The 115,343-nt window shown below is 53.8% G+C and carries 103 protein-coding genes (1 of these 103 running past the window's edge); 37 read left to right on the forward strand and 66 right to left on the reverse strand.

Annotated features, from left to right (window positions below; genetic code table 11):
• Positions 1-110 precede the first annotated feature (110 nt).
• The 10 genes from B4O97_RS06220 to B4O97_RS06265 form a co-directional block, all read right to left on the reverse strand.
• Positions 111-602, reverse strand: coding sequence for a chemotaxis protein CheW (locus tag B4O97_RS06220; protein ID WP_083049269.1), 492 nt, complete (start codon positions 600-602; stop codon positions 111-113).
• Between the two features lie 96 nt (positions 603-698).
• Entirely contained in the window at positions 699-2,828 is a 2,130-nt protein-coding gene (locus tag B4O97_RS06225; protein WP_198947024.1) for a methyl-accepting chemotaxis protein, read from the reverse strand.
• A 505-nt stretch (positions 2,829-3,333) separates the two neighbouring features.
• Positions 3,334-4,863 carry a glycoside hydrolase family protein gene (locus B4O97_RS06230; protein WP_158084185.1) on the reverse strand — a complete coding sequence of 510 codons (1,530 nt, stop codon included), beginning with the start codon at positions 4,861-4,863 and terminating at the stop codon, positions 3,334-3,336.
• A gap of 34 nt (positions 4,864-4,897) precedes the next feature.
• Positions 4,898-5,740: a carbohydrate ABC transporter permease gene (locus B4O97_RS06235; protein WP_083049273.1), complete on the reverse strand. Its 843-nt coding sequence runs from the start codon at positions 5,738-5,740 to the stop codon at positions 4,898-4,900.
• Between the two features lie 14 nt (positions 5,741-5,754).
• The gene (locus B4O97_RS06240; protein ID WP_083049275.1) at positions 5,755-6,651 is read right to left on the reverse strand and encodes a carbohydrate ABC transporter permease; all 897 of its coding nucleotides are present in this window, start codon (positions 6,649-6,651) and stop codon (positions 5,755-5,757) included.
• 87 nt (positions 6,652-6,738) lie between these two features.
• Positions 6,739-8,037, reverse strand: coding sequence for an ABC transporter substrate-binding protein (locus B4O97_RS06245; protein ID WP_083049277.1), 1,299 nt, complete (start codon positions 8,035-8,037; stop codon positions 6,739-6,741).
• A 170-nt stretch (positions 8,038-8,207) separates the two neighbouring features.
• Positions 8,208-8,867: a response regulator gene (locus B4O97_RS06250; RefSeq protein ID WP_158084186.1), complete on the reverse strand. Its 660-nt coding sequence runs from the start codon at positions 8,865-8,867 to the stop codon at positions 8,208-8,210.
• A complete protein-coding gene (locus B4O97_RS06255) occupies positions 8,860-10,119 on the reverse strand; it encodes a sensor histidine kinase (RefSeq protein WP_083049280.1) in 1,260 nt (419 codons plus the stop codon). Before B4O97_RS06255 ends, B4O97_RS06250 begins: the two co-directional genes overlap by 8 nt.
• Positions 10,120-10,248: 129 nt before the next feature.
• A complete protein-coding gene (locus tag B4O97_RS06260) occupies positions 10,249-10,803 on the reverse strand; it encodes a DUF3795 domain-containing protein (RefSeq protein ID WP_083049281.1) in 555 nt (184 codons plus the stop codon).
• Positions 10,804-10,846: 43 nt separating this feature from the next.
• Positions 10,847-11,629, reverse strand: coding sequence for a 2-oxo acid dehydrogenase subunit E2 (locus tag B4O97_RS06265; protein ID WP_083049283.1), 783 nt, complete (start codon positions 11,627-11,629; stop codon positions 10,847-10,849).
• Positions 11,630-11,820: 191 nt separating this feature from the next.
• Here B4O97_RS06265 and B4O97_RS06270 point away from each other — a divergent pair, with 191 nt between their 5' ends.
• Positions 11,821-12,783: an N-acetylmuramoyl-L-alanine amidase gene (locus tag B4O97_RS06270; protein WP_158084187.1), complete on the forward strand. Its 963-nt coding sequence runs from the start codon at positions 11,821-11,823 to the stop codon at positions 12,781-12,783.
• Positions 12,784-12,815: 32 nt separating this feature from the next.
• Here B4O97_RS06270 and B4O97_RS06275 read toward each other — a convergent pair whose 3' ends face one another.
• Positions 12,816-13,907: an ABC transporter substrate-binding protein gene (locus tag B4O97_RS06275; protein ID WP_083049286.1), complete on the reverse strand. Its 1,092-nt coding sequence runs from the start codon at positions 13,905-13,907 to the stop codon at positions 12,816-12,818.
• 67 nt (positions 13,908-13,974) lie between these two features.
• The gene (locus B4O97_RS19680; RefSeq protein WP_233142964.1) at positions 13,975-14,202 is read right to left on the reverse strand and encodes a hypothetical protein; all 228 of its coding nucleotides are present in this window, start codon (positions 14,200-14,202) and stop codon (positions 13,975-13,977) included.
• Between B4O97_RS19680 and B4O97_RS06280 the strand changes: the two genes are divergently transcribed.
• Positions 14,176-15,657: a sensor histidine kinase gene (locus B4O97_RS06280; RefSeq protein ID WP_233142966.1), complete on the forward strand. Its 1,482-nt coding sequence runs from the start codon at positions 14,176-14,178 to the stop codon at positions 15,655-15,657. The two genes, B4O97_RS19680 and B4O97_RS06280, sit on opposite strands and share 27 nt — an antisense overlap.
• Here the strand turns inward: B4O97_RS06280 and B4O97_RS06285 are convergent.
• Positions 15,654-16,022, reverse strand: a complete 369-nt coding sequence (locus B4O97_RS06285; RefSeq protein WP_083049289.1) for a response regulator — start codon at positions 16,020-16,022, stop codon at positions 15,654-15,656. The two genes, B4O97_RS06280 and B4O97_RS06285, sit on opposite strands and share 4 nt — an antisense overlap.
• A gap of 206 nt (positions 16,023-16,228) precedes the next feature.
• Between B4O97_RS06285 and B4O97_RS19455 the strand changes: the two genes are divergently transcribed.
• Complete coding sequence (locus B4O97_RS19455; protein ID WP_083049290.1) at positions 16,229-17,197, forward strand: response regulator; 969 nt, start codon at positions 16,229-16,231, stop codon at positions 17,195-17,197.
• Between the two features lie 7 nt (positions 17,198-17,204).
• Here B4O97_RS19455 and B4O97_RS06295 read toward each other — a convergent pair whose 3' ends face one another.
• Positions 17,205-17,783 (reverse strand): GGDEF domain-containing protein, encoded by a 579-nt coding sequence (locus B4O97_RS06295; RefSeq protein ID WP_083049292.1) that lies wholly within the window; start codon positions 17,781-17,783, stop codon positions 17,205-17,207.
• A gap of 35 nt (positions 17,784-17,818) precedes the next feature.
• On the reverse strand, positions 17,819-18,244 hold the full coding sequence (locus B4O97_RS06300; RefSeq protein WP_083049293.1) for a hypothetical protein: 426 nt from the start codon (positions 18,242-18,244) through the stop codon (positions 17,819-17,821).
• A 120-nt stretch (positions 18,245-18,364) separates the two neighbouring features.
• Between B4O97_RS06300 and B4O97_RS06305 the strand changes: the two genes are divergently transcribed.
• The 3 genes from B4O97_RS06305 to B4O97_RS06315 are packed head-to-tail and all read left to right on the forward strand — an operon-like array spanning position 18,365 to position 21,578.
• On the forward strand, positions 18,365-19,441 hold the full coding sequence (locus tag B4O97_RS06305) for a pyridoxal-phosphate dependent enzyme (protein ID WP_083049295.1): 1,077 nt from the start codon (positions 18,365-18,367) through the stop codon (positions 19,439-19,441).
• Positions 19,438-20,517 carry a DUF1611 domain-containing protein gene (locus B4O97_RS06310; RefSeq protein ID WP_233142968.1) on the forward strand — a complete coding sequence of 360 codons (1,080 nt, stop codon included), beginning with the start codon at positions 19,438-19,440 and terminating at the stop codon, positions 20,515-20,517. Before B4O97_RS06305 ends, B4O97_RS06310 begins: the two co-directional genes overlap by 4 nt.
• Positions 20,508-21,578, forward strand: a complete 1,071-nt coding sequence (locus B4O97_RS06315; protein WP_083049298.1) for a mandelate racemase/muconate lactonizing enzyme family protein — start codon at positions 20,508-20,510, stop codon at positions 21,576-21,578. The genes B4O97_RS06310 and B4O97_RS06315 overlap by 10 nt, the downstream gene beginning before the upstream one ends.
• Here B4O97_RS06315 and B4O97_RS06320 read toward each other — a convergent pair.
• The gene (locus B4O97_RS06320; protein WP_083049299.1) at positions 21,575-21,871 is read right to left on the reverse strand and encodes a hypothetical protein; all 297 of its coding nucleotides are present in this window, start codon (positions 21,869-21,871) and stop codon (positions 21,575-21,577) included. The genes B4O97_RS06315 and B4O97_RS06320 overlap by 4 nt on opposite strands.
• A 35-nt stretch (positions 21,872-21,906) precedes the next feature.
• Complete coding sequence (mutM, locus tag B4O97_RS06325) at positions 21,907-22,761, reverse strand: bifunctional DNA-formamidopyrimidine glycosylase/DNA-(apurinic or apyrimidinic site) lyase (protein WP_083049301.1); 855 nt, start codon at positions 22,759-22,761, stop codon at positions 21,907-21,909.
• Between the two features lie 117 nt (positions 22,762-22,878).
• Here mutM and B4O97_RS06330 point away from each other — a divergent pair, with 117 nt between their 5' ends.
• Complete coding sequence (locus B4O97_RS06330) at positions 22,879-23,742, forward strand: NlpC/P60 family protein (RefSeq protein ID WP_083049302.1); 864 nt, start codon at positions 22,879-22,881, stop codon at positions 23,740-23,742.
• 170 nt (positions 23,743-23,912) lie between these two features.
• Here B4O97_RS06330 and B4O97_RS06335 read toward each other — a convergent pair whose 3' ends face one another.
• From B4O97_RS06335 to B4O97_RS06360, 6 genes are all read right to left on the reverse strand, one after another.
• Positions 23,913-26,201: a methyl-accepting chemotaxis protein gene (locus B4O97_RS06335; RefSeq protein ID WP_083049304.1), complete on the reverse strand. Its 2,289-nt coding sequence runs from the start codon at positions 26,199-26,201 to the stop codon at positions 23,913-23,915.
• Between the two features lie 83 nt (positions 26,202-26,284).
• Positions 26,285-27,928, reverse strand: a complete 1,644-nt coding sequence (locus B4O97_RS06340; protein WP_083049305.1) for a putative manganese-dependent inorganic diphosphatase — start codon at positions 27,926-27,928, stop codon at positions 26,285-26,287.
• A gap of 90 nt (positions 27,929-28,018) precedes the next feature.
• Positions 28,019-28,684, reverse strand: a complete 666-nt coding sequence (locus B4O97_RS06345) for a GntR family transcriptional regulator (protein WP_158084188.1) — start codon at positions 28,682-28,684, stop codon at positions 28,019-28,021.
• Between the two features lie 61 nt (positions 28,685-28,745).
• Positions 28,746-30,017 carry a TRAP transporter large permease gene (locus B4O97_RS06350; protein WP_083049308.1) on the reverse strand — a complete coding sequence of 424 codons (1,272 nt, stop codon included), beginning with the start codon at positions 30,015-30,017 and terminating at the stop codon, positions 28,746-28,748.
• Between the two features lie 3 nt (positions 30,018-30,020).
• Entirely contained in the window at positions 30,021-30,503 is a 483-nt protein-coding gene (locus B4O97_RS06355) for a TRAP transporter small permease (protein ID WP_083049310.1), read from the reverse strand.
• A 141-nt stretch (positions 30,504-30,644) separates the two neighbouring features.
• Positions 30,645-31,649, reverse strand: a complete 1,005-nt coding sequence (locus tag B4O97_RS06360) for a DctP family TRAP transporter solute-binding subunit (protein WP_143305570.1) — start codon at positions 31,647-31,649, stop codon at positions 30,645-30,647.
• 261 nt (positions 31,650-31,910) lie between these two features.
• Here B4O97_RS06360 and B4O97_RS19460 point away from each other — a divergent pair, with 261 nt between their 5' ends.
• Genes B4O97_RS19460 through B4O97_RS06375 form a run of 3 tightly spaced genes read left to right on the forward strand, consistent with a single transcriptional unit; the run spans position 31,911 to position 36,310 of the window.
• On the forward strand, positions 31,911-32,618 hold the full coding sequence (locus B4O97_RS19460; RefSeq protein ID WP_158084189.1) for a FadR/GntR family transcriptional regulator: 708 nt from the start codon (positions 31,911-31,913) through the stop codon (positions 32,616-32,618).
• 2 nt (positions 32,619-32,620) lie between these two features.
• Entirely contained in the window at positions 32,621-35,095 is a 2,475-nt protein-coding gene (locus tag B4O97_RS06370) for an alpha-ketoacid dehydrogenase subunit alpha/beta (RefSeq protein WP_083049316.1), read from the forward strand.
• 12 nt (positions 35,096-35,107) lie between these two features.
• The gene (locus tag B4O97_RS06375) at positions 35,108-36,310 is read left to right on the forward strand and encodes a dihydrolipoamide acetyltransferase family protein (RefSeq protein WP_083049317.1); all 1,203 of its coding nucleotides are present in this window, start codon (positions 35,108-35,110) and stop codon (positions 36,308-36,310) included.
• Between the two features lie 24 nt (positions 36,311-36,334).
• Here B4O97_RS06375 and B4O97_RS06380 read toward each other — a convergent pair whose 3' ends face one another.
• Positions 36,335-37,084 (reverse strand): SDR family NAD(P)-dependent oxidoreductase, encoded by a 750-nt coding sequence (locus B4O97_RS06380; RefSeq protein WP_158084190.1) that lies wholly within the window; start codon positions 37,082-37,084, stop codon positions 36,335-36,337.
• A gap of 198 nt (positions 37,085-37,282) precedes the next feature.
• On the opposite strand from B4O97_RS06380, the gene B4O97_RS06385 reads away from it, so the two are divergent.
• On the forward strand, positions 37,283-38,353 hold the full coding sequence (locus B4O97_RS06385) for an Ldh family oxidoreductase (RefSeq protein WP_083049323.1): 1,071 nt from the start codon (positions 37,283-37,285) through the stop codon (positions 38,351-38,353).
• A gap of 84 nt (positions 38,354-38,437) precedes the next feature.
• Here B4O97_RS06385 and B4O97_RS06390 read toward each other — a convergent pair whose 3' ends face one another.
• The 4 genes from B4O97_RS06390 to B4O97_RS06405 form a co-directional block, all read right to left on the reverse strand.
• On the reverse strand, positions 38,438-39,952 hold the full coding sequence (locus tag B4O97_RS06390; RefSeq protein WP_158084191.1) for an aryl-sulfate sulfotransferase: 1,515 nt from the start codon (positions 39,950-39,952) through the stop codon (positions 38,438-38,440).
• Between the two features lie 80 nt (positions 39,953-40,032).
• Positions 40,033-40,824, reverse strand: coding sequence for a hypothetical protein (locus B4O97_RS06395; protein WP_083049326.1), 792 nt, complete (start codon positions 40,822-40,824; stop codon positions 40,033-40,035).
• 58 nt (positions 40,825-40,882) lie between these two features.
• Positions 40,883-42,958 (reverse strand): sodium-translocating pyrophosphatase, encoded by a 2,076-nt coding sequence (locus B4O97_RS06400; protein ID WP_083049327.1) that lies wholly within the window; start codon positions 42,956-42,958, stop codon positions 40,883-40,885.
• Between the two features lie 41 nt (positions 42,959-42,999).
• Complete coding sequence (locus B4O97_RS06405) at positions 43,000-43,242, reverse strand: hypothetical protein (RefSeq protein ID WP_083049329.1); 243 nt, start codon at positions 43,240-43,242, stop codon at positions 43,000-43,002.
• A gap of 239 nt (positions 43,243-43,481) precedes the next feature.
• Here B4O97_RS06405 and B4O97_RS06410 point away from each other — a divergent pair, with 239 nt between their 5' ends.
• From B4O97_RS06410 to B4O97_RS06420, 3 genes are read left to right on the forward strand one after another with little or no spacing between them, the layout of a single operon-like run.
• Positions 43,482-44,234: an ABC transporter permease gene (locus tag B4O97_RS06410; protein ID WP_083049330.1), complete on the forward strand. Its 753-nt coding sequence runs from the start codon at positions 43,482-43,484 to the stop codon at positions 44,232-44,234.
• The gene (locus B4O97_RS06415; protein ID WP_083049332.1) at positions 44,231-44,992 is read left to right on the forward strand and encodes an ABC transporter ATP-binding protein; all 762 of its coding nucleotides are present in this window, start codon (positions 44,231-44,233) and stop codon (positions 44,990-44,992) included. Before B4O97_RS06410 ends, B4O97_RS06415 begins: the two co-directional genes overlap by 4 nt.
• A gap of 3 nt (positions 44,993-44,995) precedes the next feature.
• Entirely contained in the window at positions 44,996-45,949 is a 954-nt protein-coding gene (locus tag B4O97_RS06420; protein WP_083049333.1) for an ABC transporter substrate-binding protein, read from the forward strand.
• Here the strand turns inward: B4O97_RS06420 and B4O97_RS06425 are convergent.
• A complete protein-coding gene (locus B4O97_RS06425; protein WP_083049335.1) occupies positions 45,946-47,583 on the reverse strand; it encodes a methyl-accepting chemotaxis protein in 1,638 nt (545 codons plus the stop codon). The two genes, B4O97_RS06420 and B4O97_RS06425, sit on opposite strands and share 4 nt — an antisense overlap.
• 110 nt (positions 47,584-47,693) lie before the next feature.
• Positions 47,694-49,061, reverse strand: coding sequence for an MATE family efflux transporter (locus B4O97_RS06430; RefSeq protein ID WP_083049337.1), 1,368 nt, complete (start codon positions 49,059-49,061; stop codon positions 47,694-47,696).
• A 296-nt stretch (positions 49,062-49,357) separates the two neighbouring features.
• Here B4O97_RS06430 and B4O97_RS06435 point away from each other — a divergent pair, with 296 nt between their 5' ends.
• From B4O97_RS06435 to B4O97_RS06445, 3 genes are all read left to right on the forward strand, one after another.
• A complete protein-coding gene (locus B4O97_RS06435) occupies positions 49,358-50,170 on the forward strand; it encodes a ZIP family metal transporter (protein ID WP_083049338.1) in 813 nt (270 codons plus the stop codon).
• A 109-nt stretch (positions 50,171-50,279) separates the two neighbouring features.
• Entirely contained in the window at positions 50,280-51,389 is a 1,110-nt protein-coding gene (locus B4O97_RS06440; protein ID WP_083049340.1) for a glycoside hydrolase family 88/105 protein, read from the forward strand.
• Complete coding sequence (locus B4O97_RS06445; protein ID WP_083049347.1) at positions 51,389-52,222, forward strand: sugar phosphate isomerase/epimerase family protein; 834 nt, start codon at positions 51,389-51,391, stop codon at positions 52,220-52,222. The genes B4O97_RS06440 and B4O97_RS06445 overlap by 1 nt, the downstream gene beginning before the upstream one ends.
• A 1-nt stretch (position 52,223) precedes the next feature.
• On the opposite strand, the gene B4O97_RS06450 is transcribed toward B4O97_RS06445, so the two are convergent.
• From B4O97_RS06450 to B4O97_RS06510, 13 genes are all read right to left on the reverse strand, one after another.
• Positions 52,224-52,808, reverse strand: a complete 585-nt coding sequence (locus B4O97_RS06450) for a hypothetical protein (RefSeq protein WP_083049349.1) — start codon at positions 52,806-52,808, stop codon at positions 52,224-52,226.
• Positions 52,805-54,205, reverse strand: coding sequence for an MATE family efflux transporter (locus B4O97_RS06455; protein WP_083049350.1), 1,401 nt, complete (start codon positions 54,203-54,205; stop codon positions 52,805-52,807). The genes B4O97_RS06450 and B4O97_RS06455 overlap by 4 nt, the downstream gene beginning before the upstream one ends.
• A gap of 141 nt (positions 54,206-54,346) precedes the next feature.
• Positions 54,347-56,392 carry a type 2 periplasmic-binding domain-containing protein gene (locus B4O97_RS06460; protein ID WP_083049352.1) on the reverse strand — a complete coding sequence of 682 codons (2,046 nt, stop codon included), beginning with the start codon at positions 56,390-56,392 and terminating at the stop codon, positions 54,347-54,349.
• Between the two features lie 75 nt (positions 56,393-56,467).
• Positions 56,468-56,965, reverse strand: a complete 498-nt coding sequence (locus B4O97_RS06465) for a hypothetical protein (protein ID WP_143305574.1) — start codon at positions 56,963-56,965, stop codon at positions 56,468-56,470.
• 10 nt (positions 56,966-56,975) lie between these two features.
• The gene (locus B4O97_RS06470; protein WP_083049355.1) at positions 56,976-57,437 is read right to left on the reverse strand and encodes a hypothetical protein; all 462 of its coding nucleotides are present in this window, start codon (positions 57,435-57,437) and stop codon (positions 56,976-56,978) included.
• A 12-nt stretch (positions 57,438-57,449) separates the two neighbouring features.
• On the reverse strand, positions 57,450-58,538 hold the full coding sequence (locus B4O97_RS06475; protein ID WP_198947031.1) for an ABC transporter ATP-binding protein: 1,089 nt from the start codon (positions 58,536-58,538) through the stop codon (positions 57,450-57,452).
• Positions 58,539-58,559: 21 nt separating this feature from the next.
• Positions 58,560-59,015, reverse strand: a complete 456-nt coding sequence (locus B4O97_RS06480) for a hypothetical protein (RefSeq protein ID WP_083049356.1) — start codon at positions 59,013-59,015, stop codon at positions 58,560-58,562.
• A complete protein-coding gene (locus B4O97_RS06485; protein WP_083049358.1) occupies positions 59,012-59,536 on the reverse strand; it encodes a hypothetical protein in 525 nt (174 codons plus the stop codon). The genes B4O97_RS06480 and B4O97_RS06485 overlap by 4 nt, the downstream gene beginning before the upstream one ends.
• Complete coding sequence (locus B4O97_RS06490; protein WP_083049359.1) at positions 59,533-60,399, reverse strand: carbohydrate ABC transporter permease; 867 nt, start codon at positions 60,397-60,399, stop codon at positions 59,533-59,535. Before B4O97_RS06490 ends, B4O97_RS06485 begins: the two co-directional genes overlap by 4 nt.
• 49 nt (positions 60,400-60,448) lie before the next feature.
• Positions 60,449-61,456 carry an ABC transporter permease gene (locus B4O97_RS06495; protein WP_083049361.1) on the reverse strand — a complete coding sequence of 336 codons (1,008 nt, stop codon included), beginning with the start codon at positions 61,454-61,456 and terminating at the stop codon, positions 60,449-60,451.
• A gap of 30 nt (positions 61,457-61,486) precedes the next feature.
• Positions 61,487-62,320, reverse strand: coding sequence for a 5-dehydro-4-deoxy-D-glucuronate isomerase (kduI, locus tag B4O97_RS06500; RefSeq protein ID WP_083049362.1), 834 nt, complete (start codon positions 62,318-62,320; stop codon positions 61,487-61,489).
• Positions 62,321-62,457: 137 nt separating this feature from the next.
• A complete protein-coding gene (locus tag B4O97_RS06505) occupies positions 62,458-63,267 on the reverse strand; it encodes an IclR family transcriptional regulator (protein WP_083049364.1) in 810 nt (269 codons plus the stop codon).
• A 71-nt stretch (positions 63,268-63,338) separates the two neighbouring features.
• Positions 63,339-64,127, reverse strand: a complete 789-nt coding sequence (locus tag B4O97_RS06510; RefSeq protein ID WP_083049366.1) for a DUF2202 domain-containing protein — start codon at positions 64,125-64,127, stop codon at positions 63,339-63,341.
• Positions 64,128-64,348: 221 nt separating this feature from the next.
• Here B4O97_RS06510 and B4O97_RS06515 point away from each other — a divergent pair, with 221 nt between their 5' ends.
• Genes B4O97_RS06515 through B4O97_RS06530 form a run of 4 tightly spaced genes read left to right on the forward strand, consistent with a single transcriptional unit; the run spans position 64,349 to position 67,889 of the window.
• Positions 64,349-65,188, forward strand: a complete 840-nt coding sequence (locus B4O97_RS06515) for a 4Fe-4S binding protein (RefSeq protein WP_083049367.1) — start codon at positions 64,349-64,351, stop codon at positions 65,186-65,188.
• Position 65,189: 1 nt separating this feature from the next.
• On the forward strand, positions 65,190-65,921 hold the full coding sequence (locus B4O97_RS06520; protein WP_083049369.1) for a hypothetical protein: 732 nt from the start codon (positions 65,190-65,192) through the stop codon (positions 65,919-65,921).
• Positions 65,922-65,931: 10 nt separating this feature from the next.
• Entirely contained in the window at positions 65,932-66,615 is a 684-nt protein-coding gene (locus B4O97_RS06525) for a response regulator transcription factor (protein ID WP_083049370.1), read from the forward strand.
• Entirely contained in the window at positions 66,612-67,889 is a 1,278-nt protein-coding gene (locus B4O97_RS06530) for a sensor histidine kinase (protein WP_083049372.1), read from the forward strand. Before B4O97_RS06525 ends, B4O97_RS06530 begins: the two co-directional genes overlap by 4 nt.
• Here B4O97_RS06530 and B4O97_RS06535 read toward each other — a convergent pair.
• The 3 genes from B4O97_RS06535 to B4O97_RS06545 all read right to left on the reverse strand — a co-directional run bounded on the left by B4O97_RS06535 (position 67,861) and on the right by B4O97_RS06545 (position 71,180).
• Entirely contained in the window at positions 67,861-68,367 is a 507-nt protein-coding gene (locus B4O97_RS06535; RefSeq protein ID WP_083049373.1) for a methylglyoxal synthase, read from the reverse strand. The genes B4O97_RS06530 and B4O97_RS06535 overlap by 29 nt on opposite strands.
• Positions 68,368-68,466: 99 nt before the next feature.
• Entirely contained in the window at positions 68,467-69,285 is an 819-nt protein-coding gene (zupT, locus tag B4O97_RS06540) for a zinc transporter ZupT (protein ID WP_083049375.1), read from the reverse strand.
• Between the two features lie 23 nt (positions 69,286-69,308).
• Positions 69,309-71,180: a methyl-accepting chemotaxis protein gene (locus B4O97_RS06545; protein WP_083049376.1), complete on the reverse strand. Its 1,872-nt coding sequence runs from the start codon at positions 71,178-71,180 to the stop codon at positions 69,309-69,311.
• 146 nt (positions 71,181-71,326) lie between these two features.
• Here B4O97_RS06545 and B4O97_RS06550 point away from each other — a divergent pair, with 146 nt between their 5' ends.
• On the forward strand, positions 71,327-72,346 hold the full coding sequence (locus tag B4O97_RS06550) for a histidine kinase dimerization/phosphoacceptor domain -containing protein (RefSeq protein ID WP_083049378.1): 1,020 nt from the start codon (positions 71,327-71,329) through the stop codon (positions 72,344-72,346).
• Here the strand turns inward: B4O97_RS06550 and B4O97_RS06555 are convergent.
• From B4O97_RS06555 to B4O97_RS06605, 11 genes are all read right to left on the reverse strand, one after another.
• A complete protein-coding gene (locus tag B4O97_RS06555) occupies positions 72,330-73,097 on the reverse strand; it encodes an SDR family NAD(P)-dependent oxidoreductase (protein ID WP_083049380.1) in 768 nt (255 codons plus the stop codon). The genes B4O97_RS06550 and B4O97_RS06555 overlap by 17 nt on opposite strands.
• An 87-nt stretch (positions 73,098-73,184) precedes the next feature.
• A complete protein-coding gene (locus tag B4O97_RS06560) occupies positions 73,185-74,324 on the reverse strand; it encodes a M24 family metallopeptidase (protein WP_083049381.1) in 1,140 nt (379 codons plus the stop codon).
• Positions 74,321-75,013 carry a cyclase family protein gene (locus B4O97_RS06565; RefSeq protein ID WP_083049383.1) on the reverse strand — a complete coding sequence of 231 codons (693 nt, stop codon included), beginning with the start codon at positions 75,011-75,013 and terminating at the stop codon, positions 74,321-74,323. Before B4O97_RS06565 ends, B4O97_RS06560 begins: the two co-directional genes overlap by 4 nt.
• Complete coding sequence (locus B4O97_RS06570) at positions 75,014-75,988, reverse strand: ABC transporter permease (protein ID WP_083049384.1); 975 nt, start codon at positions 75,986-75,988, stop codon at positions 75,014-75,016.
• Positions 75,981-76,952 carry an ABC transporter permease gene (locus B4O97_RS06575; RefSeq protein ID WP_198947025.1) on the reverse strand — a complete coding sequence of 324 codons (972 nt, stop codon included), beginning with the start codon at positions 76,950-76,952 and terminating at the stop codon, positions 75,981-75,983. Before B4O97_RS06575 ends, B4O97_RS06570 begins: the two co-directional genes overlap by 8 nt.
• 20 nt (positions 76,953-76,972) lie before the next feature.
• Positions 76,973-78,430, reverse strand: coding sequence for a sugar ABC transporter ATP-binding protein (locus B4O97_RS06580; protein ID WP_083049386.1), 1,458 nt, complete (start codon positions 78,428-78,430; stop codon positions 76,973-76,975).
• Between the two features lie 89 nt (positions 78,431-78,519).
• Complete coding sequence (locus tag B4O97_RS06585; protein WP_083049388.1) at positions 78,520-79,581, reverse strand: ABC transporter substrate-binding protein; 1,062 nt, start codon at positions 79,579-79,581, stop codon at positions 78,520-78,522.
• A gap of 109 nt (positions 79,582-79,690) precedes the next feature.
• On the reverse strand, positions 79,691-81,304 hold the full coding sequence (locus B4O97_RS06590; RefSeq protein WP_083049390.1) for a response regulator: 1,614 nt from the start codon (positions 81,302-81,304) through the stop codon (positions 79,691-79,693).
• Positions 81,301-83,118 carry a sensor histidine kinase gene (locus B4O97_RS06595; RefSeq protein WP_158084192.1) on the reverse strand — a complete coding sequence of 606 codons (1,818 nt, stop codon included), beginning with the start codon at positions 83,116-83,118 and terminating at the stop codon, positions 81,301-81,303. The genes B4O97_RS06590 and B4O97_RS06595 overlap by 4 nt, the downstream gene beginning before the upstream one ends.
• A 46-nt stretch (positions 83,119-83,164) precedes the next feature.
• The gene (locus tag B4O97_RS06600; protein WP_083049393.1) at positions 83,165-83,983 is read right to left on the reverse strand and encodes a type 2 periplasmic-binding domain-containing protein; all 819 of its coding nucleotides are present in this window, start codon (positions 83,981-83,983) and stop codon (positions 83,165-83,167) included.
• Positions 83,980-86,184, reverse strand: a complete 2,205-nt coding sequence (locus tag B4O97_RS06605; RefSeq protein ID WP_083049394.1) for a helix-turn-helix domain-containing protein — start codon at positions 86,182-86,184, stop codon at positions 83,980-83,982. The genes B4O97_RS06600 and B4O97_RS06605 overlap by 4 nt, the downstream gene beginning before the upstream one ends.
• A gap of 343 nt (positions 86,185-86,527) precedes the next feature.
• Between B4O97_RS06605 and B4O97_RS06610 the strand changes: the two genes are divergently transcribed.
• From B4O97_RS06610 to B4O97_RS06670, 13 genes are all read left to right on the forward strand, one after another.
• Positions 86,528-87,517: a sialic acid TRAP transporter substrate-binding protein SiaP gene (locus B4O97_RS06610; protein ID WP_083049396.1), complete on the forward strand. Its 990-nt coding sequence runs from the start codon at positions 86,528-86,530 to the stop codon at positions 87,515-87,517.
• A gap of 92 nt (positions 87,518-87,609) precedes the next feature.
• On the forward strand, positions 87,610-88,155 hold the full coding sequence (locus B4O97_RS06615; RefSeq protein ID WP_083049397.1) for a TRAP transporter small permease: 546 nt from the start codon (positions 87,610-87,612) through the stop codon (positions 88,153-88,155).
• Positions 88,149-89,423 carry a TRAP transporter large permease gene (locus tag B4O97_RS06620; protein ID WP_083049399.1) on the forward strand — a complete coding sequence of 425 codons (1,275 nt, stop codon included), beginning with the start codon at positions 88,149-88,151 and terminating at the stop codon, positions 89,421-89,423. Before B4O97_RS06615 ends, B4O97_RS06620 begins: the two co-directional genes overlap by 7 nt.
• Positions 89,424-89,444: 21 nt before the next feature.
• Positions 89,445-90,467, forward strand: coding sequence for a zinc-dependent alcohol dehydrogenase (locus B4O97_RS06625; protein ID WP_083049400.1), 1,023 nt, complete (start codon positions 89,445-89,447; stop codon positions 90,465-90,467).
• An 89-nt stretch (positions 90,468-90,556) separates the two neighbouring features.
• Positions 90,557-91,435 carry an ABC transporter ATP-binding protein gene (locus tag B4O97_RS06630; protein WP_096348850.1) on the forward strand — a complete coding sequence of 293 codons (879 nt, stop codon included), beginning with the start codon at positions 90,557-90,559 and terminating at the stop codon, positions 91,433-91,435.
• A gap of 17 nt (positions 91,436-91,452) precedes the next feature.
• The gene (locus B4O97_RS06635) at positions 91,453-92,445 is read left to right on the forward strand and encodes an ABC transporter permease (protein WP_198947026.1); all 993 of its coding nucleotides are present in this window, start codon (positions 91,453-91,455) and stop codon (positions 92,443-92,445) included.
• Between the two features lie 179 nt (positions 92,446-92,624).
• The gene (locus B4O97_RS06640; RefSeq protein ID WP_083049404.1) at positions 92,625-93,860 is read left to right on the forward strand and encodes an FprA family A-type flavoprotein; all 1,236 of its coding nucleotides are present in this window, start codon (positions 92,625-92,627) and stop codon (positions 93,858-93,860) included.
• 103 nt (positions 93,861-93,963) lie between these two features.
• A complete protein-coding gene (locus B4O97_RS06645; RefSeq protein ID WP_083049405.1) occupies positions 93,964-94,233 on the forward strand; it encodes a FeoA family protein in 270 nt (89 codons plus the stop codon).
• Positions 94,226-94,474 (forward strand): FeoA family protein, encoded by a 249-nt coding sequence (locus tag B4O97_RS06650; protein ID WP_198947027.1) that lies wholly within the window; start codon positions 94,226-94,228, stop codon positions 94,472-94,474. Before B4O97_RS06645 ends, B4O97_RS06650 begins: the two co-directional genes overlap by 8 nt.
• Positions 94,471-96,783, forward strand: a complete 2,313-nt coding sequence (gene feoB, locus B4O97_RS06655; RefSeq protein WP_083049407.1) for a Fe(2+) transporter permease subunit FeoB — start codon at positions 94,471-94,473, stop codon at positions 96,781-96,783. Before B4O97_RS06650 ends, feoB begins: the two co-directional genes overlap by 4 nt.
• A gap of 112 nt (positions 96,784-96,895) precedes the next feature.
• Positions 96,896-97,630 (forward strand): metal-dependent transcriptional regulator, encoded by a 735-nt coding sequence (locus tag B4O97_RS06660; RefSeq protein ID WP_083049408.1) that lies wholly within the window; start codon positions 96,896-96,898, stop codon positions 97,628-97,630.
• A gap of 43 nt (positions 97,631-97,673) precedes the next feature.
• Positions 97,674-98,285 (forward strand): DUF1007 family protein, encoded by a 612-nt coding sequence (locus B4O97_RS06665; protein ID WP_143305576.1) that lies wholly within the window; start codon positions 97,674-97,676, stop codon positions 98,283-98,285.
• A gap of 3 nt (positions 98,286-98,288) precedes the next feature.
• Entirely contained in the window at positions 98,289-99,188 is a 900-nt protein-coding gene (locus B4O97_RS06670) for a nickel/cobalt transporter (RefSeq protein ID WP_083049411.1), read from the forward strand.
• Here B4O97_RS06670 and B4O97_RS06675 read toward each other — a convergent pair.
• A complete protein-coding gene (locus B4O97_RS06675) occupies positions 99,117-99,437 on the reverse strand; it encodes a cysteine-rich small domain-containing protein (RefSeq protein WP_083049413.1) in 321 nt (106 codons plus the stop codon). The genes B4O97_RS06670 and B4O97_RS06675 overlap by 72 nt on opposite strands.
• 17 nt (positions 99,438-99,454) lie before the next feature.
• Positions 99,455-102,325, reverse strand: a complete 2,871-nt coding sequence (locus B4O97_RS06680) for a transporter substrate-binding domain-containing protein (protein ID WP_158084193.1) — start codon at positions 102,323-102,325, stop codon at positions 99,455-99,457.
• A gap of 140 nt (positions 102,326-102,465) precedes the next feature.
• On the opposite strand from B4O97_RS06680, the gene B4O97_RS06685 reads away from it, so the two are divergent.
• Positions 102,466-104,301 (forward strand): glycoside hydrolase family 36 protein, encoded by a 1,836-nt coding sequence (locus B4O97_RS06685; protein ID WP_083049416.1) that lies wholly within the window; start codon positions 102,466-102,468, stop codon positions 104,299-104,301.
• A gap of 136 nt (positions 104,302-104,437) precedes the next feature.
• The gene (locus B4O97_RS19465; protein ID WP_198947028.1) at positions 104,438-106,429 is read left to right on the forward strand and encodes a methyl-accepting chemotaxis protein; all 1,992 of its coding nucleotides are present in this window, start codon (positions 104,438-104,440) and stop codon (positions 106,427-106,429) included.
• 44 nt (positions 106,430-106,473) lie between these two features.
• On the opposite strand, the gene B4O97_RS06695 is transcribed toward B4O97_RS19465, so the two are convergent.
• The 7 genes from B4O97_RS06695 to B4O97_RS06725 all read right to left on the reverse strand — a co-directional run.
• A complete protein-coding gene (locus B4O97_RS06695) occupies positions 106,474-107,238 on the reverse strand; it encodes an ABC transporter ATP-binding protein (RefSeq protein WP_083049417.1) in 765 nt (254 codons plus the stop codon).
• Positions 107,239-107,257: 19 nt separating this feature from the next.
• A complete protein-coding gene (locus B4O97_RS06700; RefSeq protein WP_083049419.1) occupies positions 107,258-109,621 on the reverse strand; it encodes an ABC transporter permease in 2,364 nt (787 codons plus the stop codon).
• Positions 109,618-110,922 (reverse strand): MFS transporter, encoded by a 1,305-nt coding sequence (locus tag B4O97_RS06705; RefSeq protein WP_083049420.1) that lies wholly within the window; start codon positions 110,920-110,922, stop codon positions 109,618-109,620. Before B4O97_RS06705 ends, B4O97_RS06700 begins: the two co-directional genes overlap by 4 nt.
• A 12-nt stretch (positions 110,923-110,934) precedes the next feature.
• Complete coding sequence (locus tag B4O97_RS06710; protein WP_083049422.1) at positions 110,935-111,849, reverse strand: hypothetical protein; 915 nt, start codon at positions 111,847-111,849, stop codon at positions 110,935-110,937.
• 169 nt (positions 111,850-112,018) lie between these two features.
• Positions 112,019-112,945, reverse strand: coding sequence for a helix-turn-helix domain-containing protein (locus tag B4O97_RS06715; RefSeq protein WP_198947029.1), 927 nt, complete (start codon positions 112,943-112,945; stop codon positions 112,019-112,021).
• Positions 112,946-112,990: 45 nt separating this feature from the next.
• Positions 112,991-114,706: an AMP-dependent synthetase/ligase gene (locus B4O97_RS06720; RefSeq protein WP_083049425.1), complete on the reverse strand. Its 1,716-nt coding sequence runs from the start codon at positions 114,704-114,706 to the stop codon at positions 112,991-112,993.
• A 62-nt stretch (positions 114,707-114,768) separates the two neighbouring features.
• Positions 114,769-115,343, reverse strand: the 3' portion of a protein-coding gene (locus B4O97_RS06725) for a PhzF family phenazine biosynthesis protein (protein ID WP_083049565.1). The gene runs 220 nt beyond the window's last position; only the last 575 of its 795 coding nucleotides appear in the window; the start codon falls outside the window, past its right edge; its stop codon occupies positions 114,769-114,771.

The raw sequence follows: 115,343 nt of genomic DNA on the forward strand, positions 1-115,343 counted from the left end.
GGGGAAGACCATTCCTGCAAGCTGGGCGCACTTCGTGCTATCCAGTATCGCCCAGTCTGTCTTCCGGGGGAAGACCATACCATACCTGCAATTCAGCACCGGTGACGGCACTATACCTCAACAACACTTTCCGTAACCATGTTCACGTCTTCAGTTGTTAATAATTTTTCACTATTGAGGATAACTAAAAATCTTTCATCTAATTTTCCGATTCCACTGATGAAATCAGTATCCATATTGTTGTTAAATTTAGGTGGAGGATCGATTCGCTCCGGCAAGATTTCAAGTACCTCTTCTACAGAATTGGCTATTATACCTATAGTGACAATTTGATTGTCTGACATAACCTCAATCAAAAGAATACATGTATCTACAGTATTTTCAGTAATCTTCAATCCAAAGCGTTCACGAAGGTCTAAAACAGGAATAATCTCACCACGAACATTCATCACTCCTCGCATTACTGTCGGAGTTCCTGGGATTCTAGTAATAGTCCGAAATTCCAGCACCTCTTTTACTCGAGAAACTTCAATGGCATATTTCTCCTCGCCCAATGTAAAAGCAAGGTATTGATTGGTTGTAATTATATCGAAATCACCCATAACTCCTCCTTAAAATAATCAAGCGATTATCAATTGAGTTTTCTTTTAAAAAATGATGTCAAACATCCCAAGTATCTATGAGATTAAAAGATTTATTTAGAATTCTTCAAAGTCTTTCGAATCGATTTCGTCTGCGTAGTTATTGCTACCTACAGTGCCGTCATTTTTCCATCTTTCTATTCTGTTAGTGTTTCTTTCTTTTGAATGTAATCCCTGTTTTTCTGCTTCAGCGAGCAGTCTTATTCCTACCTCTTCTTTGCCTACATGTACTGTTTGTTTTTTTGCTGTTGGTGAGATATTTCTAGGAGCGGATAGTAAAGCTTGCTTTTTTTCTCTTTCAACATCATCTCTTATCTTAAAATAGGAAATGCTGCTCTCCAATCCTTCGGCCTGTCCGGAGAGTTCTTCGGCGACAGAAGCCATCTCTTCAGCTGCTGAGGCGTTTTCCTGAATTACCTGGTCTAATTGTGTTATAGCTGTATTGATTTGATCTACACCTGCGCTTTGCTCGCGACTTGCAGAACTAATCTCTTGTACAAGATCGGCTGTCTTCTTTATATTGGGCACCAATTGTTCGAGCATTTCTCTGGCTTTTTCGGCAACTGTTACAGTAGACGTTGAAAGTGAACTAATTTCTCCAGCTGCATCCTTACTCCTTGCAGCAAGCTTCCCGACTTCAGATGCCACAACAGCAAATCCCTTGCCGTGTTCACCAGCTCGTGCAGCTTCTATTGAGGCGTTTAATGAAAGCATATTCGTCTGACGCGCGATTTCTTCAATAATTACTATTTTCTCAGCTATACTCTTCATAGCTACAACAGCTTCCATAACCGCTTCTCCACTTTCTGTTGCATTTCCACTGGCCAGTGTAGCGATCTTTTCTGTTTCTGTAGCATGTTCAGCATTCTGCTTAATAATAGCACTCATTTGTTCCATCGAAGATGATACTTCTTCAACTGAAGAGGCCTGCTCCGTTGCACCTTGACTTATTTGTTCAGCGGAAGTACTCATCTGGTGACTCCCGGAGGATACTTGTGCAGAAGCATTTATTGCATCCGTTATAATACTCTCTAAGTTGGTTACCATCATCTCCAGAGACTTTGACAATGTTCCTATTTCATCTTTACGATTCATACGTAGAGTTTCTCTTGTAAGATCACCTGTTGAAATTACCTGAAGTTGTTCAGAAATCTGCATAATTGGTTTCGTAATGGACCGCACTAAAAGGAAAATAACTAAAATAGCAGCGAGGGAGAAAATAAATCCGATAATAAAACCATTCTGTAATAGGGCTATTTGTTGCACCCGAACCGTTTTTAAAGGTGAAGAAATTCCAAAACCCCACACTTCTTCAAAACCGGCGATTTTAAGCGGAACGGTAATAACAACAGATTGAACCTTCTCTCCTCCCTCTGCTTTTTTTCTCTCGGAATAGATACTGCCTTGCTTGATCGACGTTCTGAATTCCTCAGGGTTTTGGAAATAGGCCCCTCCATCCGTCTGAACCAAGTTCTTCGTCGGATGTGCTACAACCATAGCGCTATTGGAGACCACAAAAGCATAACCGGTTTCAAATGGATGAATTTTATCAATAATAGCCTGAATTGAGTTTAATGGTACATCAACGCCAACAGCGCCGATTATTTCAGCATTTCGTTTAATTGGGATCGATAGTGTTGTCATTAGAACATCTTCACCATCGACCTCGTAACTGAATGGCTCTAAGATTACGTGACCACTCTTCTTAAATACCTCCGTATACCATTCTTCTTTTGTATAACCGTCAAGGGATATAGCAGATAGCGAACCATTTGCCCTATTCCAATAGGAGGCAAAATGTCCTTCCTTAGTGTAGGGTGAAACATTCTTATATTCATCATCATTATTATCAAATTCATTCGGTTCAAATGCGATCCATGTCCCTATGAACTCAGGATTCGAAACAAGTGCTCCTTTTACTGCTTTTAAAGCAAACTCCCTCTTGCTTTGGCTATCTACAGGTACATATTCTTCTATTGTTCTAGCCAGCGAATGACCAACATTGTAAGCACTATCCAATAAGGCTGCCACATTCTTAGATTCTGTATGTGCAATCTGTTCACTTAGACTAATCACATCCTGTTCGAGCACTTTCGACTGCTGGTAAATTATAATCCCAACAACAAGACCGATAGCAATAATAAACAAGGATACCAACGGTAATAGCATTTTAGTTCTTAATTTCATCATCACTCTCCTGGTGAATAACTCGATGGATGCATACAGCCATCACTGATAGCGTGATCAGATCAATAAATGATTCAAAATGGTATACAAAACCACGCCAAACCTTATCAATATATTCTTGTCATGTAACTTATTGTACTACATTAAGACATTTGAGATGCTGAGTCTACTACATAAAATCATTTATCAATCCATATTTGGCGGGTTTCTTAGATTCAAGCCATTTACAGTTTCTGCCGAGTTTACTATTTAGAAAGTCTGAATATATGAGAGAAATAGAAATAAATCACCAAGGTATAAAGATCAGCATATTCTGCTTACTAATTCTTCAAACGATTGCCGCACACTCTTTCCGGCGGTATCTAAGCTAGTATATTCCGGGGATGCTAATCCCGCTTCCGGATTTCTTCCCGGGATGACAACTTCAAACCTTCTATTTCCGGTATCCTGTCTGTTTTTATAAAGCAATTTTCCTTGGCGATTGGTTGAGTACAACGGACATCGGTCAGGGAGCAGAACTCCGGCTGCCGTTTATCCGTACCTTTCTAAAGGAGACACTTCCGCTTTCTGCAAAAAAGCCCCACTTGCCGTGATTGACGGACATATGAAGGCTGTCAGTAAGAGTACCGTTACAGTAAACATCCAGAAAGAATCCCATCAGTACCAGCGTTATCAGGCAGTCTTCTGTTGCCGGCGTTTTTCTCATTCCGGGGGGAAGAGGAACCTCGGTTACCGGGACAAAGATCCATCCGATCTCCCCTATAGAACAGCCGCAGATCCGCAGCAGCGACTTCTCATAATCCATCATAACGGCCGTGCCTTCATTGTCTTCAGTACTGTAATGAACAAGAAAGCCGCAGCTTCTGCATGCACCTTCCGGCTGTGAAGAGATATACAGCCGGTCATAATCACAGAGATCAAGATACACCGAGAATCCCCGGTCTGCCGACCCCTCCACGGTCTCGGTGTCCGGATGCTTCCAGTTCCGGGAGTTCCTGTCTGACTGAGGATGGCATGTAAAATTTCGGCTGTTCAAATCCATGCTGTATAAGTCTTTCAGAAACAGGGATGACAGAGCTTTCGGCAGTACCAGTTCCGGTTTCTCATTCCGGAAGATCATCTTTTTCGGCATTGCCCAGGAACCGCGGAAGGATCCTCTGTTTTTAAGAGTATTGGGAAACACGTTGTTGTAATAAAATATACGCCCTTCGGAAGCATTGGAAGGACAGGCGATACTCCGCCCCGCGTAATTGTGCAGAGAACCGGAAGGAGAGCCCAGCAGCAGGCTGTTTTCCGGTTCAATATACGGACCATCAATCCCCTCGCTCACCAGATACCTGATACCGCTGGCGCCTCTCGGCCATTCCCGGCTCCTGCATGAGTGCCACTCCCCGCAGGAGAAAAGCAAGTACCACCGGTCGTGGAAGAAAAAAACATCCGGGACTTCCAGAAATCCGTAATTCCCGGAGACATGAACGGGGGGCCCGATCTCCCAGTCGAGCAGATTATCGGAGACAGCATGAGCAATGGCCCCTCCGCCGTTGAGCCCCCCCTCACTGACACGTGCACAAAGGAAGAGATGGAAGGTCCCCTGACTATCACGTTGTATACAGGGGTCCCGCCATGCCGCATGATGTAAGGGGGTGCCGCCGACATCAGTCTCATACCACCGCGGGTCGGGAGCCAACAGCGGTTCCTCACTATACTTTTCCCACCGGTTCAGGTCGGGAGAAACCGCCAGACCAAGAAGCTGAAGGTGTCCCCTTCTTGCACCGTAGAACATATAATATGAATCCCGGAACCTGATCACCGTACCGGTCAGCAGAAAACCGGCATCCCATTGCCGGCCTGTACCCATACGGATAACAGGCCCAAGGTCCTTCCAGTTCAACAAATCAGAAGAGACCGCATGATTAATGGCATCGGAGCGCCGGCCGGAATATTTGGTCAAATGAAAAAGGTGGTAAGTGCCGTTGTCATTATAAAGCCAGCTGTCCCAGAGGATTCTCCGTGTATCTGAAGGTGTAAAGAGCATGAAGGATCTCCCGTACATCTGGAATTTCAGCAGTTCAGCCTACGACGCTTCCTTCGGTCAGGCCGCTGGTAATGTATTTCTGCATAAAAAGGTACATAATAACTACGGGAATTGTGGTGAGGATGCCTCCGGCCATGAGTACATTCCACTCCACCAGGTATTCGCTGATGGAGGCCACCAGCGAGACCGTTAACAGCCGCTTACTCTCGGTAAGGATGAGAGTATTGGCAAACATGAATTCGTTCCAGGCAAGGATAAAGCAGAAAACCCCTGTGGTGGCGACACCAGGAGAAGAAAGGGGAACGATAATCCTGAAAAAGGCCCCCATTCTTGAACAGCCGTCTATCATTGCCGCCTCTTCAAGCTGCTTCGGAACATTTCGGAAGAATCCCCGCAGCATCCAGATAGCCAGAGGAAGGGAAAATACCGTAAAGGCAAGAATCAGGCCACTGTAGGTATCGATCAGGTTTATGTGCCGCAGAAAGATGAAGAAGGGAACAAGAAAAACCACGGGAGGGAACATTCGTGTTACCAGAATTCCCAGGATCAACAAACGTTCCCCGGGTATGCGGAATCTCGCCAGAGCATATCCTCCCAGAGATCCGATAAGCACCGAAACACAGGCCGTCATAAGGGAGACATACAGGGTGTTCCCGAAATAGGTGCCGAAGCGCATGGTCTGCCATCCGCGGATAAAGTTCTGAATGTCAAAGGAATCGGGCAGAAAGCTTGGAGGATAGCGCAGGGTTTCCGGGTTTGACTTAAAAGATGTCAAAAACATCCACAGAAAGGGAGCAAGGACAAACAACGTAAGCAGCAGCAGCGCGGCATGAACATAGACGGTTTTTATCAGGATTCGTCGCTGTATCGCAGTCATCGTATCGTTACCACCTATTCACTCAGATTTTTACCTTCAACCTTGTAAAGATAGAACCCTATAATAATCAGCAGAATCGAAACCATGATCAGGGACTGGGCGGATGCCAGCCCGAAGTTGTATCTGGAAAAAGCAACATTATATATCTGGGTCGAGAGGATCTCGGTTGAGTTAACAGGACCTCCTTTTGTCATGACCCAGATCATATTGAAACTGTTGAAAGTCCAGATGGTAATGAGGGTACTGGCAACAACTATCGAAGACCGCAAAAAAGGCAGGGTTATATTGAGGAAGCATTTCCATGGCGAAGCGCCGTCCATTTCAGCAGCCTCATAGAGACTTCTCGGAATCTGCTGAAGCGCGGCGAGAAAAATAATCGTGCTTAAGGGAAACTCCTTCCAGACCCTGGCAATCACAACCCAGATCCGTGCCCAGACCGGATGGCCCAGCCATGGAATGGAATCGCTGATGAACCCCAGCTTCAGGGCCAGATAGTTCACAAGACCGAAGTCAGGATGAAGCAGCCACATCCAGTTCAAAGCAGCCACCGAGGCAGGGATAGCCCAGGGAATAAGTATTGCCGCTTTGTACACCAGCAATCCTTTCACCTTCTGGTTCAACAGCAGGGCGATAACAAGCCCGAATAGAATCTGTCCTGCCACATTGGCGAAGGTCCACCAGATTGTATTAAGAAAGGAATACCAGAACTGGGAAGAAGTAACACTGGCTGCGTAATTATCCAGGCCGATGAAAGGAATCCCCCGCTGCATGGTCATCAAATTATAGCGGAACAGACTCATGAATAGACCGATAATCACCGGTACGATCACCACGATAATCAGAATGATCAGGCTGGGGCTTATAAGGACCAGGCTGAGGTTTTTTCTGCTGAATTTGCTTACTGCGGACATTGTCGCTGTACTTTCCTTTAGAGACGACGGGCTGTGCCCAACCCGTCGCCATATAAATCGACTGCGGTACCGGTTCTGCCTGACTGCTCAGCGCCTGACTTCATCCAGCTGGGCCTGCATCCGGACCGCCGCATCATCAAGAGCTGCCAGGGGGTCACGGTTGTTGACAAACACCTCTTCAAAAGCTATGCCCAATTCTGTTCTGCTGTGGTCGCCGATAACCGAGGCATGGTTTATTCCGTAGGGGAACTCCCTTAAAAAAACCTTCAGAAGGGGGTCGTTTACAAACTCGCTGTCCGCGGCATCGACCCGGGAAGAGAAGCGACCATAGTCAAACACTACCCACATGCGCTCCCGGTCGGTCAGAAAATCTATCCATTTATATGCCGCATCTTTAACCCTGGAACCGGCGGAGATTACAAGACTGCTTCCGCCCATACTGACGGCACGGCGTTTCTGCATGGGGTGAGGGGCCACAGCAAACTCGAAATCAGGTTCCGCACTGCGCAGGGGATCGAGCTCCCAGTCTCCGGCAATATACATGGCTATACGTTTTCCAAGAAAGGCGTTTCGAACATCATCCCAGCGGTCGTAACCGACTGCCCCCGGAGGAACCACTTTGTGGACAGTAAAAAGCTCTGCGAACCACTTGAAAGCCTCCTGTCCTTCAGGTGAGTTTACGACGATCTTCTTTCCGTCATCACTGATAATCTGCCCACCGTTGGCAATCAGAAAGGGAAACCATCCGTAGGAAGCTCCGCGGCCGCTGCGAATACCAAAGCCGTACTGGTCAATCCTGCCGTCCCCGTCCAGATCTTTTGTAAGGGCCTTTGCAACCTTGAGAAAACTGTCCCAGTTGTAAGGTTTTTCCAGGGAAGGGAGGGGAAGTCCTGCTTCTTCAAACATGGTTTTGTTGTAAATCAGGGCAGTCGCGTCGGACATCCACGGTACAGCATAAATATTGCCTTCATAGCTGCTGGATTTAAAAGCGCTCGTGTTTATCTCGTCGATTTTGCCGCTCTGTTTCAGGTAACCATCTACTGGTTCCAGAATACCCATTGCGGCGAGCTCCACGGGCCAGGTTGTCGCCACATGAATAACATCCGCCGCGACACCGGACATGCTGGATGTTATGATCTTTTCCATCAGCCCCCTGTGGGGAGTGTTTTCTATCCGTACATCGATATCAGGATTGAGCTCCATGAATTCCTGCTGTGCCTTGACGAGGGCAAGTTCATCACCGGCAGCCATTTCATCATAGACCCACATCGTCACCGTGGTTACGGAGGAGGTCTCTTCTTCCTGTCCTGCAGCGGACATGGGAGAAATAAAAAGCAGTAACATCATACAGGTGAGAACGCAAACGACAATGTTTCTTTTACTCATATCTTTACTCCTTTATTCTTTTTCTTTTCAGCTTATCGGGTCCGGACCTTACCCACGGTCCCAACGCAGAACCAGAATAAACCAGTCTCTTGCACAGAGCCAGTTATCATCGTACTGAAAAGAGTACTGTTTTTACCGGTACTCATCTGTTGAACAGGAGAAAGGATCAGCTAAAGAGGGATCGAATCAATATCCAGATTGCTCAGAAGCCGTATGGCTTCCAGCCGGGTCCCGACACCAAGCTTTGAATAGATTTCACTCATATGGTTACGGATTGTCTGGGGAGTTACACACATTTCTTCCGATATCTGCCGGTTATCCAGCCCCCGGGCTATGAACTTGAGAAGTTCCCGTTCCCGTTTCGTCAGCGTCAGCATCCAGGGGGGAATAGCGCTGTCTGGGGCTGGAAGCTGATGGGGATCTCTTAGCAGCTTCTGGACAACCCCGGGGGAAACAATCACCTGCCCGGACATTACCACATGAATAGCCTGGATAAGGTCAGCAGGAGGCATGTCTTTCAGCAGATACCCTATTGCGCCGTGAGAGAGGGCTTCATGGATATACTCATCATCATCAAAGGTTGTGAGCATGATAATGCGGGTGGAAGGCCTTACAGGATGAACCCTTTCCACAACAGCCACCCCGTCTATTGCAGGCATGCGGACATCAAGCAGAGCAATGTCGGGAGAATGCTGCAGGATCATCTCAACAGCCTGTTTGCCGCTGTGTGCGACCCCCACTATCTGAATATCCCCGGAAAGTTGTTCCAGCACATACTTGAGGTTTTCAACAAAGAGGAGCTGATCATCTGCAAGGACAACTCTAATCATATGCGGATACCATCTTCCTTTCACTTTTACAAGGCAGACCATCCTTCGGCAGCTCCACAGTAAGCTTGAAGCCCCCGGACAGGTTTCTGAAATGGATCGTCCCGCCCATGGATTCCACCCGTTCACGCATTCCTGCTAATCCGACTCCTTCAGATATGCCTGAAGAACCGCTTCCCCGTCCGTTGTCGGTTATATTGAGAATGATCATGTCTCCCGCCTGCTGCAGATGCACCAGCACCCTGTCCGCTTTTCCATGACGGAACGCGTTGGTGAGTCCTTCCTGCATGGACCGGTACAATACTATCCCTATCCCCGGGGGCAAATCAACAGGAGTGTTGGTCAATTCAAGGGCAAGCTCCACCCCGGTAGCCCGGGCAAAGGTTTCGGCAAGACGAGTCAGTCTCAGGCAGGTAGAGATGTTCTCAGCTTCGACTTCCCTGAGAATACGTACAGCCCTGCGTGTATCCTTGAGACAACGTCCGGCCTCTTCCCTTGTGTCGCGAATATATTGACGCAGCTTGCCGTTATCCGCAGGAGAAAGCAGCAGCATGGCTTCCAGCATCATGACGATGTTCATAAGGGTGTGGCCGACGCTGTCATGAATCTCTCTGGAGATCCGTTTTCTCTCCTCGAGGGCTGCCGCATGTCTGGCATTCTGGGCGTAATCCTGAAAGGACTGATTGGCTTTGACAAGTTCGCTTACTGCAGTATCAAGAGAGTCGGTAATCTCCCGCCCTTCATGAAGATGCTGCACTGTTGCTTTGATATACTCGGCTGCCACCGCTGCCGCGGTCAGGAGCAGAAGGGAGGCAAAGACAGAACCGGGACCAGGAGAAACAAGTTCAGCCCCATACCAGTTTGCTTCCGGTAACCACAGTAAGAATGTGGTTCCCAGACTTAGCGCAATAATCGACAGGGACCCATGCAGGATCGACGGAAAATAAATACCGCTCTGTAAAACCAGTACAAGCAGAACCAGAGATTCCGCCAGCAGGGGTTCTTGGGCGGGAATAAGGATCACCAGAATAAAGAAAAGCTGACATAAGAAAAGAAGGATCCTCAAGGACCGTGAAGGCAGCCAGATAAATATGAGAGATAAGGAAAGAGACAGGGAGACAAGAACAGCCAGCTGTAAAATCCATGAAGACGGATACGGTCTTCCAGGAACCAGGTTCAAAAAAGCGGTCAATGCAGAGAGGTGGCAGGCTATAGAGAAAAGAGAAAGGATCCATTCCATTTTACGCTCTGCCATATTACGCCTCCCCTAGGGGAGTATCCTTTTCAATCTTCGATCCTGAAACCTCAGGCAGAAAAAATCAAGAGTGCTGCCTGCCGATCAGGCAGTAATATTCCAGGACCGTTTTCATACACTTTCAAAGATTTATTTTCTCAGCTCCAGGGCAATTCCCCTGGACGACGCTGATTTCAGAAATACTTCCTTTGCCGTCCGTGCCTTCTCTTTCTTCTCCCGGAGCTTCCTGCCGGCGTTTTCCACGTCCCCGACAATACTCTTCAACTCTTTCAACGGCAGTAAGTTGACCGCAAGGCAATAAAAGCTCTTCATTCTGCCATCGTTAAAATCCGCAATCAATTTTTCCAGGATCATCTGTTTTTCCTTTAGATCATCCAGGTATTCAGAAAGATTACGTTTCGCTTTTTCCATGTCGGAAAAAACGTTTCGTTTCGTTATAAAGGAATCCTTCTCCACGGGTATGGCGTATCGTTCACAGGGAAACCCTGCGCACTCATGGCAGAATTCAGTGTTATCGTGCTTACGGCTGCAGGTAATAACGGAACAGGCGGGATGTTTTTCGTGGAAATTGCTTCCGCCGCAGCCGGGACATCTGGATGAACCTTCGGTCTGGAAGCGAGGACACAGAACGCAGTTCAGCCCGCACAGGGAAAACTCCGGATATTTTCTGGAATACTCTTTCACACAAAACCTCCCCATCCGCTGACGAAGGACCCGATCGTCTTGTCTACAAAAGGTTTCGGTACTCCTGTTCTATATATTTTCTCAGCAGGTTGATAAACCTCGCCGCAGGCGCACCGTCAACACTATCATGATTAAAAATGGAAGTAATATTGATGATTTCCCTGATAACAACCGCATCATTTCTTACAACCGGCTTTTTTACCACAGGGCCCAGAGCAAAAGAGACAGCCTTCGGACCTCCACTGTAGGGAATAATGTAGCCCGGCACATTCGTAACCATGCTTACTGATGTTACAAAAACCGTTCCGGAGAATCGCTTGACCAGATCGTGTTGTTTCAGTATCTGCCGGAACAGGAATACAACCAGAAAACGCGGGAGGCGGGAAAAGATTCTCTGCCCCAGCCGGGAACTCATATAGGTCTTCTCTTCACCGACTGCCGATTTTGCGGTCTCTATCTCCTCGTCTATTTCCCGTATAGTTTTATCATTGATTGCACGCAGTATGTACTGCTTATTATACGTAACACCGTTCTGCATAACTTCAACAGGTATATCGATATCCACCTCAGCAAAGCGTGTCTTTCGGCGCACATTTATCATGGAGTTGAACTCCGGCTGTTCATGCAGGCATCTTCCTATCGCCTTCAACAGAAATGAAAAAAGTGAGCCCCCTTCTCCTCTGCTTCTCAGAGCTCTCAGCTCTTTCCGTACATCCGTTACATCGAACTCCATAAGAGCGTAGAAATTATGACCGCCCTTAACCATATCAAAGCCGTAGATAGACAGTCGCCTGTATTCTGATATCTTTTCCCGGTGTCCTTTCATATGTATTCCCTGTTTCTAAAAGAACGAACAATTCCATAAATAGTACCACCGCTCTACGTGCATTGTCGATGTTTTTACTTCTGCCCGTAACGCCTTCAAATTCGGAAGATTGACATCCTTCTGTTGCACCGGGACTTTGCCTTTAACTTGATTAAATATATAATATATATTAAGGACTATATTGAGAGATGATGGGTAAACACCGTAATTATATGTTTATACTGCTTGCAGCCGTATTACTTGCGGCCGGCATTCTCCTTTTGAACGGCAGCTGCCAGAGTCCTGCAGCTTCTGCGCCCGAGCCGGACAGTACAGCTGCAGAAAATACGGTTCCCGGGGTAATTCCCCTGGAAGGGCCGATCGTGGTCGCCCTGCAGCCGGGTCACTGGAAGATCGACGAACTCCCGCCGGAAGCACTTCGCCGTCCGCGCAGTACAGGAGCTGTCCACGGAAATGTCCAGGAGCTCGACATCAACCTTGCGGTTGTGGAGGCCCTGGTCCCCCTGCTGGAGGCGGAAAACTGGCGGGTCATCGTTGTTCCCGCGACGGTTCCTCCAGGGCTGCGGGCCGACGTGTTTCTCTCAATCCACGCCGACTGGGGTACGGATCCGGCAAGAAGGGGCTGGAAGCTCGCTCCCCCCTGGCGCCCGAGCGTCGCTTCAAGCGAGATCGCCGAAGCCCTCAAGGAGTCATTCAGGGCCGAGGAGAGTCTGACAGAGGATGCAGACGGCGTTACCGTCGGAATGCGCGGTTATTTCGGATTCAGCTCCCATCGCTACCATCACGCATCAAGTCCCTACACCCCTGCGGTACTTATTGAACTCGGCTTTGTAACCAACGCCGTCGACCGGGAACTGATGGTAACACAGCCGGAGTTCTTCGCCGGAATTATCCATCGCGGTCTGGAGAGGCATTTTTACACCCGGGGACGTTCCGATGTCGCATCCCTTGTTCCCAGGGAGTATGAAACCATGGCAGTCGGTTCAGACGGGGCACACGTACGGCAGAGACCGGATCATTCGAGCCGCCTTGTCCGCAGGCTTGAGGCCGGCTCGTATATCTGGCCTGTTGACGATACCGGGGACTGGTATCTGGTCAGACTCCGCAATCCCTTTCAGGTCGGATGGGTAGATTCAAGGTCGCTGGTAAATTAATGCATGCGGGAGTTCGGGCAGGTATCCTGGATCTATTCTATCCGAACGAAACTGCCGTTTCGTACCGTATACGGATACAGTTCAAAACTGCAGTCACCATACTCATCAAAAATGTAATCAGTATTTACACCGGAAAACCTTCCCTCCTCGAGGATGAACCCGAATACATCCCGGGGCCGATCTGGTCCCGAAGATTTTATTGCACCGGATAACAGGTAAACTGCATCGTAATTTACCATGGACTGATACGTGGGTTCCTCGTTGAATCGTTCCCTGTAATTTCCTACAAACCGTGAATACTCCGGATCATCCCCCAGGAATCCTTTTTCAAGATAGGTAACAACTCCTTCCACACTCCTCCCGCCGTTCTCGATCAATTCTCTCGATACACCCCAGGGAGACAGTAACAGCAGCTGATCGAACTCATCGATGTGCTGATAGATATACGCTGTATCGAAGGGACTGGCGATAAGGAGAACACAGTCGGAAGCCTGCTCCCGTATTTTCCTTGCGATATCGATGTAGGAGGGTTTGACCCTGCTGTCGAACCCGACCTGCTGAATCCGAATGGCAGGAATTTTCTCACTTATTTCAGCAGTAAACGCTGTGGCCATAGTATCCGCGTAGCTCCGGTTGTTCTCATCATAGACGATGGTCGCGCTCTTTATCTGCTGCCTGATCGCGTAGTCCGCAAGATGATCGGCATACAATGATATATTTACCGTCAGGCGAATAAGATTGTCATCAAGACCCTTCAGTTCGTCGGAGCTCGCAGTCCCGGAGAGTACCAGAACATTCTTACTGTTAATGTAATCCGCCGCCTCCAGATATGCCCCGCTGGTTGTCGCCATAATCAGATAGTCTATTCCCTCTTCAATTAACCCCTGTACCATCTCCAGGGTAACTTCACCCCTGCTGTTATCATCCCTGACGACAAGGTTTACTTCCCTTCTCTCCCGCGAATTTATCTCCTCCGCTGCAAGAAGGGCCCCGTTGCGGGCTGACTCCAGCAGAGGTGAATAGTTCCCCGTCAGGCTCACAACCATTCCCGCATCGAAGGATGACTGTTGCCTGGCGCATGCAGAAACCAGCAGTATTACCAGGAACAACGTAATTGTTCTCATTGAACATTCTCCGGTTTATTGTGTATCACCAGTAAGTCTACTATAATTTCCGGTAATGCCGCAAATATCAGGTAAGAGCTTCAAAATCCATATATTCATCTATCTTGCCGGTTTTGTGATCCTGGCGCTTTTGATTGCCTTCTCCGCTCTCATCGCCACAAATAGAGTCTACCGCGATAATATCAGGCAGGAAATCGCGATTCTGTCCAAAACTCTTGCCCAGACTGTAGATCGGTTCTTTATGCAGCCGGAAGAATATATTAAAGATGTGAGAAATCACATCAACCTTATTCACACTGCTCCCGGTACACGGGATATCAATTGCTTTATCGATGATGTTCTCAATATTTTCAGCGGCTTCGACAGCATTTATCTGCTTGACCCTGACGGCACCGTACTGGATACCTGGCCGTTTAATTCTGATCTTATTGGTATCGATTTATCGGGACAGGAGTACATCTCGACAACAGTTCTGGAGGACCAGGTTTACTGGTCAGACTCCTTCCTGTCGCAACAGACAGGGCTGCCGACAATCGCTTTGTCCCTTCGCAGCGACCAGGGGATACTGGCGGCATTTTACAATCTCAGGGAGCTGAGCAATTTCGTATCCGTGAGCTTCCCGGATCCCGACGAGTTCATTGCCATAATTGAAGGAGACGGCAATATAATCGGTCACACCTATCCGGAACGTGTACTGCTGCTGGAAAACCTGGGCAATATGAACAGCTTTCGTCAGGCCAGGGCGGGGAATTCAGGGATCTCGGAAGATCGTTATCTCGATGTCAAAGGACTGGTCTCTGTTCACCAGGCCGAACACAGCGGATTCTATGTTATGGTCTTTAAATCCTATTCCAGAATATTCGGCAGGATGAACCTCATCTATTCGTTGTTACTGCTCCTGCTTCTATCGGTTTCTCTAACCTTTGCCGTTCTTGTTCTAATATTGATCCACAGAGTGATGAGACCGATAGATGATCTGATCGATAAAATCGCCCAGGTCAGCAGTGGGTCCTATGACGTGGCGGTCCATTCCCGGTATTCCGAGTTTGACGAGTTGATTTCCAGCTTTAAGATGATGGTCAACCGCATTGACGAACGGGAAAACGATTTACGTCAATCCCTGACAGACAAGGATACCCTCCTTCGCGAGCTCTATCACCGGACAAAAAACAACATGCAGATTATCGCCGGCCTGATGAGTCTGTACGGGAGAAAATACAGTCAGGAAGCTGTTTCCGGTTTTATCGAAGAAATACAGACCAAGATACAGGCAATTTCACTGGTACATGAAAAGCTGTACAGTACGGGCAATCTCTCGAAAATAGGATTGAAAGAGTACATTGAGGACCTGATTCCTCTGGTTGTTACCAGCTTAAGCAAGGGATCGGGATCAATTCGGTACAACCTGGACATTGAAGATGTGAATCTTCTGATTGACTATGCTGTTCCCTGCGGACTGATACTGAATGAACTTATAACGAATTCGGTAAAGTACGCTTTTCCGGATAATGCTGATGGCGAAATCACTATATATGCCGGAATCCGTGATAATATGCTGGACCTTCAGTACTCAGACAGCGGTACAGGTTTTCCGGAATCCTTCGATACCGGGAAGATTGAATCCCTGGGATTACTCCTTTTGAGCAATATTGTCCGGAACCAGTTGAGAGGAGAGATGGATATCAGCAGTCCAGGGGGAGTTCTGTACCGGATAAAAATACCCCTGGGATTCTATTCACCCAGGGTTTAACCAGGACTTCTTATACTGCTGATCAGTTCTTTAAGCTTGACCGGTTTTGTAAAGACTGCAACAGGGTCCAGATCCCGGGATTTCTGTCTGCAATCATCCAAATCATACCCGCTCATGAATACAAACCGGCAGGAATGTCTTGCGGATATCTTCTGTGCCGCTGTAAAACCATCCATTTCTCCGGACAGTCGTATGTCCATAAGAACCAGATTCGGTCCGTATGTATCCGCATCCCGGATCGCATCCTCTCCACTGGAAGCTACCGCACAAACAGTAAAGCCGGCATCTTCCAGACCGACCCTTAGCATCATTGATGTTATAACCGCATCCTCTACAATGAGAATCGTTGTTTCATCGTCATTCATGTGAATCCATAGCAGTAATTATAGTCTACCCCTATTCTAAATAAATCTCCGCATGGTGCAAGTATAAGAAAAAGCACTATCAGGCAGTCCTGTTTTTCTGCTTGTCCGCAGCAGATATCTGCTGTAAAATTATGCAGGATTCTTTCCTGTTAAGCAGTGCATACAAGCAGGAGAGCCAGGACTGATGCAGCAGGTGGTTAATAAGCGTGCCTCCGTCTTTAACAGTTGAAGAAAAGCCTGTCCCCGGCCCCAATTCCTCTTTAAACCCGCAGACCAAAGTAATCCTCATAGTAGAAGACGAGGCAATCATCGCCCTGGCGGAAAAGAAGATCCTGGAAAAGGCCGGGTACACAATCCATACAGCCTGTAACGGCGAACGTGCCGTGGAACTCACGGAAAGCCTTGAGAGAATCGATCTTATACTGATGGATATCGATCTCGGACATGAGCCGGACGGTACGGAGACTGCGGAACGCATCCTCACCCGGTATGAAATTCCGATCATGTTTCTTTCGAGTCACACCGAGGCCGATATCGTGGAAAGAACCGAGGGTATCACCTCCTACGGTTACATTGTCAAGCACAGCGGAGATACGGTACTGCTTGCCTCCATAAGGATGGCTTTCAGATTGTATGAGGCCCGCAGGTCCATTAAAGAGCATATGGGTATGCAGGATTTGATCCTGCGGGTGAGCAAATGTCTTGCAGCAACCTCGGACCTGCAGACGATTCTTCAGATTGCCTCTGACAATCTGGCGAAACTCTCAGGACTGAACAGCGGCGCCATCTATACCCTTGATAATGCCGTCCTTACCCTGAGGGCAACCACACCACCCTTTACAGAGCCCCCGCCTGAAAAGTTCCTCAGAGCCCGGATACAGGATCACCCCCATATAAATAACGCCCTGCAGAGACGCGAGGCGGTCTATATCCCGGATACCGGATCAGAAGCATTTACGGAGGAAGAGCAGGCCATTGCCGAGGGCAGGCAGTTGAAATCTATTCTCTATGTTCCCCTGCTTTCCCAGGGAAAGAGTATTGGCGTTTTTATAACCGGTGCAACCAGCCGGAAAACCTCAATAAAGAAAACAACCATTCTGCTTTGCGAAACTCTGGCCAATATAGCCGCCCTTGCGGCGGCGAACGCCCTCAATCAGTCGAACAGTACAGAGTAAGCGAAACCTATTCCTTTATCCCCGCAACCCGGTTTCTGCCCGTCTGCTTTGCAAGGTAAAGGGCCTGGTCCGCCCGAAGGAGGAGATCATCCGGAGAATCCGAGGGCTGGACCTCGGTAACACCGAAGCTGCAGGTAATCTTCTGCTCTTTGAAGAAATCATGTTTTTCCACCAGGGCCCGCAGTTTCTCGGCGAGCCCCATGCCCTGCCGATGGCTGCAATTTGGAATTATGATCATAAACTCCTCGCCTCCCCAGCGGCCGATGGTATCCGTTTCGCGAATATTATTCTCCAGCAGCCCGGCGAAAGATTTCAGAACCTCGTCCCCCTTCTGATGACCGAAATTGTCGTTAACCTCCTTGAAGAAATCTATATCTGTCAGGATTACAGAAAACGTCTCTCCGTACCTGCGAAAGCGTGCGAGTTCTTCGGAGATCCTTTCATCAAGGCAGGCCCTGTTTTTAAGCTGGGTCAGCTTATCGGTAATTGACAGATCCGTAAGTTCCCTGTGGGTCCTGTCGTAGGCCTTCGAAAACTGCAGAACGACAAGGAAAACCGCAATCAGCTGTACAGGAACCTGAATCATGCGGTCGATATACTGAGCAGTCCGGGGATAGTCCCTTACCAGGGCGGGAAAAAATATTCGATTATAAGCAGTGCAGGGAAAACCAGTACCAGCAGGCTTATCAGAAAAACCCGGGTCCGTCCCTTGAACAGATATGTTATGGATACCACCAGAAGAAAGGTATAGCCCAGAGCATTATTATTGCTGCCTCCGGACTCAATGAACGCGTAGGGCAGAAAAACAGCAACAAGAAAAAGATAGAAAAAAAGCATACCCTCTGCGGCTTCGGATTTAACTCTATCCACAACAAAAGAAGCCGACGCAGCGGCAACCAACAGCAACCATTTGATACTCAGATACAGAGGAAAGCCCGCAACCAGGTTCCCGATTATACTGATAACTGACAGAGAAATACAGAAAATGAGAAGTATGGAATACAGGCGCTGTTCAATTGTCGAAAAAAAGGAGGTTCGTCTCATCATCTGCTCACCGGCGAGTTTATACCCAGTATAGACGACCCGGATTAATTGTCAATCGACCCGGGTCTGTACAATGCCTATTGACACTGTTACCAAAATATTAGCATTAGTAAAACAGAAAAGATGGAAGAAACCTTCAATCTCCTGAACAACGCCTCATCCCAGTTCGAGGCGGTTCTGCCGGAAATCGAGGACCTGAAAAAGGTCGCTGCCAATCCCGACGAGAATCGTGACACACGGATCGAAGCCTTCGAAGATATCATCGCCTCAGAAGTCGGAGACACCCCTCTGGTCAGGGCCCGTAACCTTGAGCGGGAGGTGGGCCTGCGCCAGATCTTTCTCAAATTCGAGGGAGGCAACCCTTCGGGGACCCAGAAGGACAGGATAGCCTTTGCCCAGGTCCTGGACGCCCTGCGCCGGGGGTATGACACAATAGTCATCGCCACATGCGGAAACTACGGCGCCGCCATGAGTTTCGCCTGTTCCCTGGCAGGGATACGCTGCAGAGTCTACATACCCGAGAAGTACCACACCAACCGGATTGAAGAGATGCGCAAATTCGATCCCGAAATTATCCGGGTCCCCGGGGATTACGAAAATGCCGTGGAGGTCTCCTCGACAGACGCCCGGCGTCTCGAATTCTACGACGCCAACCCCGGAGGAGACAATACGGACCTGCAGATCCGGGCATACGGTTCAATAGCAGAGGAGATTTACGATGAACTGCGGGACGCCCCAGCGGTGATCTCCATTCCGGTCTCCAATGGCACAACCCTGGCGGGTATTTACCGGGGATTCATGAATCTCTACCGCCGGGGAAAAACCTCCAGGGTGCCGCGAATTTTCGCAGGTTCCTCCCACGGAAAGAATCCCATTATCCGTGCGGTGGTAAAGAACCTGCCCCACTGCGAAGACCTCAATCCGGGCCGCATCAGGGAGTCGGTTACCAACGAACCCCTGATAAACTGGCACTCCATCGACGGAGAACAGGCCCTCATCTCAATCCGCAATTCCGGAGGCGTGGCTGGCTTTGCATCGGATAAGTCCATGCGGGATTATTCCAGGCTCATCCGTCAGACCGAAGGCTTTCACGTGCTGCCGGCTTCCACCGCGGGACTTGCCTCGATGATCGAGTCTCATAAAAAGGTTCCCCTGGGGAATGACCGCTATGTTGTTGTCCTTACGGGGAGAAAATCTTGAGCACACAAGCATTGAACGCCATCGTCTTCTGCGAAGGGGCCTTCGCCACTACCTATGGCAAGACCGCCCACGGCCTCGTCCGCTTTACCCGACGCTACCGCGTATGCGCGGTAATCGATTCGACCCTGTCCGGCCGGGATGCAGGGGAGTTTCTGGATGCCAGGCCTTCGGGAATCCCCATTGCAGCCAACGTTGCCGAGGCCCTTGAAGCTGCGGAAAAAGCGGGACGGCCCGCGAGCCACTTTGTTGTGGGTATTGCGGTGGAGGGCCGTCAGCTTCCGGAGAGTCTTGTAACTGCCGCCTCCGAGGCCCTTCAGGCGGGACTCCATATCGATTCCGGGCTGCACGTGTTTCTCTCCGAATATCAGCCCCTGGCACAGCTCGCCGCTTCCCGGAGACTAAAAATCCGGGATATCCGGAAGCCCCCGGCCGTGGAGGATCTCCACTTCTTCTCCGGCCGCATAGAAGAGGTTGGCGCCTTCCGAACCGCAGTCCTGGGAACCGACTCGGCCATCGGGAAACGTACCACAGCATGGCTGCTTATCCGGGACCTCGAAAAGCGGGGACTATCCGCGGAACTCATCGGTACCGGACAGACCGCCTGGATGCAGGGAGCCGAGTACTCCCTGGTTATGGACTCCCTGATCAACGACTTTGTCGCAGGCGAGATAGAGCACGCAGTACTCAGCGCCTGGGAACAAAAACAGCCGGCACATATCATCATTGAGGGACAGGGGAGCCTCATGAATCCCGCCTTCCCGGGAGGCTTCGAAATCCTGGCCGCCGCGCGGCCCCACTTCATCGTACTGCAGCATGCCCCGGCACGCAGGGAATATGACGGGTTCCCCGGATATCCGCTGCACCCCCTGGCCACCCAGATTCAGGCTCTGGAGCTTATCTCAGGAAAAAAGGTTATCGCCATCAGCGTGAACCATCAGGGTATGACGCGGGAGGAGGTACCCGGGGTGTGCCGCAGTATCGAGAATGAGACGGGACTCCCCTGCTGCGATCCCCTGGTGGACGGGTCCGATATCCTGGTTGACGCCATCCTCGAAGCGGCAAAATCGTGCAGATAAGGCGAACCGCCACCGCAGGCCTCACTCTGCCTCTGAAGCATCCCTACAGCATCGCCTACCAGAACATAAGCGAGGCAAAGGTGATTTTTCTGCGTATCGAGACCCGGGACGGTATCAACGGTTTCGGCTGCGCCTCGCCGGAGGAGGCAATCACCGGTGAGAATTTCGACGCCGCCCGGGAGCTTCTGGAAGGAGAAATACGGGAACATCTGAAAGGCCAGGACCCCCTGCGCCGGGGAATGATCCTGGCCCGCCTTGCGGAATCTACGGCAAGGTTTCCCTCCGTGCGGGGTGCGGTGGACATGGCGCTCCTGGATATCCTGGGAAAAAAGGCGCGTCTTCCTGTCTGGCAGCTTTTCGGTGGCTTCAGGCGCAGTATCGAAACAAGCATCACCCTGGGCATCGCCCCCCTGGATGAGACCCTCCGGATGGCACGGGAGCTTCTGAAGCAGGGCTTCCGAATACTGAAACTGAAAGGGGGGCTCTTGGTGGAGGAGGATGCGGAAAAACTCAACCGCCTCCGGGAAATCGCCGGCCCGAAGGCGGTGCTGCGTTTTGACGCCAACCAGGGCTACAGCGTCGCCGAAGCCCTGAGGCTGCTGGAGCTGGCGGCACCGGCGGAGATCGAGATCCTGGAACAGCCCACCCCGAGAAACTCCCCCACCCTGCTGGGTCACGTAACCCAGCTCCTGGCTGTTCCGGTAATGGCGGATGAGAGCATTCAGACCCTCCATGAGGCCTTTCACCTGGCCAGGGAGGAACTGGTGGATATGGTGAACATCAAGCTTACCAAGGTGGGAGGGTTTACCGCGGCCCGCAGAATAGACGCCGTCGCCCAGGCTGCCGGAATAGAATCCATGGTGGGCTGCATGGACGAGCCAGCCCTGGGAGTCGCTGCAGGGCTGCACTTCGCCCTCTCCCACGAGAATGTGCGCTATGCGGACCTGGACAGTTTCCTGGACCTGGAGGACGATCCCAGCTCCGGGGCGGTACGTTTGAAAAAGGGAATGCTCATTCCCCGCAGCGCCCCGGGCTTCGGTTCCAGTCCCGGGGTATTCTAGGCATCCAGAAACTTTCCCTCATGTTCCAGCCGCAGAAGCAGATGATCAACCTCGTTCAGAGCTTCGATGCCGTGCTGATTGAATCTGCTGCGAAGCTCCTCCAGGTCCGGCAGTTCCTCGTTTGTGTAGCGCTCGATGGCCTCCCTGGCTTTGGCAGCGTGGTGCACCTGGAGAGACTCCTTGATGTAGTTGATAATGAGCTTCTTGCTCGTGGTACGCAGCTCCTGCCGGTTTACGAGCTCGATAATTGAATAGGTAATCTGCAGTAAGCGTTCTTCCGAAGCGATATACACCTTCCTTTAAGGAAAACAGCGGACCGTCTTCCCTCTTACAGTGTAGCATGTTCCGGCGCTTTCATCAGCAGAGGCTGGCAGACGGGGCAAAAATGGGTCGATCTCTGGGCAACGATAATACGCTCCACCGGGGCAGAGCAGCGGGGACAGGGCTTTCCGGTTCGCCGAAAGACCTGCAGGGAGGAGGCGTTTCTCCCGTAGCGGCCGGAACTGGAAAAGTTGGATTCCCCATCCCCCAGTGATGTACCCCTGTTCCGTATGCCCCGGTCGAGGACCTCCCGGATACAGCGGAGCAGATTCTCCGACGCAGGCCGGTCCAGAGTATTCGCCGGAATCAGGGGATGCAGCCCGGCGGCAAAGAGGCTTTCGTCGGCGTAGATATTTCCCAGACCGGCGATAAATCCCTGGTCCAGCAGCAGAGCCTTCAGCGCCCTTTTGCGGGATGCATGGCGGGAGAAGAACAGCTCCGTAGTCAGGTCGGGATCGAAGGGTTCCGGTCCCAGGGAGTCAAAGATCCTCTCCGGTTCCTCCGTCAGAACCATTCGACCGAACTTGCGGGTGTCATGGAACACGAGACTCCCCGTATCAAGGAAAAAAATAAGCCTGTCGTGGGGGTCCGAAGCAGCCAGCTCTTCAGAAAGAGTCAGTCCCCCGGTCATGCGAAAATGAATGACCAGGCTTAAATTTCCATCAAGGTCTATAGAGAGATATTTCCCCCGCCGGCGAATACCGCAAACCCTGCGCCCCCGGATCAAGCTGCGGAACTCCCCGGGAGAAGGAGACTGAATGCTGCGGTCCCAGAAGATCCGCACGTCTGTAATCCGCCTGCCCGGGAGCCCCAGGGAGATCAGGTCTCGTCGAAGGGTCTCTATCTCCGGAAGTTCGGGCATCTCGCTTCTTCTCCTCTTTGCAGTATCTACCGATAAAGATATATGCGACAAGAAATAAAACAAGGAAAATTTTCCTGAAGATATGAAAAAGCGGAGAAAGGAGAATATAGTAGAACTATGAACCCTGAATACAGAAGACTGTTACCGATCCTGCTGCTCCTCCTTACAGGAGGGCTTCAGGTTTTCGCCTTCAATGTACACGACCAGATAATCTCCCCGGCCCAGAAACTTAAGGGCGCGCCCTACTCCTTCGGTGACGAGGGACCCCGGGCCTTCGACTGCTCCGGCCTGGTCTATTATCTTTACAAACCCTATATCCCCTCCATTCCAAGGACATCCCGGGATTACCGCAATTTCGGCAGTCCCGTTGACAGTGAAGAGCTGCTTCCCGGGGATCTTCTCCTGTTCGCTACAACCAATAACCGGGGGATCGTCTCCCACGTTGCCATCTATATCGGTCAGGAGTCGGTTATCCATGCCGTCTCCAACGGACCGGAGACGGGGGTAATCATCTCCAGGATCGACTCAGGCTACTGGCGACGGACCTTCCATTCCGCCCGCAGGGTATTCGATGAATCCCTTCAGAACACCGACAGGGAACAGACCAGCATCGAGTTTGAACGGGGCCTCTACACCGGCCCCCTGAAAAACGGGGAACCCTCGGGGACAGGTACCATGCGCCTGAAAAACGGCGATACCTATCAGGGAGAGTTCCGGGACGGGCTCTTCCACGGCCAGGGCACCTACACCTGGAGCAGTGGAAAAAGCTACACCGGCCGGTTCGAGAAGGGCGAAATCCTGGAGACCAGTAAACAGGGAGGGGAATCCGAAACCTATATGGAAAAGAAGGACTCCCCCTGGGAGACCTGGGATGGAGAGGTCTACGGAGACTTCAAGGAGTGGCGCGAACAGGAAGAGTCGGCTTTTGAAGCCTTCAAAGCCAGGGACAAAGCAGGAACTGCAGGAAATATGCCCAGATAGCGGTGCCAGCTGATGGCATGGGTCCGGGTCTTTTCTCTGGTGGGTATGCTGTTTAAAAACAAGGGATGGCAGAAACTGGAACGCAAGGGCTTTGAAAGAAAAAGCTGAACCGGAAATCCCTCAAAGGGCCCTCCGGTTCAGCGCCGTATTCCATCAGACAGAACTACTCTTTACTTTCCTTCGTCCTTATCTTCTTTCTCGTCTTCCGGGGTCATCTCTTCCAGGTACCCCTCGTCGTCGTCCTCTGTCGCCGAATCATCTTCAGTCCGGCTTTCGTCTGTTTCTTCCGTATCTTCCGCCGGTCCCCCGGCATCGGCCATTTCCGCCTCCCTGGCGGCTTCGACTTCATCGTCCGTCAGGAAAAACTTGGTTGTTTCATCCTTGACCAGCCGGATACTTTCGGTGTTTTCATCTGAAAGCTCAACGATATTGGAGACTGCCCGGTTGATCTCACCGGTTCCACGGGAGATTTCGTCGATGGCATTTTTCACCTCTTCGCTGATGGCGTTCAGGCTCGTTATAACCTCGAGAATCTGGGCATTACCCTGGTTCATCTCTTCTGATCCGGAACGGACGGTTTCCGTTATCTGGGTCATTCCGGCCAGGATTCCCAGCAGCTGCTCACCACCGGTGGACTGCTCCTCCATGGCGGAACGGATTTCTTCGAAGACCCGCTGTACCCCGTCAATGGATCCGGTAATCCGGCCAAAGGCTTCGTTGGTATCCCCGGAAATGCTGACAATCTGTCCCACCGCCTGGGTGACGTCCTTGAGTCTTCCTTTGACAATTTTTGCCTGGGCGGAGGCATTTTCCGCCAGGTTTCGAATTTCGTCCGCAACTACCGAGAATCCCGCCCCCGCCTCTCCGGCGTGGGCTGCTTCGATGGCAGCGTTCATGGCGAGCAGGTTTGTCTGAGAGGCGATATTGGCGATAACAGTATTTGCCTCGCCCAGGGCATCGGACATTCCGGCAATCTCCCGAATAAGTCCAACCATTTTATCCAGCTGGTCCTTGCCGTTTTTGGAGACATCCTCCAGGGCCTTTACCTCTTCCGAAGCCTTGGCTGTGGTTGTACTGATCACCCGCACGCTCTGGACCATCTCCTCCACCGCGGTGGAAGACTGGGTAACGCTCTCTGCCTGCCGCTCGATGGAGTTCCCCAGGGACTCGACATTCTTGGTCATCTGCTCAACCGTCGCGGAAGTCTGGGTAATACTGACCGACTGGTTCGCAATCTGGGCCCGGGTGCTCTCGATATTGGCGTTTATCTGATTGATGGCCGCTGCGGTCTCCTGAACATTCGTCGAAAGATCGTGGCCGCCCCTTTCAAGAACATCCATCTTTTCACGGACCTGGGTTACCAGGCTGCGAAGGGCCATCATCAGACGGTTGAACCTGCGGCTTATATCCGTGAACTCGTCATTACCCTTCTCCGGAGCCTGGACGGTCAGGTTTCCTGTGGCTGCGATCTGCAGAAGCCCGGCGAGACCGTGGATTCGTTTTATCAGGAAGCTCCGGATAAAGAGGATCAGAAGGGCAATCATAATCGTAACGGCAACTACAGCACTGATCATCAGCATCCTGATAACCCGCACCGCCGGAGCGGACATCTCCTTCTGGCTCATGCTGACGGCGGATATCCAGGGGATCGAGCCGGTGGCGGGAGAGAAAACAAGGAGTCTGTCCTCACCGTTAAAGGTATAGCGGGCGACCCGTCGGTTGGCGAAATTGGCAGCGGATTTCTCCTGGATCATTAAAAAGAACTCTTCATTCGAAACGTCCGTTCCAATTATTTCGTTATTTGGATGGGAGACCATTATTCCATCGGTGGTCACGAGAAAGGGATATCCCGTTTCACCGAACTGCATCGGCGATATATAGATGGAGCTGAAGGTCGCCAGATTCAGAACAGCGATCAACGTACCCTGTTCATCCCTCTCGTTAAAAACCCGCACCGCGTAGTAGATAACCGGCTTGCCGGAGAAGGGTGACTCGGAGGGAATAAAATCCACAGGATATGCAGCCCCTCCTTCAATCTCATTCCAGATACGGGTACCCCGCATGGATTTTCCGATCTGCGAATCATCCGCAGCAGCCAGGACGGTTCCATTTGTATCGACCATCAGAGCGGCGTCCAGTATCTGCAGGTTCGAATTCAGAATACGCAGCAGGCCCTGGGCTTCGTTGAAATTCCCGGTAACAAATGCCTCCGCATATTTGGTGTTAAGAAGATGTGCCTTCAGTATTCGCTCAACAAGGCGAGTCTGAAATTCAACCAGATGCCGAATGGCCTTTACCTCGCTCTCAAAACCCTGGATCTGTACATCGTCGATATCGGTACTCAGTCGACCGCCGATGGTTATCAGCATACCGGCAAATACTACGACAAGAAGGATTACAGTTATAAGAGAAACCCAGGCAGAAATGCCGAATCGGGATGTTACGTTTCGTCGTCGCATCAAATTCCTCCAAAATAGGGATACTAGCAAATATTCTAAATCGAAAAGCCAGAACAGGCAACGAATAAAATGCAGGTATCAGTTTACGCCAATTCCAGTTCCTCCACAACCCTCAAAATCTCCGGTAGGACCTGCTTTTTTCTGCTCAAGATCCCCGGCAGGTAAAACTCGTTGTCCTGAGTCTTTTTATAGATCAGCTTTTTCTCTCCCGCTTCAAACCCGCTGGACAGAAGGATGCTCTCTCCCTTCATTACATCGGAAATAAGCAGAAGAACCCAGTCCAGGCTTTTTTTCATCCTAACCGTGCCGATAACCGCCAGTAATTCATCCTTAACCTCCGGAACATCCTCCAGGGTAACGACCTCCGCCTGGCCTATGCCAAAGTGCACTCCCCCTTCAAAATACTCTTTGAAGTCCGACTCCACAACATCCCTGGCCTGCCGGTTTTTAATGGATGCCGAATGGCTGAAGAGGTCCTGCCCCCAGCTCTTCCAGTCCACTTCCGCCAGCTTTCCGAGCTCTTCCACTGCCCGGCGCTCGGCCTCCGTGGTTGTAGGAGACTTCAGCATGACCGTATCCGCGAGGATTCCCCCCAAAAGCAGGGTCGCGGTAGTCCTGTCGATTTCCACACCGTGAAAAAGGTACTCGTGAAACACAATGGTGCAGGTGCTGCCCACGGGTTCAATCTTCATGGAAATCGGTTCCCTGGTTCTCTCAAAGCCCAGGCGGTGATGATCCACAACCTCCAGGATTCTGGCCTCCTCCGCACCGGGAACACTCTGGGAAATCTCGTTGTGGTCCACCAGGATTATACTCCGCCGGGGTTTACCGATAAAACAGCGCCGGGTTACGATACCGGAGAACTGCTTTCCCTCGAAAACCGGAAGACCCCGGTAATCGGAGTTTACCAGCCGGGCCTTGGCGGTTTCGTAGTTCTCGTCACTCTGCACGGAAACCGGATCGGAATTGATTATATCCTTTAGTGGTGCGGAAAGCCTTAAAAGGCGTACGGTCTCCGCAGTATCGATGTGAGATACAAATACCGAGCCCCTGTAGGAAGAAAAATCCACCGAAACGGGTTTGTCCTCGTCAAGTCCGGTAAGCACAATGGCGGGAAAATCATTCTCCACCGCGTAGTTGATAAGCTCGTTCCTGAGCCCCACGATGAGGATCGGCTTGACGTCTCCCAGTTCCCGGATACGCTGCACACTGATTTCGTAGGGCATGGCCCCGATCATGATGGGAGCGGAGATTTCGCGCTCCTCTCCAATGCGGTAAAAATAACCCGGAAGGACCCGTTTAAAGTTGTCCGTCAAAAAACGGTATACCGGCCTGGTGTGCAGGTTGTCGCTGATCAGGAACCCGGATATCTCGTGGAGACTGACAATACCCTTGAACTCATGCATGTTCTGAAACACTGGAATCATGCTCAAGGTCCGTTCATCCAGCTCCTTGATGGCCGTGTATACCGGGTCCATAACATCCAGGGTTATAACATCCCGCTTTGCAACGTCAGCGACCTTGGGGTAGACATCCTTAACCAGTAGAGGCGGCTCGATCCCGAGTTTTTCAAAAACATAGCGAGTCTGGGCATTCATGGCCCCGCAGCGGACCGGAAGATAGCTGTGATCAGGATCGATTCGGTTCTTCAGGGCGGCATAACACCAGGCGGAGCAGACGGAATCCATATCGGGGTTCCGATGTCCTGTTACATAGACTGTTTCCATGGAGCTACTATAGACGGAGAGCGGGGAAGACGACAAGCAGAATTAACGGAGGATCTGGCTCAGGACAAGTGAGGCTATCGGGCTATCGGGTTAGTAGTACTTGAGCGAAATGTCCCGGGAGTTCTGTATATGCCCCAGGACGGCAGCTTCGATTTCCTTTTCCTTCCCCGTCAGCAGAGCGTCAATTATTGCGGTGTGTTCCTCTACTGAATGATCGTAGTTTTCGTTTGCGGGATTGGAGGTTTTCATACGGATACGATGATTATGGTCATGCACAATGGAAAGAAGATTAGCTACGAAACGGTTTCCACAGGATTCGATAATCCTGGTATGCAGCTCCCTGTCATGCTTTATGTAATATTGTCGTAAATTATCCCCGGATATATCGGCAGGCGGCTCTTTAAAGGCCCTCCGCTTTTCCTTTAGCCATTCGCGGGAAATGATCGAACCCGCCAGAACAGTACAAAACGGTTCATTCAGCTGCCGTGCCAGGAATATATCATAAATCAGATCGCGGGTTACCTCTGTAACGATGGTCCCTTTGCGGGGATAAATATAGACAAATCCCTCCTTATGAAGACGCTGGAGGGCTTCACGGATCGGGGTTCTGCTGATGCGTAACTCCCGCTGCAGGCCTTCCTCGACGATATCCTGCAGAGGGGAGAGCTCGCCTTCGCAAATTTTTCTTTTTATTTCATTATAGGCATATTCCGTCTTTCCAATGTTCATGAGCACCGGACCTTTATAGATTATCATTGCTATAAAGTTCCCGCGCATTGGTACCCTGTATCAATACGCGGGAGATTATTATCAAGCACTATTTTATAAGGAGATTAGGCAGAAACATCACCATTTCGGGCCAGTAGGCCACGCACAGGAGAACGATTACCAGTGGAACAAGAAACGGCAGCGTCGCCTTCATTGTCTTCTCGAAGGATATTCGGGCGATATTCGATGTAATATACAGCACAACCCCTACGGGGGGCGTTATCAGGCCTATCATCAGAGTCAGCACCATAAGAACACCAAAGTGAACCGGGTCAAGACCGAGCTGCAAAATCGGCGGCACAAGTATTGGTGTAAGCAGAATGAGCGAGGCGGTCGTTTCCAGGAAGCAGCCGATAATGAGCAGGAATACGATTATTATGAAAATAATCACCGCCGGTGTCTGGGAGATGGTAAAAAGAAATGTACCGACGCTCTGAGGTACCTGCTCCCTGCCAAGGAGAAAACCGTAAATGGAGGCCGCGGATATTATGTAGATCACCATGCTGGTGGTTTTTACCGTTTCCATAATGATATGATACAGATCGGAAAATTTAATCTCCTTATAGACGAACATTCCCAGAATCAGGGCATAGGTGGAGGCTACAATCGCTGCTTCCGTCGGGCTGAACACACCTCCCAGAATTCCGCCGAGAATGATTCCCGGGGTAATCAGGGGAAGAAAGCCTTCCGCAAATGCGTTTCCCGCCTCCCGAATATCGAACCTGGAATGGACCGGATATTTTCGCATTTCTGCAATGATGAAAATCAGGATCATCAGCGCGAGACCCATTAATAATCCGGGAAGCGCCCCGGCAAGAAAAAGTTTCCCCACCGAAACATTCGCTATGGAGGCATAAATTACCATCGGAATACTCGGCGGAATAATCGGCCCTATAGTCGATGAGGCCGCTGTTACCCCAGCAGCAAAATCTATATCGAAACCCTCGTCTTTCATGGCTTTGATTTCGATAGTCCCCAGTCCTCCGGCATCCGCAATGGCGGCCCCGGACATACCGGCGAAAATCATACTGGCAACAACGTTTGCATGACCCAGCCCGCCGGGAATCCAGCCCACAAGGGACGAAGCAAAGCGAAACAGCCGTTGGGTAACACCGCCGTTATTCATCAGATTGCCGGCAAGTATAAAAAACGGTACCGCCAAAAGAGCATAGGAATCGATTCCTGATACCATCTTCTGTGCCATAGTGATGACGGGAATGTCGAAGGCAAGCAGATAAAAAAACGAAATAAGCGCAAGAGAAAATACTATGGGAAAACCAATTACGATAAGAAGCAAAAAGCCACCAATAAGAAACAGCACGTTTTACCCCCTCTCCGGATTCAGCATCTCGCCAATCTTTTCTTTAATCAAATGCAGGGTGGATATTATCATCAAGGCCGATCCGATGGGCAGAGAGATGTAAACAAGAGCCCATGATAAAGCGAGTGCGGCGGTCTGAACCGTCCGCATTGTGTAAGAAAGCCGGATCCCCTGGAAAATCAGGACACACAGAATAACTACAATAAGAAGCTCCCGTAAAATGTATATGACATCCTGAACACGAGGGGGCAAAAGATTGATAAAATAGGTAACGCTGGTATGTTCATCGTGCCGGTTTACTACAGCCGCCCCGAGCATGGATGCCCAGATAAAGCAGTATCGTGCCAATTCCTCAGAAAAATATATCGGATTTCTGAGTACATACCGGCCGATTATATGAAAAAAAGTTATCAGAAACGCGACACTCATCAGGCTTATGCAGAAGACATCCGTCACTCTATCGATGTAGCCGGTAATCTTTTTCATATCCGAATCCTTTATGTGTATTTAAACAGCAGGGCAGCTCGTAAAACTACTCCTTACCAGGTTTTTACAGGTGCCCTGTAACTATAAAATAACGCGATAAGATACACTCTTATCGCGTTGCAGTGCAGTTTATGAAAAAGATTACCGTATTTCGGCGATACGCCGTGCAGTATCCTTTCCCCATTGTTTTTCAAACTTGGCGGGAACATCCTTCGCTGCTTCGAAGAAAGCCTGGACATCGGGTTCAATAACCTCCATTCCAAGTTCTTTCAGATCTTTAAGCATATCGGCTTCCTGCTTGATCGTAAGATCATTATTCAGCTTTACGGCTTCGTCGATGGCTTTATCGACAACCTTTTTCAGATCCTCGGACAAAGAATTGTACCATACTGAGCTTGCGCCGATAACATTTACACGCCGCATATGACCGGTCAGCATTATGTACTTTTGGGCCTCATAGTATTTGTAGGTGTAGATGGTCGGAATCGGGTTTTCCTGGCCGTCGACCACTCCCTGCTTCAGAGCCATATAAAGATCCGAGAAGGCAACGGGAGTCGGAGTGGCACCCATGGCACGAACCGCTTCGAGGTAGACAGGCTGATCCGGCGCCCGCACCAGCATGCCTTCGAGATCGCTGGGCGCATATATGGCTTTATCGCGGGTGGTCAGATGACGCGTCCCATAATAAATTTGCGCTGTGAGAATTTTCACTCCCCGATTCTTCTCCAACTTGTCGGATATCTCCTGAACAACATCACTTTCCGCCGCCTTCATGAGATGGTCGTAATCCCTGAACAGGTAGGGACAATCCATTACGGCGAATTCGGGCTGGAAAAGACTCGTTTCGGATGTTCCGCCCATGTACATATGTACACTGCCTGTCATTACCAGCTCGATTACATCCTTCACATTACCCAGCTGGTTTGCAGGGAAAACTTCTACCTTCAGTCTTCCGCCGGATTCCGCGTTTACAATCTCGGCAAACTTCAGAGCCGCCACATTGTTCGGATGGTCAGGCGCAACCGGGGTAGAGAATTTGACAACCTCTGTTTTGTCGCCCTGTTCCTGACCGCCGTTCGCAAAGCTGCTGACAGTAAAAGAAAACACCAGCACCAAAGCGAGCAGCACAATCATTTGTTTTTTCACAATACTCCTCCTCTGAGAAACAATTCATACAAAACCAAACAGTCTTGCATACGCAATATATACTTGTTAAATATGTGTAATATTTATGTTAGTTGCTGTTTTCAGGATTTGTCAATAAAAAAATCGCGGTTGTTTGAACATATCCTTCCGGCTTCCCCTCATCGATTCGGCGCATCTAAAATAACCTTAGAAACGCTGATGCTCTCAGTAAGAATTGTCTCGACAAGTTTATTATACTATGATAATATCATCATACCAATTATGACACCGCTATTCCAGGAAATCAAAACCAATACCCGCGCACGGCAGATTGTCGAGAAGTTTCGTCAAGCCATAGGGGAAGGCAGCTTGAAAATTGGGGACAAACTTCCGCCGGAGAGGGAACTCTGTACCCAGCTCGGCGTCAGCAGGACATCCCTGCGCGAGGCGGTCCGTATTCTCGAAGCCTACGGGATTCTGGAATCAATTCAGGGAGGCGGAACTTTCGTCACCGATCGTTTCGCGGAAAATGTGTTTGATTTCCTGGGATTCGGCGGAGCCCTGGATCGGAACACCCTGGTTCACCTGCTGCAGACCCGCAGAATTCTGGAAGCCGGCGCCATAGCCCAGGCGGTTTCCGTCGCGGAAGACAAAGAACTGGAAGAGCTTGAGGCGATTGTCGACTCTCTGGAAAAAGAAACGGAGACGGCAAAACTCGGGCTGCTGGATGCCCGTTTTCATGAGACCATCATCGAACTCTCCCGAAACCCTATTCTGACGTCCGTCTATCGGCTTATTTACAAAATGATGACCCGCGCAGTCTCCACCGTAATCGCCTACCCCACTGCACGCGGTATCGCTGTAGCGGACCATCGCAACATACTTTCGGCAATGAAAAAACGGGATAAAGTCCAATGCCTGGATCTGGTCGATGCCCATGCTGAGCATACGTTAAAATTAATAGATGACCACTTTAAAGAGGGAGGCTGAAGATGCCGTCGGAACAAGTAATAAAACCCCAGGATGTACGAAAAAAGGGAGTTCTAAAAACCGTTGAGATTCCCCTGAACAGTTACACCAAACGCCTTAAAGATGTAAAGAACGATTATTCGGCGGACGACCTGACTGCCATGTACCACGATATGCGCCTTATTCGCGAATTCGAAAACATGGTACAGGCGGTCAGGACCGTAAAAGAGTACAACGGCATCGAGTATTCATACACCGGTCCCGCCCACCTTTCCCAGGGACAGGAAGCAGCAGCAGTCGGACAGGCCTACGCCCTGGACCTGGATGATTACACCTTCGGGACTCACCGCAGCCATGGCGAGGTCCTGGCCCGGGGGCTTTCCGCCATCCGCCGCTTGGAGGAGAAGGCCCTGGTACAGATTATGGAGGATTTCCGCCATGGAGCTCTCCTGCGTTCCGTCGAAAAATTTGCTCCCTCATCCCTGAACGCTCGGGAAACCGCCGAACTCTTTCTGCTGTACGGCTTCATGACTGAACTCTTCGGCCGGGAGATAGGTTTTACCGGGGGACTCGGCAACTCGATGCACGTCTTTTTTACCCCCTTCGGAATCTATCCCAACAACGCAATCGTCGGAGCCTCCGCGGGAATAGGCGCGGGGGCGGCCCTTTACAAGCGGCTGCGAGGGGAAAACGGCATTGTCATCGTCAACTCGGGAGACGGTTCCATCAGTACCGGCCATGCCTGGGAGGCCATGCTCTTTTCAACCATGGACCAGCTCAATAAACTCTGGGACGAAAAGTACCGGGGCGGTTTACCGATAATCTTTAACTTCATGAACAATTACTATGCCATGAGCGGCCAGACCTCGGGGGAGACCCTCGGTTTCGACGTTCTCGCCCGAATCGGGGCAGCTTTTAACCAGGACGCGCTGCTTTCCGAACGGGTCGACGGATACAACCTTTTTGCGGTTATCGATGCCTTCCAGCGCAAAAAGCGTGCTGTTCTTGAACGGAAAGGACCGGTCCTGCTTGATACAATCGTATACCGTCACGCCGGTCACTCCGCCACCGATCCCAACGCATACAGGTCCAGAGAAGAGATGGAAGGCTGGATGGGTGTCGACTGTCTGGGTTCGTATCGCAAGGAACTGCTGGAGGAAGGGCTGCTCGATTCGAATCTGACAGACACGATTGACGGCAGCGTGAAGGAAAAGATCACCCTAGTTCTTAAATACGCGACCGGACTGCAGGAATCTCCCCGCATGAATATGCACGCCGATCCTGACGCTATTGCCAAATACATGTTTTCCAACCAGAAGATCACGAGATTGTCTGATGATGATCCTGAGGTCCTCGGGAAAAAGAGCGAAAACAGCCGTTATAAAAAGATATCCGCAAAAGTGCGGCGCGGTCTCGATGAAAACGGAAACAAGGTATCGCCCCTCAAGGTGTTTTCCTATCGCGACGCAATCTTTGAAGCTCTGATAGACAAGTTTTATGAGGACCCGACCATGATCCTCTTCGGCGAAGACGTGCGTGAACACGGGAACTCCTTCGGCGTTCTGCAGGGTCTCTACGAATCAGTACCGCGGCACAGGCTTTTCAATGCGCCCATAGCCGAAGCAGCCATTATTTCCGCGGCGGTGGGATATGCCATGTGCGGAGGACGGGCCGTCCCCGAAATCATGTGGTGTGATTTTCTCGGCAGGGCGGCGGATGAGCTCTTCAACCAGCTCGCAAAATGGCAGGGAATGAGCGCCGGCCTTGTGCGGATGCCCTGTGTTGTCCGGGTCTCCGTCGGACACGCCTACGGGGCTCAGCACTCCCAGGACTGGAGCTCTCTGGCCGCCCACATACCAGGCCTCAAAATCCTGTATCCCGCGACTCCTTATGACGCAAAAGGACTGTTGAACTCGGCCCTGGGACTGACAGACCCCGTCATGTTTTTCGAAAGCCAAAAACTGTATGATACGGGCGAACTTTTCGCCCCCGAGGGAGTCCCGCGTGACTGTTATGAAGTACCCATCGGGAAATGCGATGTAAAACTGAAAGGCAGTGATCTTACCATCCTCAGCATAGGTCCGGCTCTCTATCCGGCCCTGGAAGCCGCGGAAGAACTCGCCCAAAAATGGCAGTTAAAGGCGGAGGTTATCGATGCAAGAAGTCTGATTCCCTTCGATTACCAGACTGTTATCGAATCCGTCCGCAAAACAGGACGCATTATAGTTGTCCACGATGCCTGTGAACGCGGAGGATACGCCAAGACCATTGCCGCCAACATAAGCGAGTTTTGTTTTGAGGAGCTCGATGCTCCGCCGGTTTCTTTGGGTGCCCACAACTGGGTATCCCCCTGCCCGGAGCTGGAGAAATATTTCTTCCCCTCGAAACAGATGATTCTGGACGCCGTCCACGAACGAATAAAGCCCCTCCCCGGCTACTCCCCGCTTTTCGACCTGAGTCTTGCGGAGAAGCTGCGGCAGGAAAATCTAGGTATTTAGGAGGAAACCGCCATGGCAGAATTTGTTCGTATGCCCCAAAAAGGACTGACCGAAGAGAGCGCCCTCTTGAGTGAATGGCATGTACGCGAGGGAGACCTTGTACGCCCCGGGCAGCTCCTCTTTTCTCTGGAAACCGGTAAAGCCGTTTTCGATGTGGAAGCCGAATCCGCCGGCACCGTTCTCAAACTTTTAGCCGCTCCGGGAGACGAGGTCCCCATCAAGGATGCGGTTCTTGTCATCGGTGAACCCGGCGAAGAGTTCAGCATCGAAAAAACTCCCGCTGCTCCGCAGAGCGGAGCCAAGCCCTTGCCGGTCCCGGCTGAACACCCTGCAGACCGATCGTCTCGGGTTACTGAATTTCCGGGAGCCGGCGGAAGAGGCCGCCGCATCTCTCCCAGGGCACGAAATCTTGCGGAAAAACACGGTATCGCCGTGAACGACATCAAGGGAAGCGGACCCGGGGGCAGAATCATTGTCGATGATATCCGCAGGCTCATGACCGCCGCGGCTCCGCCCCGTCCGGACAACGACATGGGGGGACAGCGGCTGCCGGTAACCGGCATGCGCAAGGTGATCGCCGAGCGTCTGTCCGGGTCCTTCTTTACCGCGCCCCATATCTTTCTGCGGGCGGCGGTTTCCGTGGACCGGCTGATGGAGCTCAGGGAAGGTATTTCCTCGGAAACAGGCACGAAGATCTCCCTTAACGCCTTTTTCATGAAGCTCAGCGCGGAGGCCCTCAAGCGGCATCCGCGGCTCAATTCCAGCTGGAAAGAATCGTATATAGAGATCCACGATACCGCCGACATCGGACTGGCTGTTTCGCTGGAGGATGGTCTTATAACTCCGGTTGTGAGAAACTGCGGAAGCAAGGGGATTATCCAGATCGACGGAGAGCTGAAGGAGCTGATAGAAAAGGCCCGACAGGGACGTTTGCAGCCGGAAGAATACCAGGAGGCCGGTTTCACCATCAGCAACCTGGGCAGCTACGAGGTAGAAGAATTTACGGCGATTATTAATCCCCCGGCGTCAGCAATCCTGGCCCTCGGCCGGGCAGGCAAAGAAACTGTGGTAAACGGAGACGACAGCGTGGAGATACGGCGCATGATGCGGACAACCTTATCCTGCGACCACCGCGCCATTGACGGCGCAGTAGCCGCGGCCTTCTTGACGGATCTAAAAAGAATGATTCAGGATCCAGCCCGTGCGCTTCTGTGAATCAGCCGTATTCATGCATCCGCGCTAATCCCGCAGGGTACCGCCGTTTACCATCATACTTTCCGCGGTAACAAAACCGGCCCGGGGACTTGCAAGATATGCAACTGCAAAGGCAACGTCTTCCGGGTCGCCTATTCGTTTCAGAATGCTGTTTTCGATGAATTTCCTGTTTTCTTCTTCCCCGGCGGCTGATGCCATTGCCGTTGCGATCCGTCCTGGACAGACAGCATTTACGGTAATTCCGTCGCCCCCCGTTTGTTGCGCGAGATTCCTGGTAAAGCCCAGCACTCCGGCCTTCGAAGCCGCGTAATGTGCCGCCGCGACGGTTCCCCCGTTCTTGCCCGCTTCCGAGGCGATGTTTATGATACGGCCGTATTTACGCCGACGCATTCCGGGAAGGACTTGCCGACAGAACAGAAAATGCGCCCGCAGGTTCACCTGCAGGACCAGGTCCCACTCGGAGGAGGAGATTTCCTGGATACGGTGCAGGGGATGCATTCCCGCGTTGTTTACCAGAATATCGATTCTTCCAAAGCTTTTTTCCGCTTCTTCCACAAAGCCTTCGATCTCGTTTTCCTGTGCCAAATCGATACGTCGGATAAAAACCTTGACGGAACCCGCTGCCTGAATCTCGCCGGCGGTTTTCCGCAATTCATCCTCCCTGAGATCGCACAAAGCCAGGTCCGCCCCTCTTACGGCAAGTTCGAAGGCTATAGCTTTTCCGATACCCTGGGCCGAGCCAGTTACGACGGCACACTGTCCCTGTAATTCCATATACCTCTCCATGCAGCCTTTGTTCGGATTGTAAAAATCAGCCCCCTCGTAGTGCCGGCTGCGGTATCATCATTATACACTACTTTTTGGTATTATGCTTGTATACAATTGACTCACGTCTGCCCTTGGGTTTATGCTGAGGTATATCGTCGGTCCCCGCAGCCACAGCCCGGGGAGACCGCTCACAAGGAGTCTGAGATGCCAGGAGTTGATGGCGGGGTACTGTTTCCCGCGGAAGAATTACGGAAATGGACGGAAGAAATCTTTCAGAAAGTGGATGTCAGCAAGGAAGACGCTGCTCTGCTGACTGATTCCCTGATCGAAGCGAACCTCCGGGGAGTTGATACCCACGGAATAACCCGCATGCTGACGGTCTACGTAAACCGCATACAGGCCGGAGTCCTGAGTCCCAGGACAAAGCTCGATATTGTCCGGGAAAAACCCTCCACCGCCCTGGTTGACTGCAACAACAGCATCGGACAGGTAGCCTCTGATTACGCCATGAACCTGGCAATTCAGAAAGCAAAGAGCACCGGAACCGCCTTTGTCGCCACAACCCACTCGAACCACTACGGTGCCGCCGCATACTGGTCCATGAAGGCCCTGGAACATGGAATGATCGGCTTTTCCGCCACCAACGGACCGGCCAGCTTTGCCCCCACCGGCGGCCGAACCCCGATGCTCGGTACGAACCCCTTCTCCGTCGCGATTCCTGCAGGCAGGGAACTCCCCTTCGTACTGGACCTTGCCACTACGGTTGTTGCCAGGGGACGGATTACCCTCTACGCAAAGCAGAACAAGGAGCTGGAACCAGGCTGGGCTTTTGACGAGATGGGGCGCCCCACCACTGATCCCCACAAGGCCCTTAAAGGACTGCTGGCACCCATCGGCGGCTACAAGGGCTACGGCATTGCCCTGGCCATCGATATGATCTCCGGCGTTATGACCGGATCAAAATACGGGACCCATTTCCCCGGATTTCTGGCTGACAACCTCAAGGATCCCACCGACGTGGGAAGCGTGTTCGCTGCGATCAGCATCGACAGCTTTATGGACCTTCCGGAATTTCAGGATGCCATGGACACGGCCATCCGGGAGGTAAAGAGCTGCGCCAGAGCCGAAGGGGTGGAACGCATCTACGTACCCGGCGAAATCGAGATGGGAATACGGGCGGACCGTCTTGCCAACGGGATTCCCCTCCCGGAAGCGGTACTCACGGACTTTGTCGCCCTGGGCACGGAACTGGGAGTCGCTTTTCCCGGGGAATAGAACTTACAGTACCTGTTTACACGAGGGCCTTCCGGGGCCCTCTTTTTTACAGACAACTCTAAAAACGTAGTTTTAGCGGTACCCTTATTCTGCAAAGCGGGATCCCGGATAGAGACTTATCTTTTCGGCCCGGTAACTGCGGTAGCCCTCGTAGGTGGAAGCATCATTGTCGGCAAGGATGATCTCCCGGACAACCCTGGCGGGGGTTTCGTCGGTTAGCTCGATAATGCGGGCGGAAATCTTCATCATGTTGACCTTTTCCTTCTCAAAGTCAAAGAGCTCCATGGCCTGTCCCTCCAGATTCCTGGTGATCCCGCCAAAACAGGCCAGACGGTTTCCATTGGAAAGATAATCCGCATCGCCGATAAAAGGGGCGAAGAGTTCACTCCCCCGCTCCCTGCCGTACTGCCAGATCTGGCGCACCTTTCCCGCCTCGGGATCTATCCGGTACTCCACTATACGGGAATAGTTCTCCTCCGGGAGAAGAGGCTCATCATAGGAACGTTCGTTTCCGTTGTCGAAAAGGAGAATCCGGGAGGGATCGTCGGGATGGAGCATGGGGGCGTGCTGTCCCCAGGGCCACTCAAAGGGTTCACCCTCCGGCTGCAGCAGGAAGGGCCGGAATCTCTCCTTCCATTTTTCATGATTTCCCAGAATCCAGTCGATCCGCCCCGAAGCAATATCGACTTTTATAAGAGCACTCTGGTCGCGACCGGAAACGATCATGGAGTCATCCCGGGCATCATAGATTATTCCGTTCAAATGGAGCCAGTCCCGCTTATTCAGATTCGCCGGCATTACAGGCCTTGCCGGATCGAGGATTTTCCGGAAGTCCCAGCGGGACAGTATTATTCCGCTGGCCCGGTCAATCATGACAACCTCGTCGTCGACGGACCCCTTCGCGGAGCTCAGGGCCAGAAAGTTTCCGTTGGGCAGCTCCACCGCATCGTGGTGCAGGTCCCGGGGAACGATATCCCATCGGACTCCCGTGGGCCTCCCCAGCATGTCAATCTCGACAATCGAATCTTCCTGCTGAATGATGAGGTTTCCGTTTTCGAGACGGCGCAGCAGATGCCCGTTGTCCCCGGCATAGAACCAGCGGACATCCCCGGCCTCATCGATGGCGGAGGGATAGGGGGTGTAACTCATTCTGTCATCGTAATGTCCGAGGTGCAGAAAGAGCATCCCCGGTGCCGCCTTTTCCGGCAGTGGAGTGCGGACACGAATTTCGGGGTACTCCTCAGGCAGGGCTTCTGTGCGTATGCTGCGGGTCAGACTGTGAACCCGGCCCCGGTCATCGGTAACGCTGAATTCGATGCTATTTTTCCAGTCGGGGTAGAGACCGAGGACCGGGATGCGGTGCACTCGTGATTTTCGGTCAAAAGAGACCTTGAGGTCCTTCGCCCCGTTACGACCCTTGATACTGAGACTGACCCGTGAAGGCCTCCTGCTCCTGATCACCGCCTCCGCCGCCAGGGGAACTTTTTCGGCAGCACTGATAGAGATAATCCTCACCGGCGGCTGCAGAAGATAGACCACACCGGGGATACCGATAAACAGAACACCAAGAGCCGGAAGCATAAGCCTGAATAAACGCATGGCCCCTATTGTAGACATAAACTGTCAGTTTTGTAAAATTTCCGTCCCGGGGCACAGAACCCGGATCAGTCCCTCCCCCCTTACAGAGCTCTGGCAAACTTCATGCTGCGCTTTTCTATATCCTGGGCAGAGGGCATGGGGAAATATTTAAGCGCCTCCGCGGAGGCAAACATGAAGCCCTTGCCGATCAGCTTGTAGGGAATACCGTCAAGATAGCTGTTCAGGCTCAAGCCCTTGTTCTCCTTGTAGCTTACGGTCCTCAGTTCGTTAATGGCGTCCCGTAAAATGGCCGGATGCAGCCCCGGGATGGGAGGCGGAAGAAAGGGGTTCTCCTCCAGGCGCAGCAGGAAATCCTCCAGGTCGAGATTGAGGTCGGCGTACAGAAACTTCGGGGCCCCAACGGGATTAAGCGGATCGGTAAGAAATTTCCCGAATTCGGCAAAGTTGTAGGTGGAGAGGACAAGCATCTGCATGGGGTCTATTTCTGCATATATCCTCAGGCTTTCCGGTTTTTTATCCGGTACATACGGAGCTTCATCCAGACCGATACAGTATCCTTCGGGGGTACTCAGGTAGAGTTTTTTAAGGGCCGCGAAATCCAGGTGCTCCAGGACCCGGTAGCTGGAGATAAACTTTGTCGCCTTGGGACGTCCGTCTTCATGAGGTTCCAGCTCCGCCATGGCCTCTTCGATATTGAAATAGGGATGACGGAATTCCGGATCGACCTCCGCGAAAATAACCTTTCCTTCGTAATGCCGGGTGGGGCCGGAGGTATAGTGTGTCGAAAGCTGCTCCGGCCAGTATTGGGACGCGATCAGCGCTGAATTCGGATGGAGAATCGCGTACAAGTGGTTTTCAATTTCCCTGTTCATCTTTTATCTCCTTATGTATCCCGGCAGCTTTTTCGCGTCTGTTCCGGGCTGCGGACCTCTAGTTCCAGTAGCTTTTCAGGAGAGGTGCTATAACCAGCGAAATGATGGCCATCATCTTGATCAGAATATTCAGAGAGGGGCCGGCGGTATCCTTGAAGGGATCCCCCACGGTGTCTCCCACGATGGAGGCCTTGTGGCTGGCCGAGCCTTTTCCTTCGCTGGCTCCCTCTTCTATGCTCTTTTTGGCATTATCCCAGGCACCCCCGGAATTGGCCATAAAGATGGAGAGGATTACCCCGGATACCGTGGTACCGGCGAGGAGGCCCATCAGCATTCTGGTGCCCCCCAAAAATCCGACGGCAATCGGTGCCAGGGCCGCCACAAGGCCTGGGGCAACCATTTCCGTAAGCGCGGAGCTGGTACTGATATCGATACAGCGGTTGTAATCCGGAGCATCCTTCCCGCTGAGGATCCCGGGTTTCTCCCTGAACTGCCGGCGGACCTCCTGAATCATGGCAAAGGCTGCCCGGCCGATGGCCCCCATGGCCATGCTTGAGAAGAGATAGGGAATGGCCGCCCCCAGAAAGAGCCCCACCAGCACCGTGGGGTCGGTAAGATCTATGGACTCGATTCCCGCCTGCTCCTTGAAGGCTACAAAGAGAATAACTGCTGTCAGTGCAGCGGAACCGATGGCAAAACCCTTTCCGATGGCCGCCGTTGTGTTTCCCACGGCGTCCAGCCTGTCGGTTACGCTTCGCACCTCCGGCGGCAATTCCGCCATCTCGGCAAGCCCCCCGGCATTATCGGCGATTGGTCCGTAGGCATCAACCGCCAGCTGAATTCCAAGGGTGCAGAGCATCCCCAGGGCGGAGATTCCCAGCCCGTAGAGCCCGGCCATCAGGTAGCTGAGCATCAGGACAGCGGAGATAATCAGGATTGTCAGAAAGCTGGACCGCATGCCGATTCCGATACCGGTAATAATGGTGGTGGCCGGGCCGGTTTCGCAGGCCTTGACGATGGCATTGACCGGGCCGCGGTTCATGCCGGTAAAATACTCGGTCAGCATTCCGATACCCACACCCGCAACAAGACCGACAATAAAGCTGAGGTAGATCTGGTTAAAGCCCGCCTGCCCGACACGATGGTCCCCCAGGATATACCAGAAGAGGGGGTATGCCCCAAGAGCGGCGATCAGGGCTGCGGTATAGGACCCGCGGTTCAGGGAGGCCTGGGGAGAGATGCCGGACCCCCGGCCCACAAGCCGGATGCCGATGATCGACCCGACGACTCCCAGGGCGCTGAGGAGCAGGGGCAGGGCCACAAGTTCCGTCCTGATCTCCGGAGAGACAATTGCAGTCTGACCGAGGATAATACAACCGACAATGGTACCCACATAGGACTCGAAGAGGTCCGCTCCCATACCGGCGACGTCTCCCACATTATCCCCCACATTATCGGCTATGGTGGCAGGATTACGGGGATCGTCCTCCGGGATATTGGCCTCAAGCTTTCCCACAAGATCGGCCCCGATGTCGGCGGCCTTCGTATATATGCCTCCACCCACCCGGGTAAAGAGGGCGATTGAGGAGGCTCCCATGGAAAAGCCCGTCAAAAGGGGAAGCCCTATATCCGTCATGGCCTGGGTCTGCCGGCCGGTAAAGATGATTATCACCGCGGAAAGCACGGCAAATAGCCCCAGAAGGGCAAGTCCCACCACGCTCAGGCCCATGACACTTCCGCCGGTAAAGGAGAGAAGCAGGGCGGGGGCGAGCCCCTTCTCGGCGGCGCTTGTCGTGCGGGCATTGGAGGCGGTGGCTACCTTCATACCGATAAACCCGGCAAGGGCGGAGCATGCCGCCCCCAGTGTAAAAGTCAGGGCCTGAAACCCGAGCTGTCCTCGGTTGGCCAGGGCCAGGAAAACCGCAACCATCAGTACAAAGGGAATCAGAACCCGATACTCCCGGCCGAGAAAGGTCATTGCGCCGTTGGAAACATACCCGCTTATCCGAAGAAGCTTTTCATTCTCCACCGGCTGCCTGAAAATCCAGCGGGTCTTGTAAATTCCGTAGATCAGAGAAACCAGGGACATAATCAGAACAGCAAACAGAGCACAGGCAAGTATGTTTACATCCATTTCACCTTCTCCGCAGTTTCTTCCGGTTTGCCGGACACTGTCTAGAACTTCATTAAAAACGGTACCGAACTTTCTGCAACCTCATGCACCGTATTGTACAGCTCCTGTTCCATCCACCACTTTTTATCGAAATACCTGTCCTCCTCCCGTACCACTTTCCGGAAGAGGGGATTGAAGATATAGAGAGTCCCCCGGACCCTTTCGTCCTCGTCGAACTCGATGATATGATAATATTTTTCTTCCCTGCCGCCGCCGAACGCTTTGTACCAACGGGAGGCCTTCATACTCTAATGATAGGGGTACTTTTACAGCTGGGCAAGTTTTTTTCCCTGCCGGCGCTTGAGGCACAAATCCATACCTGATATGATAAAGAGAATCATTCTGAGAGGTTGCCTCCATTCGTCGCGGCTTCAAGGAGCACGAACCCAATTCTTATCCAAAGGCTGGTACTGATGGAAAAGAGAAGCTCATCTCCCCGGGGTTCCGGAAGCAGAGTATCCCCACCGTACCGTAAAAAAACGGTATGAAGTTCATAAAAATCTCAGTTTTTCCTCTGCTTCTGACAGGCATTTACCTGCTGATCTGCCGCTTCGATATTGTCAATCCCTACCTGATCCCCCGGCCCGGGCAGCTTATCACCGCGCTGCTCTCGTTAACAGGCAGGGGCATCCTGCAGCACCACATTGCCGTATCTCTGCAGAGGGTCTTCGCAGGATTTTTTCTGACCCTTCTTTTTGCCCTCCCCATGGCCCTGTTCTTCCACTTTTACCGTCGAATATCCGCCTTCCTTCTGGGTACCCTCCATTTCCTCAGAAACACCCCTCCCCTGGCTATGGTTCCCCTTCTTATACTCTGGTTCGGTATCGGGGAGGCATCAAAACTGGTCCTGATAATCATGGCCAGTTTTTTTCCTGTTTTTCTCAATACCCTCAGCGGTCTTCAGCAGGTGGATTCCAGGCTGATAGAAATGGGGGACACCCTGGAACTGAACAGATGGGAAAAAATCATCCACATCCTTCTACCCGAGGCCCTTCCAACGGTACTGACGGGCATGCGCCTCTCCTTCGGATACAGCTGGCGCGCCCTGATCGGAGCGGAGATGATAGCGGCATCCAGCGGACTGGGATACATGATTCTGGATGCCCAGGAACTGGCCAGAACCGACATCGTCTTTATCGGGATTCTGGCCATCGGGCTCTCCGGTCTGCTGCTGGACATCCTTTTCCAGCGTGTTATTCAGCATATCTTTCCCTGGATTCCCGGTGAGGTGATATGAAGGGTTGTACTCTCAGCAACGTCTCGAAAAGTTTTAACCTTGACGGAAAAAAGGTGCGGGCCCTGAAGGGAATCAATCTCTCCATACCCAGGGGAGGCTTTGTTTCCCTGGTCGGCTACAGCGGCTGCGGAAAGAGCACCCTTCTTAAAATCATTATTGGCCTGCTCCCGGCGGATGAGGGCTCGGTCACGTTTACCGGCATGGAGGGACGAAGCGGAATTGTTTTTCAGGAACCCAGGCTCATTGCCTCAAGGAATGTGGAAAAGAATATCGCCCTCGCCCTCAGGCACGAAAAGGATCCCGAAACCAGAAAGAGAATCATACGGGATATACTCCAGATGCTGGCGCTTACCCCCTTCAGAAAGGCCTACCCCTGGCAGCTCTCCGGAGGAATGGCCCAGCGGACAGCCCTTGGCAGGGCCCTCTGCCGACAGCCGGAATTACTGCTCATGGATGAAGCCTTCGGAGCCCTGGACGCCTTGACCAGGGCCCGTCTGCAGGATGAACTGATTCGAATCTACCTGAAGCGTGGAATTACCGTCCTCTTCGTTACCCATGACGTTGCCGAAGCAGCATATCTGGGCAATAGAGTTCTTGTCATGCGGAAAGCGCAGATAGTCGACGATATACCCGTTCCCCTTTCATATCCCCGAAGCAGGATTTCACCTGAACTCCTGTCAATACAGGAGAGGATTCTCGCATCCATGGCCCGAAACAGGGAACGTGAAGATGCGGAAAAATATATTCACGAGGAGTAATCCATGCGAAAGATCATCTGTGCTGTTCTTGTACTGTCTGTTGTATCTTCAATCTGTTTCGCCGGCGGGGAAGCGGAGAAACCCCTGGAAGCGATTAACGTCTCCTACGTAAAATCCCCTTTCAATCTGCCGCAGATAATCATGAAAAAGCGGGGAATGCTGGACAAGGCATTCGCTGAGGAGGGAATCCGGGTAGGCTATCACGCGATAGAATCCGGGTCGCAGCAGGCCCAGGCCATGGCTGCGGGCTCGCTGGATATAGGCGGGGTCATGAATACCACCTCGGTGCTTCTGGCGACGGCCGCCGGAAACGATGTACGCATAATCTCCGGTTTCAGCCGTCCGGAAGGGATCTTTGCCATTGTCAGCGCGGATCCGTCGATTACAGGGATCCGGGATCTGCAGGGAAAAAAGGCAGGAGGGCCCAAGGGAACAGTCCTTCATCAACTGCTGGCGGCCGCCATGGAATCGCAGGGCCTGGATATTTCTGACCTGGAGTTCCTCCAGATGTCCATTCCCCAGGCCTCCACGGCTATGCTGGCCGGACACCTGGACGCTGCCCTGCTGGCGGGGAGCATTCTGATACAGGCCCGAAACAGCGGCGCCCATGTTGTCGTTACCGCCGAAGGACTCGTAAGTCCGAAACTGGTCATATGCGCCCGGGGAGGATTTCTTGAGTCCCATCCTGAAGCCGTGGATCTCTATTTACAAATACACAGGGAAGCCCTTGCCTGGATGAAGGCGAATGAAGAGGAGGCCCTCCGGATCGGCGCAGAGGAACAGGGGATATCCCTGGATGATGCCAGGATACTCTACGAGTGGACTCGTTTTACCGACAGGCTGATCCCTGAGGATCTGGAAACAATGAGAGACGATATCAGGTTCATGCTGCAGAACGGGATGCTCACCAGAGAGACGGCCCCCGAAAACTGCATAGCCCCCTTTGCCCTGCCTTAAAGCTGTCTGCCGGGCTCTCCGGACTCCCCGGAGAGCTCCTTTATGGAACGGTGGAGGGACGCAGTACGCCGGGCGGTCTCGTTGATTATGCCGTCCAGGTGCTGCACAGCCCCCTGAATGCTCTGTACCGATCCGCTTACAACCTCGGAAGCGGAGGTTATATCGGTTACCATGGATTCTATGGCAGTCACATTGCGGCCGATTTCGTTCTGGTCATTCCCGATCTCCTGGGAGCCTTCGTTTATTATCACCGAACCGTCCTGAAGGGACTGCATTGCATTCATGATCTCCGTTCCGGCAAGACTCAACTCACGGGTTGACCCGGCGATCTCCTGGAAGGCCTCCAGGACCTCCTGGTTTCCCGAGTAGATGGAGGCCATCACCTGATTCAATTTTTCCGCATTTTCCACGGTCGCTTTCAGGGATGTCATAAGGCTCTTGAGGGTCGAGTCGATGGTGGTACTGTTTTCAGCCACTGACATGGCGAGTTTACGGATCTCGTCAGCTACGACGGCGAAGCCTCTGCCCGCATCTCCCGCATGAGCGGCTTCGATGGCGGCATTCATGGAGAGAATATTCGTCTGGGAAGCGATGGAACCGACGATACTGTTGATCTCCATAAGATCTTCCATTTGCCGGTTTACATGTTCAAAGGCCTTGTTGGTATCATCCAGCTGTTCCATGCCTTCTTTACTGGTAATCATCAGCTTCTCGGCGACATCTTTCTTGGCTCCGGATATGCCGGCCACGGAATTGAGGGAGGCGGCCATTTCATTTACAGATGCTGTGGTCTCCTGGACAAAGGTGTTCTGTTCCTGTACCTGGGGAATAAAGGATGCGGCCTTGCTGCCTGTTCTGTCGCTCAAGGTCTTGACCCGGGAGACGCTGTCCAGCAGGGCCCGGGTACGTTCATTCAGGAGTCCGATATGATCTGATATCTGTTCGAGGTCGGTTCTGGACTGCTGGAAGTCCCTGCTCATGGATGCCACGACTTCGCTGTTGTCACCAGCTTCGTAGACCACCGAGCGGATTCCCCGCAGGGAGTCTTCTATCTTTCTGTTGTTCTCCTCCAGTACCAGCATCGCCTGCCGGGAAGCCCGGGCGGTCCGGAAAGCGAACATGAGCATGAGCAGATAGATTACCGAACCCACCACAATACGGTCCGCCATGTCGGGATTCAGACCCCCAAGGGCAGGAGCCAGCAGCATCATGGCCGTAAATACCACGACGGCAAAGCCCAGGATACCCGTAGCCAGGGTATGCCACTCGGACTCGCTGACAACAAGAGAAAGTACAAGAGGAAGGACCATGTAGAACATAACCGTATGAACCTGGTAACTCGACTCGAAATCCAGCAGCATAGAAAGCGCCGTCATTCCCAGCAGGGCGATTACAAGGGGAAAGTTGCTGGCGAAGCGGTAATGCCCTCGAAAGAGCATGAAAAGTGAAAAAACCATGGTCAGCCAGATTGTAAAAACAAGTCCAAAGCTTGTGTAATCCCCGACGATAATATCGTTAACCAGGGCCACCGGCAAAACGGCACATATCAGTACAAGGACAAAAAATACCCCGGGGACCCTGGTCCGTACCACAATCCCTCTATCTGCATATAAAGCCTTCAGCTTCCTGATCATCTTGATCGCTCCCGTAACCGCGTAGAATCGAATATGTCTGATTAATTAAGGGTAGTACAGTTTGTTATCGATATGCAATACTAATAAGCTCAAATCTGCCAAAATCTGCATCACTGAGATTGAATATAGCGCTCTTCCTCTTCATGTATGCTGTGCATTATCCACAGGTAGGAGAAAATACCGCCGGCGACATTGGCCAGAAAAGCAGCCCCGAAGATCCCCGCCACACCGAAAAGATATCGCAGAAAAAGAGCCAGGGGAATATACAGCAGAAACATCCGGGTAAGGCTTACCATGGCGGACCTCAAAGGTCTGTTCAGGCCGTTGAAACCGGAGCTGACAATCAGCAGAACCCCGTGAAAACCGTAACTCGCCGTTACAATCAACAGGTACAGGGACGTAACCTCAACAACTTCCGGATTGTCCGAGAAAATCCCCGCTATCTGATGCCTGCCCAGAATAACCGCGGCAACCCATAGAAGGCCCCACAGCATGGAGTAAAGCGAGGCCGCCCGAAGTCCCTGTACGGAACGTCCGTACTCCCGGGCTGCGGAGTTCTGGCCGACAAAAGGGACTATTACCGAGGCCAGGGCACGCATGAACGCGAGCACGAAGGTCTCAATCCTCGAGGCTACACCGAAGCCGGCAACCGCAGCAGGTCCGTAAACGGATATCAGGCGGGTAATAATCCCCACAGAGACAGGCATGATCATATTGGTCGCCATTGCCGGAAGCCCCACAAAAATAAGGCGTTTCCAGATCCCGAGAATCACAGCAGGACGAAGACCGTGGAAACCGATCATCCTTTCCCTGCGGGAGATAATCGTCATGGAGATGCTGAGTGTGGTCGCCCGGCCGATTACGGTGGCCAGGGCCGCACCCTTTATTCCCATCACCGGAAACGGACCAGGGCCGAAGATCAGCAGAGGGTCGATGATAACGTTCATCGTCGCTCCGATGATCATGATCAGGGCGGGAGTCCGTGTGTCTCCGGTGGCCCGGAGGGCGTTATTCCCCAGCATCGGGAATACGACAAAAGGCATGCCGAATAGCCATATATTCATGTAATCGAGAATATAAGGCAGGGTTTGCTGGTCAGCCCCGAGGGAAATGAAGATGGGTTCCAGGAGGGGACGAAGCAGAGAGACAAGTATAACAACCAGAAAAAAGGCAAACATCAGCGCGCTGGTAACGATGCGCCGGACTTCTCCATCATCCCCCGAACCAATTGCCCTGGAAACCAGGGTGGAGGTACCGACACCGAGCCCCAGGGCAATGCTGTTGACCACAAAGACCAGGGGAAAGGTAAAGCTCATCGCCGCCAGGGGAATTGTTCCCAGACGGCCGACAAAATAGGTATCCGCCAGGTTAAATGCAACCATCCCGAGGATTCCCGCCAGCATGGGAACTGCCATTCCAAATACCTGAGAACCGGGATCACCGCTGGTGAGTGTTGCTCGTTGAGTAGAACCGGGCATTCAACCTCCTGCCGCCAGGTTATAAGCCTATCGGTATCCTTTACTCCGGTCAATCGCCCGAAGAATATCTGCAAAATTCTACTTTGACGACGGCAGAAAATACTCTATTTTTTATATACAGGGAAGCTCTGAAAACGTGGTATTTTTACCCTAGTCAAGGAGGAAAGATTTTGTAGCGCCCGCAAAGTCTTGTGGTAGCAAGTGGTGAGGACCGCGGGAAATCTTGACGACGCAGATTATGGGGAAAAGAGTAGTTTAAGAGGTGCCCTGCAGGTACTGTATTGTGGAGGATCAAAATGTTTGAATGGCTTTCAGGTTTCAGCCCGGTTACCCAGGCACTTTTTGCGACCCTTTTCACCTGGTCTGTTACCGCCCTCGGCGCTGCAATGGTCTTCTTTTTTAAATCGGTGGAGAAAAAGTATCTCGATGGCATGCTTGGGTTCGCCGCCGGGGTTATGACCGCTGCAAGTTTCTGGTCGCTGCTGGCGCCGGCCATCGATTTATCCGAAGAGATGGGACTGATCATCTGGGTCCCGCCTCTTGTGGGGTTTCTTGCAGGCGGTGTTTTTCTCCGTCTCATTGATCTCGTGCTCCCTCATCTGCACATGGGTGAGGATATAGAACAGGCTGAGGGGCTCCATACCCAATGGAAAAAAAGCATCCTCCTCGTACTGGCGATTACACTGCACAATATACCCGAGGGACTGGCCGTAGGAGTCGCCTTCGGTGCCGTAGCCGCCGGCATACCCTCCGCCTCCATGGCCGGAGCCGTCGCCCTCGCCATGGGAATCGGACTGCAGAACTTTCCCGAAGGAACGGCCATCTCCGTACCCCTGCGAAGGGAAGGACTGTCCAGGGGGAAGGCCTTCTTCTACGGCCAGCTTTCAGGCATTGTTGAACCCATGGCAGGGGTTCTGGGGGCGGCCCTTGTGCTGTGGATGCGGCCGATCCTGCCCTATGCACTGGCCTTTGCCGCAGGGGCCATGATTTTTGTCGTGGTGGAGGAGGCGATCCCGGAATCCCAGAATTCAGGGAATACCCACATTGCAACCCTGGGTGCAATGCTCGGCTTTGCCATTATGATGAGCCTGGACGTGGCACTGGGATAAGGACAGGACAAACGTTCCGCATTCCTGAACATTCTACCACATTATGAAACAATTTGCTTGAAATGGTCGCTTTTCATGGTACAATAGCCGGCGAGGAGATCATGAGAAGATGAATACAAATCTTATGAATGAATTCACCCGGCAGTACATGAAGGCGGAGGGAAAATGGTTCGACCTTCGCTGGCATTATGTTCCCGGATGTATCATGAAAAGCTATCTCGATCTGTACGAAGTCACGGAGAATAACGAGTACCTGGATTTCGTAAAATCCTATATAGACCGGCTCTTTGACGAGAAGGATAATCCCATCGGTTTCAGGGAAACCGAATACAATATTGATCAAGTACGGATCTGCAAGACCGTACTCGACCTTTACGCCATCTTTCCGGAAGAGAAGTATAAAAAGGCTGCAGACCGAATTTTTCAGCAGTTCGAGAACTATCCCCGCACAAAGGAGGGGAGTTTCTGGCACAAGGAGTTCTACTACAACCAGGTATGGCTTGACGGACTCTACATGGGGCAGCCCTTCTACGTGCACTACATCAGGGATTTTCTGCCCGATAAGGACTATTCCGATACCATAAACCAGTTCGAGGTGTGCAGAAAACGGCTCTACGATCCGGAGCTCAAACTCTACAAGCACGCCTATGATGAGGCAAAGAAGATGGACTGGGCGGACAGGCAGACCGGTCGCTCTTCCATTGTCTGGCTCAGGGCCGTCGGATGGTACCTGATGGCCCTGGTGGACGTCATGGAAATCATCGGCCCCGAAGAAACAGGATACCCGGTTTTGCAGGATCTGCTGACCGAAGCCCTTGAAGGACTCATGCCCTATCGCCACGAAAGCGGAATGTGGTACCAGGTTGTCGACCAGGGCGGCAGGGAGAACAACTATCTGGAAACCAGCGGAACCTGCATGGCCTCATATGCCATGTTGAAGGGAGTGCGCATGGAGATCCTCCCGCAGGAGTACCGGAAACGGGGACTTGAATCCCTCGAGGGTACAGTGGAGCAGTACCTGCATAAAAAAGACGGTGAGATCCTAATCGGCGGCATCTGCCGCAGCGCCGGTCTCGGAATGCATCCGGAGGCACAATACATGAGAGATGGAAGCTACGACTATTACACCACCGGGGAACAGGTAGTCGAGAACAACGGTCACGGGGTTGCTCCCCTTTTTATGGCCTATGCAGAGTCTCTCAGGATCTCAGAAATATAATGAAACTCGGCATCCGGGCCCACGATATGGGCATGAAGGAGTCCTTTGAGGAGGTCGCCAGATCCGCAGGGGAACTGGGGTTTGAATCGGTTCAGCTCGTCCTTCACAAGGCCGTAAGAAATGCCCGTCATCAGGCGGGGGAGCTTTCCCCGGAGTACTGCAGCCGCATACGAAGGGCCTTTGAAGGGCAGGGCCTGGAAATCGCCCTGCTGGGAGCCTACTTCAACTGGTTCCACGATGAGGGTGCCCGGGGGAAAGCCAAATACATCGACCATCTGCGCCATGCAAAGGCGATGGGAAGCCCCATGGTCGGAACCGAGGTCCAGGGGGTGCGGAAGGACCGCTGGGGTAGCATCCCTGAAAACGAAAGCCCGGAAGCCTGGTCCCTGGTGATTGAGACAGCAGGAGAGCTTGCTGAAGCTGCACAGGAAGCCGGTGTTCTGGCAGGTATCGAAGGAGCCTGCTCCCATGTCCTTTCCACCCCGCGAAAGGTTCTTGAGCTGACCGAACAGGCCGGTCCGGAGGGTTTTGCCCTGATCTTCGACCTCTTCAATTTCCTGAATCAGCATAACTACACGGAACAGCGGCGGATCATCGATGAAGCTCTGGAGCTGTACGGTGAAAAACTGGCGGTGGTCCACTGCAAGGACTTTGTGCCGAAAAAGGATTCTCTTGAGCAGGTTCCCCCGGGGGAAGGCCTTTTCGACTACCCCTATCTGATACGGAGGCTGAAAAGCCTTGGCCGGGACGATATGCACCTGATATTCGAGGGAGTCACCGGAGACGCCATAGTAAGCAGCCGGGACCATATTCTCCGTCTTATGGAGCAGTAGATTACAGACCCTCCGGCCTCCAGGGTTCGGGGGGGCCCTCGTTTTCCGACTCCTCGATCAGAGCCGGCAGATAGATCAGGAGCCCCGGCCGACGGCGCATCAGAACGAACAGAATGCTGGAGGCGATAAAACTCAGACTCTCGTTGGCCCCCACCAGGAGCAGGCCTGAAAGGATACCCCCTTCGAAAAGGCTCAGGATCACTGCCCGGAGAACAACCATGAATCCCCAGGCCACAAACATATACAGAAGGGCGTAATAGGCGCTCGCCCGGATACGCTCCCTGCCTGCGGTGCGCAGAAGAATAAGCCCCCCGGCCAGACCACAGTACCCTGCCCCGTTGACAGCAACTGTCCCGATACCGCTTCCCGGCATCATAAGGGCGGAGGCGATACCAAAAAAAACAAGAGCCGGAAGGGCGGGGAGTCCCCAGCGGTAAAGGAATATCATGAGGGGCAGAAGGGCAATGGAAAAATAGAAGCCTGCGGAAAAAAACTTCAGCCCCCCCACGGCAATAAATTCGCCCGCAACTGCAAGGAACAGAAAAAAGATGAAATCCGGAATAAAGCTTCGTGTTGTGCTGTTCATCCCTTTGCCGCCTCTTTATATTTTTTCCGGTCTCCCGCAATAGAAGGCCAGAACCTTTTGCGGAATATGAACACAGCCGTAAGGGCGCTGATTCCGGTGAGCAGATTGCTCAGGAGCATGGTCATACCGATGCTTTCGTATCCCAGGTCGAGATAATCCCGGAGGATTATCAGGGGCGGCAGCCTGAACAGGAAGAGCCGCAGAACGTTAATGACCAGAATTACCTTGGCCATACCGAATCCGTAAAACAGCGAAAACAGGGCGCTGGACAAGGTCAGGGAGACAAAGGCCCAGCGTTCATAGGAGAGGATGGTCTTGATCTTCCCGATAAACACCGGGTCTCCGGCACCAAACAGACGCCCCAGGGGATCCATAAGGAGCCCCACGATAATAAACCCTGCTGCGCCGATGGCGATGTTGATGACCAGGGTCCGGTAAAAGGAACCCAGGGCCCGCCGGTGAGACTGATTACCCAGGTTCTGGGCGATGATCGTGGTATTGCCGTCCATAACCCCGTTGGAAGTGATTATTACCGTCCCGGAAACCTGATTGGAAATTCCCAGGGCACCCACGGCGAGGCCGCCGTAAAAAGCCGACAGGGCGTTCATCCAGAGCTTTCCGAAACTGAAAGCAAAGCGCTCAACCATAATCGGCAGCGAAAGGGCCAGAAGGGGCTTAAGGTCGGCAACTCTCGGTTTCAGAGTAACCCGGGTTATCCGAAGAGGATTCTCCGGGGCCCTCATGCGTCTGAAAGCGATGCTGAGCATAAAAGCCTGGGCAATCAGGGAGGATATCGCCAGCATTATCACCCCGGTCTTCAGGAGGTAGACAAAAACACAGGAGAGGCCCAGTTTGATCAGCATTACCATCAGGTTAAGGATCATTATCAGCCTGCTGTGACCTTTGGCCCGCTCGATCCCGATAAAGACCATGTTGATGCAGCTCAGGGCGGATGTAAGGAGTTCCACGGTCAGAAAACCCCGGGCGGTGGGCATCAGCTCCGGCGGGGTTCGGGACATCCCGAGGATGGGATTATTGAACAGAATAAGCAGGACCAGCACCAGGGCCATGGAGAGACTGATAAAGATAAGATTACCCGCGGAACGTCCGGCCTGTTCATCATCATAGGCACCAAAGTGACGGGCCACAACTATACTGCCTCCCGCAGCCAGCCCAAGGCTCACCGAATCAAAGACAAACTTGATCTGATGCACGAAGATTACCGCCGAAACCTCCAGGGAGCCGACGGAAGAGGCAATGATGGTGTCGAAAATCTTGAACACATGATTCAGAAGACTGAATACCACCAGGGGAAAGGAGATTCGGACAAGAACGGACCATAGATTACCGTGGAGGATGTTTTCGCGGGCAGTGGTTTCTTCGTTAATCTTCTTCATAGGCTCCGGTGGTGCACAGGCATCGTGAGGATCAGTCTATCAGGAAATCATGACAGGGTCTCGACTTTGAGTCGTTCAGGGAATGAAAAGTCGCCCCGGGTAAACCCGGGGCGCAGGAAAAAGGAGGTAACTTTTTAGACACTAGTCTGCAAGGGATTTGTAAACCAGGTTGTAGATCTTTTCTGTCTGTTCAAGCCCCCGGTTTGCCATCTCCGCACGGTACTCTTCGGCAGTAGGAACACGGCCTTCGCCGCCGGGGAGCTGTCCGCCGAAACCGAACTTCATAATGCGGTTTTCCCACTCTTCATGATACAGGGAAAAGGAGTTGAGGCTGAGGCTTTCCACCTGGTCTTCGCTCAGGGGAATAAGAGTCAGGGCCAGACGCCGCTCCGGCGGAACATCCGAGGTCAGGGAAGCCAGCGTCATGGGAGAGTCGAGAATCCGGTTGTGACCATTGGCATAGTGCTCGTTGCTGATCTGGGTCTCGATGGCAATGGTCTGTTTTACATGGCCGATTCCCAGGGTTGCACCCAGGAAGCCGCGCATGAAGTTTGACCAGTTACCCTGGGTATACTGCAGGTTGTCCTCGTAGAACTGGGGAATAAGCTTCGGTACCTGCTGGCCGCCGATGCTGGTGTATTCGTTCCAGTAGAGACCTTTGGGACCAAAGGTCATGACTTCCAGCCCTTCCTTGGAGAAGGGATAGTCCATAAGGAGCAGGGCCGCCTTCATGGTCTCGGGACTTACATCCTTTACAGCCGACCAGCCGCCTTCGTTCTTGACGGAGCGGTTGCTTTCCGAGAACTGTTCCAGGCCTTCGCCGAACCAGTCAGCCGCGGGGGGTACGACTGCCTCGAAGATGGTGCCGTACTCTGCCAGCTGTTCCGGCGGAATCAGGTCATGCAGAGAGACGGTGCTCGCCGCGTAATCGTAGCTCATGAAACCGTCGTTGTTCTGGAAACAATAGGTACGGAAGTTGTTGATGTTGCCCTTAGGCTGATCGAAGTCCTGCAGGACAAGACCTTCGCGATAGAGCTTGTTGAGGTTGTCCATGCCCATGTAGTACTCATCCGTCAGACGCAGGTCTTTCAGGGTGTTTTCTTTTGTTATGAGCCAGTGGTCAGCCCGGGAATCCAGTCCCCGGACACCCCAGATCTGTGCCAGGTTCCGCATACGCATATCGTTGTTCAGGTCCCGGATGTAGAAGACGATCAGGTCCTTGTCCTCCCCCGTCAGGTACTGGGGATTGGTCTTGATGGCCCGCATGAGAGCGACCAGTTCGTCCGCATCGTAAGCCGCATCGGAGCTGATAAACAGGTCGGAACGATTTTTGTACCCCGTCTTGTTATTCATATAGTTTGCATCAATGTAATCCCGCAGGGACTGGGCAAGAGTCCTGCCGTTCAGGGTACCCAGTTTGTTCTGGATATCGATGATGTTCTCTTTAATCGCGAAGCTCTTCACGTTGTCCTTCGATCCGACGGGAACCTTCTTGCCTCCACCGTAGTTACCGTAGAAGGAATCGTAGACAGGGGTAATAGTCCTGCCGGTATTGAAGGCCGGGGAGGGTTCATCGAGGATCTTCCGTACCCAGTCCAGACGCATAAGAAACATTCTTTCAAGACTGTTGATGTCGTCGAAATAGGGAGTCATGTAGATGTTGCCGTCCTGCTGGGTCAGCTGCATCTTGACCGAAGGGTTCTTGTCCAGGAAGGCTTTGAAGTTGGGCATCAGATCCCAGTGTTCGTTCAGAGGAACGAAGTAGCCCTGGACACCGTAGTCGCAAAGGGTTCTGGGGTGGCCCATATAGATATCCGAGGACTTGAAGCCCGTGGCCGCCGCCGCTTCCAGCAGCTCGTTCTCGTTGGAGCCCGATTTTGGCGTTGCATCTATGATGTTGATGTTCAGGGCTTCCGCGATGTGCGAGTAGGTGGGAGAAAGATCACCCTTGTTGTAGGTTTTACCGTTGGGGGCCTCCCAGGGTGTGGACTCGTTGTAGGAGGGGAATCTCTGACCCCGGAAGGTCACGAAAATCCGTACATCCGCGCCGCCGCCGTCCAGAACGACGGATTCCGTCGCCTGCTCAGAAGAAGCCTGGGGAGCTTCTGCGCTCTCACCGCCGCCGCAGCCGATCATGAAGAATACAAGAACCGCAATTGCAAAAAGAGCAAAAAATCTTTTTTTCATCCTGCGATCTCCTTTTTATTTTTTCCGGAACAAGGCACATACATGCCTCATGAACGTTCCGGTTAGGTCCCGTTCTTAATGCCCGCGCCTTTTGTCCAGTACGCGGACCAGCAGACGCCAAAGAAACTCGTATGTCAGGTAGAAGAGCCCAAAGAGGATCGGCTCCACCTGCAGCAGGACAGCCCCTTCAGTACCGGAAATGCGGGTATACACACTGTTGATCCCCACGTAGCTGAGTACGACCAGGCCGACCAGCATCACGCCCGCCAGGATGTTCATCAGGGTTCCCAAAGGCCCCCGGCGTCTTACGGTGAGCCAGGGATTCTCCGGCGGGTTTATCCTGGTCATGTCCCGCACCACCGGCGCAACAACATAGGAGTTCAGAAGCCCCAGAACAGCACCCATGGAAAAGATATGCACCGGGCTTCCCTGTAGCTCCGGTGCGGAACCGAAGCCCAGAAAAAAGTAGACCGCCCCGGCTATCCACCATTTGAAAAAGCCGACCTTGATTCCCACAGGTATACGATAGAAAAAACCGCTGCCGTAGGGCTTCAACTCCTTATCCTTCATCATGTTCCATGACCTACATGATGTACCTGTACAGGTCATCCGACTTTCGGGAGACGATAACTTCAAAAACAAGGGCCAGCACCGCCGCGAGCATCCCTCCGGCAAAGAGGGCCAGGCTGTAATACATTTCCGGGATGGTAATCTCCGCTGTCAGCAAAGCCGTCTCCGTCAGGACCGCCTTCATATACAAAACACCGAAAAAGAACTCCACGCAGCTCACAAGGAGGGTACCGACGATTGCCGCCGCTCCGGCTCCGGCGGAGAAGCCGTAACCGTTCAGGATGTTTATGGTGGAACTGAGAATAAAGGCCAGCAGATAAAATCCTACGATAACGGTGGTCATCTTTGTTATGGCCGCAATATGGACGGTAAGGAGGGCCACCTGAAGAAATCCGCTCAGCGCAAGGAGATTGCGGGGATACAGGTGAACCCGGCGGCGTTTCTTCTTTTTCTGCTTCCCTTGTACCTCAATCATAGAAAAATCCCCTTAGCGAATCCGTTCCGTGGTGGAATCGTCGAAAAAATGTACCCGGTCCATATCAAGACATATATCGATTGTGGATTCCATCTCGATTTCATGTTTGGTGGAAAGGTCGGCCAGGATCTGTTTGCCCTCTATGCTGGAGTAGACAATGACATTCTTGCCCAGGAGCTCCGCGACCTCCACAACTATGCTCACCTTCGCTCCCTTGTGCCTGTCCATAACCTCCCCTTCCACATGGATATCCTCGGGTCGTACCCCCAGGACCAGCTCTTTTCCGGCATAGCCCTTGTCGGCCAGCAGAGTGTATTTATCCCCGGGGATGGCGAGTCTGGTGGAACCAACGATAAATGTCCCGTTATCCGCCCGGCCTTTGAGGAAGTTCATGGGGGGTGCACCGATAAAACCTGCAACGAACATGTTGTCCGGATAATCGTAAACCTCCTTGGGAGTCCCGATCTGCTGGACATAGCCCATGCTCATGACGACGATCCGGGAAGCCATGGTCATGGCCTCGACCTGGTCGTGGGTAACGTAGACGGTAGTGGCGTTCATGCGCTTGTGAAGTTTTATAAGCTCCGAACGCATCTGGACCCGCAGCTTCGCGTCCAGGTTGCTTAAGGGTTCGTCCATAAGAAAGATCTTTGGATTCCGGACAATGGCCCGTCCCAGGGCTACCCTCTGACGCTGACCGCCGGAAAGTTCCCGGGGCTTTCGGTTGAGATACTCCTCCAGGCTCAGGATTCGGGCGGCCTCCAGCACCTTTTCGTGGATCACATCCGGGTCTTCCCGTCTCAGCATCAGGCTGAAAGCCATATTGTGGTAGACCGTCATGTGGGGATACAAGGCGTAGGACTGGAAAACCATGGCCACATCCCGGTCCTTGGGAGCCAGATCGTTGATTCTTTTGCCCTCCAGCAGAAGATCCCCGCCGGAAATCTCTTCCAGCCCCGCTATCATGCGCAGGGTGGTGGACTTTCCGCAGCCGGAGGGGCCTACAAAGGCGATAAACTCACCGTCCCGGATATCGATTGAGAAATCGTGAACCGCGTGTACACCGTTGGGATAAACCTTATTGATTTTGTCCAGGATCATATTTGCCACGTTCGCTACCACCTATTCCTTTTCACGTGAAGTCCCCGTCTCCGCCGGAAACGGGTGTGTCCGGTTATACTCTTCAAGGGCCAGTCCGCGCCGCAACCCGACGATGCCGCTTAGCACAAGAAACACGCCGGAGATGATGACCGTTCCTCCGCTCCAGAGGGCCTGACTCGTCATTTCCATGTTCCACAGCACCAGGGGATGCCAGAAAACCTTGAGGATTATCAGAGCTCCCAGGAGAATAATGTTCCTGCTCGCCTTGACGCTGTAGTTGCGCGCTCCTTCAATGCCGAGAAAAAGTCCCATAAAGATTGCCAGGCTTATGAGGATCTCAATCCCCAGACTCATGGTTTTGGGAATGTAATCCAGGGTGTTGGCAATATAGATGCAGTAAAAGAGGAAGCTTAAAAGTCCGATATTGTAGGACTTCTGGTTCTGTTGATACCGCATGCGATCTACCCGGGTATTCATGAATCAGCCCCCTTTAGTCCGGCAATAGCCCGTGCCGTCAGCATTGCCAGGAACTGTCCCGAAATCAGAAGGTTCAGGATGAAGATGACGAAACCAAAGCTGAAAACCGTGGTGGTGGCCTCGTAATCGGGGTAATAGATCCTGACATCCTCCACGTTCACCTGCAGGTAGGCTTCCCGAAAGGACGGCATCCGCCACAGGCTGTACAGGGAAAGGACAATCATGCACAGGGCAAGGAGGGCCGCCAGGGCAAACTGAAAACGGCCGAAACTGTTCCAGAGCCTGAATCCGCTCATTCTCAGGACCGCAAGCACAACAATAGCGGCCAGGGAGAAATCAAAGAGGAGGCGGACATAGGCCTGGAAGCGGTCGTAGAGTTCCTTGTCCACCCCCCGGATCTGCACAAGGTTGGTGAAAAAGCCCAGGGAATAGAAGGCGAGGATAAAGACCATGGCGCCGAAAGCGGGGGAAATGATCCTTGGAACCAGGCCGTCGGGTATGCGCCGCTCTGCCAGACTCATCCCTTGACCCCCCCGACGTTGACGCCTTTGACGAAGTATTTCTGCAGATGAGGATAAGCGGCGATAACGACCACCAGAGAGAGGACCAGCATTCCGTAGATGATGGCCTCCACCGAAAAATCCAGGGCAACGCCTCCTACCTCCTCCTCGAGTACCTCCAGAGATTCGGTCTTTATACGCAGATAGACCTGCAGGGGCATATCGCTGGCATCGTGGAGCAGCATACGTGTCCAGAAATACCCGTTCCAGCGCCCCATCCCCACAAAGAGGGTAACCGTGGCAATGGCTGCCTTGGACATGGGAATGAACACTTTGGTCAGGATCCGGAAGTCGTCGGCGCCGTCAACAATGGCGGCCTCTTCTATCTCCGAAGGAAGGCTCTCAAAGTAGTTCCGCAGCAGCAGGATGTTGAAGGCCTGTACACCGAAGGCAACGATGATGCCCCAGCGGTTATCCACCCCCAGTCTGACATAGTTGATGTAGGTGGGAATCATGCCGGCGTTGAACCACATGGTAAAGACGACCAGAAAGTTCAGCTGTCGCCGGAACAGGAGCCTCCGCTTTGCCAGCGCATAAGCCCCGGGGATGCAGATTGCCATGCCGTAAAGGGTACCGATAAAGGTGTAAAAGATGGTATTGGAGTAGGTTATCCAGAAGGTCTTGTCGTTGAAGATAAACTCGTAGGCCCCGAAGGTGATCTCTTTGGGCCAGAGGATTACTTCTCCCCGCTCATAGGGTATCCTTCCGCTGATGGATGCGGAAACGGTATACACAAAGGGATATATTGCAAGGATCGCGAAAACCCCTACCAGTACATAGGCGAGGACCGTGAAAATGGCTTCGGTCCGGTCAAGTCGTTTCATTCACAACCTCATCTCTATCCATGTTGTTCACCCGCTGCTCCTCCTGCTCCTAAAACACGGAGGTGTCCGAAATCTTGCGGCTGATATAGTTGGCCCCCAGCACCAGCACCATGGCAATAAGGGCTTCGAAAAGACCGGCGGCGGTGGCCAGGGAGGGGCTGGTTGCCAGGGCCCCGGCCATTCTGCCTCCCACGCCGCCCATACCGGTTCTGAACACGTAGGTCGCCAGTACATCCGAGGTTTCGTAGGTTGCCGGGTTGTACAGAAGCAGAACCTTTTCGAAACCCACCTGCAGCATCTGCCCGATACGCAGGATCAGCATTATGGTAAGGGTTGTGGCGATGCCCGGCAGGGTCACATGGCGGATCTGGTCCAGCTTTGTTGCGCCGTCCACTCTGGCGGCCTCGTAGTTGCTGGGGGGAATCCCCATGATGGCCGCGAAATAGACGATGGAACCGTATCCCGCCTTTATCCAGATATCCGAAACAATGTAGACACTCCGGAAATATGCGGGCTCGAACATGAGTTTCGTCTGCTCCGATATAAGTCCCAGAGCCTGCAGGACCCGGGTCACCAGTCCCACCGACCCGTGGCTGTTGGAGGTTATCAGGATTATCAGAGTGGTGATGATTACCTCGGAGATGAAGTTGGGCATGTACGACAGCGTCTGGGCCGCCGTCCGGTAAACAACGCTCCGTATCTCGCTGAAAAGCAGGGCCAGAATAATGGGCACCGGAAAGGCGAAGAGCAGTCCGTATATATTCAGCATGAAGGTGTTCCGGAAAGCCCGCCAGAACTCTCCGCTTCCGGCGCCGAAGAACAGCTCCCTGAAGTAATAAAAGCCGGCGAATTCGCTGCCCATTACCCCTTCGGTTACCTTGTAGCGTTTGAAGGCCACCAGGATTCCCCCCATGGGGAGGTAGCGCCACAGAAAAAAGAAGGCCACCATTGGAAGGAGCAGCACATAGAGCTGCCAGTCCTTGATAATGGTCGCGAGTACGCCCTTCTGCCTTCGCTCAAGTTCCTGCAAGCTGTGCGTTTTACCGAAAAAACCCATTGTCCTGATCTCCTGTCCTTGTATGGGCTCTCAGGCCATGTCGTCCATGGACGCCCCGTCCATGTCGTCGAAGGTCTGATTCTCCCCCACCATCCCCCATATAAAGGTATAGTTACCCGTTCCCACCCCGGAGTGGATCGACCAGCTTGGGGAGATTACCGCCTCCTCGTTGCGCACCAGGATGTGCCGGGTCTCCCTGGGTTCCCCCATGAGGTGAAAAACGGCCTGATCCGGATCGAGCTCGAAATAGAAATAGACCTCCATACGCCGTTCATGGGTATGGGCGGGCATGGTGTTCCAGACATTGCCTTTTGCAAGTTCCGTATACCCCATAACCAGCTGGCAGGAGGGAAGTACAGCAGGGTGTATAAGCTGCCGGATTACCCGCCGGTTGCAGTTTTCGTCGGAGCCGAGGTGAAGTTCCCGGGCCTTCCCCCTGGGCACAGCTTGAGTATCGTAGCGCTTGTGGGCGGTTCCGCTGAGACAGTAGAATTTGGCGGGATCGGCGGAATCCCGGCTGGAAAAGGAGATTTCCCGGCTGCCCATTCCGGCATAGAGTCCGTCCTTGCAGTCCAGGGAATAGTCGGTACCGTCGATACGTATCGTTCCCGGTCCCCCGACATTGATTACCCCCAGCTCCCGGCGTTCGAGGAAATAGTCGACCCCGAATACCCCCCGGTCTGTCTTCAGCTCCAGGGACTCATTGAAAGGCATGATCCCGCAGATAACGATGCGGTCTATATGGCTGTAGACCATTTTCAGGCTGCCGGGAACAAAAAGATTCTGAACAAGAAACTCCCTGCGCAGGCCTTCGGTATCGAGAACTTTGCCGTGTCCGGGGTGCATAGGATGCCGTATTTCCATGAATCACCGCTCTCCAAGTTTCACATCGTGAAATCTTGTTTCATCTTTTTTCACAATAATTCTACCATAGATTTCCGGCGGGTCAACAAAAAGTTTCACATTATGGTATCTTTTTCCTCTAAGAGGAACAAAGAGCCCTAAACCGCGACGATTTCAACCTCGTCGGTATCGTAGCCCAGACGGGCTGAGATTTTCAGGGCGGTTTGACGGACCAGGGAACCGAGTTCATCCATGGAATAGCGGGTCTGATGAGGGCTCCAGGCTGTGCTGATTGCGGCAATAACCTTGTTCCGGTAATCGTAGATCGGAGCGGCCACACAGCTGGTATTGTACTCCCACTCCTCGTCGTCCAGGCTGTATCCCTGGTCGCGGTACTTCCGTATAAGACTCAAGAGTTCCGGGACCTCTGTCACGGTTTTCTCGGTCCGCTTTACGCGTTCCTCTCCTTCCAGAATTCGCTGAAGGGAATCTTCGGGTTCGTCGAAGAGCAGAGCTTTGCCGATGGCGGTACAGTGAAAGGGACGGCGCATGCCGATTATCGCGAAGCGATGGGTACTGTCGAACTTTTCGATCTTGTCTATGTAGACGACCTCGCCGTCCTTGCGGATGGCGAGAAAAACAACCTGCCCCAGCAGATTGGCGAGCTCCCGCATGTAGTACTCCGCCTCGGTCTTGAGCTCGATGCGGTTAAGGTACATTCCGGACATGTGTACAAAACCGAGTCCCAGGCGGTAGCAGTTGGTCCGGGGGGCTTTTTCCACGTAGTGCCGGCCCAGGAGCCCCGCAAGAAGCCGGTGAACCGTGCTCTTATGAAGATCCAGCCTGTTGGAAATCTCCGTCAGGGTAAAGCCCTGGGGATCCCGGGACAGAAGCTCCAGGATATCGAAGGCCCGCTCGATGGACTGTACAGCCCCTTTTTTCCGGGAATTTTCAGAACTCTGTTTCATACTATGAAACAGAGTATCTGATTATTCGGTAAATTGCAACAGAAATCGTATAGGGAGCTCAGACAGGGTGATTATAGCATATAATCCGGATCCCGTATTACCGCGTTCTCCTGGTTGATGCTCAGGATTCTCTCCAGGTATTCGGGGCTTATGTACTGCGCCTCGTATTCCACCCCCTCGCGGTCGAGCTGCCGCAGGAAGGAGCGCAGATGGTTCCTCGAACCTTTCATCAGGTTCTGGTACAGGATGCTGATATCATCGTTGTCCGTCAGCTCCAGGTTCTGCTGCAGATCATGAATGTCCAGGTCCTCGATGAGGGCCCCGACCTTCAGGGCATCCACCACTGAGGTCTTTCCCCTGGCAGTGAGGTCCGCATACAGACTGACGAGGCCGCTGTCTTCGTACACCCCGGCATCACCTGTTCCGGCTTTTTCGAGACCGTAGGCATCCAGGAGCATTCCCACGGACTCCATGTGTTGCTCTTCACTCATGGCGATATTGCGAAAAACAGGAAGGTTCCAGGTTTCGTAGAGTTCCTGGTATACGTCCCTGGCGAGTTTCTCCTCCTCCCACATGAACAGCAGTCCTTCCGCCTCCTGCTGTGACAGACTGCCCGTATCTGCATCCGCCAGAACAGACTTCAGGTCATCGGTAAAGCGGGAATCGAAACCGTAGCTCCCCCCCTGCCCTCCGGCGGCAGCCCTGCCGGGTCCGTTCCCGCGTCCCGGAACAGCCATTCCGGCTCCCCGGCCGGTTCCGTTTCTCAAGCCCCGTTCATAGTTCGTATCCTGCTGGCCCGCCGCAACGAGGAACAGTCCGGCAAACATCATGACAATGGTAACAGTGATCAGCTTCTTCATCTTTTACCTCCGATGAATGGTTTTGTTTCTTGATCCTTACAGGTACAAGCTACCGGAGCTGTGTGGAGATGCGGTGAAGCACATTTGAAAAGAATGTGTATTTGAGCCGCTGTTTCTTCACTCAATCTTCACAGTCTGCCCACTATTTCTCCATGAACCGACGCTAAGGTGTATACTGTAACGTGGGCCCGGAGGCCTTTACACAAGGAGAGAAACGACAAATGAAGAGAAAGGGCATATCCCTGCGCAGGGTGGTGCAGATTTTTTTCCTGCTCCTTATTACCCTGATCGCGGTCAACCACACCCTGGAAGAGCGGGGAATCGAGATTCCTTTAGTTGGTTCGGCATCGCTGCATGCGGTCTGCCCCTTCGGCGGGGTGGTATCGATCTATCAGTATGCTGCAGCCGGAACCTTCACGAAAAAGATCCATGAATCATCCTTTATTCTGATGATAATCGTATTCGCCCTGGCCCTGGCCTTCGGCCCGGTCTTCTGCGGATGGATCTGTCCCCTGGGTACGGTGCAGGAGTTTATCTCCCGGATCGGGCGCAGGCTATTCGGCAAACGGCACAACAATTTTATTCCCCGGGCGGCGGACCGCTATTTACGCTATCTGCGCTATCTGGTACTGGGATGGGTCATTTACGCCACAGCCGTTTCCGGGGTCCTGGTATTTGCGGACTACGATCCCTACTACGCCCTCTTCAACTTCTGGACCGGAGAGGTAGCGGTCTCCGCCTTTGTCATTCTGGCCCTGGTCCTGCTGGCAGCCCTCTTTGTTGAACGGCCTTTCTGTAAATACGCCTGCCCCTACGGGGCCGTTCTGGGGCTCTTCAATATTGTCCGGGTCTTCGGGATCAAACGAAATACGGATACCTGTATCAACTGCAGGGCCTGCGACCGGGCCTGTCCCATGAACATACAGGTCTCCACCGCAGGCAGGGTACGGGACCACCAGTGCATCAGTTGCCTGGAATGCTCCAGCGAAACCGCCTGCCCCGTACCGGCAACGGTGGAACTTGCAGCCGGAAACATCAGCATAAAAAAGGCGGAGGTATAGCATGAAAGTACGTTCCCCCCTGCTGGCGGTAATAATCGTTGCTGTCTTTGTTTCGGGTATCGGTCTCTCCATGGCCTTCAACCTGTGGCGTACCGAAGCATCCAAAGAACCGGCCCGCTACGAATCCGGGGAGTTTGCCGGGGAGTACAATCCGGCGGATATCCGCGGGTCCTATACCTTCGGCGACATCGAAGATACCTTCGGGGTCCCCGCACAGGTGCTGGGCAAAGCCTTTGCCCTTGGACCCGACAAGGCCCCGGCTGCCTACCAGGTAAAGGAACTGGAGGAAAGTTACGGAGAACTCCCCGATGGAGGGGAGATCGGTACCGACTCTGTCCGGCTCTTTACCGCCCTCTACCTGGGACTTCCTTATACTGCGGAAGAGACAACCCGGCTTCCCGCTCCGGCCCTGGATCTCCTGAAAGAGAAACTTGCGCCCGCCGATATCGACAGTCTTCGGGGAATCACGGCGGAACCGCAGGATCTTGTTCCCGCGGCACCTGAGGAAGCTGTGCCGGAGAATACTGAGGAAAGCGCTGCTGCCGGAGAAGTGAAAGGAAACACCACCTTCGGGGAACTCCTGGAATGGGGGCTTACCCGCGAGCAGATTGAAGGGGTGCTGGGAATCCCCATGGGCCCCCGGACCGTGACGGTTCGGGATTACGTCAAGGAACAGGGACTCGAGTTCTCGGTCTACCGGACAGCCCTGCAGGAGCTGTTGAACACACAATAAGAGGACAGGCGTGGCGGAAGTTTTTATAGTAGAAGACAACGACAACGTCAGAGATGCCCTGGCAGGATACCTGAAACTCGAGGGAATAGATGTCCGTGAGTTCGGATCCCTCGGTCCCGCGGAATCGGAACTCAAACGCAGGACACCGGACCTGCTGGTGCTGGATGTGATGCTTCCCGACGGCGACGGCTTCCTCTTCGCCAAACAGGTAAAATCCCGCAAGGATATCCCCATCCTCTTCCTTACGGCCCGGGACCAGGAATCCGACCGCATTACCGGCCTCGAGATCGGGGCGGACGATTATGTTGTAAAGCCCTTCTCTCCCCGGGAGGTGGTCCTGCGGATCAGGAAAATCCTGGCCCGGACCTCATCTGAAGGAGACGAAAAAGGCCTGGTTTTCCAACTGGAGGGCTCGCGGCTGGAGATAGACCGGGAAAAACACCGGATCAGCATAGACGGGACCGGTCTCTCGCTGACGGCGGCGGAATGGAACATCCTTGTTCACCTGGCAGAAAGGCAGCCACAGGTATTTTCCCGCCTGCAGCTGCTGGAGTCCTGTCTCGGTTCTGTGGCGGAAGGATCTGAACGCACCATCGATACCCATATAAAGAATCTGCGCCGCAAGATGGAAAACGAGGGCTGGATAGAGACGGTCCGGGGATTCGGCTACCGTTTTAACGGGGAGAGCGGATGAAGTCCGCCTATTCCTGGCTGCTCCGCAGTTTTCTTGCCGCTTTTCTTATCCTGATCAGCGTGCAGATACTCATTCTGGGGGCTGGAATAGTTCCTGTTCTGGAAAGCTACTCCCGCAGCCAGATACACCGCCTGGATGAGCTGGCACAGCGTATTCTTATTAATCCCGCGGAGATCAGCGCTGAAAATCCGCAGCACTCGGGGCCCTTTTTTGTCTTTTCCGCCGACCGGGAGCTTGTCTACTCCAACCGCGGGCGGGGACGCACTATCCCCGAGACGGACTACCGGCCGGTCCGCTATGACGGGCAGGTAATCGGATACTATTATGCCGGGGAGATCCGTTTTCTCGATACCCGGTCAAACCGGCTCTTTCTTGCTTCCCTGGGAATCCTGCTTGCCTTTTCGATGTTTGCCTCCCTGGGAATCGCAGTGCTTGCAGCGGTACGCACAGCCCGGGGAATCGCCGGACCTGTCTCGGTACTGCGAAGAGACATACAGCAGCTGAGGGGCCTGAAGGCTCCGGAGATTCGTGACTTCCCGGTCCGGGAGCTTTCGGAGATTTCCGTCAGCCTGAACAGGGTTGGAACCATTCTCGCAGGCGAGGAGGAGTACAAGCAGCAGTGGATGCAGAATATCGCCCACGACCTGAGGACCCCCTTGAGCGGATTGCGGGGACAGCTCGAAGGGATGCGGGACGGTGTACTGGAAGCAGGGCCGGAACGATACCAGCGCACCCTTAAGGAGCTTGAACGGCTGGAAGCCATGATAGCCTCGGTAAGCGAACTCTCCAGAATCGAAAACCTGAAGGAGCTCCAGATTGATGCGATATCCGGCGAGAACTTCTGCAGGGAGACATACAGAACCTTTGAAACCCGTCTGGCCGAAGGGGGCAGCAGTCTCACCTGCTCCGCGAAGATCCCCTATTTTTACGCCGACGGAAACCTGATTCGACGGGCCGTGGAAAACATCCTGGGAAATGCCCTTGTCTACGCCGGCCCCGGAGCATCAATCTTTATGGAGATTACAGCAGGAGATCAGGACGAGACGGTCCTTAAAATCAGCAACGACGGACCTCATATACCGGAAGATCAGCTGGAGAAAATTTTCCAGCGCTTTTACCGGGGAGAGTACAGCCGCTCCACCCCCGGTACGGGCCTGGGACTGAACATAAGCCGGGAGATTGTCCAGCGTCACGGCGGCTGCATCAGCGCCGAAAACCTGAAACCCCGGGGAGTAGCTTTTACAATTACCCTCCCGAAACCGCAGTCACAGTGAGTCCTGTCCCTTCGGGAATATTCCTGTCGATATAATTGCTGTAATCCTTCAGAATTCGCTCGTAGGGTCCGGACAGTAAAGGCGAAGAAATAAGAAAATCCGCCGTTGAACGGTTACAGGCAGTAAGAACATTGTACAGAACCGCTATTCTTAAAAGCGCCTTTACGTCCACATCATGGGGCTGAGGTTCCATGGGGTCCCAGAAGAATATGATCATATCGATAAGCCCGTCGACTATATGAGATCCCAGCTGCTGATCCCCGCCAAGAGGCCCGGATTTGAGAATCCGTATGGAAAGGGCTTTGGGCTTTCCATCGGGCAGGCGTTCCTGCAGACAGGTCTCCACCAGCCGCCCGGTGGTTCCGGTACAGATCAGGTTATGTTGTGAAAGAAGCTCCCAGTTCCATCCGACCCATTCAAGGAGATCACTTTTACGATTATCGTGAGCAACCAGGGCAATATTCTTTTTCAGTTTCATGGGGCTCCCCCTCTTTCCGGCTATTTACTTACGTAAAAGGTAACAACCTTTATTTAAATAACCAGTACCGGGAAACCTTTTTTACATAAAACTAATATGTCAGGCAAACATCAGAAGGCTGAAAGCCATTACCACCATACCCAGAATAACGCCGTAGATTGCGATATGGTGTTCTCCGTACTTCTCCGCGGTGGGCAGCAGTTCGTCCAGGGAAATGTAGACCATTATGCCGGCAACGGAGGCGAAGATAATACCGAACACAATATCGTTCATAAAGGGAAGCAGCACGAAGAAACCGAGGGCCGCTCCCACCGGTTCGGACAAACCTGAAAGAAAGGAGAGCCCGAAGGCCTTCCTTTTGTCGTTGGTGGCGTAGTAAATAGGTACCGATACGGCTATGCCTTCGGGAATATTGTGTATTGCGATGGCTACGGCGATGCTGATCCCCAGAGCAGGATCGCTCAGGGCGCCCATGAAGGTTGCAAGACCTTCGGGAAAATTGTGGATGCCGATGGCCAGAGCGGAGAAGATGCCCATACGCATCAGTTCCTTCTTTTTCCTGTGCTCCTGTGCCTCGTGCTGCTGCATCTCTTCGATCTCCCGGGCTTCGTGGGGATTCTCGAAGCCGGGAACAAGTTTATCTATGAGGCTTATCAGGAGAATCCCGCCGAAAAAACTGGCGGTGGTAATCCAGTACCCCCGGGTAGCGCCCAGGGCTTCGGTGAGGGAATCCTTCGCCTTTACGAAGATCTCGATCATGGAAACATAGATCATGACCCCGGCAGAAAATCCCAGGGCAGCGGAGAGAAAGCGGGTGTTTGTCTTATGGGCAAAAAAAGCGAGGGCACTGCCGATTCCCGTGGACAGACCGGCGAAGAGGGTAAGCCCGAAGGCGAACAATATGACAGATGCGTCCATATATTTATAACTCTCCTGCTGCTTTATACCTTAAAATCTTCTATCAGACCAGAGACATTGGTCTGGATTACCGCGGTCTCTTCGGCGGCCTTTACCAGAGACTCCATCCGCTCCTGGACCTCCCGGTTCATTACCCCCATGCGTTCAGCCTCCTGCAGGGTCTTCTTCGAGGATTCCCCTACCTGCCGCAGGGCTTCGAGCAGGGCCTCGTTCCTCTGTTCCAGGTTGGCCGAGAGTTCACTGATGGCATCGGTCTGGGCCCGTGCGTCATCGAGCATTCCGCTGATGCTGCGGCTGGCCCTTGCCTGGTCCTGAACGGTCTCGGAAATCCTGCCCGAGGCCTCACCGATCTCCAGGATTCCCGCCTGCATCTGTTCGAAACTGGCACTTGTACGTTCCGCGTCCTCAAGAGCCCGCTGGATCTCCTGAGATACCAGTTTAAGGCTGTTGTTGCTCTCCTTTGTCTGGGCGGCGGAGCTTTCGGCAAGCATGCGGATTTCATCGGCCACTACGGCGAAACCCTGCCCGGAATCCCCCGCGTGGGCTGCCTCTATGGCGGCATTCATGGCCAGCAGATTGGTCTGGGAAGCGATGGATGCAATGGCCTGGTTGATCTCCGACAGCCGGGCGGACATGGTGGCCACCTCCCGCACCGAGTTCAGGGCGGCGCTGACCGCTTCGCTTCCCTCTTTAGAGAGGGTTTCCAACCGGGAGCCCTGCCGGGAGACGGAGAGTATTTTGCCCGCTGCGGTTTCCACGGAATCGATGAGCCCCTGGACATGCTCCATGGCCCCGGTAACCGCTTCGGTCTGGCGGGAAAAGGCCTCTCCGATCTTTGAAACCACCAGTGCGACCTCTTCTCCCTGGTGAATGGCTTCGCCGTTTATATGGTCCTGAATGCGCATTTCATGCTCTGCGGCGCCAATGCTTTCACTGGAATCTCCGGCCACCGCTCCGGCCTCCCGAACAGCGCTCAGAAGCTCATGCTGGATTCCGTCCAGGTGGGCAAAATGCTCCTTCAGCTGAACCATGCTGCCGTGAAGCATGCGGATGAACTGATTTATACCCCCCGCCAGGGCGGCAATCTCGTCCACGGAACAGATAAAGACCGCACCGGTCAGGTCCTTCTCCTTCGAGGTAAGGGCGTCAACCCGCTGCTGGACCCGGGAAAAGAGGATACTGGTATTCTTTGCCCAGACAAATACCAGGGCCATTACAATAAAGGCATAGATTCCCCAGGGCAGAACCATCTTTGCCACCAGCATGGGAATCTGCTGAGCGAGGGCGGCAGCGTGGAGATCCTCCAGCCGGGAAGTCTCCAATAGAACCGAAGTAAAGGCCAGACACAGGTTCATCAATGTCATGAAAGAGGGCATGATGATGATCTTGCGGAACTGCCTGTCATGACGACAGGATTCAGGAAAGCGGGTTATTCTGTGATTATGCAGAAAGTTCAGAACCTTTCGATCGAGACTCACATAGACGAAGGCCGCACCGAGGAGCATGTAGGAAAGGGCCATTCCGGAATAGAGCAGCAGGCGTGCGGAATCGATTCCGAAGAGCTGTATCGACACAAGAGTGACAATAATAACCAGCACCAGGTTGAAAAGGATGAAGAGCTTGAAGATCGCCAGGGGGGCCGCTCCCAGACCGCTCAGGGCCGCCTCATCCACATCCTGCTCGGAACCGAGAATCCGCGGATCAAAGCACCTCCTCTGCCTGCACGTAACAATCCCCATCACGAACATCATGAGGATGCCCGTGGGAAGCAGCGCGGAGAGGAAGCGGGGAAGCATCGAAGGATCCATGTAGAAGGCGAACCCGAGGCTGTAAAGTCCCAGAAGAAATATCCACGGCAGATATACTATTAAAATGACACTGTTTTTTTCTTTCATACTTCGATTCCTTGCACACAATATTTTATCGGCACCTATACGAACTGAGATTTCCGTTACCTTTCCAGTATAAGTAATCGGCAGACAGATCGCACAACTTTTTATAAAAGTTGTTTTAATTTGTCTAAAGAAATACAATTAGAAGGATGAAGGCCTTCCTGCAGAGAAGGGATGAACTTTTTCGTATTCTGCTGAAATCGATAATCTATTTTGGCGCGGTAGCCTATATACCGAGCCTTATCGCCTGCCTGCACGACGAGCTCTATCTGCTGGCGGTCATAGATACCCTGGGCTACCTCTCGTTGGTGGGGGTCTATATTTATCCCGGGGCCAGATACGAGCTGCGTCTTTTTACCACGGTCTTCGTTACCCTGTTTATCGGCGCGGCGGTCCTCATCGAGACAGGACCCTACGGTGCGGGGCATATATGGCTGCTGTGTGCGGTATTCATTGCGGCCCTGTTCAGCAGACCGCGAATAATTATCACATCCATCATTTGTACCCAGCTGATAATGCTGATTTACGGAGTACTGAACGAGGCCCGCATGTTGAAGCATGAAATCCCATCCCTCAGCGTGTTTGCAATCTCCGCCAACATGCTGCTGATCTCCGTTACCGTCTCCCTTATAACCTATTTCCTGCTCCGCTCCCTGCAGGAGGAGGTCGAGGAACAGGAGAACCTCATGCGGCTTCTCCACCACAGGGTTAAAAACAACCTTCAGGCCTTTGAGAGTCTGATCGCCCTTTCCTCGGACGAGATCGACAGAAGCAGCGGATTGCATCATCGGGCCCGGGCGATCTCCGCAGCCAACAATCTGCTCCTGGATGCGCCGGAAACGGGGATGGTAGACATGGCAGAGCTGATCAGAATGCTCACCGATGCGTCGGCGATGGCAATTGATAATCAGGGAAAGCTGTCCGTACATGCGGAAAAGCTGAACGAGGTAGCCGTCGGCCTCTCGGACCTGATTGAGATTCTCAGGGACCTGAGGCCGCTGCGCTTTACTGTTCTTGAAGATACAATATTGATACAGGGAGAGGGATCCTTTGGCCCGATAAGGGACAGGCTCAGGCTGCTGAATCACAGCCTGATTCCCGCCGAATGGCTGGATGTTCAGGATGAGCACATCATCCTTCGCATTCCAGGCCTTAAATCGCCGCGGTAATCCCCCCGTCCACGTACAGAAGCTGTCCGTTTACAAAATCCGAGGCCTGGGATGAGAAAAACAGCAGCGCCCCGATCAGCTCCGCAGGATCTCCCCAGCGTCCGGATGGGGTGCGGCCGCAGATCCAGGAGTCAAAGGCGGGATCATCCTTGAGAGGCTTGGTCATTTCCGTGGCGAAATATCCGGGGCCTATGCTGTTAATCTGGATTCCGTACTTCGCCCAATCCACCGTCATCCCCCGGGTCAGCATCTTGAGGCCTCCCTTGGAGGCGGCGTAGGGTGCGATGGTCGAACGTCCCAGATCGCTCTGGAGGGAACATATGTTGATTATCTTGCCTTTTCCCCGGGGCTTCATCCCCCGGGAGACAACCGCCCTGGAGACCAGAAAGGCCCCGGTCAGGTTGACATCCAGGATCTTCCGCCACTGGTCTTCGGGGAACTCCTCCAGGGGTGCGCGGTACTGGATTCCCGCATTGTTGACCAGGATATCGATGGGACCGAAATTGCTTTCGATGTCCTGAATACCGGCATCGATGGACCGGGCATCGGAGATGTCGAAGGAGGATACGTATACATCGTAGCCCTCCCCTTTCATCTCTTTATAGGTCTTCTCCAGCTGTTCGGGATTACGCCCGTTCAGCACGACCCGCGCTCCGTTGGCGGCGAGGCCCCGGGCCAGGATGAGGCCCAGACCGCGGCTCGATCCGGTTACCAGGGCAATTTTATCTTTTACATCGAAGAGGTTCTGCATATGATTTCCTTTACCTTGTTTGCAGATACTATACGGGAGGACGGGCAGAAATGCCAGAGGGGTCAGGCATAAAGCCGGACCCCTGTCTCAGAGCAGGAAGGATGTATCGTGGGATGACAGGCGCACAGGACCGCTGTCGCTTATCAGGTAGTTATGTTCTATCCTGGCACCGAAGCCCTCGCCGTAGGCGCCGGGTTCCAGGGTGACCACATCTCCGGCGGCAAGCAGTTCCCTGCTGTCCGCCACAAAGAAGGGCGCCTCCGGATGTCCGAGGCCAAGACCGTGTCCCGCATGGTGATCGAAAAAGTCTCCAAAACCGCCTGCCTCGATGGCCTTTTTAACAGCCTTGAAAACCTCCCCCGCCGGTACGCCGGGGCGGAGTTTCTCCTCCCCCGCTTCAATCGCCCGGTGCAGGGCATTCTCCAGGTCCCGGTATGTTTTGGTCAGCTTCCCTGCCGCCACAATGGTGCTGGTGTAGTCTGCCCGGTACCCGTGGGCGTAGGGATTCAGATCGATGATGACCGGGTCCCCCTCTTCGATTGCCCGGGTTCCCGGCTGTCCCGTGGCTCTCCAGGCCCGTGGGCCGCTGATAAGATCGCAGAAGAGGTTGACCGTTTCGCCGGCGGAAGCGATAAGAGACTCATAGATTCTCCCGTACAGGTCGATCTCCCGTATCCCCGCCTTCAGCTCCGCTCTGGCCCGTTCATGACCCTTCCCGGTTATGTCCACCATGGCCCTGATGATATCCAGTTCATCCGGATCCTTTGCCCTGCGTTGACGATACACGGCATCGCTTATATCCTCGAGGCGGGTATTTTCCGGAGCGGCCCCTGAGGGAAAGACACCTTCCTCGATACCCAGCACAAGCTCCTGCCTGCCCGAAGACAACTCCTCCAGCAGAGCGGCGAGGGCTTTAAGGCCCTCCCGCCATACAGGCTTTCCCGGATTCACCGCAGCATCGTACCAGGTCCAGCTGCGGACCTCGTCGGCGAAGGCAAACTCCGCGTTCCCGGCTGCGGAATTGTTCACCAGCAGGATGCTTCTGCCGTCCCTGTCCAGCACCAGGTAGTTGGGTCCCCAGCCCGCGAGGGTCAGTTCCGAGGCCAGGAAACCGCTGTAGTAACAGACATGCCGGGGATTGGCCAGAACAATACAATCGCTTGTAACGCTGTCCAGGAGCTGTTTTCTCCGCCCGAGGCAGCCCTCTTCAGTAAGCCGGGGAATCACAGGCGTCCTATAAGGCGGACCGGCGCGCCGGAGGCGAACTCCCCCTGGACCTTCAGGGGCGCCGGGATCAGTTCGAAGCTTTTATCCAGGACCCGGGTAATCTCCCCGCCCACGTTCTCGATAATGTAGATTCCCCGTCCCAGCAGGAAGCGGTGGTTCCCGGCCCGGAAGGGCTGCTCAGTGTATTCAGTGCGCAGATCGATGTCGGGAGCATCGATTCCGATGAGGCGCACCCCTCTGTCCGCCGCCCATTGTGAAGCCCCCTCATCGAGAGTGCAGTATTCCTCGTAATAACGGGAGGGGTCGCTCAGAAAGAGGGGAGCCCGTCCGGTATAGACGATCAGGGCGTCCCCCGCCTCCAGGCTCAGATTGTTCTTTTCCAGCCGCGCCTGGAGTTGTTCCGCACTGATTCCCCGGGAAGGCGGGGTTTCAGGTCCGTAATGTTCCGAAAGGTCCAGGGCCACAGCCCGTCCGATCAGTTCCTGCAGGGGAACCTGGTCGAGTCGCCGTCCGTCCCTGACCATGTGCCAGGGAGCATCGATGTGGGTCGCCGTGTGGAGGCTGAAGGTGGCGAAGGCATGCCTGCAGCCATGGCTTGCAAAGTGCTGAACATTTCGGAAGAAGGGAAACCCGAAGGGATGAAAACAGTCCTCGTCAAAGCCGTAACTCAGATCATAGTAACTTGCCATCTATTTTCGCCCCTTCCCGTGACCGGCGGCCAGAATTATGCCGACAATGACTACCCCGGTGACGATGTACCGGAGACTGGCACCGAATCCGATGATATTCAGGAGGTTTACGATAAGGTACAACAGTACCGAAGCGCCGATGATTCCCTGCACGTTGGAATCGCCTCCGGCGATGCTGGTTCCGCCGAGGACGACCACGGCTATGGAGTTCAGCAGATACTCGTCACCCATCCCGAGGGTTGCCCCGCCGGAGAAAGCCGCCAGAAGAACACCGGTAATCCCCGCGAACATGCCGCTCAGGGTGTAGGTGATGAGTTTCCGGTAATTGACCTTGACCCCCGCCAGCCAGGCGGCCTTGGTGTTCTGGCCGATAGCCTGAATGCCCCGGCCGTAGGCCGTACGGGACAGGAGCAGATGAACCGCGAAGGAGAGCAGCACCACCAGCAGAAAGAGAATCGGAACCTGCAGGATCTTTATGTTTACAAAGGTCTCCAGTCCCCTGGGAGGTTTGATAAGCATTCCCCGAAAGAATACAATAGCCAGGGTCCGGACAATAAAACTGGAGGCCAGGGTCGCGATCATGGGAGGAATCAGGGCAAAACGGATCAGTATGAAGTTGAAAGCCCCCACGGCTGAACCGGCGGCAATCCCCGCGAGGATTCCCATAAAGATGCCGCTGTCCATTCCCCCCATCACCTTCATGGCAAAGGACCCCGCCAGGGCAATGGTATAGGGAATCGAAAGATCGATATTCCCCGGGCCGTTGGTGATAACAAGCATCTGCCCCAGCCCCACCAGCACGAAGAAGGAGGCAAAGCTGATTGATGCAGCCAGAGTCTGGAAGGGGCTCCGGGAAACCATGGCAACCATCAGAAAAACGATGACCACCCCGGTATAGGACCAGGCCCAGCGAATGGAAATGAAAGATTTAAAGAGTTCCCCGGGGGTTCTGTTGTTAACTGCAGTATCAGACATATCGGACCTTCCCGCTTTTTTTCAGCTGGCTGTTGATGAACAGCACAGCGAGGATAATTATGCCCTGGGCGCCGATCTGCCAGTCCGGAGATATGCGCAGAAAGGTGAGCAGGGTTCCAACCAGGGTCATGGTACAGGCCCCCAGCACAACGCCCACGGCGGATACCGTTCCCCCGGCGAAGCTTCCGCCCCCCAGAACCACGCTGGCAACAGCAATAAGCGTATAGTTCCGGGCTATATTCGGGTCTGCGCTGGTAGTTATACCCGCCAGGGCAAAACCGCTCAGTATCCCGAAGAGGCCGACCATTCCGAACACCGCCATCTGCAGCTTCAGCATGGAATGCCCGGACTGCTCGATCGCCTTTCTGTTGCCCCCCATTCCCCGAAGGAGAATTCCGAAACTGGACTTGAAGAGCAGCACGTGCAGCAGAATTGCCAGGATAACCAGAAAGAAAATCGGCATCGGAACCACAGGGGTTCTCATGTTCATGGCGCCGACCAGGAACTCAGGTACGTTTCCCCCCGGATGAGGCTGGATCATTATCGCGAGCCCGGTCCATATGAAGGACATTCCGATGGTAACGACGATGGACTGCAGGTTCCGCAGATAGAGTACCGCACCGACCAGCATATATACGGCAATGATGCCGAAGAGCAGCAGGATTCCCAGCAGGGGTCTGGTGGGAAGGAGGGATCCGGCTATGCAGGTGACCAGGCTCACCAGGTTTCCGATGGACAGATCGATCTCCGAGATCGTCATGGCGAACATCTGCGCTATCGTTGCCAGGGCTACGGGAATCGCCATATTGAACAGCAGATTGAATCCGGTGTAGTTGATAACCCTCGGCCGCAGTACGAGAATCGGGACAAATACAATCAGTATAGACATCAGGGGCATGAGGACGTCCCGGGCGCGACCCTTGCGCCGCAGGCTCATTCTTTTTTCTCCCAGCTTGTTTTCCATATACTCTCTTCTCTTATCTCTTAAAATGATGCTTTAAGAATATCTTCTTCGCTCGCTTCGGACGCGAGGAGCTCGGCGATGATCTTTCCGCCCTTGAAAACATACAGACGATCGCAGTACTGCAGTTCGTCCATCTCGGTGGTGTACCAGACGAAGCTCCTGCCTGCTTCCCGTTCCTTCAGAATGCGGCGGTAGATAACCTCCTTGGTCCCCACATCGACTCCCCGGGTCGGATCATCCATGAGTACAATCTTTGCCGAGGACTCAAGACAGCGGGAAAAGATCGCCTTCTGCTGGTTTCCGCCGCTCAAACTCAGAATATTGTCTTCGATGGAACCGGCCTTGATATCGATCTCGTCCCGCCATCGCCTGGCGATATTCTCTTCCCTGGCGGAGTCGATCAGAAACAGCTTCCGGACCTTGTTGTAGACCTGAACAGTGATATTCCTGGTTATGGACCAGATCGGAAAGACTCCGTCGGCCTGCCGGTCCCCGGGAAGAAAGGTAACCGGAGCGTGAACCTGGTAATCCGGGTTCTTCCGCCCGTCAAAAAGTTCTATCAGCAGAGCAGTCTGTCCATGGCCCGCAAGGCCGGTAAGTCCCACGATTTCGCCTTCATGGACCCTGAGTTTTACCTCTCCGTTCTGCTTCCGTGGTTCGATCACGAGCTTCTTTTCCGCTGCGCCCTGGTCTTTTTTCGAAGCGAGGGCGGTCTCCGCCGCGGATTCCTTGGCTATATCGGCCTTCGCCTCTCCCATAAGTTCAATAATGCTTTCCCGGCTCGAGGTCGCCGTCTCCTCCACTCCGACCTTGATACCGTCCTTCATTACGACGATCCGGTCCGTGGAAGCCAGGACCTCGTCAAGCAGATGGGATATATAGATTACACTCAGCTTCTTTTCCCGCAGGGTGTCCAGGTAATCGATCAGCTGCTGGGACCGTTTATGGTCCAGGGCACTTGTCGGTTCGTCCAGGATAACCAGCCGCAGAGGCTTGTCGGGGGCGGTAAAGGCCTTGGCAATCTCCACCATCTGGCGCTGTCCCAGGGTCAGACTGCTTACAACTGAATCGGGGTGAATACCGTGGTCGGGGAAAATCTCGTCCAGGGATGATATAATCATCTCCCGGGCCAGCTTTTTCCATCCAAATCCGGATATATTGGGATGAAAGACCTTGATGTTTTCCGCCACTGTCAGGTTCGGGCAGAGACTCAGCTCCTGAAATACTACGCGGATACCCTGGCTGTTGGCACTGAATATATCGTATCCGGGGGGCTGAAGCTCTCCGTCAATATAGAGTTCCCCTTCCGTCGGCGGATAGGTTCCGGTCAGGATGTTCACCATGGTGGATTTTCCCGCCCCGTTATGTCCGACAATACCAAGACACTCTCCCTCAAAAATTGACAGATCAACCTGATGGAGTGCCCGGGAACTCATGAAATATTTGCTTATGTTTTTCAGTTCAATGATGGTTTTCATTTTCGACCCATATCCCTCGTCAATTAATCAAGGGTCTCCTGCCTTAGGGGCAGGAGACCGATACATGAAATCAGCACTCCCTGTATTTATTACATGGGAAGCGGATCGGCGGGAGGCGGGTCTCCGGCCTTCCAGTTCTTGATAAGTTCCTGTACCCATTCCTGGGGATAGATTATGGAAGCGACGCCGCCGGGCTCGGTATTCTCAAGATGGAAATCCAGACTCTCTTCGGTTACCGTAAGGGGGGGCAGAAGGATCTCTTTGGGAACATCCGTACCGTTCAGAACCTCAACGGCGGTCCAGAAGGCGATGGTGGCCACACCGGGGGCGATACTAATGGAGATGGTCTCGTAGCCGCTATCCTCTTTCATCTCTTTCCAGATGGTCATTTCATCATAGCGGTTGCCCATCATGACCATGGGAATCTTTTTACCCGCGGCTTCGAAGGCCTTAACGGCTCCGTAACCGTCTCCCCCCTGGGTGATGACCGCATCGACCTTGGACAGAGAAGGAAGAATACCCGCGACCTCCCGCTGGGCAACGGACTGGGTCCAGTTACCGTAAACCTCTCCGATAATTTTGAGCTTCGGATAGTTCTTCAGTGCCTCCATGGCACCTTCGTGGATAGCGTCGTTTACATAGGTTCCGGCGAGTCCCCGGATCTCGAGGATGTCCGCGCTGTCCATACGATCAGCGATAAACTCGACCTGGGCCGCACCCATGTACTGGAAGTCGGTAACCAGGCGCCATGCCCGTTCTTCGGTTATAACATTGTCAAAGGATACAACCACAATTCCCGCGTCAAGGGCCTGCCGGACCGCTCCGTTCAGGGCCGTGGGAGACGCAGCGTTCAGTACGATGGCGTCATATCCTTCCAGAATCAGGTTCTGGATCTGGGCGGCCTGTTCCGCCGCGGAACTTTCGTTGGTCGTAAATACCGGAGCTTCTTTCACTATTCCCTTGTCTATGGCGATCTTTGCGGCGGTTTCCCAGTCCTTGATCATGGTCTGGCGCCAGGAGTTTCCGGCATAATCGTTGCTCAGGGCAATCCGGTAACCTCCTTTCTCGCCTGCTCCTTCCTTCTGACCCTCCGCAAAGGTGCCCATCGCGAAGAGCGACAGAATCAGTACGACAGCAATAACTCGTTTCATACATTGTCCTCCTGTTTGGTCTTGGTAAACGCCATGTTTACCTGTGTAAAATTGTACGAGGTGAATTTCCATAGCAGAATGGAAACATTTGTGAATAACTGGAAATTTTTTAAGGTTTTCCCTTTTTCGGGGATCTGTTTCCCCGGGAATACGCGGACGGAGAGATTCCAGCCTGTTTTCGGAACACCCTGCTGAAGTAAAAGGCATCCGCGTAACCCACAGCTTCCGCGACTTCGCCCACGCTGAGAAGGGGGTCCTTGTCCATCAGTTCCATGGCCTTCCGAATCCTGAAATCCGTCAGGTAGCTGATAATTGAAACCCCGAGCTGCTTCTTGAAAACACCGCTTATATAACTGGGGGTAACCGAGATATGATCGGCAATCTTATCCAGACTGAGGGAGGCATCCCGATGGTTTCCTTCGATATAGGCTTTCGCCTTCTGAACGATCATCCGGGTTCTGGAACTGACATTTCCCCGGATGCGCTGGAATATCTGGGAGACGATCTTTTCAAGCCAGGCCTGCATCTGCGGCAGGGACTCCATGCTCTGCACCGCGGCAAGGGCATCGGAGCCGTCCCTGAACATGCTGGAAAGGCCGATGGAGTTTTCATCCAGGAACTCAATCATAACCGACACGGCATCCATAAGCGCCATTTCGCAGTATTGCCGGCGGGGACGCTGAAGTCGGAGCTCCTCGAAGAGTTCATGTATAAGTTCTGTTATTTCATCTTCACTTCCGCTTCTCAGCAGAACCATCAGGGAGTTCCGGTCCACCGGTGACCGGTAGGAGCTGCTCTCCTTATTCCCGTCCTTTTCGGGCTGCCAGACGTAGACCCTGTCCTCACCACTGTAAAAGCGCTCTCCCAGGGCTTTTCCGGCGTGCAGGTAGGCCTCCCCGAGCTCTTCAGGAACAGAAGCCACCGACCCGATCCCCAGGGAACAGCGGAACCTGAGCTCCGTGGAAATGTTCCGGCGCAGGTGTCCGGCAGCCTGAAGGACGGATTCCCCGGGTTTCTTCTCTGGTTCTGCATTCAGGTTCCCGAGCAGTACCCAGCGATTCTTTTTCATACACACCAGTTCAAGGGCTTTGAAGGTATTCCGGATAAACGAATCAAGAACCTGCTGGAGCATCTCCCGGGTAAGGGGAACCTCCCCCCTGGTCTCAATAATTACGGGCAGAATGTTCCGTGAATCTATCTCTATTCCAAACAGCCGAAACCCGTTTGCAATGTCCCCGGGACTCAGACGCCCCGAGCGGTTCAGCAGGGCCCGCAGAAAGTCACCCCGGGGGTCTTCCTGCTGAACTCCGGTATCCCGCTGTCCCCGTCGATACAGGGATCGCTCCTCTTCCACAATTACCCTGCGGGCAGTCTCCAGGGAACTGCGGAGTTCCTCCGGATCTATGGGCTTGAGCAGATAGTTCAGGACCCCGATGCGGATTGCCCGTCGGGCGTAGCTGAACTCCTCATAGCCCGTCAGTATGATGATCACCATCCTTGGATACAGGGTCTTCAGCCTGTCCGCAAGGTCAAGACCATTAATAAAAGGAATATTGATGTCCACAACCGCGAGACGGGGAGTATGCTCCTCGGCGAACTGAAGGGCCTCTTCACTGTTCTCCGCCTGGGCAACCACGGTGAACCCAAGCTCGTTCCAGTCCACGGAGCGCAGGATGAGACTGCGGATCAGGGCCTCATCGTCCACAATCATCACAGGTATCATGCAGGATCCTCCTGAAGATCCCGGCTTTCAAAGGGCACGGTGATTGTCACCCTGGTCCACTCTCCAAAGCTGCTCTCGATGGACAGCCCGAAGTCATTGCCGAAACACTGTTTGAGCCTCTGGTCCACACTGGAGAGGCCGAAACCGCCCAGCCCTTCCCGTTCCCGCTGGCTGAGGACCTCCCTGATTCGATCCGCTTTGATACCCGCACCGTTGTCTTCCACCCGCAGGCGGACACATTCCTTCTCCCGTATGCCGGTGACGGAAATAAAGCCCACCCGGCGGGATGCTTTAAGCCCGTGATATATCGAATTCTCCACCAGGGGCTGCAGGGAGAGTTTTACAATCCTCTGATCAAGGATCTCGTTATCCACATCAACCTCAAAATTGAGCTTCTCCTGGTAGCGGGTCTTCTGAATAATCAGGTAATGCCGGATCGTCTGAACCTCTTCCCGGATGGAGATTACCGGACGGCCGTTGCTCAGGACGCCCCGGTAAAAGAGGGAGACCGATTTTGCCAGATTATAGGCATCATCGTTGCGTCCCAGCTGAGTCAGGGAGGAGATACTCTCCAGGGTATTGTACAGAAAATGGGGATTGATCTGGGACTGCAGGGCCATGAGTTCCAGTTCCCGTTCCCGCTGGTGATGAATATAGACCCGGTCCATGAGGTCCGACATTCTGCGGAGCATATGGTTGAAGGCCCCGGTCAGTTCGCCTATCTCATCCCGCCGGTCCTCCTCAAGCCGGATGGAAAGATCCCCGGAAGCGGCATCGCTCATGGAATCCGACAGGGAGACGATGGGCTTCGATATTCCCCGGGCGATCAGAAAAGCGAAGGCCAGCTCCAGACCGACCCCCAGGGCTCCGATGATGTATACCAGCCGGGTAAAACGCAGCCCGAAGGCCAGGAGTTCCGTCAGGGGGACTATACCGATGATGGTCCAGTTGAGCCTGTCTATCCGCCGGGACAGTACCAGGAGGTCCCCCTCATCGGTCCGCTGGATTCTGCCCTGCTGATAGCCCTCCCCGATCCAGGACAGGTAGGAATCGTTCAGAAGGTCCGCAAAGGGCCCCCGGAACCTCATCTCCGGATAGATCAGGGAACCGCTGTTATCCACCACCATGAAGCGTCCCGTGCGTCCGTAGTCCAGATGGCTGTACAGGGAGGAAAATATGGAATCGCTGACGCTCATCTGGAGTATGCCCAGGATTTCACCGCTTTCTTCACGGACAATGCTGCGCAGCATGGTGAGTCCCACAATCCCCTTGTTCATCCCCGAGTAACCGTGTTTTCCCAGATCCAGCCAGATATTCCGGCCGCTGTTCAGGGTGATCAGGTCCACCATCTCCCGGGGCAGCAACGGCGAAGTGGAAAAGCTGTCGTCCGAGACGCTTCCGACCCCTACCCGGACCCCTTCGCTGGTATACAAGGTCAGACCGTTGATAACGTTTCGCAGATAGGTGATCTTCTGCAGGGCGGATCGCACCAGAAAATAGTGGTCCGTGTTTTCTCCCGGGTCTGTATCCTGCAGCTTGCTCAGCACAGCCTGAACAGTCTCATCGTGGGAGACCGTGGCCCCGGCCTCCTCTATGCTGTTAAGAACACCGTTCAGGCTCTGGATAATGATATCCATGCTCTGTTTTGTTGTTTCCGAGGTTCTCTGGATCAGCATGTCCGAGGCAACCTTGTTGGCCATATATACGGTAACACCGATCAGAAGGATTATAATGAGAAAATTGGGCAGATAGATCTTTTTGCTGATCGACAGGTCCCGGTACCAGCCGGAAAGACCACTGAATACGCGCTTCACAGGCTTATCATAGCATAGAAGGAGAAGGGTGTGACTCTGAAAAAAACTACTCCCCCTGCCTGTAAAGAGAAAGCAGTTCCTCTTCGCTTCGCTCCACTTCAGGACTCGCCCCGGCGGCAAAGTTTTCCGCATACTCCCTCAAAAGGCGCCTGTATGCAGGATCCAGGGACTCATAAAAATCAGTATTCACCATTAATCGGTACCGGGGAATATGGTACTCCGGGACAAGCAGCTCCTCCGTCCAGCGGTCCCAGTCCTGGTGATACCACTCAAAGATATCCAGATCGATATAGGCGAAACGACCGTTCCGGGCTTCCCGCTGCAGCACGGTTTCGGAGAGAACAAGAGTTTCAATTCCTGCCTGAAGGGCGGGTATAACCCGGTCCTCCCGTAAAGCCAGTACATTGGAATTCTCCGGGAGGGGATCCTTGATTTTCCATACATGCCTGGCGGGACCTGCCGTCGTTGCCAGGGTGAAACTCTTTTGGAATTCCCCATCGCCGCGAATCAGACAGATTTCCAGGGTTCCTTTCTCGAGACCTCTCAGAAGCTGATCCTCAGGTCCGAGACCGCCGTCGGGGTAGAGTTCCACAATCAGTTGAAGACGTGTGGCGGTTTCCAGGGGAGCGGCAAAATCCTGACTGAGACTCTGGTGCAGAGGATGATAACGCGGGAGTCCGTGGGCAACCTTGATTACCCTGAAGTCCTGGTCTCCCCCAAGGTCCCGATGAATCCGGCCTCCCTCCACTATCGAGGTTCCGCCGGGCAGAGGAAGATAGGGCAGAAAAACCAGAAAGGCAAGGCTGTATATCAGAAGTATCACCATGATACCCAGCAGTATGGGAACAAGGAGGCCGGATTTCATGACAGGACCTCCCTTTTAGCAGCCTCGAGCTTCCTGTATTTGCCGGGAGGGATCCTTTCATACTTTTTAAACACCCGGATAAATGTCTGAAGGCTGGAGAAACCAGTCCTGAGGGCCACCTCGCCCACCGGGAGATTCGGGTCACGCAGGTATTCCCTGGCCCTCTCCACACGGCTGCGATTCAGGTAGTCAATATAGTTTGTCCCGAAGTATTCCTTGAAGATACGACTTACATAACTCGGACTCAAACCCACGGCGTCACCGATATCTATAAGAGATACTTCCGGTTTATCCAGGTTCCGGTCAAGATAATCGGCTATGCGCTGTGCGTTGGGGGCTGTTCTGTCCGTCTTTTCCGCCTGAATCAAAGCGGCGGTATCCCTGCAGACAGACAGGAGCCATTCACGCAGCTCCGCCAGGGTCTCTTTTTCCTGATACTCCCTGTACAGGGAAGCTTGTGCAGACGGTGACGACTCCCCGGAAAAGGGCATATGCTTTTCCCGAATCTCCATAAGAGAGTAAACGCTTTCCTCAAGGATCCGCCGGCAGAGGCCGGCCTCCATTCCGGGGCACAGTGTAAACTGCTGAAACAGACTGTCCAGAAGAAACTCCAGATCACCGCTGTTTCCGGCTTTGACACAGGCAATCAGATTCCGTTCGGCTTCCATTGCAGGTGAAAGCTTCTGCGCGAGTCCCCGGGCATCGTCATACTGATGCACCGAGGCGTATCCGGAAAGAAATCTCTGCTCCGCCGCTCCGCGGGCCTGCCGGTACGACAGGTGCAGCATGCCCGGACTCTCGCAGCTTCTGCCGATTCCGCAGCTCACGGAAAAGGGAAAATCCCTGCGCACCAGGGCCACAATATCCCCGGCACGATCAAGACAGAAATCATCGTCACAATTCTTAAGAAGACAACAGAGGGTGTCTGCCTCCGTCAGTCCGCTCATCCACAGGGCTTCCGGGCGGAACTGCGCCCTGATCCGTTTATGCATGGCATCCTTTACAAGGCGCAGGGATACCGGGTCCCGGGAATGCCGGAGTTTTTGATATCCGTCGATCCGGAAAACGAGGGCCCGGAGGCTTCCCTCCGGAACGGATAATCCACAGAGATGCAGCATATTCCGAAGATCCGCTTCTTCGCTTTCCCGGTTGAATACCAGCCGGTACAGGGTATGCTCCTGTATAAGCGGTCTGGCGTATTCCAGGATCGCCGAGGAATTCCCCAGCTGTTCCAGGGGATAGTAGAGCCGCCTGGAAACCCGAAGACCGATCAGCAGCAGAAGGAGAAGGGTCAGTATTATTATAATAAGATTCGCAATCAGCATTCCCCGGGCAAAAGCGATCAGTTCATCCACATCGGATTCACAGGTAAAAACCCAGCGGGTGTGGGGGACCGTATAAAAAGAGACAATACGCCTGGTTTTTTCCTTTTCATGAACAAAGAAGCCCCTGTCTCTGGAAGCTGCGGTTCGGAAAACAGCCTCGTTACCAACGAAGTTACCGATTCGCTCCCCTTCCGGATGTTCCAGGATGTATCCGTCCGCATTCATAACCTGCAGGGAAGCAGGGGTTCCGCCTCCGGTGCTGAAATTTGAGAAGAGGACAGCCGTGTTCAAATTGATTGCAAGTCCTGCGGTTTTATCCCAGGTTCCCACGGGCAGATTGCTCAAGATTGTAATAAGCGAAGAGTTCTTGCCGTTTGAATCCGTCACCATCCGGGTGGGCAGCCTGTTCCGGCCAAGGAAATGACTGTTGAACTGATCGATCCAGGAGGTATCATAAAACACATTGACCCGGGAAACTCCGCTGTTGGAAGCGAGGATGATTCCCTCCCCGGCGGAATAGAGATAAATCGAGGATATGAAATCATAGGAGCCGACAAAGGATGCAAAGATGTCTGTTATACGGGCATGCAGCTGGTAGTCCTCCAGGGAAGGATCAATTACAAAGGAAAGGACATCCGGATTACGGCCGATGACAGAGATGAGGTTCTCCAGTCCCCGGATTTTTTCGTCCACCCCCAGGGCATGGGAAACAAGGGAATCATTCACGGACAGAAGGAAGTTCTCCCGGGCATGCCGGTAGGTCAGATAATTGAAGATCAGGTTCAACACGAGAACCGGGATGACCGCGAAAGACAGGACAGATATGAAAATCCTGGAAAAACGGGAAGGATGAGACAGAGATGAGTCAATCAGCATCGATAATTCCTGCACTGTGCTTTGTGATTATCATCGGACACCGGTAAAGGCCTGTATTTTTGTTACAGGCAGGGGTACGGGAAATCCCTACACCGCTGGGTGCTGCAAAAAGTGCAGTTTTCAGGATGTCCGACAGAAAACCCTATTATACAGAAAAAACAGACCTTGTCATTAAGTGTCATTTTTTGTGATTTCCTGCGGATAGTTAACAATATTTTACTCCGTTGCACCAAATTTATTTTTAAAAAAACTGACCGTTTACAGCTTCTTTTCCGGGCTCCTAAAATCAGAGTCAGACTTCCCCGAGAAAGGACGTCATCATCTTTAACGGAGGTGTTTCGTAATGAAACGTGCTCTTATTGTACTTACTGTCATTGCTGTCCTCACAACAGGCATTTTTGCCGAGGGCTCTTCCGAAGGCGCAGCCGATTCCTACACCCTGCGGCTTTCTCATGTTCTTCCAACTGACCACCAGAACCACAAGACTGCGGTAAAGTTTGCCGAACTGGTCAAGGAAAAGACCGGCGGAAAAGTGAACATCGAAATTTTCCCCGCCGCCCAGCTCGGAAACGAGAAGGAGATTACCGATTCCGTGGCCATGGGTACCCTGGATTTTGCCCTCTGCGGATTTGGTGAGGTAACCAAGCGTTTTCCGGTATCCGGCATCTTCGACGGGCCCTTTGTATTCCGGGACCGCGAACACCTGGCCCAGGTTTACACGAGCGATATCTTCTGGGACATCATGGCGGACATGGAAGAGGTTGGAATACAGATGGTCTCCCCCGGATACTACGGAACCCGTCACGTGACAACCACCGATACGCTGGTCAAAACACCCGCCGACCTGAACGGTCTCAAGCTCCGCTGTCCCGACCAGCCCATGTTCGTGGCGACCACGAAAGCTATGGGTGCCACCCCGACTCCCATGGCCTTTTCCGAGGTCTACCTTGCCCTTCAGCAGGGCGTCGCAGACGGTCAGGAGAACCCGGCGGCAGCCATTACCTCCATGAAGTTCTACGAAGTCCAGAAATACCTGGTAAAGACAGGCCACATCATCTACGGAAACCACATCTTCGGCAGCACCCGGACCCTGTCCAAGCTGCCCCAGGAGCTTCAGGCAGCAATCGCCGAAGCGGGAAAGGAAGTTTCCGGCTGGTGGATCGAACAATCCTTCGCTGACGAGGACGTTCTGCTCAAGGGCCTTGAGGACAAGGGAATGACCATTGTTGAACCGGACAAGGAAGCCTTTGTTTCCGCTGCCCAGTTTATCTACGATGAGTATGAATCAAAATGGGGCGAAGGACTGCTGGAAAAGCTCAGAGCCATTCAGTAACAGAAAAGCGGTAGAATATTACATGCGGCAGGCAGCCGTCCTCCCGGAGGGGACGGCCACCGGCCGTTTATGCCGCCTTACAGGGAGATTGTATGTTTAACAAAACCAGGGGATATCTGGCCTCCTTGGAAACCATATTTCTGATAAGCTGCCTGGGAGTAATGGGAATAGTGCTCTTTGCGCAGGTTGTAACCAGATATGTCTTTCAGACGCCCCTTGTATGGAGCGAAGAGGCCGCCCGATACCTTCACGTATGGATTGCCCTTTTCGGCATCCACTTTGGACTGCGTCAGAATGCCCACATCCGGGTCACCTTTTTTTACGACCGTATGCCGGGAAAAATAAAGGGTCTCGTCCGTGTTTTCTCGGATCTTGTCATCCTTGCCACCATCGGCGTCTACCTTCCCGGTTCCGTCATTTTTATACAGGACCAGGCGACAATCGTTTCCTCCGCCATGGAGGTCAATATGGGCCTGGTGTACATTCCATCTTTCATCGGTTTTTTCGTGGCATTCCTCTATTTTCTGGTGCAGACCCTTCAGTCCGTCCACCTTGTATTCAGCGGGCATCCTGAGGATGTCCCCGCCCTGGAAGAGACGCCTGCAACCATTGTCCAGGGAGGTCAGGACCAATGCTGATTCTCTTCGGAATCTTTTTCCTTCTCCTCATCGCGGGAGTACCCATAGCTTTCTGTCTTTTTTCCAGTTCCATAATTTACATGCTGATTTACGATCTTCCCATCCAGATGGCCGCTGCGAAACTCGTTGCCGGCCCGGATTCGTTTCCCCTTCTGGCCATCGCCTTTTTTGTTCTCGCCGGGGCAATCATGAACTCCGGAGGGATCACAAAGCGAATCTTTTCCTTTGCGGAACACCTGGTGGGACACCTGACCGGAGGCCTGGGGCATGCGAACGTACTGGCCTCCATCATCTTTTCCGGCATGTCAGGTTCAGCAGCAGCCGATGTGGGAGGCCTGGGTGCAATCGAACTTCAGGCCATGCGGGAATCCGGCTACAGTGAAGACTTCAGCCTGGCGGTAACCGGAGGCTCCTCCATTATCGGACCGATTATTCCTCCCAGTATTCCCGCAGTCGTCTTCGGCGTCGCTTCGGGGGTATCCATCGGACGACTCTTCGTGGCGGGGATTATTCCCGGGTTCCTGATGGCCGCAGCCATGTCCGTTCTGATCTATTTTCAGTGCCGCGGCTACGATCATCTGAAACGCAAACGTGCCGGCATCGGTGAGATCGCCCGGGCTTTCAAGGTCTCCTTTTTCCCCCTCCTTACCCCGGTAATCATCATGGGGGGGATAATCGGGGGAGTATTCACCCCCACGGAAGCAGCAATAATAGCAGTATTTTATGCCCTGATCCTCGGTTTCGCCTATAAGGCAATAAGCCTCAGGGACCTGCCGCGCTTCCTTGTGGAGACCCTCAACACGACCATCGGAATCCTCTTTATTATCGCCTCCGCCAGCCTCTTTGCCTGGGTGCTGACCATATCCCAGTTTCCCCAGAACTTTGCCCTTACCTTTATGGGGCTCGTGAGCAATAAATACGTGGCCCTTATTCTGCTTAACCTATTCCTCCTGATTGTCGGCTGCTTCATGGAGACGACCCCGGCGCAGATGATCCTGGTCCCCATACTCCTGCCCATCTTTGTCTCCCTCGGAGTAGATCCGGTACACTTCGGTATCATCATGATTCTAAACCTTATGATCGGCCTGATGACACCACCCCTGGGACTGGTTCTGTATGTCTTATCCAGTGTCTCCAAAGTTCCCATTGAAAGACTTTCGAAAACCGTATTACCTTATGTTATAGTTATAGGGATAGTTCTACTTTTCGTTACCTATATTCCGCAGATCGTTCTGTTCCTGCCGAATCTGATTTACGGTCAGGGCTAAACGAAAGAGAGGAGATTACTGATGTTACAAACACGACTGCCAGAAGCATATACCGTCGAATACCGGGACGTTCCGGTACCGGAAATCGGTCCGGAGGAGGTGCTGATAAAGGTCAAGCGCTTCGGTATCTGCGGGTCGGATATCCAGGTCTATCACGGACAGCACAAGTACATGACCTTCCCCGTGGTCCAGGGACACGAAGCCGCGGGTACCCTGGAGAAGATCGGCGACAAGGTATCCGGGCTCAAAGTCGGACAGGCCGTTACCGTGCAGCCCCAGATTTTCTGCGGGGTCTGCCAGCCCTGTAAGTCCGGGCATCCCAACGTCTGCCAGAACCTGAGGGTCTACGGTGTACACACCGACGGACTGGGCCAGGAGTACTTTGCAGTCCCGGCAGAAAAGATCATACCCCTGCCCGAGGGCTGCTCTTTTGACGACGGCGCACTGATAGAGCCAATTACCGTAGGCGTGGGGGCCGTCCGGAGATGCGGCGATGTCAAGGACAGGAATATCTGCATTCTCGGAGCAGGACCCATCGGCAATTTTACCGCCCAGGTCGCCCAGGCAAAGGGCGCACAGGTCATGGTAACAGACATCAATCAGAAAAAGCTCGATCTCGCCGCTTCCATGGGAATAAAGAACACCATCAACACGGAAAACAGGGATCTCAAGACCTGCATCGCCGATGTGTTCGGACCCGCCGGGGCGGACATAATCATCGACTGCGCCGGCGCCCCGGCAAGCCTGACCTCCGCGATCAAAAGCGCCCGGCCTGCATCGAAAATCGTCATTGTGGCGAACTTCAAGGTTCCGGTGGAGGTGGAGATACCCCTGATCCAGCGCCAGCAGATAGACGTTCTGGGAGTAATGATGTACATCAAGGAGGATTTCTTTACCGCCGTGGACCTGGTCAGCCAGGGAAAAGTAACAACGGAGGGAATCATCTCCGAGTATTTTGATATCAGCAAGCTGAAAGAGGCCTACGAATACATCGATGCCAACCGGCTGGATGTAAACAAGGTAATGATGACCTTCGGGGAATAGCCCGCCCATCCTTCCGATTGCAGCCCTCCCCGAAGCACCGGGGAGGGCTTTTTCTTGCCCCGGGTCTCCCAGCTCGCTATATTCTCTTTATGAGCAGTATAATCAGGGTTGAAGGGCTCACGAAAAACTACGGCTCTCTGACCGCGGTGGATCATGTCTCCTTCGCTATTGAAGAGGGCATATGCTTCGGACTTCTCGGCCCCAACGGCGCGGGCAAGACCACTACAATCGAGATGATGGAAGGAATCCTCGCCCCCACGGAGGGGACTATACTGTTCCGGGACCAGGCTATCGGGGCCAATTTTCACGAGCGGGTGGGAATCCAGTTTCAGCACACCGCCCTGCAGGAGTTCATCACCGTCGAGGAGACCCTGAAGCTATTCTCTGCTCTCTACATCAGGCACCGGGACCTGGAGGAGGTTATCGAGATCTGCAGCCTCCGGGACATACTCAAGCAGGACAACCGCAAACTCTCCGGCGGTCAGCGGCAGCGTCTGCTTCTGGCTCTGGCCCTTGTCAACGATCCGGAACTGGTTTTCCTGGATGAACCCACGACGGGCCTTGACCCTCAGGCACGGCGTAACTTCTGGTCCCTCATCGAGAAGATCAGGGCGGAGGGAAAGACGATAATCCTGACCACCCACTATATGGACGAAGCTCAGGAACTCTGCGACGATATCGCCATAATGGACCATGGGCATATCATTGCCCGCAACTCGCCGGAGAATCTGCTCTCCGCCCATTTTGAGGGCGTTCTGGTGCGGCTTCCCTGGGAGGAATCCCAGCCGCTCCCCTTTCCCGAGAACGTTCGGCGGATTAACAATCACATCGAGATTCACTCCCAAGATGTTGACAAGACCCTTCATGAGCTGATCCACGCGGGGGTACACCTTGAAGGGCTCTCCATTCACGCCCCCGACCTGGAGGACCTCTTTCTCAAGCTGACGGGATCCTCCCTTCGGAGCTGACAATAAGGAAACTGAATATGCGAAAATTTCTTGCCCTGCTGCACGCACGGAATATGGAATTTCTTCGGGACCGGGCAACCCTCTTCTGGAACCTGGTTTTTCCCCTCTTTCTTGTCTTCGGCTTCGCCTTCGCCTTTTCCGGCGGAACCGAATACCTTTTTAAAGCCGGAGTCCTGGGAAATGCCCCGAAGGCTGAACCCTTCATGCAGGAGGAGTATGTCGAGTTCGTTCCCTACGACGAGGCGGACAAGGCGGCGGAAAAACTGCGGCACCACCAGATCGACCTGCTCATCGACTTCGACTCCGGAACCTACCTGGTGAACAGGGAATCCCCCAAGGGGAAGGCCGCGGAGAAACTGCTTCTCGCAAGTCCCGGTTCCCCCCTGGAGCGAAGGGAGGTCAGCGGCAAAGCTATCCGATACGTGGACTGGCTCGTCCCGGGAATAATCGGCATGAACATGATGTTCTCATGTATCTTCGGGGTGGGATGGGTAATCGTGCGCTACCGCAAGAACGGTGTGCTCAAACGGCTCAAGGCGACGCCGGTACGGGCCATCCAGTTCATCCTGGCCCAGCTTTTTTCCAGGCTCTACATCGTGCTTATAACCGCAGCCATAGTATACGCGGGCAGCAACCTTATCCTGGACTTTATCATGCTCGGATCATACCTTGATCTTTTACTGGTAACCGCCCTGGCTACCCTGTGCATGATCAGCTTCGGCCTGATTTTCGCTTCCCGTCTCAAGAGCGAGGAGCTTGCAGACGGACTTATGAACCTGGCGACCTGGCCAATGATGGTTTTTTCCGGGGTATTCTTCTCCATGGAAGGGACTCCCCAGGTTCTGCAGTGGATCGCCCGGGCCTTTCCCCTGACCCACTACATCGAGGCGGCCCGGGCAATCATGCTTGACGGTGCCGGCCTTGTGCAGGTAGCCCCGAACCTCATGATCCTTGCGCTTCTCTCCGCCCTTTTTCTGGGCATAAGCGCTCTCAGTTTCAAATGGGAATAGCAGCGGCCTGATAGAGAAATCCCGGGGCAAACCTCGCGACAGAGGTAATTCTGTCCACGCGATCTTCTGCGATCAATATCCGGAATTACTGATATTCTTCCTCGATATGAATTGATTTTCCGCCGGGAATTTCTTATTTATTACATAATTAGTCAAATTAATACGACGCGAGGAGTACTATGAATATTACATCTGCAGCCGACGGAATTTACAGACTTTCCGCAAACGCGGAGGATATACTTTTTGAAGGTCTCTGGCCGATCCCCAACGGGGTTTCCATGAACTCCTACATTGTTCAGGGGGAAAAGACAGCCATCATCGACGGTGTATGCGGCTGGGACGGGGTTCCCCAGACACTCTTCAGCCAGTTCGAGCAGGCCGGTATCGATGTGAACTCCATCGATTACGTGGTGATCAATCACATGGAACCCGACCATTCGGGCTGGCTGGAGGACTTCCGGAAGATCCGGCCGGATTTTACCATAGTCACCAGCAAAAAAGCCGTTCCCATGCTGGAATCCTTCTATGGAATACACAACAGGGTAATCGAGGTGGGAGACGGCGACTCCCTTGACCTGGGCGCAGGGCGGGTCCTGGCCTTCGCGGAGATTCCCAACGTTCACTGGCCGGAAACCATCGCGACCTTCGACACCCTCTCCGGGACCCTCTTCTCCTGCGACGCCTTCGGCTCCTTCGGGGCGATCAGCGACGCTCCCTATGACGACCAGCTCTCCGCTGAACAGATCGAGTTCTTCGAGGCCGAAGCGGTACGGTACTATGCGAACATTGTCGCGGCCTTTTCCACACCGGTAAAAAAAGCGATTGAAAAGTGCGGAACCCTTCCCATCAGGATCGTGGCCCCCGGCCATGGAATCGTATGGCGCAGGGACCCCCACAAGATAATCAATGATTACCGCCGGTACGCGGAATATCAGAAAGGACCTGCCAGGGATGAGGTAACCCTGATCTGGGGATCCATGTACGGGATGACGGAAAAGGCCGTGGGCCCCGCCGTTGAAGCCATGGAAGCGGAGGGAGTCAAAGTCCATGTACACCGGGTTCCCGAGTCCTCCTGGGGCGACATTCTGGCCTCGGTATGGACATCCACCGGGGTGGTCCTGGCAATGCCCACCTACGAGTACAAGATGTTCCCCCCCATGGCGGCTGTCCTGGACGAGCTGGGGAAAAAGAGGGTTCAGAACCGCAAAGCCTTCCGCTTCGGTTCCTACGGCTGGTCCGGAGGCGCCCAGAAAGAGCTGGACGAGATTATGGAACGCTTGAAGATGAAATGGGAGTTCCTCGAACCCCTGGAGTTCAAAGGCAGCCCCGATGAAGATCATCTGACAGAGATCCGCTCCCGCTGCCGGGAACTTGCACGGGAGGTAAAAAAGATCGCCGCTGCATCCCCGGTTTAGCTACCGGGGATTGCTGTTCCCGGAATTCACGAAAGTTAATTGACATTAACTCACTCCTCCGGTATAGTTAGGTAAATCTAACTTATTTCGGAGGACCATACCCATGAGACATTCCGATGGCAATACGATGATGACCCTGCGGACCCCCGCAGATCTCCGGACCGGCCGCAGCTGCCGGGTCAGCGCCCTGGGAAAAGGGCGGAGTTTCAGGGCCCGCATGGTATCCCTGGGAATCCGCCCGGGAGCGATACTCACCGTTGTCGGCGGACACGGAGCGGGTCCCAGGCTCCTTCAGGTGGGACCTCAGCGTGTGATGATCGGAGCGGAGATGGTCCGTCATATCTTTGTAACGGAGGAACCATACAATGAATAAAGACCGGACCCTGCATCTGGCGCAGATGCGCCCCGGCGAGACTGCGGTAATTACCGGTTACCTGGCGGGAGGCCGGGACTACCGCAGAAAGCTTCTCTCCTTCGGGCTGACCGCAGGCACCAGGATAACCCTGCTCAAGACGGCCCCCCTGGGGGATCCCGTGGAGATCTCCGTACGGGGCTACTCCTTGAGCCTGAGAAAAACCGAAGCGGCGGTACTGGAATTGAGGGGTGATGCATGAGCGCCACACTTACACGCATGAAGACCATCGCCCTTGCGGGAAACCCCAACTGCGGAAAAACAACGATCTTCAACGCCCTTACCGGATCCAGTGCCAAGGTGGGAAACTGGCCCGGTGTTACCGTGGAGCGTCGGGAAGGACGCCTTAAAGGAAGCTCTGCTGAAACAGCCGTTGTGGACCTTCCGGGGATCTACTCCCTCTCCGCCGAATCCGAGGACGAAAGGGTTGCCCGGGACTTTATCATAAGCGGCAGCGTGGATCTGGTAATCAGCATTGTCGATGCCGCCAACCTGGAACGCAACCTCTTTCTCACATCCACAATTCTGGAGAGCGGCATACCCACCGTGGTGGCCCTGAACATGATGGACGCGGCGAAAAAGAAGGGAATACGCATCGACCTCAAGGCGCTCTCTGATGAACTCGGCTGTCCGGTGCTTCCCCTTTCCGCCATACAGCCTGAAAGCCTGAAGAATTTCAGGAACGAACTGGACAGAACACTGAGCAGCGGTATCCCGGCTCCGAAGACCCGGATTAAATACAGCCCGGAAATCGAAAGCACCATTGGAAGCTGGTCGAAGAAACTCTCCGGTCCGGCCTCGGAACTGGGAGTCACCGACAGATTCATTGCACTGTCCCTGCTTGAGGAAGACCCCTTCATAACGGAACATTTTGGTCCCCTCCTCGGAGAAGAGGAGATTGAAAAGGCCCTTTCATCCATCGGTGATCTGGCGGGGACTACCGTGGATATGCTCATTGCCGACAACCGCTACTCCTGGATAAACTCCCTGTGCAATACAGCGACAAGCAGGAAGGAGGAGGGAACAAAGAGAGCCTCCAGGGGAGGACTGGATGCCATCCTGCTGCACCGCTTTCTCGGAATCCCGATCTTTCTGGGGGTCATGTACCTGGTTTTCTGGTTTACCATGGCCGTGGGGGGATCATTCATCGATTTCTTTGACATCCTTTTCGGCGGAATCTTTGTAGACGGCCTGGGGACCCTGATGGCAGGCCTGGGGAGCCCCGAATGGCTGACAGCCATAATCGCCGGAGGTATCGGGGGCGGAATTCAGACCGTATCCACCTTTATTCCCATCATCTTTACCATGTTCCTCATGCTCGCGCTTCTGGAGGATTCGGGATACATGGCCCGGGCCGCCTTCGTTATGGACAAGGCCATGCGGGCGATCGGACTTCCCGGCAAGGCCTTTGTCCCCATGCTGGTGGGTTTCGGCTGTACCGTCCCTGCGATCATGGCCACCCGGACCCTGGAGTCGAAACGTGACCGTTTTATGGCCATCTTTATGACTCCCTTCATGTCCTGCGGCGCACGGCTTCCTGTCTATGCCCTCTTTACCGCGGCCTTCTTCGGGAACCTTGCCGGGGGAGTGGTATTCTCCATCTACCTGGCGGGGGTACTTCTGGCGGTCCTTACGGGGCTGCTTCTCAAACACACCCTCTTCAAGGGAAAGCATACACCCTTTGTTATGGAGCTTCCCGCCTATCACAGCCCCAGAATGGGACACATCATGAACAGTGCGTGGAGACGGCTGAAGATCTACATGTTCAGGGCCGGAAAGGTAATAATCCTGGTGGTTCTTCTTCTTTCGGTACTGAATTCCTGGGGAACCGACGGGACCTTCGGCAACGAGGACTCGGAGGAGTCGGTACTCTCTGTCATAGGAAAAAGCATAACCCCCGTATTCACTCCCATGGGAATTGTGCAGGAGAACTGGCCGGCTACGGTCAGCCTTTTTACAGGGCTCTTTGCCAAGGAGGCTGTTGTGGGGACCCTGAACGCCCTCTACTCCCAGGAAAGCTTCGGAGGTGAAGAACCTGCAGAAGACGAAGAACCCTGGAGTCTGGCTGCCCTTACTGTCGAGTCCCTGGCCAGCATCGGTGAGAACCTGTCCGGGGTCCTGGATGGGCTGCTTGATCCCCTCGGTCTGGGGCTCATCTCCTCGGATGCCGATTCTCTGGCAGAGGAACTGGAAACCGATGACAGTGTATTCACCGGCTTACGGGACAATTTCAGCCCCGTCAGCGCCTATGCCTTCCTGCTCTTCATTCTCATCTACTTCCCCTGCGTGGCGGCCCTGGGTGCTGCGGTTCAGGAGACAGGAAAGGGCTACGGTACGGTGCTGGTCACCTACCTGACTCTCCTGGCATGGATTATCTCGACCCTGGTTTTCCAGATCCTCGAAGGAGGCTCCCTGCTCTGGATTACGGTGGCTCTGCTTCTTCTGGCTGGCATCTTTGTCAGTTTCACCCTTATGGGACGCGGACGGGAACGGCTACGCTATCCCGGCTGACAGTAGCCCTGGAATCAGAAATACTCAAGAATATCGCCACGCCTTCAAACACAGGGCGGGGCGATTCATTTTTTTAAGGCAGCTCTAAAAACTGCCCTTAGATGGAACAAAGATGGATATTGCGGTATTATCTGAACCAGACATGAAGAACACCGGAGACCTCGCGCTGCAGGAGTTGCATAAGCGCTTTCCCGCAGCCCTGGATTATCTGACAACAATCTTCCTGATCGACAGGGAATACGGAAAGGTTGCAAACAGTAAACTCGCCGCCCGCCTGGGAGTCTCAAAACCGGCGGTCAGCCAGGCTGTCGGCCGGCTGAAGCGCCACCACCTCGCGGACCAGGACTCCTACGGAACCATCCGGCTTACCCCGGAGGGCAGGATCTATGCGACCCGCATACTGAAGCGGCACTATCTGATAGAGCATCTCCTGATCCTGCGCCTGGACTACCCCTGGGACAAGGCCGACGATGAGGCCCTCAGGCTCCAGGCTGCCATATCGGAAGAGTTCGCCGCTCATCTTTTCGAGACCTTTGGGCGTCCCGACACATGCCCTCACGGGAATCCCTTTCCCGGCAGCCCCAGGGAGAAGGAGCTTCTGGATGCACCGAGGTTGAGTGAGGCCCGTGAAGGTTGCAGGACTGTTCTGTTGCGCATCACCGAAGAGGGGGAAGCCGTCGAAGGACTCCTCCATTTCTGCAATGAAAATCAGCTGCGCCCAGGGCGGGAACTTGAGATTTTGAAGAAAGCCGGAGACAATGTTCTGCTGGGCTGCTGTGAGGGCAGAACCATTACAATCCCTCAAGGATATGCCGTACATCTCAGGTACAGGGCGCTTCAGGACTGATCAGGTCTTGACCATTTCGACATAACCTGTGAAATTCCCGGGTATGATCCGACGATTTCTGCTTATTGCTCTCCTGTGCCTGCCGAGCATACTCACGGCCCATCCGCACATGTTTATCGATACCCGCCTGAAAATCGGCATTGAGGGGAACAGCCTCAGACAGGTCGAGATTACATGGTACTTTGACCCCATGTTTACCGCATCAATTGTCGGAGACTTCGACGGCGACCGTAACGGCGTATTCACTCCTGAAGAGACCAGGGAGGTACAGGAATATGCATTTTCCAATCTTGAAAACTACGACTATTTCACCTTCCTCGAGCTGAACGGAACGACCCATGTACCCCGGCGAATAGAGAACTTCAGGGTCTTCGTGGAAAACCGGCAGCTTGTCTACCGTTTCTCCATTCCCTTTGACCTGGAGCTTAAGGAGAAGAAATTCGCCATAGCCATTTATGATGAAACCTATTTCTGCGACATTCTCTTTCACGAAGAGGCCCCGGTTGAGTTTCAGGGCACCAGGCCGGCAGGCTGGGAGATAGTCGAGAACAGGGACAGGAGCATTAATTACGGCGGACCGGTCTCAGTCTCCAGGGAGGGCAAAGAGTATTCGGGTACCGCCTTTCCCCAGCAGCTCCAGGTCTCTCTGAGATAGAATATGACCAGACGAGCGCTGATCCTGCTGGCACTCCTTGCGGGATGCACGGCCATATTTCCCCAGAGCAATCCCTTTCTCTCCTCCGGTAATGGCAGCACCAGGGAAGAACCTGAAACCCGGGTCACAACCCCCGCAGCCCCGAGGCCTTCAAATCCAGTGCTTGCCCGCATATCCGCCGTACAGAGGAGACTTCAGCGCAGGATCTCATCTTCCCTCGAGAAAGCCTCGTCAGGGGAAGATCCCGCAGCCCTGTTGGTGCTTGCCGGCCTCGCCTTCCTCTACGGATTCATTCACGCCCTTGGACCGGGACACCGGAAAACGGTACTCCTGGGATACTTCCTCGGAGAAAAAGCCCGTCCCGCCGCCGGAATCGCCACGGGTATCCTCCTGGCCCTTGCCCATGCCGGAAGCGCCCTGATACTGGTAGGGGGATTTTCATGGCTGGCGGTCAATTCAATGCTTGTCTCCATAAACCGGGCGGAGCAGTACCTCTACCCGGCCACATACGGCATAATAAGCCTGCTGGGTATCTGGATGCTTGTGCAGGGAATCCGGGAGTTCCGCGGCCGCGAACACGCAGGTTCCGGGCGCTCCGTCAATGCCGGTACCGGCGGGATTATACTCTCGGGACTGGTACCCTGTCCCGGGGCTTCGGCCATAATGATTTTTTCCATCGCCTCCGGAGGCATCTGGATCGGGATTATCGCGGTGCTTGCCATGTCCCTGGGAATGGGAATTGTGCTGGCCGGAATCGGACTCGTGAGCATTCTCTTTCGCGGAAGGATAGCCACCCTTATCAATGATGGGAATACCGGGAGGCGACTGGAACTAGTCCTCCATATGGGAGGGGGAATCCTCGTCGCCGGCTTCGGGCTCCTGCTTCTGGCGGGAAGCCTTTGAGGCTGAGCCGTTCTTTATTCTCGCAGAAATCTCCTCGAGAATTTCATCATAGCCTCCCGGGACATGGGGTTTTATACAGGGACTGCAGTCCTTGACCCCATCTTCGGTCAAAGTGTAGCTCCCGCCGCAGTCGGGGAACCAGTAGAGGGGGCAGAAACAGAAGAGGCAGTTTATCTCTTCAATCCCTTTGTGGCAGGGATAATACCTGCATTTCCGGTTGCTGAACCAGCGATAGCTTTCCTTCTGCATAGATAAAGGCAGTATACTCAGACCCTCTCTTCGTATGCAACGGGGCCCAGTCGGAGTTCCCAGCGGGTTCCCTCGTCCCTCGTATACTCCATATGGCCATTCAGCTGGGTTTCCACGATACTGTAGACAAGTGCCAGACCGAGGGTTTTCGATGACAGGGGATCAAAATCCTTCGGTAGTCCTACACCGTTATCGCTGAGGGTAAGAAGGATTCCCTCTCCCTGAATATTCCGCAAGCCGATTTCAATCCAGCCTGTCTCTCCTTTCGGAAAGGCATGCCTGACGGCATTTACCAGAAGTTCATTCACAACAAGACCAAGAGGTACCGCGACATCGACAAGACTATCAACTGATTCGAGATTATAGCGGAAGCGGATCCCCTTTGTTTCATCGTCGAAGGTGCTGCGGACAAGTTCGGTGAGCTCAAGAATATACTCCTTCAGATCTATTCTTGACAGGTTCTCCGACTCATACAGACGATGATGCACCAGAGCCATGGAGTGAATCTTGGCTTCTATATCCTGGAGAATATCCTGCATATTCACATCTTCGAGGCCTAATCGGCGCATGGCGACCATGGAGGCAATAACCTGCATCGTGTTCTTCGTTCGATGGTACAGTTCCCGAAGCAGGGTACTCTTTTCGTTGAGAGCCCGTTCAAGCTGGCGTCGTACCATTACGGCATCTGTTATGTCCCGGGAGATCCCACAGATACCGATAATCTCTCCCGCGTCATCCCTGACCGGGACCCTGATGGTCTCCAGATTCCGCTGCCGTCCGGCGGAATCCCGGATATTTTCTTCACGGCAGGGCTCTCCCTCCAGGACCTTGCTTTCAATGCGTCGGCTGTCCCGGGCATCCTGCAGATCAAAAAGGTCTTCATCCGTGAGCCCGATGAGTTGGTCCCTGTCCCTGCCCGTGAACTGCAGGTATGCCGAATTGGCGTGAGTATAAAAGAGATTCCGGTCTTTCAGGAATATCATATCCTCCGCTGACTCGATAATCGCATTGAGCCGGGCGTCCCTGCGCTGCAGCTCATCCAGGGCTTCCTTTTTTTCGGTGATATCGATGACGGTTCCTTCTGCAGCGATTACTTCTCCCGATTCATTCAGTATGGTTCTGGTCCTGTCCTCCACCCAGTAGATCCGGCCTTGAGGATCTACGAGACGGTACTCCTGGGTAAACCCCTCCCTCTTTTCCCGAACAGCCTGTTCCACTTCCCCGGAGACCCGTATCCGGTCCATGGGATGGACGATGTCTCCGTACAGCACGCTTCCATCCAGAAAATCCCCGGCCCTGTAACCAAAGCGGCTGACATTCTCACTTACATAGGAGACGGGCCAGCCCCTGGAAAGCTCCCAGCGAAACAGTACAATGCGGCTGTTGCGTACGATCTTGTCAGCCTTGAGGAGCCTCCGGGCCATCTCTTCCCGTTCGTCTCGGACATCCAGGGAATGCAGGGCATAGGCTATATCCTCTCCCAGAGCATCCAGGAGTTCTTCTTCAACCTTGTCTCCGAAGAATAGAGAAGGAAGAGATACAGTGAGAAATCCGAAGAACCGGCCCATGTACATAAGAGGAACAGAATACGCACATCTGTCCTTGTAACTCCCCGCAAGGGGACAGTGAAGACACGACTCTGAAGGACTCATCACCGAGTAGGCCGACTCTCTTTCCATGGCATATCGTCCGCAATCCGGCAGATCTCCCGATTCCAGCAGTTTAATCATCGGCAAGGAGGACTCTCCGAGCCCGGACTCGAAGAAGTTGGAAAAGCTTCCGTTCTGATCGAACAGGGCTATCCAGGCATTATAGTAGCTCCGGGTCTCGGTAAGGGTCCCGCATATCCGCCGCATCATGGAGCTCCGCTCCGACTCCCGGACAATCAGCTGGTTCACCCGGCCTACAGCCTCAAGAACACGGTTAATCTGAGCCAGACGGGCTTCCGCGGTATCCCGTCTCTGGATTTCCGCCCGCAGTTCCGCCGTGCGAAGGGCAACCTGACGGCGCATAAGCTGAACCCACAACAATGCGGCTGCTGCAACAAGCAGAAGCGGACCCACCACATAGGAGGCATAACGTAGAGCGTCCGGCATCTCTATTGCCCTGGGTTCGAGAGGACCAATCCACCTGTCGTAGAGTTTCCGATATTCTCCCCTCTGTTTGAGAATACTCAGCCCCTCAATGAATGCGGTCAGCAGCTCCCTGCGGCCCTCGGGCACCGCGAAGCAGTATTCCGTCTCGTGGTAAAGGTCTCCACCCGCTTCTATTCCCTGTATACCCTGCTCTTTCAGATAATAGAGAATGGGGAGACGGGCTCCGGCGAGGTAATCCCCCCGGCCATCGGAAAAAAGAGTCAAAGCCTGGGCCAGAGAGTCGGTCCTGATCAGGCCGGCTGAAAAGCCTTCCGCACTCAGATGATCATCCATAATGTCACCGCGCATTACGATTATGCTTTTCCCTGTCAGATCACTGAGGGTTGATGCCGCAGGTCCGCCGGAACGGTTAAAGAGGGTCTGATGGATCTCAGCAAAGGGCTGGGAGAAATCGACCTTGAGGTCCCGTTCACTGCTGAAAAACATTCCTGCAGCGGCATCGATTTCTCCTGCTTCCAGCTGGGACCGGATCTCTATCCAGGGGGCAACGCGCAGTTCCGCCTTGAATCCCATAACTTCCGCAATCGCCCTGGTCAGGTCAATGGAAAACCCCACGGTCTCCCCTGTATCGCCGGTAAATGAAAAGGGGGGATAATCGGTCTCACAGACGATTACATGAACCGTCTTTTCCGCGTCGGATAGATCCCGGGCAAAGACGGGGGCAATCAGAAGGAGGATCAGAAACAGATGAATCCCAGCTCGTTTAAACTGCAATTCCTTCGCGCAAGGCATCGGTCGTTCCTCCCTGGAATAGTATAGATACACCCCGGAGCATTCGCAAATCTCCACGGGCGGAAAACTTCCCCGCGGGGTATTGGCATCCACCGGGGCAAAGGGGTAATCTACACGCCGCAGAAGAATTGGAGGCATCCATGCGTTTTATTCCCGAAAACTCTTCAGTTGTCTATTCCCGTCATCAGCATACAAAAACCCCGCAGTCCCTGTCCGGACGCTGGCCCCAGGAAAACGACGATCTCAAGCTTGTGCTTGAAGAGGAGAGGGAGAACGAATCACCCCGCTATCGTTTTGTTCTGAGCGCCAGACAGGATCTTTTTATTCGCACCCTCAGCCTGACCGGAAGACTGGAAGGAACCCTGCGTCCCGTTTCCCTGCTGAGTGAGGGCGGCCAGTCCCGGAGCCATGTCGAGATTCTTGGTCCTGCGGACAGACAGATTTCCGCCGGATCTCCCTGGGTTCAGACAGGCGCTAAATCCGGAGAACACGTATCATCCGGTCTGGTCCTGCTCTCCGACGGGCTGAATCCCGACCTCATACTCGCCCAGGAAGCTCCTTTCCAGGAATATACCTCTTTTACGGTAAACAGCGGCAGGCAGCCGGTACGCATAAGCCTGATCTGGCACGTGGAACGGGCGGTGGAGGCGGCTCAGGTATATTCAACCGGCTGGACAGCCCAATCCTCCGGAACAGGTGAACTGCTGCTGCGGGAATGGAGCATCCGGAATGCCGGGAAGCTCCCCGCCAGGACCGCCCCGAAACAGGAGCCTCCGATGCTGTGCTGTCCGATGCAGCGCAGATCCGCGGAACTTACTGTGGACTATCTTCGCCGCCAACTGAACGCCGCCCGGGAAAAGCAGATTCCCTTCGACGTCATTATGATCGAAGAAGGATGGCAGAGGTCAATCGGCGACTGGACTGCCACATCAGAGCAGTTTGGTGCGGATCTTCCCAGGATTTCCCGGGAAATCGGAGAAGCCGGTTTTACCCCCGGATTGTGGCTTGCTCCCTTTGTCGCTGCCAGGGAATCCGACCCGTTCACGAACCCCGGATGGCTGCTGCGGAACGAGAAAGGTAAACCCGTGGAAGCTGACTGCTATCCGCGGCGGAAAACGAGAATGTTCGCACTGGATATTACACACCCCGAGGTGGCCGAGCACATCGCAGGGATCATCAGGACCCTCACCCGGGAGTGGGGCTTTAAATATCTCAAGCTCGATTTTCTTGAAGCCGCTTCCCTCAAGGGAAAACGCCATAACGATAAACTCACCCCCGCCCAGATCCTTACCCGCGGACTGCAGCAGATCCGGGAAGCTGCGGGAGACGACGTGCATCTTGCCGGAAGCGGACTTCCCTTTCCGGCAGGGGCTGGAGTTCTTGATTCCGTAAACGTCAGCCCGGAGATTCTGCCGCAGCAGAAAAAAGCGCGGCTTTCCAGAATGATGAATGCCCGGACTGCCCGGGATGAGGGCCGGTTCATACAGAATCTGGTACTTCGAAGCCACTTAAACAGGACTTTCTGGTTCAATGACGCTGCATACCTGAGTTTTCTGTACCCCGGCGCTGAAAACGGCACCAGGGAAGCAGAGGAACTCTCTACAGCAGTTACCCACAGCGGAGGAAGCCTCTTTGTATCCGATGATCTGAGCCTCTATGGAGAGGAGGAGATCGCCCGGATCAAAAACAGCGTTACGGCAGCCAGGGAACTCAGCACGGGGCAGACGACTCCTCTGCGGATCTTCAGCGATCCGGGAATCTGCACGGTTTATAATGATCAGGGATGCATAGTCATTTTCAATCTCAACCAGACTGAAAGCACCATCGAACTGAGGCTGTCGCCTTACAGAAAGCTTTTGGAACCCTATAATTCCTACCGCCCCTTTGAAGGTGCCGAGGACCATCCCCTGGAAGCGCCTCGAAACATTACCCTGAAACCCCGGGAATACAAACGGATACTGCTGCGCAGTGTTTAATCGTAACTGCCCTGAAAACATGACAAGCGCTTTTCAGGGCTGCCCTTTATATCTCCTGCAAAGCGAAGGGAATTGTTTCAGATAAAAATTTGAAATTCCCTGCTCACTTCATATACTAGTGTGAAGGGGGCCATATATGAAACTCAAACAGCAATTTCTGCTAATCGTAGGAATTCCCATCCTCGGAATTCTTTTAATATTTGTGACAGGATACTACAGCTTTACCAGTCTGGGCAAAGAGGTTGACTTCCTTACTGCCATCCAGCAGGACCGCGCCACCCTGCTCAACGCCGACAGGGACGCCTTCCAGGGTTTTCTGGCGGAGAGAATGGCCCTGGACTCCACGGATATACAAGAACTGGAAAGCCTGGATGCGGACAACCTGGAAAACCTCGATCAGGCCTGGGAACGGGCCGTCGGCCCCTCGAAGAATTTTACCCGGGACATGGAGCCGGAGTTCGAGCGTTTCACGCAGGAATATGAAAAATGGAAAGAGAGGAGCCGGGCCATACTCAGCATAGCTGTATCGACGGCGGACGAGATGGTCCTGATCCAGGAGGCAGCGGACCGGACCTCTGCGGCCTTCGATGAAATGCGGGAACTGATCAACCTGCTGGGAGAAAACATCGACGGGCTGTTGAGCGGCAATCTGAGTGCGGCCCGCAGGCGCAGTCTGGAACAGGCCCTCTCCCTGACATTGAATGCGGACCGGGACGCCTATCAGGCCTACGTGGCCCGCCTTCGCGCACTGAGTGCGACAAGCCAGAAGGATCTTGACCTCTTTACCGGGGAGAACGAAGAGAATATCCAGCAGACCCTGGAACGCTTTACCAGCGCCGTCGATATTGTCGGCTCAGGGACAGCCCAGCTGGCACAATCCTTTTCTTCGGCTTCCGAGGCATGGATCAGGGAGAGTAACACGGTATTTTCCAAACTGCATGAGGTTTTCGACGATAAAGACGAGCAGGCACGCCTGGCTGTGGAAAGTGACGAGGCCTTCAACACCATGAGAACCTCCATAGACGTCCTGGGGAACCTGCAGGAAGAGCGGGCTCTGCAGGAAATCGAAAACATGAATACAATGATTGCCCGGACCCTCTGGATCTATATAATTGTCGTTCTTGTGGCCGTCGCGGCATCCCTGCTGATCGTCATTCTTCTTGCCTCCGCCCTGCTCAAGGCAATCCGGATCTCCGTGGAGGCGGCGGAACGCATAACCCAGGGAGACCTTACCGCAAGTATCGATATTCAGCGCAGGGACGAAATAGGGACCCTGGCCGCCGGTCTCAGATCGATGATAGCCAGACTTAAACGGATCGTCGGAGAAATCCGTCAGTCCGCCCAGAATATATCCCTGGGCAGTGACGAAATAGCCAAGAGTTCCCAGCAGCTCTCCCAGGGAGCCACCGAACAGGCCTCCAACTCCGAGGAGATCTCCGCCTCCATGGAACAGATGGGCGCCAACATTCAGCAGAACGCGGACAACGCCTCCCAGACAGAGAAGATAGCCCAGCGGGTTGCGGAGGATGCCAACCAGAGCGGAGAAGCGGTGGGTAAGACCGTGGAGGCCATGAAGCAGATTGCCGAAAAGATCGGCATCATCGAGGAAATCGCCCGGCAGACCAACATGCTTGCCCTGAATGCGGCCATAGAGGCCGCCCGGGCGGGAGAACAGGGCAAGGGCTTTGCGGTGGTTGCCGCAGAGGTCCGTCGTCTTGCCGAACGCAGCCAGAATGCCGCCGCGGAGATCAGCGAGCTCTCCTCCAGTTCCGTGGAGATCGCCGAAACCGCCGGAGAGCTGCTGACCAAGCTGGTTCCGGACATCCGGAAGACCGCGGAGCTGATCCAGGAGATCAGCTACTCCAGCAACGAGCAGAAGAGCGGGGTGGAGCAGACAAACAGCGCAATGATGCAGCTGGATTCCATAACCCAGCAGAACGCCTCCTCGGCGGAGGAACTCTCCTCCACCTCCGAGGAGCTCTCCTCCCAGGCGGAGGGTCTGGTGGCAATGATCAATTTCTTTACCCTTGACCAGGACCAGGGTCCTTCCGTTCAGACTCCCAAACTGCTGCCCAAAGAGACGGTCTCCATGGATATGGAAGACGAGGAGGAGTTTGAGGAATTCTAGACAGGGCATCGGCTTCCCCTGATCAGGGTATCTTCCTCCAGGATTCAGCCGACCTCAGCCAGCCAGGCATTCAGATTCTCCTGCCTGGCCCGGGCTTCGCTGTTTCCGCCCGTGAAGGTACCCAGCTTTTTTTCCCCCTGTATGCGTCCGTCCAGCATGAAGAGCACCCGTTCACTCCTGGCCGCCACCCTCGAATCATGGGTAACCAGTACAATCGTCGTTCCGCCGCTGTGCACATCCTTGAGAATATCCAGGATCTCTGCGGCGGATCCGGAATCCAGAGCCCCCGTGGGCTCATCCCCGAAGATCACCGCCGGCTCGTTGATCAGACTTCGGCAGATACCGACCCTCTGCAGCTGTCCCCCGGAAGCCTGATCGACGGAGTTGCCGGCCAGGGAACCTATTCCCGTACGCTCCATCAGATACCGGGCCCGACGGTCGATTTCAGAGCGCCCGCGCACACCCTCGGCATAGGCGGGCAGACTGATATTATCCAGAAGGTTCAGGTTTTTCAGCAGATGTATCTGCTGAAATATGAAACCCATCTTACCGAGCCTGAGGCGGGAGAGCTCCTTTTCCTGCAGGCTGCTGATCTCCCGCCCGTTAAAGCATACCCGGCCGGAGCTGGCCCGGTCCATGCCGCTGATGGTATAGAGGAGGGTGGATTTACCGGAGCCGGAGGGCCCCATTATGGCGACAAACTCTCCCCTCCTGATCTCGAGGTCTATATCCTGGAGAACATTCACCCGCATATTCCTCCCCAGGGGATACCACTTATTCAGATTTTGTGTTTCAAGTACTGCATTCATATATTTCTCCTTGTTCCATCTATTCAACTGTTATTACCGATACGGTCTTTTTCAGAGAGCCTGCGATGCTCAGGACAGCCGCAGCAGCCACAAGGCCCATAAGCATGAGCGGCAGCATGCAGTATGCCTTCAGCGGATCGATCACGAAGCTGATTCCCGGCGCTCCCAGGAATCCCCAGATAAAACCAACGAAGCCCTGCCCCAGGGTATTTGCAAAGAGACTGCCCGCCGCAACTCCCGTTCCCAGCAAAATCAGTGCAGTACTCAGGTACTGAATCCGGACTGAGGCAGGAGTAAATCCGATACTCCGCATTACGGCGATACGCCCTGCATCCCTGGCAGCGAGCATACGAAAGAAGAGGCCGGTTATGAGGACCGCAATCAGGCTCCCCAGGGCGATGGCAGCCGTAATGAGCCGTGAAAGCTGAAGAATGGTAGAGCCCAGGGTCTGATCCAGGTAACTCTCAAGATGCGTAACCCGGGCGGAGGGAAGCAGAGCGCCGAGTTCCCCGGCCTTGGCCTGAACGTCAATTCCGGGACCAAGATCCAGAGCAAGGGTATATCCCAGGGGTAGCCCCGGAAAGCCTTTGAAAGAGGCCTTGGCGGTCCGTCCGCCGTTGGTAATGTCCTGGTAAATCCCGCTGATCCTCATCTCCCGGGTAGTATCGCCGGCTTTCAGAACCAGCGAATCGCCAATCTTCACATTCAGATCCCGGCTGTTGAGATATGAAACAGCCAGCTCGTCGCCGGAGACAGGTACAGTCCCTTCAAGATATTTCAGAGGGAAGAGGGAGTGGTTTCCGCTTTCCACCACCAGCGAAGCTCCATCATCCGGACTATCCGCAGTATCAGGCTCAAGTTCATAGCGGGACCGCATCATCAGGGCATACCCTTCTATATCGGGATCCATCTTCAGCAATCCCGTCAGCTCTTCAAGACCCGTTTCAGTTTCCCCTGCATACCGCAGGTCTATGCGGATGTCACTCCGAGCTATCCCCATGTAGGAGATAAAGTCGGGAGAAGCAAGGGTGGTCAGAAAATGGAAGGGGATCAGGATGATCAGAGCAGAGAAGAAATAGACCAGGAACAGCAGAGCAAAAAGCCTGGGGCGCTGCAAGATATCCCGAAGACCAAGTGCCACGTTAAGGTTTATACCCCGAAAAACCTTCAGAGGCAGAGGCCTCCTTCTGCCGGAAGCGTCCCCCACAGACCCGGAGCGGAGGGCTTCAACCGCGCTTACAGCTTCAAAGCGGCGAAAAACCGGCAGAAGAAGCAGAAAGGCAAACAGAAGAATCCCCGCGGCTGCACTCAGGGAAGCAAGATAGCGGGATGTCTCCGACGGAGCCTGCCCGATACTGAACAGAATATTTGAAGTGAGTACCGGGTTACAGAGAAGTGAGGCAAGGCTTCCGCCCAGAGCGGCAAGCCCGCTGATAAAAAGATATTTGACCAGAAAGATCCTTCGTATCGTCCTCCTCGGTAAGCCCACGGCCTTCATAACCCCGATCTCCCGGTAATCCTCCTCTATGGAGCCGAGGATGATAAAACGCAGACAGAGGACCGCAATGATCAGCAGGAGAAGACTCAGGATTCCCAGGACCACTGCCATGATTCCGTCGCTTATGCTGTTGAGCACATAGAATATGCGATAATCCACCGCCGGACCTGATTTCGGCAGATCCGTCTTCTGCCAGGCTTCGCTGAACTCATCGATCCGCGAGGAATCGCTAAGGCGAAAGCTGATCAGATACTCCCTGTCCGGAAAAATCTCCTCCAGCTCCCGGAAATCCGCTCTGTTCATCAGGAAGCGTTTGGAATGAACCACCGCTGGATTCATCTGGGCATCCCGCACAAGGAGGGATACCCGGAAATCCCGTTGTATTCCGGAATGTGTCAGGCTGACATGATCGCCGACTCTTACCCCCTTTTCCCGGGCATAATAGACGGGTACCCCTATTTCTCCCCTGGCCGGCTCAGGGATCAGGTTTTTCATATCCAGCAGATAATCAAAACGGGGATTCTGGACCACGAGACTGATATCCATAATGCTGTTTGTCTCGGCTTCATCGGCGCCGGAAAACCTCAGGGATGCACCATCGATGCTGATCATCCCGGAGATCTGGCAGTCTTCCACCAGGCCCCTGCTCCCTGCCCAGGAAGCGATCTCTTCAGCCTCAGCGGCAGACAGCCTCCCTCCGTGCATCTGCACAAAATGGGGGGCTTTGGCGGTGCTGAAAAAAAGACGCAGGGATCCTGCAAGGTCGCTTATAAGTCCTGCGCCCCCTGCGGCCAGAAGGGCCGAGAGAAAGATAAAAATAAAGACGACCAGCAGCGAAGCTTTCCGCCGCGACAGGTCCCGGAGGAGAATTCTTGAAAGGATCATATGCTGCAGCCCTCCTGCCGTCTCTCCTGCCTCCTTTCCGGCCAGACCGAACAGAGCCAGCGCAGAGCAACAAGCCAGGAGGTCAGGGTCAGGCCGAAACCGGCGATGATCAGCATCAGGGCGATACCTCTTCCCGGCCCTGTACCGATCAGACGTCCAAGGGTCGAAGCCAGAGCCCCATGGTCCACAAGAAGAGGGATAAAGAGACGGTCCGCCAGGAGTCCTGAGCTGGTGTAGGCGACAATGTAGCCGGTCTGGGTTATCAGACCGATCAGTCCCCAGACACGTCCCTGAAAATTGCCGGGGACGGATGTACGGATAAGGACCTCGGCCCCGGTATTGATAAAGGGCAGACAGAAAAAGAACAGAAAGAAGCTGAGACTTATCCAGACAAGCCCGGTGCTGAAGCCCATCATTCCAAGAAAGATTCCCGCCCCTCCAAGACTGAGGGCAATAAGTATATCCAGCCTCTGGGGCAGACCGAGAAGACCGATCAGAATCCCCCCGATGAGCATTCCCGAAGCGGAGAGAGCCTGGACCGTCCCCAGGGTTCCCGGATCGTAGAGACTGAGCATCATCGGTCCGAAGAGAACCTGCAGCATTCCCACAAAGAGGGTGACAATCGAGAGCAGGAGCACCGTCTCCATGACCTGTCTCCTGTCCTGCAGGCAGGCAATCCCATCCTTCAGGTCGGCGAATATATCCTGACGTCCTGTCAATTCTTCCGCGGGTCGCATACCGGGAATAGAGCAGGCTGCAGCCACGGCCAGGGCGAAACTGCCGATATCCAGGAGCAGAATGATTTCTAGACCCCCGGCGGTCAGCAGAAAACCCGCGGCCAGGGGCGCCAGCAGATACTGAGCCGAGGACGCCAGCTGAACCAGGGCACCTCCCCTGGCGAACTGCTGTGCATCCAGAAGATCAGTCAGGGAAGCCTTGTACGCCGGATTCTGAAGCGCGGTAAATACCGAGCTGACAGCTATCCATAAAGAGGCTGTGCCCGGCGTCAAGGTCCCGGCCCTCAGGTGGAGCAGAATGGCGATTACCCCCGCGGCGGAACCAAGATCCCCGAGGATGATCAGTTTTCTGCGGTCCATCCGGTCCGCCAGCAGGCCGCCCGCCGGCCGCAGCAGAATCGACGGGATAAACAGAGCAGAGACAAGCAGGGCGACACTGCCCGCCCGGGATGTCTCGGTAAAAACATATACCCCCAGGGCAAAACCGGTCATACCAGTACCCAGGGCAGATATCAGCTGCCCCGCCCAGAGAACCAGAAAGGTGAACATGGATTTCCGTTTCATTCCTGCACCCCCTCAGAACTGCCAGAGACCGGCAAGGGAGACAAAATACCCGTCTCCGGTATCCGCAGTGGAGTCATCCTCCCAGCGCTCCCGGCCCTGAAAGGCGTATCCCCCGGTAAGCGCCAGGAATGTCAGATCCAGCCGGGCGAATACACCGTAGTAGTGAAGTTCATATGCCTGGTCATGATCTGCGGAAACAAAGGAGAGCACGTCGCTCTTTACACCCAGGTCAAAACCTGCAAAGTCCCCTGCGGGACTTTCAGAATCGAAAAAGCGGTATCCCAGGCTCGCTTCAAATATCAGATCCCGGACATCCCGGAACTCGTCGATCCGGAGATCGCCGTTGAACCTGATGCGCTGCTGCGGAAAAAGAGTGAATGCCAGGCTGGGACCGGTGATGAAATCGAATCCCGCCTCAAGAAGGGGTGACCGGTACTTCAGGCGCACGAAGGGCACCGGTATGACCGGAGAATCCAGACCGAAATCCGATACCCCCAGCCCCCCGCCGACAGCCAGGTTCACTCTGCTTCCGGACAGAATCTCATACCCGTAAACCGCCGCGGCCTGGAAGGTATCGAGTCCGCCGCTTACCGGCCGGTCAGACTCGCTCTTGAACAGACCGACAGCCTGGTGCCGGTTCCTGTCCATATCAAGCAGAAGCTCAATGCCGTGATAGGTATCGGAATAGGCCGGAGCCGGATAACCGTCAAAGACGCTCCGTGTATACAGGCCAACGAAGGATAGCGTTTCCCCCACAACAGCTCCTCCGGTGCTGATGGAATACGCTTCTTCGGAATCGAGGCGTATCAGTTCATACCCGAGCATGGGAACCAAGGCAGGCCTGTCGGCGCCTTCGCCGACAAGGGGAGCCTGCAGCAGCAGGGCAGACACAATACATACATAGAGAACAGAACATCCGTTTTTCATCGGAACCCCCTCAAAAAGTGCATTCTTTGAGTTAAGAGTAGCCGGGGGTTCGCGGTCTTCATATCGAACATTAATCGTAAAACAGGGAGAAAGGACCTACGTAATTAATACTAGGGGTCCGTAAAAGGATGTACTGAGAAGTTTTTCAGGTGTCTGCGGCGGCAGAGACCTAGGATCTGAGCTTGTTCAGGAGTTCCACCCGGCTCCTGGCGCCGGCTTTCTGATAGAGGTTATAGATGTGGGTGCGTACAGTGGCAGGAGAGATGAAGAGCCGGTGGGCGATCTCCTTGTTTGCCAGTCCATGGGCAATCATGACGGCTATCTCCGCCTCCCGGGGAGAGAGTCCCAGGGCCTGGACACGTTCCGGGGGTACGGCCTCCATAATCCCGGATCCTTCACCGACGGACCTGAACAGGCGCATCGCCGCACTCATGGAGACCATGTTCCAGGCCAGATAGTAGAGATGGTCCAGGGAAAAAGCCGCCAGCCAGTCGATTCCTGCAGACTGTATCAGGGACTCGAGAAAGCCTGCGGGGGCAAACACAAGCGTACACAGACCGTAGGCCTTAAGCAGGGAGCGAAGGACTGCGGGTTCCCTTGCATTTACCGATCTGATCGCAAGGAGCCCGAAGGAAGCCATGGCCAGGGCCGTCAGGAGGTGGCCCGCCAGATTCCATCCCCGGACACCCGTAAGGGCGATGATTCCCCCTCCGCTGCTGCCGGCCAGAAAAACCATCCCCATGTTTGCGGCGCTCTTGAGAATGACAAGGGAAACAAAGAACTGCCCCAAAATGGCAGGGGCCCTGGGAAGGGATGGAGGAGGCAGCATCCGCCGCATCAGAAGGAGAACGAGAACCCACAGGGCGGTATTCGTTCCCGTAGCCAGGAAGAGAAGCAGCCCGATTACTCCCTCGTCATGATCCCCCGGCATGCTCTGGAAATAGTAGATAAACATGACAAGGGCCATACCCAGGAGAAAAAGAGCCTGAATGGACAGCAGGTACGACAGAAGCCTGTTCCGCAGCCGGATGCGCATTAAAACGAGAGCGGCGCCGCCCATGAAGCCGGAGGCAAAGAAGAGGATATAGAAGACCATGATAAAGTTCTGCACTCCGACGGCCCTGCCCTTATAAGCGCTTCCTCAGCTGTTTTTTTCCACCACGTGGCGCCGGATCTTTTTGGTGGTGGTCATCTCCATGGGTGTATCCAGGACGGTCACCCGTTCTATCTTCTGGTAGCTGTGGAGCTTCGTGTTGACCTCCGCAACGATGGCCTCGATCCGAGCCCGGATGCGGTGGTCTCCCTCGTCCTCATCCCGCAGGTCCTCCTCAAAGAGATCCCGGTTCGGGTAGATCAGGGCTTCGATACGTTCGCCGGGGGTACGCTTGTCCAGGGTGAAGCCCCGGATCATGATCTGCTCGATCTCGTTGTAGAGCTGGAAGGCATCCTCCAGCTCCTCGGGATAGACGTTTTTGCCCCCCTCGGTAACGATCAGGTTCTTGGCGCGTCCCGTCAGGTACAGGTAATTGTCCCGGTCAAGGTAGCCCACGTCGCCGGTCCGGAAGAATCCGTCGTCGGTAAAGACCTCGGCGGTCTCCTCCGGCATCTGGTAATAGCCCCGCATCACCATGGGTCCCTTGATGGCGATCTCTCCCCTGCCTTCGGAATCGGGATCCAGGATCTTCACCTCCGTTCCGGGCAGAATCCGTCCGACACTGCGGACCTTGTACTGCTCTTTGGGGTTCAGGGCCACAATGGGAGAGGTCTCCGTCAATCCGTAGCCCTGGACAAAGTCGATTCCCAGCTGATTGTACTGCCGGAATACCGAAGGAGCCAGAGGGCCGCCGCCGGAGATACAGATCCGGATGGAAGCCAGAGAGGCCTTGTCCAGAACAGATTTGAAAAGGATCTTCCCCGGGTTGACCCTGAAAAGGACCTTGATTGTTCCGCTGAGGAACATCAGTCCCCGGATAATACCGTACACCACCGGCCCCTTTGCGCGGATTCCCTTCATTATCCCCTGGAGCAGCCGGTTGAAAAGCATGGGAACCCCCAGAAACATGGTCACATTGGCGGCCTTCAGATCATGGAGGATCTGCTTGACCACCATACGCTTGCCGAATACCGTCTCGGCTCCCACCGAGAGACTCTCGATAAAAACCGCCAGCATGCTGTAGGAGTGGTGTATGGGAAGCAGGGCGTAAAAAACATCGGAATGATAGATATTCAGGTTTGCCTGGGCGATCAGGCAGTCCGCCACCAGGTTTCGGTGGGTCAGCATTACCCCTTTCGGCCTGCCGGTGGTTCCGGAGGTGTAGAGAATGGCCGCCAGCTCCTCATCGTCAACAGCAAGAGGTTTTTCCAGAGGATCAGCCTCAAGATCGTAAATATAGGGATCCTTCCCGGGATTCAGGCAGACCAGACTTGAGAAATCCTCCCTGATAAAAGCATCATACTTCTCCCCGTCGATAAAAAGGGCCTTTGCACCGGCGGAGCTGAGGAGTCCCCGGATCTCAGCGGCGGAGAGGGCGTAATCGATGGGCACCACAACAGCACCGGCATAGAGAACCGCCAGGTAGGCCACCGCCCACTCGGGACTGTTGGCGCCGCTTACGCCCACTCTTTCTCCGGGAGCAATTCCGCGCTGACGAAGGTATCCCGCAATCCGGCGGACGCGCTCCAGGGCCTCGCTGTAACTGAGGCTGACACGATCGGGCTCGTATACGGTAAAACAGGGGCTTTCCGGGTATCGTTGGGTCGAAATGGTAAAAAGCTGGGGAACCGTCGGCCATTCGCCCGTGAACAGGCTACCGCGATAATCGTCAAGAAACTGCCAGGGAACCGTGTTGCGCTTCATGTAAACCTCTCCTGTTCTGTATTCTCATAATGTCTGTACCGATAATTGTATACCCTGAGGTACTAAATGGCTATAGATCCCCGGCAGAAGAGGATGGCCTTTCCTGCCAGGGAGACCCTTTCTCCCTGATCCCTGCAGAAGAGTTCCCCGCCCCGCCGGGAAACCTGAAAGGCAAGCAGATCCTCCTTTCCCAAAACTCCGCTCCAGTAGGGAACAAGGGTGGAATGGGCCGACCCGGTTACCGGGTCTTCAAAAATCGAGGCCCGGGGAGTAAAAAAACGGGAGACGAAATCCGCGGCGCTTCCTTCTTCCGCTCTGGCGGTGACGGAAATACCTCCGGGGTCAAGATTGATTTCATCGAGAATGTTCCTGTCAAAGCGGATATTCCTGACCTCCCCTTCCGATGGATAGACGAGAATATAATCCCGGGCCTTCAGGACCTCCCGGGGCTGAATGTTCACAGCCCGGGCGATCGTCTCCGGGAATTCACAGAAGCGGGGAGGCCGGGAGGGAAAGTCCAGTACGATACGATCGTCCCGGAAGCGTATCGGAAGCTCTCCGCTGCGGGATGAAAAGACCAGGGACTCGATGGAAGAATCTGCGAAGTTCCTGATAACAAAGGCCGCCGCCAGGGTCG

This window comes from Marispirochaeta aestuarii, from assembly GCF_002087085.1.
In the GTDB taxonomy this organism is placed as follows: Bacteria; Spirochaetota; Spirochaetia; order JC444; family Marispirochaetaceae; genus Marispirochaeta; species Marispirochaeta aestuarii.

What these genes read in the sequence shown, in the direction of transcription:
- B4O97_RS06640 (WP_083049404.1), top strand. Translation starts at nt 92,625, where the DNA reads ATGAATATTACATCTGCAGCCGACGGAATTTACAGACTTTCCGCAAAC.
- B4O97_RS06630 (WP_096348850.1), top strand. Translation starts at nt 90,557, where the DNA reads ATGAGCAGTATAATCAGGGTTGAAGGGCTCACGAAAAACTACGGCTCT.
- B4O97_RS06675 (WP_083049413.1), bottom strand. Translation starts at nt 99,437, where the DNA reads ATGCAGAAGGAAAGCTATCGCTGGTTCAGCAACCGGAAATGCAGGTAT.
- B4O97_RS06520 (WP_083049369.1), top strand. Translation starts at nt 65,190, where the DNA reads ATGAAAGTACGTTCCCCCCTGCTGGCGGTAATAATCGTTGCTGTCTTT.
- B4O97_RS06550 (WP_083049378.1), top strand. Translation starts at nt 71,327, where the DNA reads ATGAAGGCCTTCCTGCAGAGAAGGGATGAACTTTTTCGTATTCTGCTG.
- B4O97_RS06345 (WP_158084188.1), bottom strand. Translation starts at nt 28,684, where the DNA reads ATGATAATCTATAAAGGTCCGGTGCTCATGAACATTGGAAAGACGGAA.
- B4O97_RS06390 (WP_158084191.1), bottom strand. Translation starts at nt 39,952, where the DNA reads ATGCGTTTATTCAGGCTTATGCTTCCGGCTCTTGGTGTTCTGTTTATC.
- B4O97_RS06470 (WP_083049355.1), bottom strand. Translation starts at nt 57,437, where the DNA reads ATGATTGAGGTACAAGGGAAGCAGAAAAAGAAGAAACGCCGCCGGGTT.
- B4O97_RS06225 (WP_198947024.1), bottom strand. Translation starts at nt 2,828, where the DNA reads ATGAAATTAAGAACTAAAATGCTATTACCGTTGGTATCCTTGTTTATT.
- B4O97_RS06515 (WP_083049367.1), top strand. Translation starts at nt 64,349, where the DNA reads ATGAAGAGAAAGGGCATATCCCTGCGCAGGGTGGTGCAGATTTTTTTC.
- B4O97_RS06510 (WP_083049366.1), bottom strand. Translation starts at nt 64,127, where the DNA reads ATGAAGAAGCTGATCACTGTTACCATTGTCATGATGTTTGCCGGACTG.
- B4O97_RS06620 (WP_083049399.1), top strand. Translation starts at nt 88,149, where the DNA reads ATGCTGATTCTCTTCGGAATCTTTTTCCTTCTCCTCATCGCGGGAGTA.
- B4O97_RS06230 (WP_158084185.1), bottom strand. Translation starts at nt 4,863, where the DNA reads ATGCTCTTTACACCTTCAGATACACGGAGAATCCTCTGGGACAGCTGG.
- B4O97_RS06585 (WP_083049388.1), bottom strand. Translation starts at nt 79,581, where the DNA reads ATGAAACGAGTTATTGCTGTCGTACTGATTCTGTCGCTCTTCGCGATG.
- B4O97_RS06645 (WP_083049405.1), top strand. Translation starts at nt 93,964, where the DNA reads ATGAGACATTCCGATGGCAATACGATGATGACCCTGCGGACCCCCGCA.
- B4O97_RS06420 (WP_083049333.1), top strand. Translation starts at nt 44,996, where the DNA reads ATGCGAAAGATCATCTGTGCTGTTCTTGTACTGTCTGTTGTATCTTCA.
- B4O97_RS19460 (WP_158084189.1), top strand. Translation starts at nt 31,911, where the DNA reads ATGACACCGCTATTCCAGGAAATCAAAACCAATACCCGCGCACGGCAG.
- B4O97_RS06335 (WP_083049304.1), bottom strand. Translation starts at nt 26,201, where the DNA reads ATGCGACGACGAAACGTAACATCCCGATTCGGCATTTCTGCCTGGGTT.
- B4O97_RS06650 (WP_198947027.1), top strand. Translation starts at nt 94,226, where the DNA reads ATGAATAAAGACCGGACCCTGCATCTGGCGCAGATGCGCCCCGGCGAG.
- B4O97_RS06375 (WP_083049317.1), top strand. Translation starts at nt 35,108, where the DNA reads ATGGCAGAATTTGTTCGTATGCCCCAAAAAGGACTGACCGAAGAGAGC.
- B4O97_RS06400 (WP_083049327.1), bottom strand. Translation starts at nt 42,958, where the DNA reads ATGGATGTAAACATACTTGCCTGTGCTCTGTTTGCTGTTCTGATTATG.
- B4O97_RS06340 (WP_083049305.1), bottom strand. Translation starts at nt 27,928, where the DNA reads ATGGAAACAGTCTATGTAACAGGACATCGGAACCCCGATATGGATTCC.
- B4O97_RS06410 (WP_083049330.1), top strand. Translation starts at nt 43,482, where the DNA reads ATGAAGTTCATAAAAATCTCAGTTTTTCCTCTGCTTCTGACAGGCATT.
- B4O97_RS19465 (WP_198947028.1), top strand. Translation starts at nt 104,438, where the DNA reads ATGAAACTCAAACAGCAATTTCTGCTAATCGTAGGAATTCCCATCCTC.
- B4O97_RS06245 (WP_083049277.1), bottom strand. Translation starts at nt 8,037, where the DNA reads ATGAGTAAAAGAAACATTGTCGTTTGCGTTCTCACCTGTATGATGTTA.
- B4O97_RS06250 (WP_158084186.1), bottom strand. Translation starts at nt 8,867, where the DNA reads ATGATTAGAGTTGTCCTTGCAGATGATCAGCTCCTCTTTGTTGAAAAC.
- B4O97_RS06430 (WP_083049337.1), bottom strand. Translation starts at nt 49,061, where the DNA reads ATGCCCGGTTCTACTCAACGAGCAACACTCACCAGCGGTGATCCCGGT.
- B4O97_RS06720 (WP_083049425.1), bottom strand. Translation starts at nt 114,706, where the DNA reads ATGAAGCGCAACACGGTTCCCTGGCAGTTTCTTGACGATTATCGCGGT.
- B4O97_RS06330 (WP_083049302.1), top strand. Translation starts at nt 22,879, where the DNA reads ATGAACCCTGAATACAGAAGACTGTTACCGATCCTGCTGCTCCTCCTT.
- B4O97_RS06405 (WP_083049329.1), bottom strand. Translation starts at nt 43,242, where the DNA reads ATGAAGGCCTCCCGTTGGTACAAAGCGTTCGGCGGCGGCAGGGAAGAA.
- B4O97_RS06535 (WP_083049373.1), bottom strand. Translation starts at nt 68,367, where the DNA reads ATGAAACTGAAAAAGAATATTGCCCTGGTTGCTCACGATAATCGTAAA.
- B4O97_RS06465 (WP_143305574.1), bottom strand. Translation starts at nt 56,965, where the DNA reads ATGATGAAGGATAAGGAGTTGAAGCCCTACGGCAGCGGTTTTTTCTAT.
- B4O97_RS06475 (WP_198947031.1), bottom strand. Translation starts at nt 58,538, where the DNA reads ATGATCCTGGACAAAATCAATAAGGTTTATCCCAACGGTGTACACGCG.
- B4O97_RS06580 (WP_083049386.1), bottom strand. Translation starts at nt 78,430, where the DNA reads ATGAAAACCATCATTGAACTGAAAAACATAAGCAAATATTTCATGAGT.
- B4O97_RS06300 (WP_083049293.1), bottom strand. Translation starts at nt 18,244, where the DNA reads ATGATGAGACGAACCTCCTTTTTTTCGACAATTGAACAGCGCCTGTAT.
- B4O97_RS06370 (WP_083049316.1), top strand. Translation starts at nt 32,621, where the DNA reads ATGCCGTCGGAACAAGTAATAAAACCCCAGGATGTACGAAAAAAGGGA.
- B4O97_RS06480 (WP_083049356.1), bottom strand. Translation starts at nt 59,015, where the DNA reads ATGAATACCCGGGTAGATCGCATGCGGTATCAACAGAACCAGAAGTCC.
- B4O97_RS06355 (WP_083049310.1), bottom strand. Translation starts at nt 30,503, where the DNA reads ATGAAAAAGATTACCGGCTACATCGATAGAGTGACGGATGTCTTCTGC.
- B4O97_RS06530 (WP_083049372.1), top strand. Translation starts at nt 66,612, where the DNA reads ATGAAGTCCGCCTATTCCTGGCTGCTCCGCAGTTTTCTTGCCGCTTTT.
- B4O97_RS06590 (WP_083049390.1), bottom strand. Translation starts at nt 81,304, where the DNA reads ATGATACCTGTGATGATTGTGGACGATGAGGCCCTGATCCGCAGTCTC.
- B4O97_RS06425 (WP_083049335.1), bottom strand. Translation starts at nt 47,583, where the DNA reads ATGATCAGGAAGCTGAAGGCTTTATATGCAGATAGAGGGATTGTGGTA.
- B4O97_RS06285 (WP_083049289.1), bottom strand. Translation starts at nt 16,022, where the DNA reads ATGAATGACGATGAAACAACGATTCTCATTGTAGAGGATGCGGTTATA.
- B4O97_RS06255 (WP_083049280.1), bottom strand. Translation starts at nt 10,119, where the DNA reads ATGGCAGAGCGTAAAATGGAATGGATCCTTTCTCTTTTCTCTATAGCC.
- B4O97_RS06715 (WP_198947029.1), bottom strand. Translation starts at nt 112,945, where the DNA reads ATGGTCTTCTATATCCTCTTCTTTGCCTCCGGCTTCATGGGCGGCGCC.
- B4O97_RS06445 (WP_083049347.1), top strand. Translation starts at nt 51,389, where the DNA reads ATGAAACTCGGCATCCGGGCCCACGATATGGGCATGAAGGAGTCCTTT.
- kduI (WP_083049362.1), bottom strand. Translation starts at nt 62,320, where the DNA reads ATGGAAATACGGCATCCTATGCACCCCGGACACGGCAAAGTTCTCGAT.
- B4O97_RS06710 (WP_083049422.1), bottom strand. Translation starts at nt 111,849, where the DNA reads ATGAAAAACGGATGTTCTGTTCTCTATGTATGTATTGTGTCTGCCCTG.
- B4O97_RS06625 (WP_083049400.1), top strand. Translation starts at nt 89,445, where the DNA reads ATGTTACAAACACGACTGCCAGAAGCATATACCGTCGAATACCGGGAC.
- B4O97_RS06460 (WP_083049352.1), bottom strand. Translation starts at nt 56,392, where the DNA reads ATGAAAAAAAGATTTTTTGCTCTTTTTGCAATTGCGGTTCTTGTATTC.
- B4O97_RS06695 (WP_083049417.1), bottom strand. Translation starts at nt 107,238, where the DNA reads ATGAATGCAGTACTTGAAACACAAAATCTGAATAAGTGGTATCCCCTG.
- B4O97_RS06490 (WP_083049359.1), bottom strand. Translation starts at nt 60,399, where the DNA reads ATGAAACGACTTGACCGGACCGAAGCCATTTTCACGGTCCTCGCCTAT.
- B4O97_RS06235 (WP_083049273.1), bottom strand. Translation starts at nt 5,740, where the DNA reads ATGACTGCGATACAGCGACGAATCCTGATAAAAACCGTCTATGTTCAT.
- B4O97_RS06635 (WP_198947026.1), top strand. Translation starts at nt 91,453, where the DNA reads ATGCGAAAATTTCTTGCCCTGCTGCACGCACGGAATATGGAATTTCTT.
- zupT (WP_083049375.1), bottom strand. Translation starts at nt 69,285, where the DNA reads ATGGACGCATCTGTCATATTGTTCGCCTTCGGGCTTACCCTCTTCGCC.
- B4O97_RS06570 (WP_083049384.1), bottom strand. Translation starts at nt 75,988, where the DNA reads ATGTCTGATACTGCAGTTAACAACAGAACCCCCGGGGAACTCTTTAAA.
- B4O97_RS06680 (WP_158084193.1), bottom strand. Translation starts at nt 102,325, where the DNA reads ATGCCTTGCGCGAAGGAATTGCAGTTTAAACGAGCTGGGATTCATCTG.
- B4O97_RS06545 (WP_083049376.1), bottom strand. Translation starts at nt 71,180, where the DNA reads ATGAAAGAAAAAAACAGTGTCATTTTAATAGTATATCTGCCGTGGATA.
- B4O97_RS06505 (WP_083049364.1), bottom strand. Translation starts at nt 63,267, where the DNA reads ATGAAACAGAGTTCTGAAAATTCCCGGAAAAAAGGGGCTGTACAGTCC.
- B4O97_RS06615 (WP_083049397.1), top strand. Translation starts at nt 87,610, where the DNA reads ATGTTTAACAAAACCAGGGGATATCTGGCCTCCTTGGAAACCATATTT.
- B4O97_RS06660 (WP_083049408.1), top strand. Translation starts at nt 96,896, where the DNA reads ATGGATATTGCGGTATTATCTGAACCAGACATGAAGAACACCGGAGAC.
- B4O97_RS06270 (WP_158084187.1), top strand. Translation starts at nt 11,821, where the DNA reads ATGGGTAAACACCGTAATTATATGTTTATACTGCTTGCAGCCGTATTA.
- B4O97_RS06455 (WP_083049350.1), bottom strand. Translation starts at nt 54,205, where the DNA reads ATGAAGAAGATTAACGAAGAAACCACTGCCCGCGAAAACATCCTCCAC.
- B4O97_RS06555 (WP_083049380.1), bottom strand. Translation starts at nt 73,097, where the DNA reads ATGCAGAACCTCTTCGATGTAAAAGATAAAATTGCCCTGGTAACCGGA.
- B4O97_RS06415 (WP_083049332.1), top strand. Translation starts at nt 44,231, where the DNA reads ATGAAGGGTTGTACTCTCAGCAACGTCTCGAAAAGTTTTAACCTTGAC.
- B4O97_RS06240 (WP_083049275.1), bottom strand. Translation starts at nt 6,651, where the DNA reads ATGTCCGCAGTAAGCAAATTCAGCAGAAAAAACCTCAGCCTGGTCCTT.
- B4O97_RS06605 (WP_083049394.1), bottom strand. Translation starts at nt 86,184, where the DNA reads ATGCTGATTGACTCATCTCTGTCTCATCCTTCCCGTTTTTCCAGGATT.
- B4O97_RS06435 (WP_083049338.1), top strand. Translation starts at nt 49,358, where the DNA reads ATGTTTGAATGGCTTTCAGGTTTCAGCCCGGTTACCCAGGCACTTTTT.
- B4O97_RS06575 (WP_198947025.1), bottom strand. Translation starts at nt 76,952, where the DNA reads ATGGAAAACAAGCTGGGAGAAAAAAGAATGAGCCTGCGGCGCAAGGGT.
- B4O97_RS06685 (WP_083049416.1), top strand. Translation starts at nt 102,466, where the DNA reads ATGCGTTTTATTCCCGAAAACTCTTCAGTTGTCTATTCCCGTCATCAG.
- B4O97_RS06485 (WP_083049358.1), bottom strand. Translation starts at nt 59,536, where the DNA reads ATGAGTCTGGCAGAGCGGCGCATACCCGACGGCCTGGTTCCAAGGATC.
- B4O97_RS06380 (WP_158084190.1), bottom strand. Translation starts at nt 37,084, where the DNA reads ATGGAATTACAGGGACAGTGTGCCGTCGTAACTGGCTCGGCCCAGGGT.
- B4O97_RS06385 (WP_083049323.1), top strand. Translation starts at nt 37,283, where the DNA reads ATGCCAGGAGTTGATGGCGGGGTACTGTTTCCCGCGGAAGAATTACGG.
- B4O97_RS06440 (WP_083049340.1), top strand. Translation starts at nt 50,280, where the DNA reads ATGAATACAAATCTTATGAATGAATTCACCCGGCAGTACATGAAGGCG.
- B4O97_RS06670 (WP_083049411.1), top strand. Translation starts at nt 98,289, where the DNA reads ATGACCAGACGAGCGCTGATCCTGCTGGCACTCCTTGCGGGATGCACG.
- B4O97_RS06495 (WP_083049361.1), bottom strand. Translation starts at nt 61,456, where the DNA reads ATGGGTTTTTTCGGTAAAACGCACAGCTTGCAGGAACTTGAGCGAAGG.
- B4O97_RS06295 (WP_083049292.1), bottom strand. Translation starts at nt 17,783, where the DNA reads ATGATTCAGGTTCCTGTACAGCTGATTGCGGTTTTCCTTGTCGTTCTG.
- B4O97_RS06305 (WP_083049295.1), top strand. Translation starts at nt 18,365, where the DNA reads ATGGAAGAAACCTTCAATCTCCTGAACAACGCCTCATCCCAGTTCGAG.
- mutM (WP_083049301.1), bottom strand. Translation starts at nt 22,761, where the DNA reads ATGCCCGAACTTCCGGAGATAGAGACCCTTCGACGAGACCTGATCTCC.
- B4O97_RS06665 (WP_143305576.1), top strand. Translation starts at nt 97,674, where the DNA reads ATGATCCGACGATTTCTGCTTATTGCTCTCCTGTGCCTGCCGAGCATA.
- feoB (WP_083049407.1), top strand. Translation starts at nt 94,471, where the DNA reads ATGAGCGCCACACTTACACGCATGAAGACCATCGCCCTTGCGGGAAAC.
- B4O97_RS06275 (WP_083049286.1), bottom strand. Translation starts at nt 13,907, where the DNA reads ATGAGAACAATTACGTTGTTCCTGGTAATACTGCTGGTTTCTGCATGC.
- B4O97_RS06600 (WP_083049393.1), bottom strand. Translation starts at nt 83,983, where the DNA reads ATGAAATCCGGCCTCCTTGTTCCCATACTGCTGGGTATCATGGTGATA.
- B4O97_RS06705 (WP_083049420.1), bottom strand. Translation starts at nt 110,922, where the DNA reads ATGAAACGGAAATCCATGTTCACCTTTCTGGTTCTCTGGGCGGGGCAG.
- B4O97_RS06265 (WP_083049283.1), bottom strand. Translation starts at nt 11,629, where the DNA reads ATGAAAGGACACCGGGAAAAGATATCAGAATACAGGCGACTGTCTATC.
- B4O97_RS06700 (WP_083049419.1), bottom strand. Translation starts at nt 109,621, where the DNA reads ATGATCCTTTCAAGAATTCTCCTCCGGGACCTGTCGCGGCGGAAAGCT.
- B4O97_RS06395 (WP_083049326.1), bottom strand. Translation starts at nt 40,824, where the DNA reads ATGAACAGGGAAATTGAAAACCACTTGTACGCGATTCTCCATCCGAAT.
- B4O97_RS06450 (WP_083049349.1), bottom strand. Translation starts at nt 52,808, where the DNA reads ATGAACAGCACAACACGAAGCTTTATTCCGGATTTCATCTTTTTTCTG.
- B4O97_RS06565 (WP_083049383.1), bottom strand. Translation starts at nt 75,013, where the DNA reads ATGGCAAGTTACTATGATCTGAGTTACGGCTTTGACGAGGACTGTTTT.
- B4O97_RS06610 (WP_083049396.1), top strand. Translation starts at nt 86,528, where the DNA reads ATGAAACGTGCTCTTATTGTACTTACTGTCATTGCTGTCCTCACAACA.
- B4O97_RS06220 (WP_083049269.1), bottom strand. Translation starts at nt 602, where the DNA reads ATGGGTGATTTCGATATAATTACAACCAATCAATACCTTGCTTTTACA.